General features: G+C 61.5%; 107 protein-coding genes and 7 pseudogenes (2 of these 114 cut by a window edge). 65 read left to right on the top strand and 49 right to left on the bottom strand.

What is annotated here, in order from left to right; all coding sequences use genetic code 11:
• The 6 genes in view from RHEC894_RS21925 to RHEC894_RS21950 are tightly spaced (at most 24 nt apart) and all read left to right on the top strand, a layout consistent with a single transcriptional unit that may run on beyond the window.
• On the top strand, positions 1 to 149 hold the 3' portion of the coding sequence (locus tag RHEC894_RS21925) for an ABC transporter permease (RefSeq protein WP_085739127.1). 808 nt of this gene lie to the left of the window's left edge; 149 of the gene's 957 nt are visible here — the last part of the coding sequence; its start codon lies beyond the left edge, outside the window; its stop codon occupies positions 147 to 149.
• 2 nt (positions 150 to 151) lie between these two features.
• A complete protein-coding gene (locus RHEC894_RS21930; protein ID WP_085739128.1) occupies positions 152 to 1111 on the top strand; it encodes an ABC transporter permease in 960 nt (319 codons plus the stop codon).
• Positions 1108 to 2115 carry an ABC transporter ATP-binding protein gene (locus tag RHEC894_RS21935; protein WP_085739129.1) on the top strand — a complete coding sequence of 336 codons (1008 nt, stop codon included), beginning with the start codon at positions 1108 to 1110 and terminating at the stop codon, positions 2113 to 2115. Before RHEC894_RS21930 ends, RHEC894_RS21935 begins: the two co-directional genes overlap by 4 nt.
• Entirely contained in the window at positions 2115 to 3107 is a 993-nt protein-coding gene (locus RHEC894_RS21940) for an oligopeptide/dipeptide ABC transporter ATP-binding protein (RefSeq protein ID WP_085739130.1), read from the top strand. Before RHEC894_RS21935 ends, RHEC894_RS21940 begins: the two co-directional genes overlap by 1 nt.
• A complete protein-coding gene (locus RHEC894_RS21945) occupies positions 3104 to 4165 on the top strand; it encodes a four-carbon acid sugar kinase family protein (protein WP_085739131.1) in 1062 nt (353 codons plus the stop codon). The genes RHEC894_RS21940 and RHEC894_RS21945 overlap by 4 nt, the downstream gene beginning before the upstream one ends.
• A 24-nt stretch (positions 4166 to 4189) precedes the next feature.
• Positions 4190 to 4954 (top strand): FadR/GntR family transcriptional regulator, encoded by a 765-nt coding sequence (locus RHEC894_RS21950; RefSeq protein WP_085739132.1) that lies wholly within the window; start codon positions 4190 to 4192, stop codon positions 4952 to 4954.
• Positions 4955 to 4975: 21 nt separating this feature from the next.
• Here RHEC894_RS21950 and RHEC894_RS21955 read toward each other — a convergent pair whose 3' ends face one another.
• The 6 genes and pseudogenes from RHEC894_RS21955 to RHEC894_RS21990 all read right to left on the bottom strand — a co-directional run bounded on the left by RHEC894_RS21955 (position 4976) and on the right by RHEC894_RS21990 (position 10351).
• Positions 4976 to 5275, bottom strand: coding sequence for a HigA family addiction module antitoxin (locus RHEC894_RS21955; protein ID WP_085739133.1), 300 nt, complete (start codon positions 5273 to 5275; stop codon positions 4976 to 4978).
• Between the two features lie 26 nt (positions 5276 to 5301).
• Positions 5302 to 5581: pseudogene (locus RHEC894_RS21960) on the bottom strand (type II toxin-antitoxin system RelE/ParE family toxin).
• Between the two features lie 69 nt (positions 5582 to 5650).
• The gene (locus RHEC894_RS21965) at positions 5651 to 6103 is read right to left on the bottom strand and encodes a YetF domain-containing protein (RefSeq protein ID WP_085739134.1); all 453 of its coding nucleotides are present in this window, start codon (positions 6101 to 6103) and stop codon (positions 5651 to 5653) included.
• A 10-nt stretch (positions 6104 to 6113) separates the two neighbouring features.
• On the bottom strand, positions 6114 to 7343 hold the full coding sequence (locus RHEC894_RS21970) for a protein-L-isoaspartate(D-aspartate) O-methyltransferase (protein ID WP_085739135.1): 1230 nt from the start codon (positions 7341 to 7343) through the stop codon (positions 6114 to 6116).
• Between the two features lie 340 nt (positions 7344 to 7683).
• Positions 7684 to 8481 carry a response regulator transcription factor gene (locus RHEC894_RS21975; protein ID WP_085739136.1) on the bottom strand — a complete coding sequence of 266 codons (798 nt, stop codon included), beginning with the start codon at positions 8479 to 8481 and terminating at the stop codon, positions 7684 to 7686.
• A 781-nt stretch (positions 8482 to 9262) separates the two neighbouring features.
• Positions 9263 to 10351: a hypothetical protein gene (locus RHEC894_RS21990; RefSeq protein ID WP_085739138.1), complete on the bottom strand. Its 1089-nt coding sequence runs from the start codon at positions 10349 to 10351 to the stop codon at positions 9263 to 9265.
• Positions 10352 to 10821: 470 nt separating this feature from the next.
• On the opposite strand from RHEC894_RS21990, the gene RHEC894_RS21995 reads away from it, so the two are divergent.
• The 4 genes from RHEC894_RS21995 to RHEC894_RS22010 all read left to right on the top strand — a co-directional run bounded on the left by RHEC894_RS21995 (position 10822) and on the right by RHEC894_RS22010 (position 14960).
• A complete protein-coding gene (locus RHEC894_RS21995; protein ID WP_085739139.1) occupies positions 10822 to 11391 on the top strand; it encodes a PE-PGRS family protein in 570 nt (189 codons plus the stop codon).
• Positions 11392 to 11498: 107 nt separating this feature from the next.
• On the top strand, positions 11499 to 13214 hold the full coding sequence (locus tag RHEC894_RS22000) for a type I secretion system permease/ATPase (RefSeq protein WP_085739140.1): 1716 nt from the start codon (positions 11499 to 11501) through the stop codon (positions 13212 to 13214).
• 14 nt (positions 13215 to 13228) lie between these two features.
• Positions 13229 to 14674 carry an HlyD family type I secretion periplasmic adaptor subunit gene (locus RHEC894_RS22005; RefSeq protein ID WP_085739141.1) on the top strand — a complete coding sequence of 482 codons (1446 nt, stop codon included), beginning with the start codon at positions 13229 to 13231 and terminating at the stop codon, positions 14672 to 14674.
• Positions 14675 to 14681: 7 nt separating this feature from the next.
• On the top strand, positions 14682 to 14960 hold the full coding sequence (locus tag RHEC894_RS22010) for a transposase (protein WP_010062560.1): 279 nt from the start codon (positions 14682 to 14684) through the stop codon (positions 14958 to 14960).
• Between the two features lie 205 nt (positions 14961 to 15165).
• On the opposite strand, the gene RHEC894_RS22015 is transcribed toward RHEC894_RS22010, so the two are convergent.
• The gene (locus tag RHEC894_RS22015; protein ID WP_245339530.1) at positions 15166 to 15345 is read right to left on the bottom strand and encodes a hypothetical protein; all 180 of its coding nucleotides are present in this window, start codon (positions 15343 to 15345) and stop codon (positions 15166 to 15168) included.
• 496 nt (positions 15346 to 15841) lie between these two features.
• Here RHEC894_RS22015 and RHEC894_RS22020 point away from each other — a divergent pair, with 496 nt between their 5' ends.
• The 3 genes and pseudogenes from RHEC894_RS22020 to RHEC894_RS22035 form a co-directional block, all read left to right on the top strand.
• Positions 15842 to 16459 (top strand): outer membrane protein, encoded by a 618-nt coding sequence (locus RHEC894_RS22020; RefSeq protein WP_085739144.1) that lies wholly within the window; start codon positions 15842 to 15844, stop codon positions 16457 to 16459.
• 240 nt (positions 16460 to 16699) lie between these two features.
• Positions 16700 to 17611 (top strand): acetamidase/formamidase family protein, encoded by a 912-nt coding sequence (locus tag RHEC894_RS22025; RefSeq protein WP_085739145.1) that lies wholly within the window; start codon positions 16700 to 16702, stop codon positions 17609 to 17611.
• Between the two features lie 222 nt (positions 17612 to 17833).
• A pseudogene (locus RHEC894_RS22035) lies at positions 17834 to 18372 on the top strand (transposase); the annotation flags it as partial.
• A 184-nt stretch (positions 18373 to 18556) separates the two neighbouring features.
• Here the strand turns inward: RHEC894_RS22035 and RHEC894_RS32595 are convergent.
• Positions 18557 to 18664 (bottom strand): annotated as a pseudogene (locus RHEC894_RS32595) (hypothetical protein); the annotation flags it as partial.
• A 22-nt stretch (positions 18665 to 18686) separates the two neighbouring features.
• On the opposite strand from RHEC894_RS32595, the pseudogene RHEC894_RS22040 reads away from it, so the two are divergent.
• Positions 18687 to 19119, top strand: a pseudogene (locus tag RHEC894_RS22040) (IS630 family transposase); the annotation flags it as partial.
• A gap of 84 nt (positions 19120 to 19203) precedes the next feature.
• On the opposite strand, the gene RHEC894_RS22045 reads toward RHEC894_RS22040, so the two are convergent.
• From RHEC894_RS22045 to RHEC894_RS22075, 7 genes are read right to left on the bottom strand one after another with little or no spacing between them, the layout of a single operon-like run.
• On the bottom strand, positions 19204 to 20082 hold the full coding sequence (locus RHEC894_RS22045) for a glycosyltransferase family 2 protein (protein ID WP_085739147.1): 879 nt from the start codon (positions 20080 to 20082) through the stop codon (positions 19204 to 19206).
• Positions 20083 to 20127: 45 nt separating this feature from the next.
• The gene (locus RHEC894_RS22050) at positions 20128 to 20880 is read right to left on the bottom strand and encodes a class I SAM-dependent methyltransferase (RefSeq protein ID WP_085739148.1); all 753 of its coding nucleotides are present in this window, start codon (positions 20878 to 20880) and stop codon (positions 20128 to 20130) included.
• 3 nt (positions 20881 to 20883) lie between these two features.
• Positions 20884 to 21327: a GNAT family N-acetyltransferase gene (locus RHEC894_RS22055; protein ID WP_085739149.1), complete on the bottom strand. Its 444-nt coding sequence runs from the start codon at positions 21325 to 21327 to the stop codon at positions 20884 to 20886.
• Complete coding sequence (locus tag RHEC894_RS22060; protein ID WP_085739150.1) at positions 21324 to 22295, bottom strand: hypothetical protein; 972 nt, start codon at positions 22293 to 22295, stop codon at positions 21324 to 21326. The genes RHEC894_RS22055 and RHEC894_RS22060 overlap by 4 nt, the downstream gene beginning before the upstream one ends.
• A complete protein-coding gene (locus RHEC894_RS22065) occupies positions 22292 to 23260 on the bottom strand; it encodes an exo-alpha-sialidase (RefSeq protein ID WP_085739151.1) in 969 nt (322 codons plus the stop codon). The genes RHEC894_RS22060 and RHEC894_RS22065 overlap by 4 nt, the downstream gene beginning before the upstream one ends.
• A 56-nt stretch (positions 23261 to 23316) precedes the next feature.
• Positions 23317 to 24021: a WbqC family protein gene (locus RHEC894_RS22070; RefSeq protein ID WP_085739152.1), complete on the bottom strand. Its 705-nt coding sequence runs from the start codon at positions 24019 to 24021 to the stop codon at positions 23317 to 23319.
• 11 nt (positions 24022 to 24032) lie between these two features.
• Complete coding sequence (locus RHEC894_RS22075) at positions 24033 to 25139, bottom strand: DegT/DnrJ/EryC1/StrS family aminotransferase (protein ID WP_085739153.1); 1107 nt, start codon at positions 25137 to 25139, stop codon at positions 24033 to 24035.
• A 106-nt stretch (positions 25140 to 25245) separates the two neighbouring features.
• On the opposite strand from RHEC894_RS22075, the pseudogene RHEC894_RS22080 reads away from it, so the two are divergent.
• The 3 genes and pseudogenes from RHEC894_RS22080 to RHEC894_RS33920 all read left to right on the top strand — a co-directional run.
• A pseudogene (locus tag RHEC894_RS22080) lies at positions 25246 to 25878 on the top strand (hypothetical protein); the annotation flags it as partial.
• Between the two features lie 26 nt (positions 25879 to 25904).
• Positions 25905 to 26027, top strand: coding sequence for a hypothetical protein (locus RHEC894_RS33800; protein ID WP_281069166.1), 123 nt, complete (start codon positions 25905 to 25907; stop codon positions 26025 to 26027).
• 169 nt (positions 26028 to 26196) lie between these two features.
• Positions 26197 to 26307, top strand: a pseudogene (locus tag RHEC894_RS33920) (acetamidase); the annotation flags it as partial.
• Positions 26308 to 26347: 40 nt separating this feature from the next.
• Here RHEC894_RS33920 and RHEC894_RS22085 read toward each other — a convergent pair.
• A complete protein-coding gene (locus RHEC894_RS22085) occupies positions 26348 to 27250 on the bottom strand; it encodes a proline iminopeptidase-family hydrolase (RefSeq protein ID WP_206427936.1) in 903 nt (300 codons plus the stop codon).
• A 63-nt stretch (positions 27251 to 27313) separates the two neighbouring features.
• Positions 27314 to 28111, bottom strand: a complete 798-nt coding sequence (locus tag RHEC894_RS22090; protein ID WP_010066171.1) for a LuxR family transcriptional regulator — start codon at positions 28109 to 28111, stop codon at positions 27314 to 27316.
• 128 nt (positions 28112 to 28239) lie between these two features.
• On the opposite strand from RHEC894_RS22090, the gene RHEC894_RS22095 reads away from it, so the two are divergent.
• From RHEC894_RS22095 to RHEC894_RS22115, 5 genes are read left to right on the top strand one after another with little or no spacing between them, the layout of a single operon-like run.
• Entirely contained in the window at positions 28240 to 29130 is an 891-nt protein-coding gene (locus RHEC894_RS22095; RefSeq protein ID WP_085739155.1) for a proline iminopeptidase-family hydrolase, read from the top strand.
• A 51-nt stretch (positions 29131 to 29181) separates the two neighbouring features.
• Positions 29182 to 30120, top strand: coding sequence for an ABC transporter permease (locus RHEC894_RS22100; protein ID WP_085739156.1), 939 nt, complete (start codon positions 29182 to 29184; stop codon positions 30118 to 30120).
• The gene (locus tag RHEC894_RS22105; protein ID WP_085739157.1) at positions 30117 to 30968 is read left to right on the top strand and encodes an ABC transporter permease; all 852 of its coding nucleotides are present in this window, start codon (positions 30117 to 30119) and stop codon (positions 30966 to 30968) included. Before RHEC894_RS22100 ends, RHEC894_RS22105 begins: the two co-directional genes overlap by 4 nt.
• Positions 30965 to 32668 (top strand): ABC transporter ATP-binding protein, encoded by a 1704-nt coding sequence (locus RHEC894_RS22110; RefSeq protein WP_085739158.1) that lies wholly within the window; start codon positions 30965 to 30967, stop codon positions 32666 to 32668. The genes RHEC894_RS22105 and RHEC894_RS22110 overlap by 4 nt, the downstream gene beginning before the upstream one ends.
• A 19-nt stretch (positions 32669 to 32687) precedes the next feature.
• A complete protein-coding gene (locus RHEC894_RS22115) occupies positions 32688 to 34202 on the top strand; it encodes an ABC transporter substrate-binding protein (protein WP_085739159.1) in 1515 nt (504 codons plus the stop codon).
• 80 nt (positions 34203 to 34282) lie between these two features.
• Here RHEC894_RS22115 and yghU read toward each other — a convergent pair whose 3' ends face one another.
• Positions 34283 to 35158, bottom strand: a complete 876-nt coding sequence (yghU, locus tag RHEC894_RS22120; RefSeq protein WP_085739160.1) for a glutathione-dependent disulfide-bond oxidoreductase — start codon at positions 35156 to 35158, stop codon at positions 34283 to 34285.
• 211 nt (positions 35159 to 35369) lie between these two features.
• Here yghU and RHEC894_RS22125 point away from each other — a divergent pair, with 211 nt between their 5' ends.
• Together RHEC894_RS22125 and RHEC894_RS22130 are read left to right on the top strand one after the other, a co-directional pair.
• A complete protein-coding gene (locus RHEC894_RS22125) occupies positions 35370 to 35618 on the top strand; it encodes a type II toxin-antitoxin system ParD family antitoxin (RefSeq protein ID WP_012559996.1) in 249 nt (82 codons plus the stop codon).
• Positions 35615 to 35905 carry a type II toxin-antitoxin system RelE/ParE family toxin gene (locus RHEC894_RS22130; protein ID WP_010064973.1) on the top strand — a complete coding sequence of 97 codons (291 nt, stop codon included), beginning with the start codon at positions 35615 to 35617 and terminating at the stop codon, positions 35903 to 35905. Before RHEC894_RS22125 ends, RHEC894_RS22130 begins: the two co-directional genes overlap by 4 nt.
• A 147-nt stretch (positions 35906 to 36052) precedes the next feature.
• On the opposite strand, the gene ugpC is transcribed toward RHEC894_RS22130, so the two are convergent.
• The 7 genes from ugpC to RHEC894_RS22165 all read right to left on the bottom strand — a co-directional run bounded on the left by ugpC (position 36053) and on the right by RHEC894_RS22165 (position 42450).
• Positions 36053 to 37132 carry a sn-glycerol-3-phosphate ABC transporter ATP-binding protein UgpC gene (ugpC, locus tag RHEC894_RS22135; protein WP_085739161.1) on the bottom strand — a complete coding sequence of 360 codons (1080 nt, stop codon included), beginning with the start codon at positions 37130 to 37132 and terminating at the stop codon, positions 36053 to 36055.
• Between the two features lie 21 nt (positions 37133 to 37153).
• On the bottom strand, positions 37154 to 37534 hold the full coding sequence (locus tag RHEC894_RS22140) for a cupin domain-containing protein (protein WP_085739162.1): 381 nt from the start codon (positions 37532 to 37534) through the stop codon (positions 37154 to 37156).
• 15 nt (positions 37535 to 37549) lie between these two features.
• Positions 37550 to 38641, bottom strand: coding sequence for a Gfo/Idh/MocA family oxidoreductase (locus tag RHEC894_RS22145; protein WP_085739163.1), 1092 nt, complete (start codon positions 38639 to 38641; stop codon positions 37550 to 37552).
• Positions 38642 to 38643: 2 nt separating this feature from the next.
• Positions 38644 to 39471, bottom strand: coding sequence for a carbohydrate ABC transporter permease (locus RHEC894_RS22150; RefSeq protein WP_085739164.1), 828 nt, complete (start codon positions 39469 to 39471; stop codon positions 38644 to 38646).
• Positions 39468 to 40430 (bottom strand): sugar ABC transporter permease, encoded by a 963-nt coding sequence (locus tag RHEC894_RS22155; protein ID WP_245339531.1) that lies wholly within the window; start codon positions 40428 to 40430, stop codon positions 39468 to 39470. Before RHEC894_RS22155 ends, RHEC894_RS22150 begins: the two co-directional genes overlap by 4 nt.
• A gap of 32 nt (positions 40431 to 40462) precedes the next feature.
• Positions 40463 to 41716: an extracellular solute-binding protein gene (locus RHEC894_RS22160; RefSeq protein WP_085739166.1), complete on the bottom strand. Its 1254-nt coding sequence runs from the start codon at positions 41714 to 41716 to the stop codon at positions 40463 to 40465.
• An 80-nt stretch (positions 41717 to 41796) separates the two neighbouring features.
• Complete coding sequence (locus RHEC894_RS22165; RefSeq protein WP_085739167.1) at positions 41797 to 42450, bottom strand: GntR family transcriptional regulator; 654 nt, start codon at positions 42448 to 42450, stop codon at positions 41797 to 41799.
• Between the two features lie 128 nt (positions 42451 to 42578).
• Here RHEC894_RS22165 and RHEC894_RS22170 point away from each other — a divergent pair, with 128 nt between their 5' ends.
• On the top strand, positions 42579 to 43790 hold the full coding sequence (locus RHEC894_RS22170) for a Tm-1-like ATP-binding domain-containing protein (protein ID WP_085739168.1): 1212 nt from the start codon (positions 42579 to 42581) through the stop codon (positions 43788 to 43790).
• On the top strand, positions 43787 to 44611 hold the full coding sequence (locus RHEC894_RS22175; protein ID WP_085739169.1) for a phosphoenolpyruvate hydrolase family protein: 825 nt from the start codon (positions 43787 to 43789) through the stop codon (positions 44609 to 44611). Before RHEC894_RS22170 ends, RHEC894_RS22175 begins: the two co-directional genes overlap by 4 nt.
• Before the next feature lie 72 nt (positions 44612 to 44683).
• On the opposite strand, the gene RHEC894_RS22180 is transcribed toward RHEC894_RS22175, so the two are convergent.
• Complete coding sequence (locus RHEC894_RS22180; RefSeq protein WP_089152735.1) at positions 44684 to 45535, bottom strand: NAD(P)-dependent oxidoreductase; 852 nt, start codon at positions 45533 to 45535, stop codon at positions 44684 to 44686.
• 213 nt (positions 45536 to 45748) lie between these two features.
• On the opposite strand from RHEC894_RS22180, the gene RHEC894_RS22185 reads away from it, so the two are divergent.
• The 9 genes from RHEC894_RS22185 (at position 45749) to RHEC894_RS22225 (ending at position 52341) form a co-directional block, all read left to right on the top strand.
• A complete protein-coding gene (locus RHEC894_RS22185; RefSeq protein WP_085739171.1) occupies positions 45749 to 46213 on the top strand; it encodes a universal stress protein in 465 nt (154 codons plus the stop codon).
• A 93-nt stretch (positions 46214 to 46306) separates the two neighbouring features.
• A complete protein-coding gene (locus tag RHEC894_RS22190; protein WP_085739172.1) occupies positions 46307 to 47221 on the top strand; it encodes a J domain-containing protein in 915 nt (304 codons plus the stop codon).
• Positions 47222 to 47223: 2 nt separating this feature from the next.
• Positions 47224 to 47547, top strand: a complete 324-nt coding sequence (locus RHEC894_RS22195; RefSeq protein ID WP_085739173.1) for a chaperone modulator CbpM — start codon at positions 47224 to 47226, stop codon at positions 47545 to 47547.
• A gap of 150 nt (positions 47548 to 47697) precedes the next feature.
• Positions 47698 to 47892, top strand: a complete 195-nt coding sequence (napE, locus tag RHEC894_RS22200) for a periplasmic nitrate reductase, NapE protein (protein ID WP_085739264.1) — start codon at positions 47698 to 47700, stop codon at positions 47890 to 47892.
• A 3-nt stretch (positions 47893 to 47895) separates the two neighbouring features.
• Positions 47896 to 48399: a ferredoxin-type protein NapF gene (gene napF, locus RHEC894_RS22205; protein WP_085739174.1), complete on the top strand. Its 504-nt coding sequence runs from the start codon at positions 47896 to 47898 to the stop codon at positions 48397 to 48399.
• Entirely contained in the window at positions 48392 to 48676 is a 285-nt protein-coding gene (locus RHEC894_RS22210; protein ID WP_085739175.1) for a chaperone NapD, read from the top strand. The genes napF and RHEC894_RS22210 overlap by 8 nt, the downstream gene beginning before the upstream one ends.
• Positions 48651 to 51155 (top strand): periplasmic nitrate reductase subunit alpha, encoded by a 2505-nt coding sequence (napA, locus tag RHEC894_RS22215; protein WP_085739176.1) that lies wholly within the window; start codon positions 48651 to 48653, stop codon positions 51153 to 51155. Before RHEC894_RS22210 ends, napA begins: the two co-directional genes overlap by 26 nt.
• Positions 51125 to 51625, top strand: coding sequence for a nitrate reductase cytochrome c-type subunit (locus RHEC894_RS22220; protein WP_085739177.1), 501 nt, complete (start codon positions 51125 to 51127; stop codon positions 51623 to 51625). The genes napA and RHEC894_RS22220 overlap by 31 nt, the downstream gene beginning before the upstream one ends.
• An 8-nt stretch (positions 51626 to 51633) precedes the next feature.
• Positions 51634 to 52341, top strand: a complete 708-nt coding sequence (locus RHEC894_RS22225; RefSeq protein WP_085739265.1) for a NapC/NirT family cytochrome c — start codon at positions 51634 to 51636, stop codon at positions 52339 to 52341.
• 27 nt (positions 52342 to 52368) lie between these two features.
• Here RHEC894_RS22225 and RHEC894_RS22230 read toward each other — a convergent pair whose 3' ends face one another.
• The 3 genes and pseudogenes from RHEC894_RS22230 to RHEC894_RS32605 form a co-directional block, all read right to left on the bottom strand.
• A complete protein-coding gene (locus RHEC894_RS22230; RefSeq protein ID WP_085739178.1) occupies positions 52369 to 53298 on the bottom strand; it encodes a phosphatidate cytidylyltransferase in 930 nt (309 codons plus the stop codon).
• Entirely contained in the window at positions 53295 to 53915 is a 621-nt protein-coding gene (locus tag RHEC894_RS22235; protein WP_085739179.1) for a lysophospholipid acyltransferase family protein, read from the bottom strand. Before RHEC894_RS22235 ends, RHEC894_RS22230 begins: the two co-directional genes overlap by 4 nt.
• Positions 53916 to 53959: 44 nt before the next feature.
• Positions 53960 to 54049 (bottom strand): annotated as a pseudogene (locus RHEC894_RS32605) (CDP-alcohol phosphatidyltransferase family protein); the annotation flags it as partial.
• Positions 54050 to 54285: 236 nt separating this feature from the next.
• On the opposite strand from RHEC894_RS32605, the gene RHEC894_RS22240 reads away from it, so the two are divergent.
• From RHEC894_RS22240 to RHEC894_RS22265, 6 genes are read left to right on the top strand one after another with little or no spacing between them, the layout of a single operon-like run.
• Complete coding sequence (locus RHEC894_RS22240; RefSeq protein WP_085739180.1) at positions 54286 to 55272, top strand: BMP family protein; 987 nt, start codon at positions 54286 to 54288, stop codon at positions 55270 to 55272.
• Positions 55273 to 55279: 7 nt separating this feature from the next.
• Positions 55280 to 56692 (top strand): amidase, encoded by a 1413-nt coding sequence (locus RHEC894_RS22245; RefSeq protein ID WP_085739181.1) that lies wholly within the window; start codon positions 55280 to 55282, stop codon positions 56690 to 56692.
• Complete coding sequence (locus tag RHEC894_RS22250; RefSeq protein ID WP_085739266.1) at positions 56689 to 58221, top strand: ABC transporter ATP-binding protein; 1533 nt, start codon at positions 56689 to 56691, stop codon at positions 58219 to 58221. Before RHEC894_RS22245 ends, RHEC894_RS22250 begins: the two co-directional genes overlap by 4 nt.
• Positions 58211 to 59260 (top strand): ABC transporter permease, encoded by a 1050-nt coding sequence (locus RHEC894_RS22255; RefSeq protein ID WP_085739182.1) that lies wholly within the window; start codon positions 58211 to 58213, stop codon positions 59258 to 59260. The genes RHEC894_RS22250 and RHEC894_RS22255 overlap by 11 nt, the downstream gene beginning before the upstream one ends.
• Positions 59257 to 60201 carry an ABC transporter permease gene (locus RHEC894_RS22260; protein WP_085739183.1) on the top strand — a complete coding sequence of 315 codons (945 nt, stop codon included), beginning with the start codon at positions 59257 to 59259 and terminating at the stop codon, positions 60199 to 60201. The genes RHEC894_RS22255 and RHEC894_RS22260 overlap by 4 nt, the downstream gene beginning before the upstream one ends.
• 26 nt (positions 60202 to 60227) lie before the next feature.
• Complete coding sequence (locus RHEC894_RS22265; protein WP_085739184.1) at positions 60228 to 61517, top strand: amidohydrolase family protein; 1290 nt, start codon at positions 60228 to 60230, stop codon at positions 61515 to 61517.
• Between the two features lie 24 nt (positions 61518 to 61541).
• On the opposite strand, the gene RHEC894_RS22270 is transcribed toward RHEC894_RS22265, so the two are convergent.
• On the bottom strand, positions 61542 to 62321 hold the full coding sequence (locus tag RHEC894_RS22270; protein WP_085739185.1) for a class I SAM-dependent methyltransferase: 780 nt from the start codon (positions 62319 to 62321) through the stop codon (positions 61542 to 61544).
• A 148-nt stretch (positions 62322 to 62469) separates the two neighbouring features.
• On the opposite strand from RHEC894_RS22270, the gene RHEC894_RS22275 reads away from it, so the two are divergent.
• Positions 62470 to 63336 carry an alpha/beta hydrolase gene (locus RHEC894_RS22275; RefSeq protein WP_085739186.1) on the top strand — a complete coding sequence of 289 codons (867 nt, stop codon included), beginning with the start codon at positions 62470 to 62472 and terminating at the stop codon, positions 63334 to 63336.
• 69 nt (positions 63337 to 63405) lie between these two features.
• On the opposite strand, the gene msrA is transcribed toward RHEC894_RS22275, so the two are convergent.
• The gene (msrA, locus tag RHEC894_RS22280; RefSeq protein ID WP_085739187.1) at positions 63406 to 63915 is read right to left on the bottom strand and encodes a peptide-methionine (S)-S-oxide reductase MsrA; all 510 of its coding nucleotides are present in this window, start codon (positions 63913 to 63915) and stop codon (positions 63406 to 63408) included.
• A gap of 186 nt (positions 63916 to 64101) precedes the next feature.
• Between msrA and RHEC894_RS22285 the strand changes: the two genes are divergently transcribed.
• From RHEC894_RS22285 to RHEC894_RS22300, 4 genes are read left to right on the top strand one after another with little or no spacing between them, the layout of a single operon-like run.
• Positions 64102 to 65247: an extracellular solute-binding protein gene (locus RHEC894_RS22285; RefSeq protein ID WP_085739188.1), complete on the top strand. Its 1146-nt coding sequence runs from the start codon at positions 64102 to 64104 to the stop codon at positions 65245 to 65247.
• The gene (locus tag RHEC894_RS22290) at positions 65247 to 66137 is read left to right on the top strand and encodes an ABC transporter permease subunit (protein ID WP_085739189.1); all 891 of its coding nucleotides are present in this window, start codon (positions 65247 to 65249) and stop codon (positions 66135 to 66137) included. Before RHEC894_RS22285 ends, RHEC894_RS22290 begins: the two co-directional genes overlap by 1 nt.
• Complete coding sequence (locus tag RHEC894_RS22295; RefSeq protein WP_085739190.1) at positions 66134 to 66961, top strand: ABC transporter permease subunit; 828 nt, start codon at positions 66134 to 66136, stop codon at positions 66959 to 66961. The genes RHEC894_RS22290 and RHEC894_RS22295 overlap by 4 nt, the downstream gene beginning before the upstream one ends.
• 34 nt (positions 66962 to 66995) lie before the next feature.
• A complete protein-coding gene (locus RHEC894_RS22300) occupies positions 66996 to 68075 on the top strand; it encodes an ABC transporter ATP-binding protein (protein ID WP_085739191.1) in 1080 nt (359 codons plus the stop codon).
• A 5-nt stretch (positions 68076 to 68080) separates the two neighbouring features.
• Here the strand turns inward: RHEC894_RS22300 and RHEC894_RS22305 are convergent, their stop codons facing one another.
• The 7 genes from RHEC894_RS22305 to RHEC894_RS22335 all read right to left on the bottom strand — a co-directional run bounded on the left by RHEC894_RS22305 (position 68081) and on the right by RHEC894_RS22335 (position 75334).
• Positions 68081 to 68914, bottom strand: coding sequence for an inositol monophosphatase family protein (locus tag RHEC894_RS22305; RefSeq protein ID WP_085739192.1), 834 nt, complete (start codon positions 68912 to 68914; stop codon positions 68081 to 68083).
• A gap of 105 nt (positions 68915 to 69019) precedes the next feature.
• Positions 69020 to 70096, bottom strand: coding sequence for an ABC transporter ATP-binding protein (locus RHEC894_RS22310; RefSeq protein WP_085739193.1), 1077 nt, complete (start codon positions 70094 to 70096; stop codon positions 69020 to 69022).
• 61 nt (positions 70097 to 70157) lie between these two features.
• Positions 70158 to 71045, bottom strand: coding sequence for a carbohydrate ABC transporter permease (locus RHEC894_RS22315; RefSeq protein ID WP_085739194.1), 888 nt, complete (start codon positions 71043 to 71045; stop codon positions 70158 to 70160).
• A 3-nt stretch (positions 71046 to 71048) separates the two neighbouring features.
• Entirely contained in the window at positions 71049 to 71957 is a 909-nt protein-coding gene (locus RHEC894_RS22320; RefSeq protein ID WP_085739195.1) for a sugar ABC transporter permease, read from the bottom strand.
• 66 nt (positions 71958 to 72023) lie between these two features.
• Positions 72024 to 73286: an extracellular solute-binding protein gene (locus RHEC894_RS22325; protein WP_085739196.1), complete on the bottom strand. Its 1263-nt coding sequence runs from the start codon at positions 73284 to 73286 to the stop codon at positions 72024 to 72026.
• Positions 73287 to 73389: 103 nt separating this feature from the next.
• On the bottom strand, positions 73390 to 74289 hold the full coding sequence (locus RHEC894_RS22330; protein ID WP_085739267.1) for a sugar phosphate isomerase/epimerase: 900 nt from the start codon (positions 74287 to 74289) through the stop codon (positions 73390 to 73392).
• A gap of 10 nt (positions 74290 to 74299) precedes the next feature.
• On the bottom strand, positions 74300 to 75334 hold the full coding sequence (locus RHEC894_RS22335) for a Gfo/Idh/MocA family oxidoreductase (RefSeq protein ID WP_085739197.1): 1035 nt from the start codon (positions 75332 to 75334) through the stop codon (positions 74300 to 74302).
• A gap of 134 nt (positions 75335 to 75468) precedes the next feature.
• Here RHEC894_RS22335 and RHEC894_RS22340 point away from each other — a divergent pair, with 134 nt between their 5' ends.
• On the top strand, positions 75469 to 76533 hold the full coding sequence (locus RHEC894_RS22340) for a substrate-binding domain-containing protein (protein WP_010069586.1): 1065 nt from the start codon (positions 75469 to 75471) through the stop codon (positions 76531 to 76533).
• Positions 76534 to 76539: 6 nt separating this feature from the next.
• Here RHEC894_RS22340 and RHEC894_RS22345 read toward each other — a convergent pair whose 3' ends face one another.
• Complete coding sequence (locus RHEC894_RS22345) at positions 76540 to 77877, bottom strand: LLM class flavin-dependent oxidoreductase (RefSeq protein ID WP_085739198.1); 1338 nt, start codon at positions 77875 to 77877, stop codon at positions 76540 to 76542.
• A 305-nt stretch (positions 77878 to 78182) separates the two neighbouring features.
• Between RHEC894_RS22345 and RHEC894_RS22350 the strand changes: the two genes are divergently transcribed.
• On the top strand, positions 78183 to 79400 hold the full coding sequence (locus tag RHEC894_RS22350; protein WP_085739199.1) for an SfnB family sulfur acquisition oxidoreductase: 1218 nt from the start codon (positions 78183 to 78185) through the stop codon (positions 79398 to 79400).
• Positions 79401 to 79665: 265 nt separating this feature from the next.
• Here RHEC894_RS22350 and RHEC894_RS22355 read toward each other — a convergent pair whose 3' ends face one another.
• Positions 79666 to 80874 carry an acyl-CoA dehydrogenase family protein gene (locus RHEC894_RS22355; RefSeq protein WP_085739200.1) on the bottom strand — a complete coding sequence of 403 codons (1209 nt, stop codon included), beginning with the start codon at positions 80872 to 80874 and terminating at the stop codon, positions 79666 to 79668.
• Positions 80875 to 80951: 77 nt separating this feature from the next.
• A complete protein-coding gene (locus tag RHEC894_RS22360) occupies positions 80952 to 81998 on the bottom strand; it encodes a substrate-binding domain-containing protein (RefSeq protein WP_085739201.1) in 1047 nt (348 codons plus the stop codon).
• Between the two features lie 235 nt (positions 81999 to 82233).
• Between RHEC894_RS22360 and RHEC894_RS22365 the strand changes: the two genes are divergently transcribed.
• The 11 genes from RHEC894_RS22365 (at position 82234) to RHEC894_RS22415 (ending at position 95187) form a co-directional block, all read left to right on the top strand.
• Positions 82234 to 83718: a sugar ABC transporter ATP-binding protein gene (locus RHEC894_RS22365; RefSeq protein ID WP_085739202.1), complete on the top strand. Its 1485-nt coding sequence runs from the start codon at positions 82234 to 82236 to the stop codon at positions 83716 to 83718.
• A complete protein-coding gene (locus tag RHEC894_RS22370; protein ID WP_085739203.1) occupies positions 83715 to 84776 on the top strand; it encodes an ABC transporter permease in 1062 nt (353 codons plus the stop codon). The genes RHEC894_RS22365 and RHEC894_RS22370 overlap by 4 nt, the downstream gene beginning before the upstream one ends.
• An 18-nt stretch (positions 84777 to 84794) precedes the next feature.
• A complete protein-coding gene (locus tag RHEC894_RS22375) occupies positions 84795 to 86192 on the top strand; it encodes an LLM class flavin-dependent oxidoreductase (RefSeq protein ID WP_010067452.1) in 1398 nt (465 codons plus the stop codon).
• A gap of 123 nt (positions 86193 to 86315) precedes the next feature.
• Entirely contained in the window at positions 86316 to 87926 is a 1611-nt protein-coding gene (locus tag RHEC894_RS22380; protein ID WP_085739204.1) for an ABC transporter substrate-binding protein, read from the top strand.
• Positions 87927 to 87966: 40 nt separating this feature from the next.
• Positions 87967 to 88956 carry an ABC transporter permease gene (locus RHEC894_RS22385; protein ID WP_085739205.1) on the top strand — a complete coding sequence of 330 codons (990 nt, stop codon included), beginning with the start codon at positions 87967 to 87969 and terminating at the stop codon, positions 88954 to 88956.
• The gene (locus tag RHEC894_RS22390) at positions 88953 to 89786 is read left to right on the top strand and encodes an ABC transporter permease (protein WP_085739206.1); all 834 of its coding nucleotides are present in this window, start codon (positions 88953 to 88955) and stop codon (positions 89784 to 89786) included. The genes RHEC894_RS22385 and RHEC894_RS22390 overlap by 4 nt, the downstream gene beginning before the upstream one ends.
• Positions 89783 to 90574, top strand: coding sequence for an ABC transporter ATP-binding protein (locus RHEC894_RS22395; protein ID WP_085739207.1), 792 nt, complete (start codon positions 89783 to 89785; stop codon positions 90572 to 90574). The genes RHEC894_RS22390 and RHEC894_RS22395 overlap by 4 nt, the downstream gene beginning before the upstream one ends.
• Positions 90571 to 91350, top strand: coding sequence for a dipeptide/oligopeptide/nickel ABC transporter ATP-binding protein (locus RHEC894_RS22400; RefSeq protein ID WP_085739208.1), 780 nt, complete (start codon positions 90571 to 90573; stop codon positions 91348 to 91350). Before RHEC894_RS22395 ends, RHEC894_RS22400 begins: the two co-directional genes overlap by 4 nt.
• Before the next feature lie 11 nt (positions 91351 to 91361).
• Entirely contained in the window at positions 91362 to 92456 is a 1095-nt protein-coding gene (locus tag RHEC894_RS22405; RefSeq protein ID WP_085739209.1) for an aminotransferase class V-fold PLP-dependent enzyme, read from the top strand.
• Positions 92457 to 92525: 69 nt separating this feature from the next.
• Entirely contained in the window at positions 92526 to 93389 is an 864-nt protein-coding gene (locus RHEC894_RS22410; RefSeq protein WP_085739210.1) for a glycerophosphodiester phosphodiesterase family protein, read from the top strand.
• A gap of 157 nt (positions 93390 to 93546) precedes the next feature.
• Complete coding sequence (locus tag RHEC894_RS22415; protein WP_206427932.1) at positions 93547 to 95187, top strand: tetratricopeptide repeat-containing diguanylate cyclase; 1641 nt, start codon at positions 93547 to 93549, stop codon at positions 95185 to 95187.
• Between the two features lie 54 nt (positions 95188 to 95241).
• On the opposite strand, the gene RHEC894_RS22420 is transcribed toward RHEC894_RS22415, so the two are convergent.
• Genes RHEC894_RS22420 through RHEC894_RS22450 form a run of 7 tightly spaced genes read right to left on the bottom strand, consistent with a single transcriptional unit; the run spans position 95242 to position 102424 of the window.
• The gene (locus RHEC894_RS22420) at positions 95242 to 96051 is read right to left on the bottom strand and encodes an inositol monophosphatase family protein (protein WP_085739212.1); all 810 of its coding nucleotides are present in this window, start codon (positions 96049 to 96051) and stop codon (positions 95242 to 95244) included.
• Positions 96051 to 97055, bottom strand: coding sequence for a LacI family DNA-binding transcriptional regulator (locus RHEC894_RS22425; RefSeq protein WP_085739213.1), 1005 nt, complete (start codon positions 97053 to 97055; stop codon positions 96051 to 96053). Before RHEC894_RS22425 ends, RHEC894_RS22420 begins: the two co-directional genes overlap by 1 nt.
• Positions 97039 to 97818: a glycerophosphodiester phosphodiesterase gene (locus RHEC894_RS22430; RefSeq protein ID WP_085739214.1), complete on the bottom strand. Its 780-nt coding sequence runs from the start codon at positions 97816 to 97818 to the stop codon at positions 97039 to 97041. Before RHEC894_RS22430 ends, RHEC894_RS22425 begins: the two co-directional genes overlap by 17 nt.
• Positions 97818 to 98873, bottom strand: coding sequence for an ABC transporter ATP-binding protein (locus tag RHEC894_RS22435; RefSeq protein ID WP_085739215.1), 1056 nt, complete (start codon positions 98871 to 98873; stop codon positions 97818 to 97820). The genes RHEC894_RS22430 and RHEC894_RS22435 overlap by 1 nt, the downstream gene beginning before the upstream one ends.
• Positions 98873 to 99715 carry a carbohydrate ABC transporter permease gene (locus RHEC894_RS22440; RefSeq protein ID WP_085739216.1) on the bottom strand — a complete coding sequence of 281 codons (843 nt, stop codon included), beginning with the start codon at positions 99713 to 99715 and terminating at the stop codon, positions 98873 to 98875. The genes RHEC894_RS22435 and RHEC894_RS22440 overlap by 1 nt, the downstream gene beginning before the upstream one ends.
• Before the next feature lie 2 nt (positions 99716 to 99717).
• Positions 99718 to 101019: a sugar ABC transporter permease gene (locus tag RHEC894_RS22445; protein WP_085739217.1), complete on the bottom strand. Its 1302-nt coding sequence runs from the start codon at positions 101017 to 101019 to the stop codon at positions 99718 to 99720.
• Positions 101020 to 101077: 58 nt separating this feature from the next.
• The gene (locus tag RHEC894_RS22450) at positions 101078 to 102424 is read right to left on the bottom strand and encodes an extracellular solute-binding protein (protein WP_085739218.1); all 1347 of its coding nucleotides are present in this window, start codon (positions 102422 to 102424) and stop codon (positions 101078 to 101080) included.
• A gap of 1003 nt (positions 102425 to 103427) precedes the next feature.
• On the opposite strand from RHEC894_RS22450, the gene RHEC894_RS22455 reads away from it, so the two are divergent.
• Positions 103428 to 103886, top strand: a complete 459-nt coding sequence (locus RHEC894_RS22455) for a YbaK/EbsC family protein (protein ID WP_085739219.1) — start codon at positions 103428 to 103430, stop codon at positions 103884 to 103886.
• Between the two features lie 97 nt (positions 103887 to 103983).
• Entirely contained in the window at positions 103984 to 104991 is a 1008-nt protein-coding gene (locus RHEC894_RS22460; RefSeq protein ID WP_085739220.1) for a Tim44 domain-containing protein, read from the top strand.
• Positions 104992 to 105116: 125 nt separating this feature from the next.
• Here the strand turns inward: RHEC894_RS22460 and RHEC894_RS22465 are convergent, their stop codons facing one another.
• Positions 105117 to 106148 (bottom strand): hydroxyacid dehydrogenase, encoded by a 1032-nt coding sequence (locus RHEC894_RS22465; RefSeq protein WP_085739221.1) that lies wholly within the window; start codon positions 106146 to 106148, stop codon positions 105117 to 105119.
• Between the two features lie 298 nt (positions 106149 to 106446).
• Here RHEC894_RS22465 and RHEC894_RS22470 point away from each other — a divergent pair, with 298 nt between their 5' ends.
• The 4 genes from RHEC894_RS22470 to RHEC894_RS22485 form a co-directional block, all read left to right on the top strand.
• Complete coding sequence (locus RHEC894_RS22470) at positions 106447 to 107046, top strand: HupE/UreJ family protein (protein ID WP_085739222.1); 600 nt, start codon at positions 106447 to 106449, stop codon at positions 107044 to 107046.
• A 289-nt stretch (positions 107047 to 107335) separates the two neighbouring features.
• Positions 107336 to 107914 (top strand): GbsR/MarR family transcriptional regulator, encoded by a 579-nt coding sequence (locus RHEC894_RS22475; protein ID WP_085739223.1) that lies wholly within the window; start codon positions 107336 to 107338, stop codon positions 107912 to 107914.
• Positions 107915 to 107918: 4 nt separating this feature from the next.
• Positions 107919 to 109649, top strand: coding sequence for a thiol reductant ABC exporter subunit CydD (gene cydD / locus RHEC894_RS22480; protein ID WP_085739224.1), 1731 nt, complete (start codon positions 107919 to 107921; stop codon positions 109647 to 109649).
• Positions 109646 to 111335 carry the 5' portion of an ATP-binding cassette domain-containing protein gene (locus tag RHEC894_RS22485; RefSeq protein ID WP_085739225.1) on the top strand. It continues 2 nt past the right edge of the window, so only the first 1690 of its 1692 coding nucleotides appear in the window; it begins with the start codon at positions 109646 to 109648; the stop codon is cut by the window's right edge — 1 of its three bases falls inside, at position 111335. Before cydD ends, RHEC894_RS22485 begins: the two co-directional genes overlap by 4 nt.

A 111335-nucleotide genomic window follows, 5' to 3' on the forward strand; every position in this document is an offset into this window, starting at 1 on the left:
CGGTGCAGGCGCTGATCAATTCCGATTATCCCGTCATCCTGGCAATCACGCTGATCGGATCGTTCCTGGTGATGGTGTCGAACCTCCTGGTGGACGTGCTCTATCCGCTGCTCGATCCGCGCGCCAACGATTCAAGAAGGAGCCGCTGACCATGTCCGCAATCCCTCTTTCTACCACCGAGACCATCGAGGAGCCGCCGGTCAGCCTGTGGCGCGACGCCTGGCACCGGCTGAAACGCAACAAGCTCGCCGTCTTCGGCCTCATCGTCGTCCTGATCCTCGCCTTCACGGCGATCTTCGGGCCTTACCTCACGCCCTATGATTATCTCAGCCAGGATCTCAACGCCCGCAACGCACTGCCGTCGATGAGCCATCTCTTCGGAACCGACGACCTCGGCCGCGATGTCTTCAGCCGCGTCGTCTTCGGCACGCGGACCGCCTTCCTCGTCGCCGTCATCGTCACCTTCTTCGCCGTGTTGATCGGCCTCACGCTCGGCGCGGTCGCCGGTTTCTTCGGCAATCCCTTCGACCGCGCCATCATGTGGCTGACCGACGTGACGATGTCGGTTCCCAACCTGCTGCTCGTCGTCGTCATCAACGCTTCGCTGAAATCGCCGATCACCCGCTGGATGGAGGCGCGCTACCTCGAGACCCTCAATCCCTTCTACCGCCAGACGATATGGGTGGATTTCATCCTCGTCTTCGGGTCGATGGCGCTGATCTCCTGGCCGCCCTATGCCCGTCTCGTGCGCGCCCAGGTTCTGTCGATCCGCAGCCGGCCCTATATCACCGCCGCCCAAGCGCTCGGGCTGTCGAACTGGGTCATCATCAAGCGGTATGTCGTGCCGAATGCGCTCGGGCCGCTCATCGTTTCGGTCAGCGCCGGTCTCGGCACGGCGATGGTGCTGGAAAGCGCCTTCAGCTTCCTCGGGGTCGGGGTCAATCCGCCGACGCCGAGCTGGGGCAACATGATCTCGGACGGCCTTCGCGTCTGGCAGCATTATCCGCATCTTCTCGCCGCTCCGGCGGCCGTGCTCGGCCTTGCCTCGGTTGCCTTCAGCTTCCTCGGCGACGGCCTCAACGACGCGCTCAATCCGCGGGGCAACAAATGATGGACACGAAAAGCACAGAACGCCTGCTCGATGTCAGGGGCCTTACCGTCGAGATCGATGGCCGCAACGGCCCGGCCGTCGTCGTCGACGGCATCGATCTCCATGTCGACAAGGGCGAGACGCTGGGTGTTGTCGGTGAATCCGGCTGCGGCAAGAGCCTCACCATGCTGAGCCTGATGCGGCTCTTGCCGAACAAGATCAAGGTCGCCAAGGGAACGGCCACCTTCGCCGGCCGCGACCTGCAGACGATGTCGAATGCCGAACTGCGCAAGGTGCGCGGCGGCGATATCGGCTTCGTCTTCCAGGATCCGATGACCTCGCTCAATCCGGTCATGCGCGTCGGCGACCAGATCTGCGAGCCGCTGATCTATCATCGAAAAATGAAAAAGGCCGAGGCCCGCATCCGGGCCGTCGAGCTTCTGCGGCTCGTCGGCATTCCCGGCCCGGAAGAGCGGTTGCAAGCCTTTCCACACGAGCTCTCAGGCGGCATGCGCCAGCGCGTCATGATCGCCATCGGCCTTGCCTGTAACCCGAAGCTCCTGATCGCCGACGAGCCGACCACGGCGCTCGACGTCACCATCCAGGCCCAGATCGTCGATCTGGTGAAGGATCTGCGCGCCAAGCTCGGCATGTCAGTCGTCTGGATCACCCATGATCTGGCGCTGATCGCCGGCCTGGTCGACCGCGTCGCCGTGCTCTATGCCGGCACGGTCGTCGAGGATGCGCCGGTCGACGAGCTTTATGCCCGCCCGAGCCATCCCTATACGCGCGGCCTGCTTTCCTCGATCCCGAAACTTTCCGATCCGCCGGCAAGCCGGCTCTCTTCGATCGGCGGCACGCCGCCGGAGCCCGGCCGCCGGCCGAAGGGCTGCCCGTTTGCGCCGCGCTGCCCGCTCGTTGAGGCGATCTGTCACGAGAAGGTGCCGCGGCTCGAATCCTTGAGCGGCAGCAGCAATCACCGCGCCGCCTGTTTCGTCGTCCAGAGAATGCAGGAGGCCGCGTGATGGCTGCGCAACCGCTGCTCAAGGTCGAAAACCTGGTCAAGCATTTCCACGTCAAGCTCGGGGCTTTCGGCGAACGCTCGGCGACCGTCTATGCCCTCGACAATGTCGATCTCGACATCATGGAAGGCGAGACGCTGAGCCTCGTCGGTGAATCCGGCTGCGGCAAATCGACGACCGGCTTCACCATCCTCAATCTCTACAAGGCGACCAGTGGCAGGGTCGTTTACAAGGGACAGGACCTCGCTACACTCGACGAGAAGCAGATGCGGCCCTTCCGCCGCGACCTGCAGATCGTCTTCCAGGATCCCTATTCGACGCTCAATCCGCGTATGACGGTAGGCGAGGCGATCGGCGAGCCGATCCTCTTTCACAAGCTTTGCACCAAGGCCGAGCTGAAAGACAAGGTCGCGGCGTTGTTGACCGATGTCGGCCTGCCCACCCGGTTTGCCCAGCGCTACCCGCACGAACTCTCAGGCGGCCAGCGCCAGCGCGTCGTCATCGCCCGGGCGCTCGCCTGCCAGCCGAAATTCATCGTCTGCGACGAGGCGATCTCGGCGCTCGACGTGTCGATCCAGGCGCAGATCATCAACCTGCTGCTCGATCTGCAGGAGAAATACGGGCTGACCTATCTGTTCATCGCCCATGACCTCGCGGTGGTGCGCCATATCAGCACCCGCGTCGGTGTGATGTATCTCGGGCGCCTCGCCGAGCTTGCGACCCGCGAGGAGCTCTTCGACAATCCGCTGCATCCCTATACGAGAGCGCTGCTCTCGGCTGTTCCGGAGACGGATCCGGAGCACGAGCGCACCCGCCAGCGCCAGATCCTGCAGGGTGACGTGCCGAGCCCGCTGAACCCGCCGTCGGGCTGCCGTTTCCACACGCGCTGCCCGATCGCGATGGACGTCTGCAGCAAGGTTATTCCCGCCTGGAAGGAAGCGAGACCCGGCCATCTCGTCGCCTGCCACGCTGTCAATACAGAGCAGATCGCATGACATTGAAGGCCGCCATTATCGCCGACGATCTGACGGGCGCACTCGATACCGGTACGCCCTTCATTGCGGCTGGCCTTTCGGTTGCGGTCGCCGTCGACGTCGGGGCGGCGCAGGATGCGATCGCAACCGGCTGCGATGTCGTCGTCGTCAACACCGCTTCGCGCGCGCTTGGCAAACGCGAAGCCGTCGAAACGGTCCGTGCGGCGACGGAAGTGCTTCGCGGCGAGAAGCCGTTGGTGGTGATGAAGAAGATCGATTCCCGGCTGAAGGGCAATGTCGCGGCGGAAAGCCTGGCGCTCGCCGAGGCGCTCGGCCTGAAAACCATCCTGGTGGCGCCCGCCATTCCCGATCAGGAACGCGTGACCTACCGGGGCTGCGTCGTCGGGCGCGGGGTTCCCAAGCCATTGCCGATCGCCGACCTATTCGGGCGCGGTGGCGATAATGTTGTCGTTGCCGATGCGGAAAACGATCTTGACCTCGACCAGATCATCGACGGTCATGACTGGACGAGGACCCTTGCGGTCGGTGCGCGTGGCCTCGGCGCGGCAATTGCCCGCCGGCTTGGCGAAGCGGGGCAGCCGGCGATGGAGTTCGCGGCAAGCCCGCGGACGCTGTTTGCCTTCGGCTCTCGCGACCCGATCACCGTCGTCCAGATGAACCGGCTCGAAGCCTCGGGTGCCCTGCGCATGGTGGTGGATGCTCCGATCGGCGAGATCGGATGCGGGGAGGGGCTGGCACTGCCGGTCTTGCTGCGCTGCACCGGCGACATGACGGCTGACGCGGGCCTCGTCGCCCACCGCTTCGCGGCAGGCGTCAAAGCGGTCATCGATGATACGAGGCCCGATATGCTGATGGTCGGCGGCGGCGATACCGCCCTTGCCGTGTTTCAGGCGCTTGGCGTCAGGGTACTGGTGCCGAAGGGCGAGATCGAGGCCGGTATTCCATGGTTCGATGTCATGGCCGGCGACGGGCGGCAATTTCGGTGTGCTGTCAAGTCGGGGGGCTTCGGCCATCCCGATAGTTTGCTAAGACTGGTTTCTCGGAATCAGGCGGCATAGTACAATACCGTCGGGGAGAATGACGTGGTTGAAGTGAATGGCGAATCTTTGAACGCGGAAGCCGGCCCGGCGGGCAAGCCCGAACGCGGCAAGGCCGTCAAGCTGGTCGATCGCGTCTTCGACCAACTGCTCGAGCGGATTCGCGGCGGAAATTATCCGCCGGATTCACGCCTTCCCGGCGAACATGAACTTGCCTCGATGCTGGGTGTTTCCCGGCCGATCGTCCGCGATGCGCTGGCCCGCCTGCGCGATCAGGGCATGGTCTATGCACGGCAGGGCGCCGGCACCTTCGTCAGCGCGCATGGGTCGCCGACGACGCAGCTTGCCTATTCGCCGGTCAAGACGATTGCCGACATTCAGCGCTGCTACGAATTCCGCCTGACCATCGAGCCGGCCGCCGCCTATTTTGCCGCCAAACGCCGCAATGAGCAGGCGATCCAGAAGATCGCCAGCGCCCTTGCCGATCTGCGTGAAGCGACCAGCCATCAGCTTCACCGCACCGATGCCGATTTCATCTTCCACCGGGCGGTGACGGAGGCTGCCAACAATCATTATTACACGGCCTCGATCGATGCGCTGAAAGCCCATATCGCCGTCGGCATGCATCTTCACGGCCTCTCCCTGCTCGGCCCGCGCCAGGGGCTTGAACAGGTTTATGAAGAGCATAACGCCATCTATAAAGCGATCGCCGATGGCCGGGCCGACGATGCGCAAAGGCTGATGAAGGCGCATCTGGAAGGCTCACGCGACCGTCTGTTCGAGGGCAGGGTGCTCGACCTGTCCTTCTGAGGCGGATCGACGCGCTTTCCCTCAGGCGGCCCGGATTGTCGGGATACCCGAGACATCCACTTCCCGTTCGGCATCATAGGCAGCTTGCATGCGCAGCCATATCGCCGGCCCGTCACCGAACAGTTTCCCAAGCCGGGCAGCGACATTGGGCGATACGGGCTTCTTCTCGTTCAGAATATCGTAGAGTTGCTGGCGCGAGATACCCAGCAGATTGGCGATTTCCACCTTGGTCTTTCCCGTTGCCGGGATGATGTCTGCGAGCAATGCCCCAGGGTGGGAAGGGCAGCGCGTCATGGGCCTCGTCGTTTCATACACGGGCATTAAATCATTCCCCAGTCCGAGCCGCCTTAATGATATTGCTCGAAATCGACGCGAGCGGCATCGTTGCCGTCGAATTCGAATGTGATGCACCAGTGGCCGTTGACGTGAACGGTATACCGAATGGGATTATGGCCCTTGAGGGCATGGAAGTCGAACCCGGGAAGGTTCATGTCGTCCGGCTTTTCGGCCTGTTCCAAAGCGGTCAAGTCTGATCAGAATTCGTTTTTGCAGCTTGGCATCGATTTTCGCGGTTTTGCCCGTCTCGAAAAGATCTGTCAGAGCCTCGTTTCTAAACGACTTGATCATGAATGGTTTGTAAGTTTTTAGCTTACATATATCAACCTTTACTGACGCAGGCCGAGACTTCCCCGATCGTCAACCGGGTTTCTGCTTCTTGATGATGCTGATGTTGCCGCTCACTTCGAGGATGGCAAATTTGATCTCCGTGACACTCTCGATGCCTTCCTGGCTACGAGCCGCTTCCATGACGTCTTCCTTCTGCAGGCGAGCGCCTTTGAGCGCGCCTTCGTCATAGACCCCGTCCGCGACGAGAACGGTTGGAACGCCATCGATGATATGTGCTGCGCGAGGCCACCACCTCTTCACGTAGGAGAGGCCGATGTCTGTCGTAAACAGCGTCAGGATCAGAATGATGGCATTGGTGATCGAGAAGTCGTCCCCGAGCATTGCCTGCTGCGTGGTTTCGGAGATGACCAGCACGATGACCAGGTCGAACGGCGTCATCTGGGCGAGCGTCCGTCTTCCTGAGAGGCGGATGATCAGGAGCAGTGTGAAATAGATCGCCAGTCCGCGTAAAACTGCATCCAAGGCGCCGCCCTCATGGAAAAATGAAAGTGGAGTGCGCGCGTGTCTGCGCGCCGATGCCGATGGTGCTGCGGCAAGGGCCGGGGAGTTGTGTCTGCAGACGGAACACGATCTGCGTCGGTCCTGCCGGATCGCTTGGGAATACGTAGCCGATCCGGCCTTGGCGCACCAAGGTCGCCTTCTCAGGCGGGTCGACGCCCTCTATCGAAAAGCTCTGAAGAAAGGCGGCATCGATCGTGAAGACCCGGTCTTCGGATGACGGCGCGAAGTTCACCGTCATAGTCTCCGGGGCGTTCCAGCGGGAGAGGACGGGAAAATCCACAGCCCCTCCAGGAAACGCGATGGTTTGCCGTGAAAACGGACCGCCTCTTCCAAGCAAGCCCAGCAGACAGGCCACGAGAAGAAGCGTGAAGATGATCCAGGCAATGCGTTGAATTGCCCAGAACCGCCGCTGGAATTCGGTATGATCGAGCACGCCTTCGGGCAGCGCAGGCAAGTCTTGTATCTTTTCCATGCCCTCTCCCTCTGCGTTTCGCGGAGAACCTGGGCCGGACGCAAAAGTTCCCGGCGATGGCGGGGCCGTCGCCGTGTACATTGGATGTGCAGCAGTCCAGGCGTCTTCACCGATCAGGGGAACGAAGAGAACCCCGCCGAGATCTTCCTCCTCGAACGTAGCGGCGCCGGTGCGCGTGACGCGTTTCAGCCGCTGCTCGCTGCGGCCGACCGGGATGACGAGCCGCCCTCCGAGGTCCAATTGCGCCTTCAAGGCGGACGGCACCGCGGGTGCGCTTGCAGAAACGACAATGGCGTCGAATGGGGCGGCTTCCGGCCAGCCCTTGCTGCCATCGCCCACACGAACGTCAATGTTATGATATCCGAGCTTCTCGAACCTTTCCTTGGCCTGAAGCGCCAGCCTCTCATGGCGTTCGATGGAATAGACCCGCCTTGCTATACGGCTCATGAGGGCTGAGGTGTAGCCGGAGCCCGTTCCGACCTCCAGCACCTTGTCACCCGCATCCAGGCGGGCCTTTTCGAGCATCAGGGCTACAATAAACGGCTGCGAAATCGTCTGGCCCTCGCCGATCGACAGCGGTGCATCCTCATAGGGGAACTCCTCACAGCCCAGAGAGACGAATTTTTCGCGCGGCACCGTGCGCATCGCCTCCGTGACACCTCGATCGCGAATGCCACGACGCGTAACGTGGTGCTCCACCATGTGATCTCGGACGCGCGTCATATCCATTGTTCGGTTCCATCGTCCCGACTGCGTCTGGGCCAAGCTTCTAGGCGAGGCAAAAGAATACAGGACAAGTGACGACCGGGATCCTGGATTGGAGGTTTGGTGCGCGGCGAAGCCGTTAAATTCGCCGCCGGATACCCTCGCGAAAACGCTTCTTCGATCCGAGGATCCCGCATCACGGTATTTTTGCCAGGTCCATTTGGGAAACTTAGTGTGGCGAGCGAAGTTCGACAGGCGTGTGCAAACGGGCAAGCCCGAAATAAACATCTTCTTCGAGAGATCGGGGATCAGCGCCCGATGCGCTGCGCTTCGCGCTTTGTCGCTCTGAAGATCGCGACGCGCTTCAGAGCAATCCAGGATCCTGGCTCGGCGAGGCGTCCTGCCCGCCGGCGGCTCTTTGAACCAATCGGGCAACCACTTCAGTGCGGTTCTGCGCCTGCAACTTACGCATTATATGTTGCAAATGCATTTTCACCGTATGCCCTGACAAATTGAGTTTTCCTGCGATGACCTTATTCGAGCAGCCGGATTGCAACTCTGCGAGGACATCCGCCTCCCGGGGGGTAAAATCGGCAATCGCCAGATACTGCATTCTATCATCCAAGCTTTTTTCGGCCTCAGTTCTGGCCGGGCCGGGCTCGTTGGAGCCATTTGCAACAGCCCCTAACAACTGCGGGCAGAATGTTCCTCCCGCCAGAACGAGACGAAGGCCGGCTAGGGCAATATCAATGGGCAGTGAAGTCGAGAAAAAGCCGCGTATACCCATCTTGAGGGCCTGACGGGCTATGTTGACGTCATCCGTGTCCGAGAGCAACGTAATGGGAGCCTCGGGAAAACGCGTAGCAATTGCCGCGAGGTCATCACGCAGGCTGATGCTCTCAACACCTCTGCCAGCCAGATCCAATGCAACCAAACGCACCTCGGTTCCAAGAGCTCTATCGAGACTCTCGGTCGAGATCATATCGATAAAATTCCACCCGGCGAGTTCACCCTCAAGAAGCTTCACCACGGTCGTACGCGCCAGTGTAGAATGCTCGATAACGATAACAGTTGGTACATTGCGCCCGGTACGGCGCGCAGTTCTAGCACTGTTGGACACCTGCGTGCTCCCCAGAATATTTGCAACCCAACAGTTTTTCATAGTATTCCTGTTGTCGTCTCATGTCATGACAAAAAAAGAGTATATTCTCGATATCAACAATCGGGATCTCTCATGATAATTATTATAGTCTATAAGATTTCATCGATAGAAAACTGGGTCTGCAGAGCACATTTCAGACCTTGTTCATGAGAGGGTGCCAGTTCGACTTGTCGCTGTATATTTTTCAACCATCGCCAAATTAACGTACGGCAAGCGGGTCAGAAAAGCTTTCAAAGGCACTGAAAAGACAATCGATCCGCCACGGAGCTATTGAGCAAGAGATGTTGAATGTAACGGGATGGCGTTCGGCTCAGCTATGTTTCCATATCTCAATTCAGGGAGGCTGCAGATTTCGGCAGCAAAACGACAAACGTGAAAAGCAAAAGAAGCAGAAGATTACAGATTACCCGTTATGATTACTGAAAAACTTGGGGCCATCGACGCATTGATACCAGTTGGCATGGTTTTCGGACGGTACTGCGGTTACATCGACAGATGCCTGGCGGAGAAGTGGTTCAACATATGGTTTGAAAAACGGCACGAAGAACGTGCAATTGGACCTCTGCAATGCAAATGGGATCCTATCCGCCAGCGCATCGGCCCGAAAATCGGAATCGCTCGGAAAGCATGATGCGAGGATTGAAGATGTTAAAGCGTTCTTCGTGCGTCCAAAAGGATGCACGGCGCTCCAATGCATACGGTCCGGAAAATGCAGGGGTTCCGGGACAGCGACATGCATAAGGACAAGCAGCCGCTTCAATCGCGTTTCAAGTGACGCGCTTCAGCTATGCATGAAGCTCAGAATGTCGTCGACGAGGGCCGAATGGGCATCCGTGAGATTGCCGTCTCCGCCATGGCCTGCGATGCCGGCCAACTGAAGCGCATGCTGATCATAGAGAACATGATCTGTCTGTTGGGCGTCCGCCGTTCCGCCGGCGGGGACGGCAATGTTGATGGGATGGAAATAGCCGAAATTGACGTCGACCATGCTGCCGGTTGACGATCCGACGCCGCCACCGCCGCCGGCATGGTTGCCGGTAAAAATCGTGTCTGACGACAGGTTGAAGCCACCGCCATTGCCGCCTATGCCTGCGATCTGTACGGTGCCCTGGTCGAAAATGACATTGTTTGTCTGATGAGCCTCCGCGGAGCCGCCTGCGGCGCCGATGGCGATGTTGATCGGTGAGAAGATGGCTATGCTCACGTCGACCATGCTGCCGACGAAATATCCATCGCCGCCGTGGCCCGCATAAAAGTCGCCGGTCAATGTGAGCGCAGTTCCCGGGCTCATCGACGAGCCATGGCTTGCGACGTTATGGTCGCCGCCCGAGCCGCCGATGCCGCCCATCTGGGTTGCGCCCTGCAGGAACAGTGCGTTGTTCGATTGATCCGCGTGAGCCTCCGCGCCGGGGCCTGCAGCCACGGCAGTGTTGACGGGGGCAAACAGCGCGACTTCGGTACTGACCATGCCACCGTAGAAGGTTCCATTCCCGCCGGTGCCGGCATGATTGGCGCCATCGCCGGTGCCGATCGCAACATTGCCGCTTCCGCCATTCCCGCCTATGCCGGCCATTTCGGTGGGGTGCTGGTTGATGAGTGCGTCGTTGCCCTGGAAAGCGTCGGCAGCCGAATGAGGTCCGGCAATAGCTGCATTGGACGGCATGAAGACGGCCAACGCATTACTGCTGATCACGCCTTCACTGATCCCGTCACCACCGCTGCCGGCTGAATTATGGCTCGGACCGGAAGCGACATCCAATGGAAGCCAGGTCGGCACCAGCGCCAGATGCCCTGCGGCCACATTGGGGGCGAGGTGTTGATCGGTGCCCGTCTTGGGCTGATCTTCCAATAAGGGACGAGTTTCCGCCATTACCGTCTCCATTCGCGGTCGACCGCGCGTCTGCCGAGCATGCGGCGCTGTGCAGCCTGAATTGTTCCGGCATTGTGCATCTGAACGCAGGAAAAGCAGAGCCTGCAATTCGTCTACATCCTGTTGGCTAGTTCCGTAGCCATTTGGCTGTCATCACCGCAACGGCCGTTGTGCGAGTTTGCGAGCACCAATCTGCCTTTGAATTGGAGGCCCTGGCGTCGCTTCGACGAGGTTCGCAGGCATGATCGTGACCAGCGACCTACGCCTACTCATCAAACATCAAATAACGCTCCGGAACTTCAAGTATACATCCGAAGGAATGTCTCCGAATATCTAGGTGGTCCAAAGCTTAAATCGCGAGCAATATTCGGCCGCGGTTGTATTGACTGCGGTGAAAATGCTGGAATGCACGCCGTAGGGGGACGCCGTAAAACAAACGCGGACGAAACGAAGTAAAAGGAGTGACATCAATGCCTATTCCACAAATATCCGACACCATTCATCTCAACCACCCGGATGCGGGTGACGCGAATGCCGGCAACGGTGGTGATGGACACAATGATGGGAACATCAACTACAACCCGGTTGCCTATATCTCGCCCGTGCAAACGGTCGACGGGGCATCCACCCATCTGCACAACGGCGATCACGTTTGGCAGACGGCAGATTGGGACGCCGGCGGCGGTGGAGCCGGTGGCTTGAGCCAGGCCCAGAATGGCTTCCTGGCATCGCTGACCAGCGGCGCCGGCGGCGCTGGAGGAAACGCCCACTCCAACGGCGATCAAAGCAATACGAGCGGCCATGACACGGCTTCGGTGGCTGCGGCGACGACCGCCACGCAATACACCCAGCTCGTGGCCGATCAGCATGCCACCATCCTGGCAGGTGTCGGCGGCAACGGCGGCAACGGGAACAACGCCCTGGGCGGCGATATCTCGTCGGCTCTGGTTCACACGGATCCCGAAACGACGACGGTGAACAATTCTCTCGATCACTTCATAAACGCCTTCGGCCATATCGATGTCAGCCATCTTGGCTGATGCATTCAGGCCTATGAGGGTCGCCGGCTTCGGCTGGCGACCCTCAGGGGTTACTCGACCAGCCGGCAGCCTCTTCTTGTCAGTATCAAGTGCAGCGAGATCTGATAATGACAACGATTTCCATAAAGCCACCGCGCCCGCCGACACAGCTTGTTGTTGCGCTGCGCGCTTGTGCCGGAGCCTTCGGCTTGGTCTTCCTCTATAGTTGCGGCTACAATCTCTTTCTTCTGGCGCCTTCCATCTATCTCCTGCAGATCTATGACAGGGTCATGTCGAGCCGAAGTGTCGACACGCTCGTGATGCTGACGATGATCATCGCCATTGCCGTTGTGGTCGGGTCCACGCTGGATATCGTGCGCAGGGCAGCTCTTTCGCGCATCGGCAGTTGGCTGGACCACAGGCTACGCCCCATGGTGCTCACCGCCTCGTTCGAATACGCCTCCCGCGCCGATACGGGAGCTGCCACGGAATGCTACAGGGACCTGGCGGCATTGCGCCAGTTCCTCGATTCACCGGCCAGCTCGCTTTTTTTTGACGTTCCCTGGGCGCCGATATTCCTGCTCCTGCTCTTTCTCGTTCATCCGCTGCTTGGGACCATCGGCCTTCTGAGCGCACTTGCACTCCTGTTGTTTGCGTTCATGACGGAACTGGCGACGCGAGAACCGCTTGCCCACGCCAATCTTGCCCTTACGAGGAGCTATCTGCGATTTGCGACCGCCCTCAAGAACATCGAGGTCATCAGGGCAATGGGCATGCAGGACGGCGCAGCGCTGATCGTCTATCGCGACGCGGAAATGGCAAGAAGGGCGCAGGACATCGCGATGCATCGCACCGAGATCATTCTTGGTTTTTCCAAATCGATCCGCACACTTGCACAGATCTTCATGATGGGATCCGCGACATGGCTGGTGCTCGCCAACAGCGGCAGTCCCGGAATCATCTTCGTTGCCAGCCTGCTCCTCGGGCGCGGGCTCGCACCGATCGAGGGCGCAATAGGTGCATGGCGCTCCTTCATGTTTGCGCGCAATGCCTTCCATCGCCTGAACAGAATGCTGATAACAGTCGCATCGGACTGCGATGCGCGAATGGTGCCCCTGCCGGAGCCCAATGGCCTCCTTCTCGATAACGTCAGCTATTTCAAGCCATTCGCCGATCGGCCGATATTGACTGGTATCACATTGCGCCTCGCGCCAGGTGATTGCGTAGCGCTCATTGGTCCGTCGGGATCGGGAAAATCGACGCTTGGTCGCGTCATAGCAGGCGTTGTGCCGGCAACGAGCGGATATGCTCTCCTCGGTGGGGTCGATATCTCGGCTCTGCGCCTTTGCGGCGGGACCCGCCATGTCGGGTACCTGCCGCAGGACATCGAGCTCTTCGGCGGCGCAATCAAGGATGTGATCGGCCGGCTGGACGGTGGAGATCCCGGCAAAGCGATCGACGCCGCCAAGCTGGTTGGATTGCACGAGGCGATCATGCGGCTGCCGCAGGGCTACGAAACCGATATCGGCGAAGGTGGAAACCTGCTTCTTCGGGCTCAGCGTCAACAGTTGGGATTGGCACGGGCCGCCTATGGAAATCCGTCTCTTATCGTTCTCGACGATCCGAATTCGAGCCTGGATTATGACGGCGAACGCATGCTGTTTACGGCAATCGAGCGCATGAAATCCCGGGGGATGATCGTCGTTGTCATAACCCACCGGATGGGGATCCTGCCGGTCACCAATAAGATTGCCATCATGCGTGACGGGACGGTGGCCGCTTTTGGCGACAGCGAGCGGATTTATGAAACCTATCTTCAACCACCGTCTCGAACAGGAACGTAGGGAGGGACGCGGCCATGACCCTTGTTCCACTGGACGCAACGCCGGCGAGATTTTCAAATTCGTCAAGGATCGGGCAGCGGTTGGCGCCGCGACCAACGGCGACAGCCAGGCAACAGACGGCCTATGCGCCAGTGATCGAACAGAAACAGCGCGGACCCGCTCCCCCTTCGCCCATGCCGGGGCTCAGAGGCGTTGTCTGGACGGGGAACCTGTTGATCCTGGTTTTCATCGTCGGATTGGGGATCTGGTCGGTTCTGGCGCCGCTGAAAAGCGCTGCAGTTGCCTCGGGCGTTATCGAGCCGGAGTCCAGCCGCAAGACCATTCAGCATCTGGAAGGCGGAATTGTCCGACGGATCCTCGTCAAAAACGGCGACGCGGTCATGACCGGGCAGATCGTGATCGAACTCGACGACACGAAGTTTCGTTCGGAGCGCGACAGCATCCAAGGGCAACTTTGGGACGCCGAAGGAAGCCGCGCCCGTCTGCTTGCGGAGCAGACAGGCGGCGACCATGTCGCCTATCCCGAGGATCTCAGGGCGGCCATGGACCGATATCCCTCGGTCAGCGCGATTCTCAGTGGGCAACAGAAAATCTTCGAAGCTCGTCGCCGGGTCATGCAGGCTGAAATTCAGATCGCCAATGAAAAAATCGCGCAGGTGCGGCAGGAAATCGTCGGACTTGGCGTGCAGAAGGCGGCACTGGCCGACAGAGCCGCAATCTCGAGCCAAGAACTGGATCAGGTCACGGACCTCACCGCCAAAGGACTGGAAAGAAGGAGCAGGCTTCTCAACCTCCAGCGCGAAAAAGCAGACCTGGATGGCCAGCAGGGTCAGGTGGAGGCACAGATTTCCCGCGCCTACCAGGTGATCAGCGAGGCCCAGGCCGATCTCGCAAAGCTCGAGAGCGACCGGTTGAGCGAAGTCGCCCAGGGCATGCGCGACACGGAAAGCCGGATCATGCAGCTGCGCGAGCGCCTGCGGGCGATCGACGACCAGCTTTCAAGGACCGATATCCGTGCTCCCGAAGATGGAACGATCATGAACCTGCGCATCCACACATCAGGTGGGGTGATCGGTGCGGGCGAACCGCTCGTCGATCTTCTGCCACGCGCCGATCGCCTTATCGTGTCTGCCCATGTCAGACCGGAAGATATCAATCTCGTTCATGCGGGGCTCGAGGCACAGGTCCACCTCTTGCCATACAATCAGCGGCGTGTTCCACTCCTGAAAGGTCGGGTCGAGTATGTATCGGCGGACCGCCTCACCGATCCGCAGAACGGCCAGCCCTATTTTGCCGCAACGATCCGTGTAACGGACGAGCGGCTGGCGAAAATGCGTGATGTCGAACTGGTCGCGGGCATGCCCGCACAAACACTGATCGAAACAGGCAAAAGCAGCGTGGCGCTCTATGCTGTCAGACCACTTCTCGACAGCTTCAACAGAGCATTTCGTGAGGACTGAAGCGGTGATGGGCAAGAGGAAATTCGACGACGACCAGATTACGATCATTCTGAAGGAGCACCAGGCCGGCGTGACGGTGGCAGATGTTTGCCACAAGCACGGCATCAGCGAGCCGACCTTCTATCGGTGGCAATCCCTGCAATTCGGAAGCGCCGGTCTCGAAGCCAGAAGGGTGAGAGCACTGGAGGAAGAGAACCAGAAGCTCAAGAAACTTTTGGCGGAAGCCATGCTCTCCGCGGCCACGCTGAGCGAGATGCTGGCGAAGTCATCGAAAGGGCGAAACTAACCTCTAAGCAGGGGAGGGCGCCATCCTATTCCGGACGAGGGGACCTCACCAAGTGCGGGCAAGGGAATACGGCTCGAAAGGAGCAAGCTCGATCGCTGTGCACTAGGCTCGACGGCAGCCGCAATACTATGGATGGGGGATGTAGAGGTGTTGAACCCGATAGGTTCAAGCTTCCTGCTTCCATTTCTGCAGGTCTCTCGGAGCTCTAAGCTTCCACTTCGCCATAGAGTTGGCCGCACATCGTCAGCGATTTGCGCATTGCGGCGACGCGGTCTTCGGCATCTCTGGAAGAATAGACCCAGATCTCGGTCGCCCAGGTCTTGCCGTCCATATCGTATTGCAGGGCAAACCTGTAGAGCCGGCGGTTGTCAACGTCCGTGGTCACGAAACCGGCATCAGGACCGTCGCGATTGTTTCTGGCTCTGCTGAAACTTAGAACATTCACGACGTGCTCCTCGGGTCCATGGCATTCTCCGGCTCTTGAAAGGGCTGCTCCAAGGCCTAACCAACCCATCGGAAATTCGTTCCGTTCCACCCCTCGGGAAGGGAGATCGCTTCGACGGTCTAAAATGTGCCGCCACGGGATATATAATATACCCTATCGCGCCATTTCTGGCGTAATCAACGTTATGGAACAACAGGAACATATTTAGATTATAATGGCTTGGACTTTTTCCTTGCATGGTTTCCACCGCTGGGTCCCCACTCCTGACGCCGCCCCGCGCGACCCTTCACACTCATGTCCGGGATGCCCGGGCCACAACATATCTCAACATTAAAACGCAAACAGCAACGCCGAGCCGCAGCATAATGCATCGGTCCCGGCTGACTGCCGATTTGCTGAAGCCTTCTCCGATCATCGAAATGACGAGGCACTTTAAATGTACACAAAGACAATTGCGCTGGCCGCCATGGCTTTCTCGGCGGTGCCGGCCTTTGCCGCCGATGTGGTGGTTCAAGATCCCGCTTACGTTCGACAGGGACAGACTCAGTCGGCCTTCGACTGGTCGAGATTTTATCTCGGGCTTCAGGGCGGATATGCCGCTACCCATGCGACCTACCTCGACGGTTCCGAGCAGGACCTTGATGGGGGGTCTACGGGCATTTATGGCGGATATAATTTCCAGCATGGCCCTTTCATTTTCGGTATCGAGAATGACTTCAACTACAACTGGAAGGATAGAAACGACGTTTCCCTCAAATGGGACAGCTCGGCGCGCGGCCGCGTGGGGTATGCCCTGGACCGCACGCTGATCTACGGAACCGGCGGCTTGGCCGCGGCCGGTGGAGAAGTCGACGTGCCGGGAGTTGGCAAGAAGGACGACATCCTGATCGGCTGGACGGCCGGTGGTGGTGTGGAGCACGCCTTAACCGACAATATCATCATGCGAGCCGAATATCGCTATGACGACTTCGGACGCAAGGATTTAGGCGCGGCGCTCGGCGATTTCGAAGTCAATCAGCAAAGGGTAACGCTCGGCACCAGCTTCAAATTCTGAACGTCGATCCGATCAACTCCTGAGACCGGGAATTGCGCCGGAAGCCTGTTCGGTGCGCCAAGATGAGTTGATTTGACAGCCTGCCCATCGGCCGCCGCAATTGCGGCCGAACGGTATTTCGGGCGATTTGTGGATCTTGGCATTGCAGGCAATCTCATCTCTGCTCTAGTCTCGAACTCTCTCCGCCGGGCAGTTCAGCCGCAGGCTCATGACATTCGAAACGAGCGAGAGCCGTATCTCATGACCACTCACCGCTTCATTCCCACGAGCTTTCACAATGTCATCGGCTCCCTTCCGCCGGCTTTGTGCATTGCCGACGGCGATACCGTCGTCACCGAGACGCTCGATGCTGCGGGCCATGACAAGGACGGTATCAAGCGGGCACCCCGCGGCAACCCGATGAACGGCCCGATTTTCGTGGAAGGGGCCGAAGCTGGAGATGCGCTGAAGGTCGAGATCGTCAGCATGATGCCGACCAGGGACACCGGGTTCACCCGCAGCGTCGTCGCCGCCAATGTCGTCGATCCCGAAACTGTCCGCGACCTGCCGCCGCGTGATATCGCCATCTGGGCGATCGACCGTGAGGCTTCGACCGTCCGGCTGTCCGAGCCGGTTGCCGGCCTTGAAGATTTCGTTCTGCCGCTTGCCCCGATGATCGGCTGTTTCGGCGTGGCGCCGAGCCTCGGCCAGGCGATCTCGACCGCGACCAGCGGCGAATATGGCGGCAACATGGACTATCGGCTGTTCGGTCCCGGCACCACGGTTCGCTTTCCGGTCTCGGCTCCCGGCGCCCTGTTCTTTCTCGGCGATTGTCATGCCGTGCAGGGGGATGGGGAGATCGTCGGAACCGGCGTCGAGACCACGTTCGACGTCACGGTACGGCTGACGGTGGAAAAGCAGGCCGGACTGGTCTGGCCGCGCGGGGAAACCGCTGAAGACATCTTCACCATCGGCAACGCCAGGCCCCTCGATCAGGCGCTCCAGCATGCCACCAGCGAAATGCTGACCTGGCTGGCGTCTGATTGCGGCCTGGACAGGACGGCGGCCAGCCATCTGCTCGGCCAGGTCGTGCGTTACGACGTCGGCAACGTCTTTGACCCGGCCTATACGGTGGCTTGCCGCGTCGCCAAGAAATGGCTGGTTCGCCGATAGAGGTCACCAGAACCTACCATTCCTGGCAGGTCTCCTCTCCAGGCGCGCGGCAGTTCGCGCGCGGCGCCGTCCCGGTTCAACAACCGCCCCAAGGCCGCAGCGATCTCAAGTGACGGGTATTCGCGCGGTCTCTCGCCATGGACAATCCGCGAAGGTCCGTGATCCCAGGCTGCCAGCAGAAGGTCGGCGGCCACGCGACCACTTCACCATGACCATTTCGTGGGCTACGAAGACCTCAACGATCATAATGGGTTGCGCCATTATCCGGTGATGGCGACTTTGGTCGGCAAGCTGAAGCCAAGCGCGCCGGCTGCGCTCCGCTGGCCGGCAAGAGCACGCTCAACCGGCTGGAACCGTCGAGCCCGGCGCCGTCGCGCTATCGCAAGATCAGTCATGATCCGCAAGCGATCGAGGCGCGGTTCGTGGAGGCACATAGACAAGCGTCCCAACAGATTACCCCTGATGTCGAGGCCACTGATGATCCGATCCATGGCAACCAGGAAGGCCGCTTCTTCCATGGCTATTACGACAGCTATCCCTATCTGCCGCTCTATATCCTCTGCGGCTGGCACCTGCTCCTCTCCAAGCTCAGGCGCGCAAATATTGGTGCAGTCGAGGCGGTCAAACGGACCGTTGGGCAAATCCGCAGCAACTGGCCGCGGATCCGCATCCTGCTGGGCGCCGACAGCGGGTTCTTCCGCGAGACGCTGATGGCCTGGTGTGAGGCCAACAAGGTCGATTATCTGTTCGGTCTGGCGCGGGCGATGTTGGTGTTTGCGAGGCGTTACGGTGTGGGCTGCGCGGTTTTCGCCATTTGCCGGACGCGCGGCGACGCTGCGGCAAAGGCAGGGCGTAGACTGGGCGGTGTTTTGAACTGAGCGCTGTCTGTTTCGTCAGCGGGGCGTGGCTCGTCGTAACGAATGATGCGCGCTGCCATTCGTCGGCCTATGGATAAGCTGACGCCGTAGCGATCCTGACGCGGCGGACGCTTTTGGTGACGACGGCGCCGATCTTGAGCAGTTTGAGCCGGATGGTGCCGCAACTGGCGCTCGCGAACATGGCGCCGGTCGTCGCGGAACGGCGTACTCATACCTATGTCCGCAACGGCACGACATCGCTGTTCGCCGCGCTCGACATTGCCACTGGGGCGGTGATCGGTCATTGCTACAAGCGTCACCGGGCCACTGAATTCCTCGACTTCCTGCAGCGGATCGACGCCGAAATGCCCAATGGGTCGGACGTGCATCTGATGATGGACAACTATGTGACGCACAAGACGCCGAGGATCAAGGCCTGGCTCGCGCGCCGCCCACACTGGCATGTTCACTTCACGCCAACATCGGTATCCTGGATCAATGAGGTCGAGCGGTGGTTCGCAGAGCTGACGCGAAAGTAGTTGCAGCGCGGCGTACACCGCTCCACCAGCAGAACTGGAAGCCGATATCGACGCCTTCATCGAAACCCACAACGAAAATCCCACCCCATACAAGTGGGTCAAATCCGCCGACTAAATCTTCGCCTCGGTCAAGCGTTTCTGCCAGAAGACAATGAACCGAACTTCAGATTCAGGTGATTAGGGCGTGCACTTTTCTTTACCTCAGTGCTTCTTCAATTTGCGCAATTCTCGCTCCAAGCTGAGGGAACGAATTCTGCCAGTACCGGTAGACATTCAGCAGGTTGCGATATGAGGTAGGCAAGTCGCTTGCCGACAAATAGCCTCTTTCAAACGCAAAATTTAGCACGTCCTCATAGTAGGTGATTGCATAAATGAATTTCCAGTTGACCTCTGGGTTCGACGTGGCGTTCTCGTGGCGCCTGAAATAGGAAAGCGGTGTAGGATGAACGACGAAGTTGCCGAGCTGCGCCAGTTCCACCCAGGCTGACAAATCAATCAAGCCAGGAAAGAGATCGCCTTCCATCTTGTACAATCGGAATCGGCCATCGCTATCAAATGCATCCTCCTTCCGAAATAAAGCCGTTGTATACTCTCCAACTAGATTGACGTGATTGAGAGCCGTCAACCGCAAGAAGTCGTCGCCAGAAACGATCTTGAGGCTATCTCCGGAAGCGTTGAAGTGGTTAATGAAGCCGGTCGTATGATTTTTCCCGTCAATCAAATAACGGGGAGAAAACGAAAGGCGCGTGTTTTTTTCCTTTGTCGACTCCAGCGCCTCTAGCAGGAACTGTATGCAGAAAGGGTGTAGAACGTCGTCATCGAACAAGAATTTGATGTATTCGCCCTTCGCGATTTCCACCAGCCTGCGCACATTGCTCTCGGGACCGGGATTCGGATTGCGGCTGTATTGGACAAACCCGTCATAGTTCCGGCAGATCGCCTGGATTTCATCGGTCGGACAATCATCCGACACCAGAATTTCGACATCGGTGAAGCTTTGAGCTAACGCACTTCGCAGGCACAGTTCGAAATAGTCGGCCTTGTATGCGGGAATACAGATCGATACGCGCGGCATCGGACATCCTTGGGATTCAGAAGTTGCGTTCGGGTAAAGCGCAGCCTATTGCGCTCGGCCGGCTTCACACATGAGAAAGATGCTGGCGCAAAGATCGGGATAGACTTGCCCCAGCTGATAGCAACCCTCCAGATATTCACTGGAAATGATGTCCGTCTGAAGTAAGCGATCCCACTGGAAATTTGCCAGGGCTTTGAAGAAAACGCCGGACCGATGCACAACGTTCAATCCCGCCAACCTTGCATCGCGTTCCAGGGTATCCAGTGAATATGTGATGCGGTGACCATGCTCCGCTTCCGCATTCGTGATTGCGGAATTGTGGCTTATCAAACCCATTTTAACAGCGATCTGGCGGGACGGGGCATTCGCATTCGGGCATACCAGGAAGAGCCTGCCCCCTTCCGATAGCCATTCGTCATTGACGCGCTTCAGCACGCCTACCGGATCGTCCAAATGCTCGAGAACATGTGTCAGCAGGACATTGTCATAGCGCTTGGGGAGCTTCACCTCTTCGAACACATCATTGATAAATGTCAGGCCGTCACCCAGTTCGTTCCTCGCGACGGCTATTGCCTCATCGGAGGCTTCTACGCAGGTGATATCGTCGAAATGAGGAACGATCCTTTTCGTGAAATCGCCCCGGAAACTTCCAAGTTCAAGCAGGCTTCCCGAGCGGAAAAAGGGCATGAAAGACTTCAGCATATAATGATGCATGACGTCAAAATCGAAGTTGTATGCGTAGCGATGATCACTAGCATCCTTGATTTCACTATTATAATCGCGCTTCTTCTCAGCCATCCTCTACCCCAATTCTCGCTTCATTGTCAGCATTGACTGTTCGCTATCCAGCACCACGAACCCATATCTGCGATAGACAGCGACGGCGGCCATGTTTTTCGCCTCGACCTCGAGGCGTATCGTTTCAAACCTCTTCTGCCTGGCCAAAGCGATGCTCCGTTCAAGCAACGCTCCCGCTATCCCCCTGCCGCGCCATTCTTCGAACACACTCAGATTCGTAATGAATGCCGATGTCTGTTGGGGATTGTTGCAATATATGGCCAGAAGCCCGATCAACCTACCGTCAGACCATGCCTCAAAGCGCTCGGCATTGAGCAGGATTTTCAGCGCATAAGCGTCGATGTCCACGCGTGCGCGAAGCCCCTCGGCGAAAACACTTCCGCATTCATTCAAGTGGTAGGCGATGTCGCTTGCCGAAGCGAGGTTGTGGCCCCAATCCGGCGTCATGCAGCGCGTTCCAGTATTGCGGCGCCGAATCCATGCCGGCCAAACTGGTTACCGTTATAGAGGAGGTAAATTGACCCATCCGCCTCAAAGACGTGCGGATAGCACAACATGTCGGAATCCCATTCGCCGTCCGTTCCTTCAATCCCCAATTCAAGGTCATCGCGTGACCAGTTGATCAGATCGTGCGAATAGGCGTGACCGATTTGATAGCCGCGTTTCCTGTTAGTGCGGAAATCCGACGATTGCCGATAGCAGAAGAACATATGATAGCGATCATCGATCCGGATGACGGTCGGCAGAGCTTGGCTCTCGTCGGCGCCAAGCCGATCCGGTATGATCTGCCTGCCTTCCTCCTTCTGCCAATTGATGGCGTCTGGCGAGGTCGCATGACCAATTTTATAAGTGCGATCCGGAGGCGCGCCCGGGGAGTATTCTTTCCACCCAGTCCCGAAAATGTACCACATGTGAAAGAGGCCATCGATGAACTTCACAAAGCCGTCGCCGACCAGGCACGGCTCCTTGAGAGACGCCGATAAGACCGGTCCATCGCCGATCCTCTTGAACGACATCCCGTCGTCGTCACTGAGGGCAAGCCCGATTGCCGTATCGACCGAGACCGCAACCCTTCGATTCCAGCCGCATGTGTAGCCGTAGATCTTCCCTTCGTGTCGCATCACATTCATCGGGAAGATGCCATGCTCGTCAAAGCAACCGAGTTTGCCGAGTTCAATAACCGGCCTGTCAGAAACGCGAATGGCCCGCCCCAGAGTCTTGTCCATATCGACGAAAGCGACATGGCTGAGATATTTGCCGTTCACGTCAGTTGCGCGCGTTGAGAAGTAGATTCGTATAAAGTCATCGAAAACGAGCGCTTGGGGCGACTGCGCAAACTCGACACAGCCTGCGGGCAAATGATGCTGCGTGGGATCAAAGATCTTGCCCAGTTTCTTCCATCGCATCTTGGTCATGCGTCACCAAGCTTTCCGTCGAGAACAGCAAGGCCGAAACCATTGCGCCCGACTTGATTGCCGAGATAGGCCATATAGGTCTTGCCATCCAACTCGAAGACATGCGGGTAGCTAACCATCTCATCATCCCAGCCTGTGTCGGACACCGTCAGCCCCGCTTTGCTATCGTCACGTTGCCAGTTGACCAGATCGTTGCTCGAGGCGTAGCCGATCCGGTATCCTTTTTCCTTGCCGCGATAATTCGTGCTGTGGCGATAGCAGAAGAACATGTGGTAGCGCCCCCCGGCAAAGATCACATCGGGGCTCGCCTGTGCCTCGTCGGTCTCAACGACAGATTCGATCAGATCTCTGTTCGCTTTCGTCCAGTGCAAGCCATCTTCAGAGGTGGCAAGACGGATTTTGTACACAGGCTCCGCACGCCCATCGGCCATGATCCACTTGGAACCAGAGATATAGAACAGGTACCATCGGTCGTTAAAACGCCGAATCTTGGGACCACTCAGGACGAAGGGTTCATCCGGCGAGTACGGCACGACAGGTCCCCTGCCCGCCTTAGAGAAGGTCCGGCCTCCGTCCGTGCTCAAGGCCAATCCTATACCGACGTTGAAAGGCACGGATTCGCATCGCGTCCAGCCGGCATAGTAAGCGCGTATGAGGTCGCCATCCCTCGCGACGGAGATCGGATAAGTACCAAATTGATCGAATTCGCCGAGACTGCCCAATTCCAAGACCGGACGTTCGCTGATCCGCATGACCTTGAACAAGTCAGCCCTATCCACGTCAATATAAGCAGAATGCGAGACATATTGCCCGGCCTGATCCGCTGGTGGGCGGCAGGAAAAATATATTCGGACAAAGTCATCGAAAATCAGCGTTGCAGGCGCTTGGGCAAACTCCTTAAGCCACGGACGATCGGTCACCTCCTGCGGCGTAAAGACCTTGCCTAACTTCTTCCATTTGAACATTGATTCACCGATATTTTCTTCTTAGCAGACCGCCGAAAGGAACCACTCGTCCGCATCTAAGGTTGAATGAGCTCATACTCACCGAGGATATTCTTCTGAATCTCTTCCACCGAGTTGAACATGATGACATCCACAATCGACAGCCAGGGCACGAAATCAGCGCCGAACTGATAATATTCCACGTGCTTCGGCTTGATGAATTTCAGTTCTATACCACGCGTAGCAAACGCATCTTGAGAGTAAAGTTCCATACCCCCTATCGCATTCACATAGACCTTCGCGCCCGCTTTGTCGCAAAGCGCCAAAACCTTTTCCTGGGACTTGAGATCGTGATTTATCGCTATTTCAGAGGAGACGGCGAAGTCTGTCCCGATTGCAAGGTAGCCGCAGATTTCCCTGATTGAGTTGAAAATATAGGAAAAAAGATTGTTGTCCGAGAAGCCTATCGCCTGCTCGAGCACAGGGAAAGCATTGGCAAAAAATGGCGCGCGTCGATAAGCGCCTTGAAGTTGGTTCAGCAGCTTGTTGCGGTCGAAGTCTGGCGACAGGCTGCGTTCGCACACGTCCAAACTATCCGGCGCGGCCTTCAGCGGCAGAGAGAATGTGGCGTCCCGGCCGTCGCGCAACATGCGGTTTCGGTTAATCCAACCCTTTTTTGTGTATTTGATATTGTCGTAGACGATGAATTTATCGACCGCACTGATCAGCTGAAAGTAGCCAATGTAAGGAAAGAAATACGGCTGCATAATAGCCAGTTTCATTTCATCTACCCCTAAGAAGCAATGATCGCGCAGACCTTGTCGACGACCTCCATTTCCATGTCGGGATAGATGGGAAGGCAGAGCACCTGCAGAGCGGCTTCGGTTGCGACCGGCAGATTCGCAGGCTGCGCGGAAGGCAGGCTGCGGTACATCGAAAAGCTTGAGATCAGCGGATAGAAATAACGGCGCGGATGAATGCCGTTTTCCTTCAGAAGCTCATAGAGCTCATCGCGCGATATGGGATAGCCAGGGCGTACGAGGATCGGGAAATAAGAGAAGTTGGAGACGGTCTCGCCGGAACGTTGCAGGCATTCTATGCCGGCGACGCCGCGCAGACGCTCGCGGTATGCGGCGTCGATGAGCCCACGCCTTTCAAGGGCGAAGTTGATGTACTTCAGCTGCAACAGCCCGAGCGCAGCATTGAATTCGCTCATCTTGCCGTTCGTGCCTGGCGCCACCACGGTCACTTCATCGACGTAACCGAAGTTCTTCAGCTGGTCGATTCGGGTCTTCGTCTTGACATCAGGGCAGATGATGGCCCCGCCTTCGAATGTGTTGAAGACCTTCGTCGCGTGGAAGCTCAGGATGGAAAGGTCACCGTGATTGAGAATGCTTCCTCGTTCGTCTTCCACGCCAAAGGCATGGGCGGCGTCATAGATGACCTTGAGATTGTAGAGATCGGCGATCTTTTGGATCGAATCAACGTCGCAAGGGTGGCCGTAGCAATGCACCGGCATGATCGCCGTCGTCTGCTGCGTGATCGCCGCCTCGATCTTCGCTGGATCGAGATTGAGCGTCACCGGGTCGATGTCGACGAAAACGGGTTTTAAGCCGTTCCAGAGAAGCGAATGCGAAGTGGCCACGAAGGAATAGGGCGTGGTAATGACTTCGCCCGTGACGCGGAGCGCCTGAAGCGCCGTCAGCAGCGCAACGGTGGCGTTCGAAAACAGGCTGATGTGCTTCACGCCGAGATGGCTGCAGAGCTCCTGCTCCAGTTGCTCGTGGAATGGCCCGCCATTGGTCAGGATGCGATTGTTCCAGATCGCTTCCAGCGAAGGAATGAATTCTTCGAGCGGCGGCAGGCTGGGCTTCGTTACATAGATCTTTTCGTTTTTCATGACGCCGTCCGGAGTTGGGCCCTATTACGGAATGGAGCCTGGTGCGAACATCACGGCTTAACCTGTTCCCAGGCTGACTAGACTTAGACTATAGACTAGCCCCGGGGACCGGGACCGGCTGGAGGGCGGCCGCCATGCAGCGTGGCCAGATCACCGAGGCATTACGCGCGCCGAGTTTTGCCGAGGCCGAACGACGTCTGGCCGATGTCGATGCCGATGCCGTCGAGCGCGATGCGATGGGGCTTGGCGCCCGGATCGAGGATCTGACTGAGCGGGCGAAGCTTCTCTATTCCGACGTGTTGCTCGCGAAGCAGAAGCTCGAGGCCGTCGGCGGGGACGATGCGGTGGCCCGGGTCGAAGCCAAGCGCCGAATCATCGATCATCGGCGGCAACTATTCCGGCCTGACGACCCAGGCCGACCGCGACAGGGAAATCCTGATCGGCGTATCACGTAATAGCGGCTCGAAGCTTGCGGACGCGATGTCGACGGGCATGCAATTCCAGCTCTATCTCGCGCTTCGGCTGGCGGGCTATGAGGAATTCGCAGCCCTTCGCCCGCCCGTGCCCTTCGTCGCCGACGACATTATGGAAAGCTTCGACAATCTCGTTCCGAAGAGGTTTTCCGTCTGCTCGGCGACATGGCAAAGGTCGGACAGGTCATCTACCTCACCCATCACTGCATCTCTGCGAGATTGCGCGGCAGGTTGTTCCGAACGTGACCATCCACCAACTGCCATGACTGGCCGCAAAGAAATGGAGAGCCTTGTGGCCGTTGATCCTGATCTCGAAGGACGGATTTCCGGCATTTACCTCGTCCGCAATCTGGACAAGCCGGTTCGCGTCTCGGGCGAGCCGGATGCAAGGGCTGCCGGCTTCCGCTCTTACTGACAAAAATCAATTGTTTGAATTGTTTCCAACGACGGCATCGACGTCGGTATATCTGGAGTGGCGGCGGATATTGGCTTCGCAGATAATCTCGGATCTAGTCTCGAACTCTCTCCGCCGGGCAGTTCAGCCGCAGGCTCATGACATTCGAAACGAGCGAGAGCCGTATCTCATGACCACTCACCGCTTCATTCCCACGAGCTTTCACAATGTCATCGGCTCCCTTCCGCCGGCTTTGCGCATTGCCGACGGCGATACCGTTGTCACCGAGACACTCGATGCTGCGCTGGCGATCGATGATCGTCATGGGCCGGCGCGCGTTCTCAATCGTGCCGTGACAGGAAAGTGGAAACGGTCGCCAGGCAAAGCGGCTTTTCCTCCACATGCGGCATGTGGCTGGAATTTTCGAACAGTACCCATTCGCAGCCGGGAACCCGTTCGAGGTAGGGCCTGACCACCAGGGGCGTCGCCTCGTCGTATTTTCCCGAGATCAGCAGCGTCGGGGCTTCGATGCGGTCGAGCCTGTTCTCGATCGTCCAGTCCTTCATCGTGCCGATGACGTGAAATTCGGTCGGGCCGTTCATGTTGCGGTAAACGGTATTGTCCTCGTCCATGATCGCGAAGGTCCGCGCCACTTCAGCCGGCCACGGCGCCACGCGGCAGACGTGGCGGTCATAAAAGACGCGTGACGCGGCGATATAGTCGGGGTCGGTCAGGCTTCCTGCCAGCTCATGCTTCAGCAGCGTGTCCTGCACGTCCTTCGGCAGTTCCTGCCGCAGCCGGTTCGCCTCCGAAACCCAGGTGTGCATGTTGGCCGGCGAGTTGGCGATGACAAGCGCCTTCAGGCCCGGCGGCCGGCGCACCGCATGTTCGGCGCCGAGCATGCCGCCCCAGGACTGGCCGAGGAAGGCATAACGATTCTGAATGCCGAGATGGGCAAGCAGCGCGTCCAGCTCTTCGAGAAACAGGCCGACCGTCCAGAAATCCGGCCCCTTTTCCGGAAGCCGGGTGGAATTGCCGTTGCCGAGCTGGTCGTAATGGATGACCGGGCGGCCGTCGAGCGCGGCGATATCCTTGAAGGAGTCGACATAGTCATGCGTGCAGCCGGGCCCGCCATGGGCGACGACGAGGGGCAGCTTGCCGCTCGTCAGCGAACCGGTAATGCGATACCAGGTGCGATAGTCGCGAAAGGGCAAATAGGCTTCGTTGGTCACGATTTCGGCCACCGGCGTCTCCATCTCTTGGCATCTCGAAAACCAATAACGCGGCGGCAGCGGCGAAGGCAGCTATCACAAGTTATAGGGTGGCCAGGCATGGCTCGGGCGGTCTTCGAGCAGGCGGTAATGGGTGGCGCGCACCACGGCCTGGGTGCGGTTGCGGGCGCCGAGTTTCTTTGCCGCGGCGTTCAGGTGCATGACGACGGTCGGCACCGAACGGCCGATGATACGGGAGATTTCCTTGGCGGAATAACCTTCCGCCGAATGGCGCAGGCACTCACGTTCGCGCTCGGTCAGGCGCACCGTGCCGACACTCTTCGCCGTCTTGTCGAAAAGCGAATAAGCCGTCTCGTGGAAGACATGGGCGAGCAGGTTGAAGTCGGCAATATAACGCAGCGCATACCGTTCGAAATCGTCATTCCGGCCGAAGCGGATGCCGGTGACCGTCGCATAGTCGCCGCGCGGCATATGGACCGGCACCGTGACGCCGGTCGACATGTCGCGTTCGTTGAGGTAGCGCGCCACGGGGGCCGTATCGTCGCTCATGAAGCGCTTGATCAGCGTGTCGGCATCGGTGTCGTAATTCCAGAAGAACGGCGCCGTGCTGCGCAGCGCCACCTGCTGCACCGGATCGATACGGAAATAGCCGTGATTGAACCAGTAGTCGTGCATGTCGTCGGAGATGTTCCGGAGCTTCAGCAGCGACGGGATCATGATCGCGCCGTCGAGGTCGTAGGGCACCGGCGTATAGTCGTAGATCAGCGCCTCGAAGCCGATCTGCTTCATCGCCTCGAAGGCCTGGTCGATCCGGCCGTCCAGCGTCTCATGCGCCGTAAACTGGCGCCTGATCGTTCCGATGTCGTCAAGCATGGGCGGCTCCCGGTTCGGCGTGGCGCCCCACCCTATCACTTCTTATAGCTGGCACGGAACGCGATTTACGGTAAAAAATTAACCACGCCCAAATATTGAGCAAGGGATATTTTCTGCTGGAGCAATCAATGTGGCGTGAAATGCAGCCGGACGCGCGATTCGAGATCGATGCCGATGGCTACCGCGTCGTTGCCTATAGCTTCGGCACCGGCGACGAGACGGTCTTCTGCCTGAACGGCGGACCGGGTCTGCCTTGCGACTACCTGCGCGAGGCCCATTCCTGCCTGGTCGACAAGGGCTACCGCGTCGTCGCCTTCGACCAGCTCGGCACCGGCGCCTCCGACCGGCCGGACGATCTCTCGCTCTGGACAATCGGCCGCTATGTCGAGGAGACCGAGACGGTGCGCAAGGCGCTGGGGCTCGGCAAGGTCCACATGCTCGGTCATTCCTGGGGCGGATGGCTGGCGATCGATTACGCGCTGACCTATCCCGAAAACCTCGAGACGCTGATCCTCGAGGATACGGTCGCCGACATGCCGCATCTGATCTCGGAACTGGAACGGCTGCGCGCAGCGCTCGGTCCCGAAACCGTCTCGATGATGCAGAAGCACGAGGCGCAAGGCACCTACGATCACCCGGAATATCTCGCCGCTGTCACCATCCTCAACTACCGCCATGTCTGCCGTCTGCCGGAATGGCCGGCGCCGGTGCGCCGCTCGCTCGACGACTGGAACATGGCGCCCTACGCGACGATGCAGGGACCGAACGAGTTTCTCTACATCGGCAACCTCAAGGACTGGAACCGCATTCCCGATCTTCCGCGGCTGACGCTGCCGGTGCTCATCACCACCGGAGAGCATGACGAGCTGACGCCGGCCTGCGCGCTCAGGATGAAGCTTGCGCTGCCGAATGCCGAGCTCAAGGTATTTGCCAATGCCAGCCACATGCCGTTCTATGAAAACCCGCAGGATTATTATCCCGCGCTTCTCGATTTTCTCGCCCGGAACAAGGCACACTGATGCAGGACAAAGCGGAGCGAAGCCGACGAGAACAGAGGGGCGATCGCCGTCATGCATCGCTATAAATTCGTTCTGACACGGCCGCTGCAATTCCTGCCGGTCGTCTTCGGCATCAGCGTCATCACCTTCATTCTGGTCCGGTTGATCCCCGGCGATCCGGCGCGCAACATCCTCGGCACGCGCGCCACACCAGCTGCCCTTGCCAGCATCCGCGCCCAATACGGCCTCGATCAGCCGATGTGGGTGCAATATGTCTATTTCCTCAAAAACCTCGCCAATGGCGAGATGGGCAAGTCGATCCTCTACAAGATCGATGTGCTGAAGCTGATCGTCACCCGCATCGAGCCGACGCTTGCTCTCGTCGCCGCGAGTGTCGTGCTGTCGGTGCTGATCGCGGTGCCGATGGCGGCGATCGCTGCGCGCAATGCCGGCCGGGCGCCGGATCATGCGGTGCGCATCGTCTCGACCTTCGGCATCGGCTTCCCGCCCTTCTGGCTGGGGCTGATGCTGATTATCCTGTTCAGCGTCGAACTCGGCGTGCTGCCGGTTTCCGGCTATGGCGCCACACTCGGCGAAAAACTCGCGCATCTCGTGCTGCCGAGCCTGACGGTGGCGCTGTCGCTCTCGACCGTGCTGACGCGCAGCCTGCGGGCGGCGATGATCGAAGCGCTGAAATCGGATGTCGCGACTGCGGCCCGCGCGCGCGGCATGCCCGAAAGCATCGTCTTCTGGCGGCACGTATTGCCGAATTCCCTGGTGCCGACGATCAACCTGCTTGCCGTCAACATCGGCTGGCTGATCGGCGGCACGGTGGTGGTCGAGACCGTCTTTGCGCTGCCAGGCATGGGGCAGCTGCTCGTCAGGGCGATCTTCTCGCGCGACTATATGGTGGTCCAGGGCGTCGCCATGGTCTTTGCCTGCGCCACCGTGCTCATCAACTTCATCGCCGACATCGTCACCGTCGTCGTCGATCCGAGGGTGAAGCTATGAGCATCGAGGCGATCGTCCCCGCATCTCCAGGCTGGCGCCGGTTCTTCGGCCGGCGGCTGATGCTTGCGCTCAGTGCCGGCCTGCTGCTGTTCTTCGTCCTGCTGGCGATCGGTGCGCCCGTTATCGCGCCCTACGAGCCGATCATGCAGAATGCCGAGGTGCGCCTGCAGGCGCCTTCGTTGCTGCATCCCTTCGGCACCGACAATTTCGGCCGCGATATTCTCTCCCGCGTCATCTGGGGTGCGCGTCTCGACCTGCAGATGGCGCTGATCGGCGTCATCTTCCCCTTCCTGATCGGAACGACGGTCGGCACCATTGCCGGCTTCTTCGGCGGCATCGTCGATGCGCTGTTCATGCGCCTCGTCGATATCATTCTCGCTTTTCCCTTCCTGGTGCTGATGCTGTCGATCATCGCAATCCTCGGCCCGGGACTCGGCAGCTTCTATATCGCCATGGCGCTGGTCGGCTGGGTTTCCTATGCGCGGTTGATCCGGGCGCAGATGCTGGTGCTCAAGGGCAGCGATTACGCGGTTGCCGCCGTCAGCCTCGGCTTCAGCCGCAGGCGCATCATGTTCCGGCATTTGTTGCCGAACGCGATTGCCGGCTCGATCGTCTTTTCCATGTCCGATGCGACGCTGGTGCTGCTCAGCGGTGCTGCCGTCAGCTATCTCGGCCTCGGCGTTCAGCCGCCGATCGCCGAATGGGGCGTCATGGTCGCCGAGGGCCAGAGCTTCATCACCACAGCCTGGTGGATCACGCTGTTTCCCGGCCTCTCCATCGTCTGCCTGGCCTTCGGCTTCAGCATGCTGGGCGATGCGCTCGGCGAATTGCTCGGGGTGCATGAATGAGCGGCTCCGTGCTCTCCGTCCGCGATCTCACAGTCAAGGCGTATGTCGATTCCGGCCCGCGCACGCTCATCGATGCGATCTCGCTTGACCTCGGCAAGGGCGAGATCCTCGGTCTCGTCGGCGAAAGCGGCTCGGGCAAGAGCCTGTTCTGCCGTTCTCTGGTGCGCCTGCTGCCCTCCTCGCTGCTGAAGATCGAAAGCGGTAGCGTACTTCTCGAAGGGCTCGACCTCATGCGGGTCGACGATGGCGAGATGCTGAAAGTACGCGGCGGCGAGATCGGCATGATCTTCCAGAACCCCACCAGCCATCTCGATCCGGTGATGTGCATCGGCGACCAGATCGCCGAGGGCATCCGCTATCATCAGAGGCTCGGTGCTCGCGAGGCCCGCGCGGCAGCGACGGACATCCTGGCGCAGGTCGGCTTTCCCGATCCGAAGCGTCAGTATGACGGCTATCCGCACGAATTTTCCGGCGGCATGCGGCAGCGGGCGATGATCGGTGTGGCCCTTTCCTGCAATCCGAAAATCCTGATCGCCGACGAGCCGACCACGGCACTCGACGTGACCATCCAGGCGCAGATCCTGCGGCTGTTGATCGATATTCGTGACCAGCGCGGCCTGTCGATCCTTCTGATCACCCACGATCTCGGCATCGTCGCCCAGACCTGCGACCGCATCGCGGTGCTGCGCGGCGGCAAGCTCATCGAAGAGGGGCCGAAGCGGGCAATCCTGGCGCGGCCGCAGCATCCCTATACGATCAACCTGATCAACAGCCACCCTTCCCTGCCGGGCGAGATAGCCGCACCGCCGCTCGAACATGCCGAGGCGGGCCAGCCGGCGAAGCCATTGCTCGAAATCGACGACCTGCATGTGCGCTTCAGGGCCGGCGGCAGTCTGCTCAAGGGTGGCGGCAAGACGGTCAGCGCCGTTGCCGGCGTCAGCCTGCAGATCATGCCGGGCGAGACGGTCGGCATCGTCGGCGAATCCGGCAGCGGCAAGAGCACGCTTGCCCGCGCCGTGCTCGGCCTCACGCCGCTTTCCTCGGGTCACGTCACCTTCGACGGCGTCGATCTTACGCTGCAGAAAAGCGCGGGTCTTGCAAAGCTCAGGCGCGAAACGGCGATGGTGTTCCAAGACCCTTATAATGCGCTCAATCCACGGCTGACGATCGGCCAGATGCTGGCCGAGGTGCTGAAGGTACAGGGCAAAGTCGCCAAGGCCGATATTCCGGCGCGCATCGACGCGCTGCTCGATCTCGTCGGTCTCGAACGCGAATTTGCCGGCCGCAAACCGCGCAGCATGAGCGGCGGCCAGTGCCAGCGGGCCGGCATCGCCCGCGCGCTCGCCGTCGATCCGAAGCTGATCATCGCCGACGAATGCGTCGCAGCCCTCGACGTCACCATTCAGGCGCAGATCATCGAACTCTTTCGCGAACTGACGGCGAAGATGAACCTCACGCTGATCTTCATCGCTCACGATCTGGCGATCGTCCGCAATCTCTGCGAACGCGTCGTGGTGATGTATCGCGGCGAGATCGTCGAGCAAGGCCGCTCCGAAGAGGTCTTCGCGCGGCCGAAACATGCCTATACGGCGGCGCTGATCGCCGCCATTCCCGACATCGATCCTGACAAGCCGCTGCTGCAGGGCATCGGCGACAATCCGCAATCGATGCCGATCCAGCCCATCAAACGCGTGCCATAACCACAAAGGGAACGAATTCATGACAAACAGGTGGAAATCAATCGGGCTCGCAGCCTTGCTCGCCGGCCTGACGCTCAGTGCAAGCTATGCCGAGGCGGCCGGCGTGCTCACCATCGGCCGCCGCGAGGATTCGACGACGTTCGATCCGATCAAGACTGCCCAGAACATCGACAACTGGGTGTTCTCCAACGTCTACGACGTGCTGATCCGCGTCGACAAGACAGGCACGAAACTGGAGCCGGGCCTTGCCGAAAGCTGGACCACATCGGATGACGGGCTGACCTACACATTCAAGATCCGCGACGCGAAATTCTCCGACGGTTCGCCGCTGACGGCGGAAGACGCGGCCTACAGCCTGCTGCGCATCCGCGATGACGCCGCCTCGCTTTGGAGCGATTCCTACAAGGTGATCGACACGGCGGTGGCGACCGATGCGCACACGCTGACGATCAAACTCAAGAACCCATCCGCGCCGTTCCTTTCGACGCTGGCGCTGCCGAATGCCTCCGTCATCTCCAAAAAAGGCATGGAAACGCTTGGCGCAGACGCCTATGGCGAAAAACCGATCGCATCCGGCGCCTTCACGGTCGACGAATGGCGGCGCGGCGATCGTGTCATCCTGAAGAAGAACCCGAACTTCTGGCAGGCCGATCGCGTCAAGCTCGACGGCGTCGAGTGGATCTCGGTGCCCGACGACAATACCCGCATGCTGAACGTTCAGGCCGGCGCGCTCGATACGGCGATTTTCGTGCCCTTCTCCCGCGTCGAGGAGCTGAAGAAGGATCCGAACCTCAATGTCGATATCGACGCCTCGACGCGCGAGGATCATCTGCTGATCAACCACGCGCATGGCGCGCTCGCCAAGAAGGAAGTCCGCCAGGCGCTGGATCTGGCGATCGACAAGAAGGCGATCGTCGATACCGTCACCTTCGGCCAGGGCACGGTCGCCAATTCCTATATTCCGAAGGGTGCGCTGTACTATTACGCCGATAATCTGCAGCGGCCTTATGATCCGGCGAAGGCAAAGGAGCTGCTGGCCGCCGCCGGTGCCTCCGACCTGACGCTGAACTACCTGGTCCGCGCCGGCGACGAAGTCGACGAGCAGACGGCCGTGCTGGTCCAGCAGCAGCTGCAGAAGGCCGGCATCACCGCCAATCTGCAGAAGGTCGATCCGAGCCAGGAATGGGACATGATCGTTGCCGGCGATTACGACGTGTCGGTGAACTACTGGACCAACGACATTCTCGATCCGGACCAGAAGACCACCTTCGTGCTCGGCCACGATTCCAACAACAATTATGCGACCAACTACAAGAACGAGGCGGTGAAGGAATTGGTCGCCAAGGCGCGTCTCGAACTCGATCCGAAAAAGCGCGAAGAGATGTATGTCGACCTGCAGAAGATGGCCAAGGACGACGTCAACTGGATCGACCTCTATTACAGCCCCTATATCAACGTCTCGCGCAAGAATATCGAGAACTTCTACCAGAACCCGCTCGGCCGCTTCTTCCTGGAAGACACGGTGAAGAACTGAGTTCCGGCAGTTCGTAAGTGCTCCGTCGCCGTAAGGGCGGCGGAGCCTGATTTTGCTGCGGACAAGTCGCGGATGCTCGCTTACTCGGCAGCCGCCAGCTTGTCCTGCGTTCTCGTTTCGAAGTCGCTGGCGTCGTGACGTTCATGCAGCTGGCTCGACGGCTCGCCGGAGAGGCGGTTGACCATCCGTCCGCGTTGCACGGCTGGCCGGCTGTGGACAGCGTCGGCCCAGCGCAGCACGTTCTTATAGTCCTCGACCTGCAGGAACTCGGCCGCTCCGTAGGTCCAGCCCTTCACCAGGCCGCCATACCACGGCCAGACAGCGATGTCGGCGATCGTATATTGGCTGCCTGCCAGATACTCGCTTTCAGCAAGGCGACGATCGAGCACGTCGAGCTGACGTTTCACCTCCATGGCGAAGCGGTCGATCGCATATTCGATTTTGACAGGCGCGTAAGCGTAGAAATGGCCGAAGCCGCCGCCGAGATAGGGTGCGCTTCCCATCTGCCAGAACAGCCAGGAGAGGCATTCGGCGCGTTCGGCCGGTTCGGTCGGCAGGAAGGCGCCGAACTTTTCGGCGAGATAGGTCAGGATGGCGCCGGACTCGAAGACACGGATCGGCTTCGGACCGCTGCGGTCCATCAGCGCCGGGATTTTCGAGTTGGGATTGACGGCAACGAAGCCGCTGCCGAACTGGTCGCCATCGCCGATTTTGATCAACCAGGCGTCATATTCCGCGCCGCTATGACCGAGCGCCAGCAGCTCTTCTAGCATGATGGTGACCTTCTGGCCGTTCGGCGTGCCGAGCGAATAGAGCTGCAGCGGATGGTGGCCGATCGGAAGCTCCTTGTCATGCGTCGGCCCTGCGATCGGGCGGTTGATGCTGGCGAATTGGCCGCCGTTCGCCTTGTTCCAGGTCCAGACCTTCGGGGGTGTATAGTCGGCAGAACCGCTCATCTTTCAAAACTCCTGGGATTGGTCGGATAGAGCACGGCGCCCGGTCGGGTGCCGCATTTTTCCTGACATAGCAGAGGCGATGCGGTTTGTCAGAGCTGTCGGGACGGCTTCACACAATCGTCAGAGCCGGCCAGGGATCAGATTCACGTCGTGAAGACTGGGCTTTGTTATGTACCAAAAATTGGTATATTGGGCCTAAAGGAGATTCAGCATGGCTAGAAATACGTCCATATCGCTCAGCGACCATTTCGTCAGCTTCATCGACACGCAAGTTCAGGCTGGCCGCTATGGTTCAGCCACTGACGTCGTTCGGGCTGGCCTTCGCCTACTTGAAGAACACGAAGCCAAAGTGAAGGCATTACAGGACGCCTTGATAGAAGGCGAAGAATCCGGCCCTGCCACACCCTTCGATTTCGATGCGTTCAACGCTCGCAAACGGGCGACGTTCGAGGCGAAATGACAGGCATCATATTTTCCCCCGCCGCGCAAACCGATATTGACAAGATTTGGGATTACACAGCGACGAGTTGGAATGTCGATCAGGCAGAGCGTTACATTCAGGACATAAGAGACGCCTGTCACGAACTGGCGGAGGGAACACGGATGAGCCGTCCCTCAGACATTCGGAAAGGGTACAGAAAGGTCTCCGTTGGCTCGCATTTTCTGTATTTCAAAAGTAATGATGCGGGCCAGATCATCGTTGTACGCATCCTTCATCAAAGAATGGATGTAGCCAAGCACTTGTAAGGCTGTTGCGGGGATTGCTTGACTATTGCGGTCAGTCGCCGCTTTCCGGCCGTGCAACAATCGCGTCCAGTTGCCCGGTGAGCACGCGGCTGCCTCGACATCGCCCGCCAGCCTAGCGAAAACATCAACCGGCGGGAAACGACGGCCTCAGACATTCGTTTCAGGAAGGCGCCTGCCCGTCGCGGCCGAAAACAGATGTTCGCCGGCCGCCCGCAAGGTGAAGCGGATCGTGTCGCCGGGCTTTATCGCCATGCGCTCGCGAAACAGCATATTGACGTTTTCTTCGCCGATCCGGGCGACAACCTGGGTCTCGGCCCCGGTCGGCTCGACGACGACGATCTTGGCCGGTGTCCCCTCCTCGGCGATGGCGAATTGTTCAGGCCTGATGCCGTAGATGAGTTCCTCGCCGGGATCGGCTGCGCCGGGGCGCAGCGACAGCGGCATGGCGACGCCGCTGTCCGTGCGGAAGATCGAAGGCGCATCGGCCTGGATGCGGCCCTTGAGCAGGTTCATCGCCGGCATGCCGATGAAGCCGGCGACGAAGGTGGTTGCCGGGCGATCATAGATCTCCAACGGCGTTCCGATCTGCTTGACGATGCCGTCGCGCATCACGACGATGCGGTCGGCCATGGTCATCGCCTCGGTCTGGTCATGGGTGACATAGACGGTGGTGATCTTCAGCCGCTGGTGGAGCTCCTTGATTTCGGCGCGCATCGCCACACGCAGCTTGGCGTCGAGATTGGAAAGCGGCTCGTCGAAGAGGAACACCTTCGGATCACGCACAATCGCACGGCCCATGGCGACGCGCTGGCGCTGGCCGCCCGAGAGATGACGCGGATGGCGGTCGAGATAGGGTTCCAACGCCAGGATCTTGGCGGCGGACTGCACGCGGCGGCCGATCTCCTCCTTGGCCGTGCCGCGCAGCTTCAGCGAAAATCCCATATTCTCGGCGACCGTCAGATGCGGATAGAGCGCGTAGCTCTGGAACACCATGGCAATGTCCCGCTCCTTTGACGGCAGGCCGTTGACCATGCGGCCGTCGATCGAAAGCTGGCCCTCCGAGATTGTCTCCAGGCCGGCAATCATGCGTAGGAGCGTGGACTTGCCGCAGCCGGAGGGGCCGACGAGCACGATGAACTCACCATCTTCGATGTCGACATCGACGCCGTGGATGACGGGCAGCGTGCCGTAGGATTTGCGGATGTTGTGAAGCGCGATCGACGCCATGATATTTTCCTCAGGTTGCGCTCAGGCCGCGCCTTCGCCTTCATGATTGACCGCCGTCCGGGTGCCGGAGGAAAACATGATCAGGGCGAAGAGCGGTTCGGTGCCGAGTGCGCGCGCCCAATGGCGGACATTGCGGGGAATGCGGATGGCGTCGCCGGCTTCGAGCCGGTAAAGGGCGTCGCCGAGCTTGTGTTCGCAAAGGCCGGAAACGACGTAAAGGATCTCCTCGCAATCGGGATGCGAGTGCAGCTGGTTGCGCTCACCGGGATTGATGCGGCAGGTGCCGAAGGTCATCTCGGCGCCGGGCGTGCCCTCGCCGGTGATCTTCCAGTTGAGTTCGCCCCATGTAGTCGGCATGAATTCGCCGCCGGCTTTCCTGAAAATAATATCGGTCTCGCTCAAGGCGGTCCCTCCCCGTCAGAGATTGGTGGTGACGCCGGCATCCGTGCGTCGGTAAAATTCGAAGAGCTTCATGATCTCGCGGGCGATTTCGAGCGTGCCCCGGGTTATCGATGTGCCGGAAAGGATCGCATCCGTCAGATGCAGGATCTCGGGCACATAGCCGAGATAGAAGAGATTGTTGTTGTAGAGCTGGCCGAGCGAATGCTCCGGCTCGTAGATGAGCGCGGCATTCTCGTCCGGCTGGATGAAGCTTGCGGCGCGGCCGTAAGAGGGCAGGTCCGCCTTGCGGAAGTAGGTCAGCCGGCTGCCGTTTTCGACGATGGCATTGGCGCCTTCGCCGATGATCTCCACCCGCTCGAAGATGCTACCGCCGGATTGGCCGGCGGCAAGGTGCAGCGTGCCGATCGCGCCGGAGCGGAAGCGCAGGCTGGTGACGGTGGCTCCCGTCAGCGCTTCCCATTCGTAGCCTGCGCGTTCGATTTCTCCGCCGAGAAAATTGAGGATCGCGCCGGGATGATAGATGTGGTCGAGGAAGCTCTGCATCCTGACGAGATCGACGCGCTCTTCAGGCTTCGGCAGACTCTGGGGATAGCGGACGTTGATCGAGGTCAGCCTGCCGAAGCCGGGCGAGCCGATCAAATCCTTGAGCTTCTCGATCGTGGGGAAGAAGGTCTTCTTGAGGCCGGTCATCACCATGCGGCCGGCCGCCGTACTTGCCGCCTGCAGTTGTTCGATATCGTCGATGCTTGCCGCCGTGGGCTTTTCCATCCAGACATGCGCGCCGGCTGCCAGCGTGTCGAGCGCCAGATCGGTCGCCTGCACCCGGCCGTCTGGATGATAGGCGGTGACGAGAAAGACCAGCTCCGGCTTTTCCTGCTCCAGCATCTCGCGGTGATCGGTATAGGCTTTGCCGGCGCCGAAAAGCTTGGCGAATTTTTCGGCGCGGCCGAGATCGAGATCGCAGATGCCGGCAAGCTCGACCGGCGCATAACGCAGCGCCGGATAGACATTGCGATAGGCATGGCCGCCGGCGCCGATGAAGCAGGCCTTGATGCGATGGTCGAATTCGAAATTGTAGCGGATTTCCCGCTGTACGTGGTGCGACATGGTCAGCCCTTGATTGCTCCCTGCGTCAGCCCCTCGGTGAAACGGCGCTGCATCAGGATGTAGAGAAGAATGATCGGCAGGAACGAAATGACGGTCCCTGAGAAGACCAGGCGGTAATCCGAGGCATAGGTGCTGGCGAAACGGACGAGCCCCAGCGGCAGCGTTTGGACCTCAGGGCTGATCAGCACGATCAGCGGCAGGAAGAAATCGTTCCAGGTGGAGAGCGCGCTGATGATGACGAGCGCCTGCACCGCCGGCGTGGAGATCGGCAGAAAGACCTTGGTGAGGATCTGGACATGCGAAGCGCCGTCGATCTTGGCGGCCTCGATCAGATCATCCGGCACGCCGATGAAGAAGCTCCGCATCAGGAATATGCCGAAGGGAATGCCGTTGCTGACCTGCACCAGCACGATACCAGCAAGCGTGTTGACGAGGTTCAATCCGAAAAGCACCTGGTAGAGCGGGATGACGATCGCCTGGACCGGCACGGTCAGCCCGAGGATGAAGGCATAGAACAGCCATTCCCGGCCGGGAAAACGGATCTTGGCAAGGGCATAACCGGCCGGCGCGCAGGTGACGAGCGACAGGGCGACGACACCGATGAGGTTGATGAGGCTGTTACCGACGAGGTCGCCGAAGCCGCCGATCTGCCAGGCGTCCAGATAGTTCCGCCACATCAGGTCGGCGGGCCAGGTGAAGGGGTCGGCCCGGCCGATCTCGGCCTCAGTCTTGAAACTCGAAATTAAGAGCCAGACAAAGGGGGCGAGGATCAGGATCAGAACAGGGGTCAGCGCCAGCGCCACCGGCCATTCGCGATTGCGCACACTCATCGGGAAAGCCTCGCGCGCCAGCGGTTGAAGACGATGGTGATGGCGATCGCAAGTAGGCTGAGCAGGATGCAGAGCACCGCAGCAAGACCGTGATCCTGGGACTGGAAGGCAAGCCGGTAGATGTAGGTGGTGATCAGCTCGCTCTGATAGAACGGGCCGCCATTGGTCATGACGAAGACGGTGGCGAAGCCCTTCAGGCCGTTGATCATCGCCAGCGAAACGACGAAGGTCGTCACCTCGCGAAGCCCCGGCAGGGTGACATAGATCAGCTTCTGGAAGGCGTTGGCGCCGTCCACCTCAGCCGCATCGTAAAGCGAGTGGTCGATATTCTGCAGGCCGGCGATGAAGAGCAGCATGTAAAGGCCGAAACCCTGCCACGAGCTTGCGACATTGACGGAGAACAGCACCAAAGCGGGGTCGGAAAGCCAGCCTTGCGTGAAGGCGCCGAGCCCGATCCGCGTCAGGCCGGTGTTCAGCAGGCCAAAAAACGGATCGTAGATATTGGCCCAGATGACGCCGACGACGGCGAGCGACACCAGATGCGGCAGGAAGAAGGCGGTGCGGAAGAAGACTTGCGTCACTCTCAGCCTGCTGACGGCAAGCGCCAGCAGCAGGCCGAGCCCGCCGGCCATCACCACATGATAGGCCAGCCAGACGAAGGTATGGACGAGACCCTTCCAGACGATCGGATCCTGCGCCGCTTTGGCGTAATTATCGACGCCGACGAAGCTTGCTGATGTATTGAAGCCGGCGGAACTGTTGAAGCTCAGCCAGAACGTGGCGGCGATCGGTAGCAGGGTGAAGACGGCATAAAGGGCGAGCGCCGGCGCCATCAACCAGAATGCGGTACCGGCATCGCCATCGGTTGAGATCGACCCGGCCATTCGTGGTCTGGACATACGGGCGGGGTTGCCGCCCGTATGTCCTGGCACGGCAGGCGCATCCCTGAGAGGAGCCATGACCTTGCTTCCGGGCGTTTCTGGAATGACCACTATTTCGCCTCTGCCATCTTCGCCTGGATCTGCTTCATGCCGTCCTCGCCGCCGATCTGGCCAGAGATCAGGCCCTGGATGACCTGGAAGTAGGTGTCGAGCACGGGGCCTGGCAGATAGACGCTCGGATTGTAACCGACGCCGCCGGCGGCGGCAGCGAAGATGTCCTTCAGGACGGGGGTCGGCGGTTCGACACCGGGGATTTCACGCGGGTAGATCATCGTGCTTGCCGGATCCTGCGCGCGTTTCTTCATCACGGCATCAGACAGCATGAAGTCGATCCACTTCATCGCAAGCTCCGGCTGCTTTGAGTTGACCGGCACGAGCCAGCTCCAACCGACGCCGCCAGTTGGGATATCAGCACCCTTGATGTCGGAGGGCATGGGCGCATAGCCGGCATTGGCGAGGTCATAGCCTGCCTTGCGGGCATTGGCGGTGAACCAGGGGCCGGCAACGAACATGGCCGCGCGTTTGTTGAACCAGAGGCGCGAGGCGCCATCGAGATCGAGGCCCGCCATCTCTTTCTTGATGTAGCCCGCCTCGACCAGCTTCTGCAGCCGGATGGCGCCGGCTGCGACCGATGGATCGTCCCAGGCGATCTCGCGGCGCAGCGCCTTGCCGATCGCCTCCTTGCCGCTTGCCGATTGCAGCAGGTTGCCGAAGAGATGGCCGGCGCTGCCGGTGGTGCGCGGACCGATGGCGATCGGCTGCAGGCCGGTCTCTTCGATCGACTTCATCAGCGTTTCGAATTCGCTCCAGCTCGCCGGGATCTTCCAGCCGGCCTGCGCGAAAATATCCTTGTGATACCAGATACCAAGCGCATCGAGGCCGTCGGGAACCTCATAGATTTCGCCGCCGAACTGGCCCTTCAGCTCGGTGTAGAGCCAGGGATAGATCTCATCCTTCCAGCCGCGCTTTTCATATTGCTCGGTGAGCGGCATGACCTGCTTGGCGTTCTTGACGACGCTGATGCGGCCGATGCCGGAGTTGGTGAGGATCACGTCAGGACCGGCATCCGATTGGATCGCCGCCTGCACCGCGCCGTTGCTGATCGTCCCGGTCGGCGGCATGAATTCAACCGTTACACCGGGATTGGCCTTTTCGAAATCGGCCTTGATGCCGTTCCACAGCTGCGCGACCAGCGGTTCGGTGATTTGCTCCGGACCCCACATCTTCAGGGTTTCGGCATGCGCCGGCAAGCTTACGGCGATCATCGCCGCCAGCGCCGTTGTGCGGGCAAGAAATTTCAGCATTGCTCCCTCCTCCGGGCCTCTCCTCGGCCACGTTTTTTGACTGTTGAAAAGGAGACCTCCCTCTCCTTCACTTCATCCGGCTAACCCTTCTGAAAGCGCGCCATGACGGCCTGCTGGACGTCGCTGATATGCGCGTGCATCAGCGCCTTGGCGCGGGCAATGTCGCGCGACCGGAAAGCCTGCAGGATCTGATCGCGCTCCTCGGCCGCCCTTTCGGCGAGATCGCGGCTCTCATTGGCGATCGAGCGGCAGATCTGGATCTGCAGCGCGAGCCGCGCCAGCGTTTCGATCAGTGGCGCGCTTCCCGACAGCTCGGCGATGGTCTCGTGAAATTCCTTGTCGCGAATGCCATAGGTTTCCATGTCACCGCGGCGCAGCGCCGCCACCGCCTCGTCCAGGATGCGTTCGAAACCTGAAATGTGCCGGTCGCTCATCTGCGGAACGGCGAGCTCGACGGCGAAGCATTCGAGCGTCTTGCGCAGATTGTAGAGGTCGTCGATCTCCTTCGGCGTGAAGCTGCGCACGAAGAAGCCGCGATAAGGCTTGATCTCGATCAGCCCTTCCTTGGCAAGCGTGCCGATCGCCTCGCGGAACGGCGTGCGGCTGACCTGCAGGCGTTCCGTCAGTTCCTTTTCATCGATCGAGACGCCGCTCGGCAGCTCGCCGGAGACTATCAGGCGAACGATTTCCTCGTAGATCCGCTCGCGAAGGGTGAGGTGGCGCGGTGCGTTCATGGTCTCCATTTCCGTCTGGCGTTTGTGATTTAAGTATGCAATATACTAAATAATATACAATATGGAAAATACAAAATCGGAAATTTTATCGAAAGCAACAGAAAAGTTCAAAAAGAGGAGGAAAACCAATGGGAAAGGTCTATGTCGTCGGCACTTGCGACACCAAGGGAGCGGAACTGAATTACGCCAGGGAGGTGGTTCGTGCGGTCGGCGCCGATGCCGTGCTGGTTGATGTCGGCACTCTTGGGGAAGGTGCCGAGGCCGATATCCGGGCACGCGAAGTCGCCGAATTTCATCCCGAAGGTGCGGCGGCCGTGCTCGGGCAGACCGATCGGGGAACGGCGGTCTCGGCCATGGCCAAGGCGTTGACGGCATTCCTCAGATCGCGGGATGACATCGGCGCCGTTCTCGGCCTCGGCGGAACCGGCAATACCGCGCTGGTGACGGAGGCGATGCGCTCGCTTCCGATCGGCCTGCCGAAACTGATGGTCTCGACGGTCGCCTCAGGCAATGTCGCGCCCTATGTCGGGCCGAACGATCTGACCATGATGTATTCGGTCGTCGACGTTGCCGGCTTGAACGCGATCTCGCGCAAGGTGATCGGCAATGCGGCGAACGCGGTGGCTGGCATGGCCCGCAACCCCATTCCCGCGTCGACGAACGACCGGCCGGGCATCGGCATGACCATGTTCGGCGTCACTACTTCCTGCGTCACGCAGGTTCGCGAGCAGCTCGGCAAGACGCATGAAATCTACGTCTTCCATGCCACAGGCGTCGGCGGCCAGTCGATGGAGAAACTTGCCGATTCCGGCCTGCTGCAGGGGGTGATCGATGTGACGACGACGGAGGTTCCCGACCTACTCGTCGGTGGCGTCTTTCCGGCCACCGAGGATCGCTTCGGCGCCATCATCCGTACCGGCCTGCCCTATGTCGGTTCGGTCGGCGCCGTCGACATGGTGAATTTCGGCGCGCGGGAAACCGTGCCGGCGCCTTTCCGCGATCGTAGGCTTCACGTCCACAATGCACAGGTGACGCTGATGCGCACCACGCCGGAGGAAAACGCCAGGATCGGCGCCTTCATCGTCGAACGGCTCAATCACATGCAAGGCCCGGTCCGTTTCCTGCTGCCGCTCCAGGGCGTTTCGGCGATCGACGCCGTTGGTCAGCCGTTCCACGATCCGCAAGCCGACGCGGCGCTGTTTGCCGCCATCCGCGACGGCTGGCGCGATGCGCCGAACAGGCGCCTCGTCGAGATAGACGCCCATATCAACAGCCCGGAATTCGCCGCCGCACTCGTCGCCAACTTCCATGACATCCATGCTTCAAGGAGGGAATTTTGACCCGTATCGACAGAAACGACATTCTCAACAAGCTTCGCCGCAAGATTGCCGAGGGCCGGCCGATCATCGGCGGCGGCGCCGGCACCGGCCTTTCCGCCAAGAGCGAGGAGGCCGGCGGCATCGACCTGATCGTGATTTACAATTCCGGGCGCTACCGCATGGCCGGGCGAGGCTCGCTGGCCGGCCTGCTCGCCTATGGCAATGCCAATGAGATCGTCAAGGAGATGGGCCGCGAAGTGCTGCCGGTCGTGCGCCACACGCCGGTGCTGGCCGGCGTCAACGGCACCGATCCCTTCATGCTCCCCGATCACTTCCTCGACGAGCTGAAGGCAATGGGTTTTGCCGGCATCCAGAACTTTCCCACCGTCGGCCTGATCGACGGCACCTTCCGCGCTAATCTCGAAGAGACCGGCATGGGCTTCGATCTGGAAATCGACCTCATCGCCCGCGCACGCGCCAAGGACATGCTGACGACCCCTTACGTCTTCAGCAGCGACGACGCCGTGGCCATGACCAAGGCCGGCGCTGACATCGTCGTCTGCCATCTAGGCCTGACCACCGGGGGCTCGATCGGCGCCGAAATGGCGCTGACGCTCGACGGCTGCGTGGAAAAGATCAACGCGTGGTCGGATGCCGCAAGATCGGTGCGCAACGACGTTATCGTGCTTTGCCACGGCGGGCCGATCGCCATGCCCGCGGATGCGGCCTATGTGCTCGCCCGCTGCAAGGGCTGCAACGGTTTTTACGGCGCAAGCTCGATGGAGCGGCTGCCGACCGAGGTCGCGATCAGAGCGCAGGTCGAGGATTTCGCGAAGATATAGGCGTCGGTTGGACCGGCCGCATGCCAGCTGCCGGCGCCTCCGTGGGGGGTGCCGGTGGCAATGCGCTTGGGGTCAGGCGCCGGTTTCACGAGGCGCGAGGATGCCGTCCAACTGTGCGACGAGTGCGCGGCTGCCCTCCACATCCTCCGCCAGCGTGGAGAAAACACCCGCCATGCCCCGGAAGATCGTTGCCGCCGGATCGTTCTCTCCGAGGAAATCGGCGATCTCCTGCATTTCGGCGACCCAGCGATAGGCTTTCGGATACATGTCGGGAATGGATTTCGACAGCTTGCGGTCGACATCGGGGAGGCTTTCGGCGAGTTCGGCCTTCAGGTTTTCGGCAGCACCCGAGCGCGATGCGGCAAGCAGCATCGCAGCGCCGAGGCCGATAAATCCCTTGTTGATGCCGGCATAACACATTTTCAACGCCGAAGCCGCGCCGAGCGGCCCGTCGAGCCTGCGGACCCGCAAGCCGTAATCTTCGAGCAACCTGCTTCGCTCCGCACCATCGCCGCTGACATAGACGGTCGGACCTGATCTTCCGGCAACCGGCGGGCCACCGATGATGGCGCCATCGAGCACCTCCACGCCGGTGCCTGCGAACCGTGCCGCCAGCGCCTGCATGGTTTTCGGCGCAATGGCGTTGAGATCGATGAAGGGCGCGGGCGCCGATTGCCCCGACGACACCTCTGCGACGAATTCGGCGACCTTGAGCGCTTCCGCCGGCGGAACGATCGACAGGATCAGCTCGGCCTTCGCCAGATCCTGGCGGCCGGCCGGCACCATGCCGGCCGCCTTTGCCCGCGCAATCGTCGGCTGGCTCCTGCCCTCGAGATAAGTCAGCACCGTGGCGCGATGGTCGATCAGCCGTTTGGCGACGGCGCTTCCCATCGCGCCCGCTCCGATAATTGCGATATTCGGCATGTGAACCTCGATGATGGACGACATGCCACTAAAGCTATTGCCGATGGCCATGCCGTCAACTGCGACGTTCCGCCCCGAAGCTCATCCTGAACAGAGGACCACATCCTGCGGCGTTGCGATATCGTGGCATTTCTGCTTGATATCGGTCAAAGCAAGCACGGTCGACGGCAGGTACGATCGATACGAGCTTTCGCATTCGGGGATATCGAATCAATGTATCGGACGATCATCTGCGGCATCGGCATGGGTTCCCGGCAAACGGCAAACCGTCTTCTGCGCCGGGCTGCAGCACTTGTGGACGAGGGCGGCAGCATCATCGTCACGCACGTCATCGAGAATATCCCGCATCGTCACCTGACGGAGCTTCCCGAGGCATTCGAAACGACCGCCATCATCGACGCCGAAAAGAAACTGGCAGCCCTCTGCAAGGACCTCGGGATTCCGGCAAGGATCGAGGTGCGTATCGGCGTTGCCGCCTCCGCGCTCGTCGCGGTCGCCAGGGAGACGTCGGCCGATCTCATCCTGCTGTCATCGCATGTGAGCGATATCACCGACTACGTCTTCTCCTCTATCGTCGAGACGGTCGTGCGTCACGCCGGATGCTCGGTTCTCATCGACCGGCGGCCCGATCACGCCGAAGGCTTGGCGTCTCAAGCGGAAGACACGGCGTCGCTCTGACCTTCTGCCGCCTCCCCTCCCCGGCGGCGGTTTGAGAACCTATATCTTTCCCAAGCCAACCGGCAGTAATGACTGCCTTGACCGGAGATATGCATGAGCCAGGATCCCTATGAGCTTCTGGGCGTGAAGCGGGATGCGACGCAAAAAGACATTCAAAGCGCCTTCCGCAAGCTCGCCAAGAAACTGCACCCCGACCTCAACCCCGGCGACAGACACGCCGAGGAACGGTTCAAGGAAATTTCGACCGCCTACGAGATCTTGAGCGATGAGGAAAAGCGCGGCCGCTTCGACCGCGGCGAGATCGACATGACGGGCGCCGAGCGGGCTCAGCGCAGCTATTACCGCGACTATGCGTCGGCGAGCGGTCCCGGCAATCCCTACCGCAACAGTTCCGGCTTCGCCGATTTCGCCGATGCCGACAATTCCTTTGCCAATTTCTTTTCGCGCCGCGCCGGCGGCGGCAGGATGCGCAGTCAAGGTCAGGACCGGCGCTTCTCCATGGAGGTCGATTTTCTCGAGGCCGTCAACGGCACCAGGACCGAGATCAAGCTTCCGGACGGACCGCAGCTCGATGTGCAGATCCCGCCCGGAACCCGCGACGGACAGACCTTGCGGCTGCGCGGCAAGGGCGAGCCGGGGATCGGAGGCGGACCACCCGGCGATGCCCTCATCGAAATCCGTGTGAGCCCTCACCGTTTCTTCACCCGCGACGGCGACGACATCCGCCTGGAACTGCCGATCTCACTCGGCGAAGCGGTGCTCGGCGGCAAGGTCCGCGTGCCGACACCGTCGGGACCGGTCAACCTGACGCTGCCCCCGCACTCGAATACCGGCAAGGTTTTGCGTCTCAAGGGCAAGGGTGTTGCCACACGCGGCGGCGGGCACGGCGACGTCTATGTCGCTCTGAGGATCGTGCTACCGGACAATCCCGACGAACGGCTGACGTCTCTGATGAAGGAATGGGCGACGGCAAATCCATACGATCCGAGGAAGAACATGGAGGCCTGATCGTGGATGATCTCGAATTCCGTCTTTGCTTGAAAATCGATGTCGTCCAGCTCGATCTCTGGATCGAACAGGGCTGGCTGATCCCGGAGATGTCGAACGAAGGACGGCAATTTCGCGACGCCGACGTCGCGCGCGCCCGGCTGATCCTGGACCTCATGGGAAACATGGGCGTCAACGAAGCCGGCGTCGATATCGTCATGGAGCTGGTGGACGAATTGCACGGCCTGCGGGGAACGATGGGCCAGTTGATGACGGCGATAGGCAGGCAGGAGCGGGATGTTCAGCGCCGGCTGTTCGAGAGCCTGGAGGACATCGGCCGGTTTTAGACGTTCCTTGCGCAGGCGTTTTCTTGCGACGTTCCATCGCGGCGACAATGCGAGCCTGCTGCCTGTGAGAGGCAGTTGCAGCCGGGTGGAATGCAAGTCATCTGGTCATGGGTGACCGGGCATGTTATCGTCTCTGCCTGGGGGCCTGTCATGTCTGAATTGCTTCAAAAAGCATCGGGACAGAGCGATCCGCGCGCAAAACGCCGGGCGGAAGTGCTGGCTTTCCTTATCCTTGCATTCGGAATATGGCCTCTGGTTGCCGTGGGCGTCGTCGGCGGTTATGGTTTCCTCGTCTGGATGTTTCAGATCGTCTTCGGCCCTCCGGGGCCGCCGCCGGGGCATTGAGCCATGTCCCAAGCGCCGATGTCGAGACGTCAATTTCTCTCAGCCCGGCCGGTAACGACCGATCACAGGATTTGCCCGCCGGGAGCATCGATGCAAAGCCTTGCCGCGGCATGCACGGGATGCGGACGATGCGAGGAGCAATGTCCCACCCTGATAATCCGTCTCGTGGACGGACTGCCGTCGCTGGACTTCATGCGAGGCGAATGCACGTTCTGCGGTGAATGCGCGGCATCTTGCCCGCAGCCGGTCTTCACCGCGGAACGGATCGATCGCTTTGCCCACGTCGCCGCGATTGGCGACGCATGCCTCGCGACGCGCGGCATCACCTGCCAGTCGTGTGGAGAAGCTTGTCCCCAGCAGGCAATCCGTTTCCGGCCCCGCATCGGCGGCCCGTTTGTTCCGGAGCTTCGTACCGAGATTTGCAATGGATGCGGGGGATGCATCGCCGGCTGCCCGGTCAACGCCATCACATTGCAGCTTTACGGGATGGAGGCGGCCGATGCCTGAGCCGGCTCTGCGCTATCACATATCGAGCGCCGTGGTCGCGACCGTGCCGGCCCACACCGCAGCTGTGCTCGCGGCGCTCGCTGAAATGCGGAATGTGGAGGTTCACGGTCATGCCAACGGCAAGATCGTCATCGTCATCGAGGGAACGAGCACGGGCATGCTCGGCGATCGTCTGTCGCAAATCTCGCTTCTGGACGGGGTGATTGCGGCAAACATGGTGTTCGAGCATGTCGAGGAGGAGATGCAAGGCCATGACGGGAGAACTGAACAGGCGTGACCTTCTGAAGGCCCAGGCCGCGGCCATCGCCGCGGCAGCCGCGGGAATAGCAATGCCGGCCGTCGCGCAGCCGGTGCCCGGCGGCGTCGGCGCATTGGAGATCAAATGGTCGAAGGCCCCCTGCCGTTTCTGCGGCACCGGTTGCGGCGTCATGGTGGGCGTCAAGCAAGGCCAGGTCGTTGCAACGCATGGAGATATGCAGGCAGAGGTCAATCGCGGCCTGAACTGTATCAAGGGCTATTTCCTCTCCAAGATCATGTATGGCGAGGATAGGCTTCAGCCCCCCCTGCTGCGCAAGCGCGACGGCCGCTACGCCAAAGACGGCGAGTTCGAACCGGTGAGCTGGGACGAGGCCTTCGACGTGATGGCCGAGCAATGCAAGAAAGTGCTCAAGGACAAGGGGCCGACGGCGGTCGGCATGTTCGGCTCGGGCCAATGGACGATCTTCGAAGGATATGCCGCCACAAAGCTGATGCGGGCCGGCTTTCGTTCCAACAACCTCGACCCCAATGCCAGGCATTGCATGGCGTCTGCCGCTTACGGGTTCATGCGCACCTTCGGCATGGACGAGCCGATGGGCTGCTACGACGATTTCGAGAACGCCGACGCCTTCGTGCTCTGGGGCTCTAATATGGCGGAGATGCATCCGATCCTGTGGACGCGCGTCGCCGATCGCCGGCTGGGGCAACCGCATGTCCGCGTTGCGGTGCTTTCGACTTTTACGCACAGGAGCATGGATCTCGCCGACATTCCCATCGTCTTCAAGCCGGGAACCGATCTGGCAATCCTGAACTTCATTGCCAATCACATCATTCAGACGGGACGCGTGAACGAAGACTTCGTCCGCGACCACACGAAATTTGCAAAAGGCGTCACCGATATCGGCTACGGCCTGCGCCCGGACAATCCGGTTGAAGTCGCCGCGGCCAACGCCAAGGATCCCGGCAAAACCGAGCCGATGGATTTCGACGCCTTCAAGGAATTCGTCAGCGAATACACGCTGAAGAAAACATCCGAACTCACCGGCGTCGATCCGGAATTCCTGGAGCAGCTTGCCGAACTCTATGCCGATCCCGGCCGCAAGGTGATGTCGCTTTGGACGATGGGCTTCAACCAGCATGTCCGCGGCGTCTGGGCGAACCAGATGATCTACAATCTGCACTTGCTGACCGGCAAGATCTCCGAGCCGGGCAACAGCCCGTTCTCGCTGACCGGCCAGCCCTCGGCCTGCGGGACGGCCCGTGAAGTGGGAACCTTCGCCCATCGCCTTCCCGCCGACATGACGGTGGTGAATCCCGAGCACCGCAAGCATGCCGAAGAAATCTGGCGTGTCCCGCAAGGGATCATTCCGGAACAGCCTGGATATCATGCCGTCCAGCAGGACCGCATGCTGAAGGACGGCAAGCTGAATTTCTATTGGGTGCAGGTCAACAACAACGTCCAGGCCGGACCGAACACCAGCAACGAGACCTGGCAGGGTTATCGCAACCCGGAGAATTTCGTCGTGGTTTCGGATGCCTATCCGACCATAACCGCGATGAGTGCGGACCTGATCCTTCCCGCGGCGATGTGGGTCGAGAAGGAAGGCGCCTATGGAAACGCCGAACGGCGCACCCATGTCTGGCATCAGCTCGTCCAGGCCAAGGGCGAGGCGCGATCCGACCTCTGGCAGATCGTCGAATTCTCGAAGCGGTTTACCACCGATGAGGTCTGGTCGACGGACATCCTCGATGCCAATCCGGAGTATCGGGGAAAAACGCTCTTCGACGTGCTGTTCCGCAATGGCGAGGTGGATAAATTTCCGCTCAGTGAGATCAGCGCCGAATACGACAATGCCGAGGCCAAGGCGTTCGGGTTCTATATCCAGAAGGGCCTGTTCGAGGAGTATGCCTCCTTCGGGCGCGGCCACGGACACGACCTCGCGCCGTACGATACATATCATGAAGTACGCGGGCTCCGCTGGCCGGTGGTCAACGGCCAGGAGACGCGCTGGCGATACCGCGAAGGCTACGACCCCTATGTGAAGCCCGGCGAGGGCGTGAAATTCTACGGCCAGAAGGACGGCAGGGCGGTCATCCTGGCTGTACCTTACGAGCCGCCGGCAGAATCTCCCGACGACGAATTCGACTTTTGGCTGGTGACGGGCCGTGTGCTCGAACACTGGCATTCCGGATCGATGACGATGAGGGTTCCGGAGCTTTACCGGGCTTTTCCCGGCGCGCGATGTTTCATGAATGCCGAGGATGCCCGCAAACGTGGCATCAACCAGGGAGCGGAGGTGCGGATCGTTTCCCGCCGCGGCGAGATCCGCTCGCGCATCGATATCAGAGGCCGGAATCGAATGCCGTCAGGCGTCATCTTCGTCCCCTGGTTCGACGCCAGCCAGTTGATCAACAAGGTCACGCTCGACGCCACCGATCCCATCTCCAAGCAGACGGATTTCAAAAAATGCGCGGTCAAGATTCTTCCCGCCGTTTAAGGCGACCGGAATGGCAGGCAGTCGCAGCCGGCATCGTCGTTTTCCTGGCGACGGCCGCCTTCGGCCAGGTGGTGCAGCAAACCGTCCCTCAGCTGGAGGGCCCGACGCCTTCGATGGAAACAGGGGATGCCAAACCCCTGCCGAAGTGGATCGTCGACGACAAGCGCAGGATGCGGGCCTATCCGGACCAGCCGCCGATTATCCCGCATTCGATCGAAGGCTATGAGCTGTCGGTCAATGCCAACCGCTGCCTCTCCTGCCATAAGCGGGAATTCACCCAGGATAGCGGGGCGCCGATGATCAGCGTCACGCATTATATGACGCGAGACGGCCAGATGCTCGCCGACGTTTCCCCTCGCCGGTACTTCTGTACGGCGTGCCATGTGCCGCAGGCGGACACCCCGCCGCTCGTTCCCAATGCGTTCAAGGATATGAGCGAGCTCGGTTTCAAACCGGCCGGGAGCGAGTGACCGTCATGATCGCATTTATCAGGAAAGCGGTTCTCTGGGCGTGGTCGATCCTGACGACGCCGGCGGCAACGATCGGGCTCGGCGTCCTGACGCTCGGCGGCTTTGTCGGCGGCGTCCTCTTCTGGGGTGCGTTCAATACCGCGCTCGAACTGACCAATACCGAAAAATTCTGCACCTCCTGTCATGAAATGCATGACAACGTCTATCAGGAGCTTTCGCGCACCATCCATTTTTCCAACCGGTCGGGGGTGCGCGCGACCTGCCCGGACTGCCACGTACCGCATCAATGGACCGACAAGATCGCCCGCAAGATGCAGGCCTCCAAGGAGGTCTGGGGCAAGATATTCGGCACGATCAACACCCGCTCGAAGTTTCTGGAAAAGCGGCTGGAGCTTGCCCAGCATGAATGGGCGCGCATGAAGGCCAATGACAGCCTGGAATGCCGCAACTGCCATTCGGCGGTGGCGATGGATCTGCAGAAGCAGACACAACGCGCTGCCGAGATCCACACCCGATATCTGCTTACCGGCCAGGCGACCTGCATCGACTGCCACAAGGGTATCGCCCATGAGCTGCCGAACATGGAAGGCATCGATCCCGGCTGGAAAATGCCGAAAGAGCTCGAGGGTAATAAGAGCGCCGATGCGACGCCGATCGACGATCTCCAAAATGCCATGGCAAGGGCTCACGCGTCATCGATGGAGATCATGAGATAAGCCTTCGCTTTCACCCCATTGGACTCCTTAGACGGTGTACCAATAGCGGACGATGTGGAAGAACAGTGGGGCGGCGAAGGTGATGGAGTCCAGGCGGTCGAGCACGCCGCCATGACCCTCGATGACATAGCCCCAGTCCTTGGCGTTGAGATCGCGCTTGATCGCCGAAAGCACGAAGCCGCCGAAGAAGCCCGCGACGACGATGATCGTGCTGACAGCCGCTGCCTGCAGAGGCGAGAACGGCGTCAGGCGATAGAGCAGCGTTCCCACCAGGATGGCCGAGGCGCCGCCGCCGAAGAGGCCTTCGAGCGTCTTCGAGGGGCTGATGTTCGGCGAGAAGCGGTGTTTTCCGAGAAGCTTGCCCCAGACATACTGGAAGACGTCGCTGAGCTGCACGACGATGACGAGATAGACGAGGAGAAGGGCCGAGGGCGTACCGGTCTGCAGCATCAGCAGTGCGGGAGCATGGCTGATCGAATAGACCGTCAGCATCAATCCCCATTGCACCCTGGCGGTGCGCGCCAGGAATTCGTTGACGTCGCCCGTCAGGGTCGCCACCGCCGGCAGGATCAGGAAGGCATAGACCGGGATGAAGATCGCGAAGAGGCCGTACCAGAGTGTCCCGAGCAGCACGTAGTGCACCGGCAGGACGACGAAGAAGGACAGGAACAGCGCCAGATGGTCGCCGCGCCGCGATGGCGTCAGCGTCCAGAATTCGCGAAGCGCCATGAAGGACAGGAATGCGAATAGGACGACCACCGCTGTATCGCCGAGCAGGATCGCACCGCCGAATATCGCGACCATGATCCACCAGGAGCGGATACGGGCATTGAGATTGTGGACGGTCGCAACGGATCCGGGCTCGGTCGCGCGCCGCTGAAGGATGAAGCCGATGGCCGAGGCGACCGCCAGCAGGCCGAGGATCGCGGCAAGCACAATGGAGAAAAAGCTGCTCATGCGATGTGCTTTCCGTCCGCTAACTCGATGACTGCTGCACGGGCGCGCGCCAGAAATGCGTCCTTTCCTTCGCCCGGTTCGACGCGCAGCGCCTTGCCGAAGCGCGCGGTGCAGGTGATCGGCACGATGAGCCAGCTTCCCTTCGGCAGGATGCGCTGAAGATTGTCGAGATGGATCGGCACGAGATCGACGTCGGGGAAACGGCATGCAAGGCGATAGATGCCGCTGCGGAAAGGGGCGATCTCCTCGCTGGCGCTTCTCGTGCCTTCGGGGAAGATCAGGACCGAGCGCCCCTCATCGAGCAGGCGCTCGACCGGCTCCAGCGGATTGCTGTCTGGCAGAGGCTTGCGGTCTATCAGGACAGCGCGCAGGCCTTTCTCCGCAATGAAACGCCGAAAAGCGCTCGTTCCCCAGTAATCGCGCGCCGCGATCGGGTGGGTCAGCCGCCGCACCTGATACGGCAGGGCAGCCATGACGGCAACGGTATCGACATGGCTGTTGTGATTGGCGAAATAGATGCGGCGGCGGGGGTCGGGCGTACAGCCCCGCCACTCGCTTCGGGCGCCGACCATGATCCGGACGAACAGCACGAGAAGGCGACGGATGAGCGCGGTCATAGTCTCTCCAGGAAACGGTTGAGGTTCATCCTGCGCGTGGTAGCGGTGCGCGCCAGCCACGCACTCAGCCCGATCGCCCAGGACGACGACCGGCTCGCGATCGGCCGCCGCGAGGCGTCTTCTTCTTCACCCATTACAATTTCCCCAACCCAATAGCTCTATGCATAGCCTGCCGGAGTCGTCGCGCCAAGCCCTGCAGATCCGGCCCCAGAAGCACGGCGGCACCGGGTGTGCAGCCCTGTCATATCTCGTTCTTTCAGCCAGGTCGGGGCGGCCGATCAGCCTGATTTTTAAGCTTAATCGTTGCTTGACACATTTTTGGGCGTTGCTATGATTTTTGAACCAAATGGTAAAAAAGGGGGAGCAATCAATGACCAAAGACATCCTGATTTCACGCCGGGCAGTCATCGCATCGGGCATTGCGCTTGGCGTCAGCGGCTTCGCCCCGCTCGCAAGGGCTGCTGCCCCGTTGAAAGTCGCCGGCATTCATGCGTCGCCGGTTGAAAATGCCTGGAATTCCTGTCTTCACAAGGCCCTTCAGGACGCGGCCAAGGACGGCGTCATCGAATATGTCTTCTCCGAAGGCGTCTCCGGCACCGATTATCCCCGCGCTATGCGCGAATATGCCGAACAGGGCAACAAGCTGATCATCGGCGAGGCCTATGCCGTGGAAAAGGAGGCCCGGCAGGTCGCGGCCGACTATCCCGATACCGCTTTCGTGCTGGGTTCAAGCGGCGAGCAGGCCGGCGACAATTTCGGCGTTTTCGGCACCTGGAACCACGACGGCGCCTATCTTGCCGGCATGCTGGCGGGCAAGATGACCAAGTCGAACGTCGTCGGTTCGGTCGGCGCGATCCCGATCCCCGAGGTCAATATGCTGATCAACGCCTTTGCCGCGGGCGTCAAGGCGGTCAACCCGGATGCAAAACACCTCGTCTCGTTCATCGGCACCTTCTTCGATCCGCCGAAGGCCCGTGAAGCTGGTCTTGCCCAGATCGACGCCGGCGCCGACATCCTGTTCGGCGAACGCATTGGCACGGCCGACGCTGCCAAGGAGCGCGGCATCAAATCGGTCGGCTCGCTGATCGATTACACGCCGCGTTATCCGGATACGGTGTTTGCCAACGCCATGTGGTATTTCCGCCCGATCCTGAATGCTGCGATCGCCGATGTCGCCGCCGGAAAACCGGTCGGCCGGAATTACACATCTTACGGCCTGATGAAGGAAGGCGGCAGCGACATCGTCTTTGTCAAGGGTGTCGCGCCCGCCGAAGCGGAGGCCGCGATGGAATCCAAGCGCGCCGAGATCAAGGCCGGCACCTTCGAAGTTCCGAAGATGATGGACGAGCCGAAGTAGTCGGCTCATGCGGGGCGATGCGACGGAACTGGCGGCAGCGCTGAGGCATGGCAGCCTGGGCGCCGCAGAAGCGATGCAGACCTCTCTCAAGAGAGCTGCACGGCATGAGTCGCTCGGCGCGATCGCCTATCTCGATGCCGCCATGGGTCTCGCCTCGGCGAAGGCTTGCGATGGGGATCGGCAGCGCGCGCCCGGCGATTTTGCCGCCCGGCCCTTTGCCGGCGTGCCGACCCTGGCGAAGGATCTTGGCGGTCCCTTTGCCGGGCTGCCGGTGACGGCGGGTTCCCGCCTCTTCGAACGACAGGGAGGCGAAGCCGATTCCGATCTCGCTTCCCGGTTCCGCGATGCCGGCTTCTGCCTGTTCGGCCTGACGACGAGCCCGGAATTCGGTCTTTCGCTCGCCAGCGAACCGGCGATCGGGCCGGTCTGCCGCAATCCGCTCGATCCGGCCCGCACCGCCGGCGGCTCCTCCGGCGGTGCGGCGGCGGCGGTTGCGGCCGGGATCGTCGCGATCGCCCATGCCACCGATGCCGGCGGTTCGATCCGTGTGCCGGCCGCCTGCTGCGGTCTCGTCGGACTGAAGCCGACGCGCGGCGCTATCCCGGGCGGACCCTCCTTCGGCAACCATCTCGCCGGCATCGCGAGCGAACTGGCGGTCTGCCGTTCGGTGCGCGATACGGCGCTGATTTTCAGCTGGCTGAGCGGTCATACGCGCGGACCTGTTGCGGATCCCTCCCCCGTCGATATTGACAACGGCCGTTTGCGGATCGGCGTGCTGACCGACACCGGGCCGACCTATCCGACCGAGAGCGATCGGCTTGCCGTCGTCGAGGACGCGGCGCATGCGCTCGAGAGCGACGGACACGAGATCGTTCCGCTCACCTGGGCCGAGTTCGAATGGAGCGTCGCCGCCAGCGGGCGTGCCTTTGCCGATATCGTCTCCGTCAACCTCGCAACGCTCATCAAGGCAGCGGCTTTGGATGAGGGCAGGGCCGAGCCTCTCACGCAGGCTTTCGCGGCGCGCGGGCGGGCGCTATCCGCCACCATGCTCTGGAGCACGCTGAACGATGCCGTTCTGGTCAGCCATCGTCTCTGGGCACTGTTCGACAAGGTCGATTGCATCCTGATGCCGATGCTTGTCTCTGCGCCCCTTGCGATCGGCTCCTTCCCGTCCGATCATGCCGACACGGATCTGCATCTCGAACGCATGGCGGCATTCGCGCCGCTTGCCTGCTTGGCCAATATTTCGGGTTTTCCTGCTTTGACGCTCCCTTTCGGACAGGATCAACAGGCCATGCCGCTGCCGGTGCAACTGATGGCGCCTATGGGGCATGAGTCCCGCCTTCTGTCGCTCGCCGCACGCCTGGAAGCCGAGGCGCGATGGCAGCACCGTTTTCCGGTGGCAGGATTGCCGTCATGACCGGGCCTGTTCTGGAAATTATCGGCGTCAGCAAACGCTTCGGCGACAATCTCGCCAATGACGATATTTCCATGGCCCTCGCCAGCGGTGAGATCGTGGCCTTGCTCGGCGAGAACGGTGCCGGCAAGACCACGCTGATGAGCATCCTTTTCGGCCACTACATGCCCGATGCCGGCCGAATTCTGATCGAGGGGGCGGAGGTGCCGCCGGGAAAACCGCGCGCAGCGATCCGCGCCGGCATCGGCATGGTGCACCAGCATTTCTCGCTGGCGCCTAATCTGACGGTGCTTGAAAATGTCATGACCGGCACGGAAGGACTGTGGTCCTGGCGTTCGGCAACGTCAGCGGCGCGCAAGAAGCTGCTGGCCATTTCCGAGCGCTTCGGCCTCACGGTCGATCCCGATGCGCGGCTTGGCGACCTGTCGGTCGGCGAGCAGCAGCGGGTGGAAATCCTCAAGGCGCTTTATAACGATGCCCGCATCCTGATCCTCGACGAGCCGACGGCGGTGCTGACCAATATCGAGGCCGAGCGGTTGTTCACGACACTGAAGGAAATGGCCCGCCAGGGCCTGTCACTGATCTTCATCTCGCACAAGCTCGACGAGGTGATGGCTGCGGCCGACCGTATCGTGGTGTTGCGCGGCGGCAAGATGGTCGCCGAACGCAAAGCGTCTGACACCAGCAAGACGGAGCTCGCCGAACTGATGGTCGGGCGGCGCGTGACGCGGCCTGTGCGCGAGCCATCGACACCGGGGGCCATCGTCCTCGAAGCGGACGGTGTGACGGTGCGCACCGGCGGCGTCGACCGGCTGAAATCGATCAGCTTTCGGCTGCATCAGGGAGAGATCCTCGGCATTATCGGCGTTTCGGGCAATGGCCAAGCGGCGCTGGCGCATCTTCTGTCCGGCATGCTGGCGCGCAGCGGCGGCGACCTCAAGCTATTCGGGGAAACGGTTGGTCATCTCGGTGTTGCCGATGTCGTCGAAGCCGGCATCGGCCGTATTCCCGAGGATCGCAACCATGAAGGCGTGATAGGGGAAATGGCGATCTGGGAAAACGCGGTGCTGGAGCGCATTGCTTCGCCCGCCTTCTCGCGCCGTGGTTTCGTCGACCGCAAGGCCGGCATGGCTTTCGCCAGGGAGATCATCGACGGGTTCGACGTTCGCGGCGGCGGCCCGGCGATCCGCACCCGGCTGCTTTCCGGCGGCAATATGCAGAAGCTGATCCTCGGGCGCAGTCTTTATCGGCGGCCGCGCATCCTGATTGCCGCACAGCCTGCCCGAGGCCTCGACGAAGGGGCCGTGGCCGCCGTGCATGCGCGCCTGCTCGACGCCCGCCGGCAGGGGACTGCGGTGCTGCTGATCTCGGAGGATCTTGACGAGGTGATCGCGCTCGCAGACCGTATCCAGGCGATCGTCGGCGGCCGGCTGTCGCCGCCCGTCGCCGCCGATGGCGCCGACGCCCGCAGGCTGGGGCTGATGATGGCTGGGGAATGGCAAGAGGCCCGCGAGGCCGATCATGCGATTTGAGCGCCGCGAGCACCGCCCGCTTTCCCTGCTGATATTCACGCCTGTCGTCGCGATCATTGCAGCACTGGCGCTGGCCGGCATCCTGATCTCTATCGCCGGCGCACCTGTTCTCGATGCCTATTGGCGCATCCTGACCGGCGCCTTCGGCTCGCGGCTTTCGGCGACCGAAACACTGACGCGGGCAACACCGCTGATGCTGACCGGACTTGCCGCCGCCGTCGCCTTTCGCGCGCGGCTCTGGAATATCGGCGCCGAGGGCCAGTTCTATCTCGGCGCCATCGCCGTCGCGGCGGCAAGCTCGAAACTGCTCGGCAATCTTCCGGCACCCATCCTTATTCCGCTCCTGCTGCTAATCGGCGCCATTGCCGGCATGGTGCTGATCCTGGTTCCGCTGTGGCTGAGGCTGCGCTTTTCCGTCGATGAGGTCGTCACCAGCCTGCTCCTGAACTTCATCGCCGTGCTTTTCGTGTCGATGCTGATCGACGGGGTTCTCAAAGATCCGCTCGCCTTCGGCTGGCCGCAGTCGCAATCCGTCAGCGATCATGCCATGCTGCCGAAGCTGATCGCCCGTTCGCGCCTGCATATCGGTTTTGCGATCGCAATCGTGCTGGCGATCGTCGTTCACTTCATCCAGTCCCGCACCGTATTCGGCATGCAGTCCCGCGCCGCGGGTCTCAATCCCGCCGGCGCGGTCTTCGCAGGCGTGCCGCTCGGCAGAACGCTGGTGAAGGTCGCCTGTCTCTCGGGCGGGCTTGCGGGGCTCGCAGGCGCGATCGAGGTGATGGGCGTCAAGGGTTATGTGACGACCGATCTGTCGCCCGGTTTCGGCTATGCCGGCATCGTCGTCGCCATGCTCGCCAACCTCAATCCGCTGGGCGTCGTCTTCGCCGCCATTTTCACCGCCACCATGTTCGTCGGCGCGGACGGCATGAGCCGGGGCCTCGGCATCCCGACCTATATTGCCGACGTCACGGTGGCGCTATCGCTGCTGACGATGCTGATCGCGTTGTTCTTCACTCAGTACAGGATTCGGCGATGATGCAGCTGTTCGATATCATCGCCTCCGCCGGGCTCTGGGCGGCAATCCTGCGGATCGCCACACCGCTGATTTTCGGCACGCTCGGCGCCTTGCTCTGCGAACGGGCGGGTGTGCTCAATCTCGGCATCGAAGGCATCATGACCTTTGGGGCGATGATCGGCTGGCTATCCGTCTATCACGGCGCCGATCTCTGGACCGGCCTGCTGATTGCCGCAGTGGCCGGCGGCGTCTTCGGCCTGCTGCATGCGGGGCTGACGGTGACGCTCGGCCTCTCGCAGCATGTCGCCGGACTCGGCGTCACGCTCTTTGCCTCGAGCTTCAGCTATTATGTCTTCCGGCTGATCGTGCCGCTTGCCAATACACCGCCCACCATCGTGCCGTTCCAGCCGATCGCCATTCCCGGCCTGTCGACGCTGCCTTTCATCGGACCGGCCTTCTTCACGCAGACCGCGCCGACCTATCTTGCGATCCTGATCGCGCTGTTGATGGCCTATATCATCTTTCGCACACCGGTGGGGCTCGCGATCCGCATGACCGGCGAGAACCCGCATGCGGCGGAAGCCCAGGGCGTTAATCCGATGAAGGTGCGTTACGGCGCGGTCATCGCCGGCAGTGCCCTGATGGGAATGGGCGGCGCTTTCCTGACCTTGTCGGCGTTCAACAGCTTCTTTCCGACCATGGTGCAGGGGCGCGGCTGGATCTGCATTGCGCTCGTCGTCTTCGCTTCCTGGCGTCCGGGCCGCGCGCTGTTCGGCGCCCTGCTCTTCGCCTTCTTCGATGCCTTTCAGCTTCGGCTGCAAACCGTGCTGAGCGGGCTTGTGCCCTATCAGCTCTTCCTGATGACGCCCTATATTCTCTCCATCGCCGCGCTTGCCGTCATGGCCCGCCGCGCCCGCGTTCCGCAGGCGCTGATGCAGCCCTATCGCCGCGGCGAGCGCTGAGACCGTCCACATCCAAAGAGGCTCCGATGTTCGATCTGATCGTCAGAAACGCAAATCTCCCCGATGGCCGCACCGGCATCGATATCGGCATCGAGGGCGACAGGATCATCGCCGTCGAGCGCAATCTCCAGGCGCAGGCCGGGGAAGAAATCGATGCAAGCGGCAGGCTGGTCAGTCCGCCTTTTATCGATCCGCATTTTCATATGGACGCCACCCTGTCGCTCGGCCTGCCGCGCATGAACGTCTCCGGCACTCTGCTCGAAGGCATCGCGCTTTGGGGGGAGCTGCGCCCGATCGTGACGAGAGAAGAACTGGTCGACCGTGCGCTGCGCTATTGCGATCTGGCGGTGACGCAAGGCCTGCTCTTCATCCGCAGCCATGTCGATACCAGCGATCCCAGGCTGGTGACGGTCGAGGCGATGATCGAGGTCCGCGAGAGGGTCGCGCCCTATATCGATCTGCAGTTGGTCGCCTTTCCGCAGGACGGCTATTACCGCTCGCCGGGCGCGATCGATGCGCTCAACCGTGCCCTCGACATGGGCGTCGATATCGTCGGCGGCATTCCTCACTTCGAACGGACGATGGGCGAAGGGACGGCCTCGGTCGAGGCGCTCTGCCGCATCGCCGCCGACCGCGGCCTGCCGGTCGACATGCATTGCGACGAAACCGACGATCCGCTGTCGCGCCATATCGAGACGCTGGCGGCTGAAACCATCCGCTTCGGCCTGCAGGGACGCGTCGCCGGTTCGCATCTGACATCGATGCATTCGATGGACAATTATTATGTCTCGAAACTCATCCCGCTGATGGCGGAGGCTAAGATCAACGTCATCCCCAACCCGCTGATCAACATCATGCTGCAGGGCCGGCACGACACCTATCCGAAACGCCGCGGTATGACCCGCGTGAGGGAATTGATGGATGCCGGGCTCAACGTCTCCTTCGGGCACGATTGCGTGATGGACCCGTGGTATTCGATGGGATCGGGCGACATGCTGGAGGTTGGCCATATGGCGATCCATGTCGCGCAGATGGCCGGCATCGAAGACAAGAAGAAGATCTTCGATGCCCTGACCGTCAACTCGGCGAAGACGATGGGCCTTTCAGGCTACGGCCTGGAGAAGGGATGCAACGCCGACCTCGTCATCCTCCAGGCGAGCGATCCGCTGGAAGCGCTGCGGCTGAAGCCGAACCGGCTGGCGGTGATCCGTCGCGGCAAGGTTATCGCCCGCTCGGCGCCGCGCATCGGCGAGCTTTTCCTGGATGGGCGTCCCTCCCGGATCGACGGTGGCCTGGATTACGCACCGCGCTATTGAGAGGCGGGGCCGACCAGTTGCGCGCTACCCCGCTGCACGGCGAGCTGTGATGATCCAGGCGCGGGAGTCGAAAAACACCCCCTCCGGCGTCATATTCGCCTCCAGCAAATCGCGCAGACGCTGCAGCGGTTTGTCGGGCGGTTCATCGGTGCGCGCGAGCGCGTCCTTCACAAGATAGAGGCCGGCGAGCGCATCAGAGGCCGCATCGACGTCCGGTCCATAGAAGACCGGCTCTCGCACGTCGGCAAAGTCGATCGACGTAAAACCTGCGGCGCTCAAAAGGCCCTTCGCAATGGGAGGATCGCCAAGCGAAAACGGATTGGGACCATCTGCCGAAACCGCGGTTCCGGGCGCCAGCGCTTGCCGTATGGCGCCGGACCATTCGTTGCGCTCCCGGCTTTGCCACACCATCCACACAAGGCGTGCGCCCGGACGCATCGCCCGGCCGATATTGGCAAATGCCGCTGCCGGATCGGCAAAAAACATCACGCCGAACCGGCTGATGCAGAGGTCGAAGCCGGCAGCCGGAAAGGCATGGAATTGCGCGTCTGCCTGCTCGAACACTACATTTCGCAAACCTTCCGAAGCACTCCGTCGCCTTGCGACTTCGAGCATCTCTGCGGAGGTATCCACCCCGACCACTTCTCCTTGCAGTGCGGCGCGGGCGGCCTCGCGCGTCGTCTGTCCCGCGCCACAGCCGATATCGAGCACCCGGTCACCGAGGGCAACGCCGGCAGCAACACGCAGGTGCCGATTGTGTCTCGCCAATTCCGCGTCGTAAAAGTCGGCACGATCCAACGCCATAACACTCACTCTGCTTTGTTCGAGGGTCAATTCTTGGTCTGATGCGTGGAGAGGTTTCGCATGCCAAGCCTCTCAAAACAGATTGCATATTAGGATCAGTTATGCAAGATGGAGACTAGTTGCAAACCGCAATCGGAAGGTTTGAGGTATGGAAATGAGCGGGTCAACTCTCGTCGCAGAAAAGATCGTCGCATTCGAATATACGCAACTGCACACCCAGGCCTTCGGAGATCCAGCCCACCCGCCCCTGTTGTTGATCATGGGAGTGATGTCTTCGATGCTGTGGTGGCCGGAAAGGTTCTGTGAGGAACTCGCTGCCCAAGGGCGCTACGTTATCCGCTACGACCAGCGCGACACCGGCCTTTCCACGTGCTACCCGCCGGGCGAGCCGGGCTATTCGTTCAGCGATCTCGCCGACGATGCCATCGCCGTTCTCGACGGCTATGGAATTGAAGCCGCGCATCTGGTGGGCATGTCGATGGGCGGTTTCCTGGCGCAAGAGGCGGCTTTGCGCTATCCCCGGCGCGTGCGGACACTCACCGTGATCAGCTCGTCGCCGCTTGGAGTCGACGGCCTGCCTTCTTCGACCAAAGCTTACAAGGAACATTCCGCCGCTGCCGAAAGTCTCGACTGGTCGGATCTTGGGGCCATCGCCGATTTCCTGCGCCGCGATTCCGCCATGCTGGCCGGCACCAGGCATCCGCACGATGCCGAGGCGGCAACTGCCCTCATCGCACGCGACATGAGCCGCGCCGCGTCCTTTGTCAGCGCGACCAACCATTTCATGCTGTTGAGCGAAGATGGCGCCGCCACGCCACATGCCTCCGGTATCGACGTGCCGGTTCTCGTAATTCACGGCACATCGGATCCGCTCTTCCCGATCGAACACGGAGAAGCCTTCACCCGTGTCGCGCCGACCGCCCAACTGCACCGGATTGTTGGCGGCGGGCACGAAATTCACGATCGGGACATCGACGAAATGGTGCGTGTCATCGCCGATCGCACCGGGTTCTGACCCGCCTGCCGAGCGGCTGGACGCGCCATGCATGCTGGCATTGTTTCCGGCATGCATGCGCGAATTGCGTCAGGCGATCTTCTGGCGGGCCGGCAGCTTCCAGCCCGGCCGAACGAAGTGACAGGTATAACCGTTCGGAATCCGCTCCAGATAATCCTGGTGCTCTGGCTCGGCCTCCCAGAAATCGCTAACCGGCACGACTTCGGTGACGACCTTGCCAGGCCACAGGCCTGAAGCATCGACATCGGCGATCGTATCGCGGGCGACGCGCTCCTGCTCCGGGCCGGTGTAGAAAATCGCCGAGCGATAGCTCGTGCCGACGTCGTTGCCCTGGCGGTTGCGCGTGCTCGGGTCATGGATCTGGAAGAAGAATTCGAGGATTTCGCGGTAGCTGATCCTTGCGGGATCGAAGAGGATCTCGATCGCCTCCGCATGGGTTCCGTGGTTGCGGTAGGTCGCATTCGGCACGTCACCGCCGGTATAGCCGACGCGGGTCGAAATCACGCCATCGTACCGGCGGATGAGGTCCTGCATGCCCCAGAAGCAGCCGCCGGCGAGCACTGCACGTTCTTTGGTCATTTGATATCTCCTTGTTTGCCAAGAGATAGTGTCTGGCGCCGCAGATTTCCATAAGGCGGAAACAAGCACAGCTGTGCAATTTCCCTTCGAACAGCCCCTGTCCTGTCATGCCGATGTTACGCGCCGGCGCTAGCAAGTCTTCGACAATCCGCGGAGGCAGAGCCTCGACACCTGATGGAGACGGTTATGAATAGGCGTGAATTTCTGATCACCTCGTCGGCTGCAGCCGGTCTTCTGACTTTCCCGCGTTTCGCATCGGCTGCGGCCGGCACGATCGACCTCTATAGCGGTTCGGATGCCAATATCATCGATCTCTGGAACAACATCATCCGCCCGGCCTTCGAAAAGGCGCATCCTGAAGTCGCCCTGAAGGTGACCGATGCCGGCGACAATAGCGGCCTGCGTGCGATCGCCGATCGTGCGCTTGCGGCCCTGAAGACGAAGACCGATCCCCAGGCCGACCTCTTCGAGGTGTTCGATCCGCGTCTGCCCTCCGGCGGCATCGATGCCGGCCTCTGGGTCAAATTCTCCGCCGACAACATCGAAGGCTACGACCGGATCAACCCGCTCGCCTTCGACATCCCGTACTCGCTTCCCTACCGCGGTTCGCAGGTGCTGCTCGCCTACGACACGACCAAGCTTGACCCGAAGAACGCGCCGAAGAGCTGGGAGCAACTCACCACCTGGATCAAGGCCAATCCGGGCCAGTTCATTTACAACCGTCCGGACAAGGGCGGTTCGGGCGGCAACTTCGTCCGCCGCGCCATCCATGAGGTCAACGGCCGCGATCCGAAGAAATTCAAGATCGAGAATTTCACCGCCGACTTCGCCACAGAGGCGCTGCCGCCGGCCTGGAAGATCCTCAACGATCTCGCTCCCTCGCTCTACGACAAGGGCGCCTATACGTCAGGCAACACCCAGTCGATCCAGCTGCTCGCCCAGGGTGTCGTCACCATGGTGCCGGTCTGGTCGGATCAGGTGCTGCAGGCGATCGCCCAGGGTGTGCTGCCTGAGACAACCGGCCTCGTGCAGCTCGCAGATCTCGCCCTTTGCGGCGGCTTCTCCGCCATGACGGTGTTCTCGAACGGCGCCAACAAGGGTGCGGCGCTGAAGCTTGCCGCCTTCATGCTGACCACGGAAATGCAGGAAGCGATCATCACCCAGATCGGCGGTTTCCCGGCCGTCTCCTGGGATCATATCTCCGATGATCTCCGCAAGAAATATGCCGACGTCATCCCGTCAACCATCCCGACCTTCCCAAGCGGCGATTGGGAAAAGGCAATCAATGACGGCTGGTATCGCAACGTCGCTCCGAACATCAGCCGCACCTGATGTCCGCCGATACTGCGCCGGCGGTTCTGCCCCGTCACCGGTCCATCAACAGGGGGAGCGCGATCGGGCTCCTCCTCGTCGCCCTGCCGGTATTCCTGCTCGCATGGCTGATCATCTTTCCTATTCTTTCGGCGGTCGTCGGCACGATCTTCGTTCACGGTTCTGACGGAGCGAGGGAATTTTCGCTCGCCTCCTACCGCTTCTTCTTCACCGACGGCTACAGCCTCGCCAATCTCTGGGTAACGCTCTGGACCACAGCCGTCTGCGGCGCCCTGCTTGTGGCGATCGGTCTTCCGATCGCGCTCTACCTCCGCTTCTCACAGGGGCGCCTTGCGGCCTATGTGCAGGGCCTGGCGATCTTTCCGATGTTCGTGCCGTCGATCATCCTCGCCTATGCGCTGATCCGGACGATCGGGCCGAACGGCACCGTCGATCTGCTGCTGAATTCCGTCGGCCTGCCCAAGCTGCGCACGCCCTATCTAACGCCATGGGGACCGGTTATCGGTCTCGTCTGGGACAATCTTCCCCTCACGGTGCTGATGCTGACGGCGGGGCTCTCCTCCGTTTCGAACAGCGCCATCGAGGCTGCCCGCGATGTCGGCGCAAGGCCGCTGCGGGTCTTCGTCTCGATCATCCTGCCGCGCATGGGCAATTCGCTGCTGGTGACTGCTTCCTTCGCCGTGCTCGGCATCTTCTCCGCCTTCACTCTCCCCTACGTGCTCGGCCCGGCATCGCCTGAAATGATGGGACCGTTCATGCAGCGCACCTTCGCCGATATGAACGATCCGCCCAACGCCATGACCCAGGCCGTCATCACTTTCTGTTTTTGCCTCGTCTTCGGCATCTTTTATATCAGATCGATTGCCCGCAACCGCGAGGCCCGGCCATGAGTGGCGGCAGACCGAGCATCGCCCTTCGCTTCGACTGGATCGGCATGCTCTTCGCAGGCCTGCTGACGCTGTTCATCGCGCTGCCGCTGATCGTCGTCGGAACCTGGGCCTTCACCGAGGTCTGGCGCTACCCCTCGGTGATCCCACAGCAATTCGGCCTGCGCTTCTGGGGCCAGACGCTGGCGCGACCCGATGTCTGGGAGGCCCTCCTCCTCAGCCTTCGATTGACGACGACAGTCACCGTTCTGTCCGCCGTCATCTGCCTTCCCGCGGCCTATGCTTTTGCGCGCTTGCGCTTTCCCGGCCGAAACATCCTGTTCCTGTCCTTTCTCGCATCGCATGCCTTTCCGAAATTCGGCCTGCTCGTCGCCATCGCCGGCATCTTCCTGCAGCTCGGTCTGATCAGCACCTTCTGGGGCGTCGTGCTGATCCAGCTCGTCGGCACGCTGATGCTGATGATCTGGATTCCGGTCGCAGCCTTCCAGAATGTCGACCGGCGCATGGAAGAGGCGGCCCGCGATGCGGGTGCTGCGCCGCTGCGCGTCTTCTGGTCGATCACGCTGCCGCAGGCCGCGCCGACCATATCGGCCGCGCTGCTTCTGACCTTCGTCGGCACCTTCTACGAAACCGAAGGCGCCTGGCTGATCGGCGCACCGGAGATCCGCACCATGCCGGTACTGATGATCAGCTTCATCAACAATCAGATCGTCGTGCAATACGGCGCCGTACTCTCCGTCATGCTGTGGGTGCCGTCCTTCATCGCGCTGATGTTTGCGCGCCGCATCGTCGGCACCGGCGCCTTTGCGAGAGGTTTCGGCGCGTAAAGCGTCAGGCAGCAATTCAGGGAAAGGTTTGAGAATGGCACATCTGGCGATCGAGGGCGTTTCGAAGCTGTTCGGGACCACCTTTGCCGTTCGCGATTTTTCACTCGAAGTGGGCGACGGCGAGCTTGTCTGCCTGCTCGGACCGTCCGGCTCCGGCAAATCGACTCTGTTGCGGATGATCGGCGGTTTCGAGCGGCCGAGCGGCGGAACGATCCGCATCGATGCCAAGGATGTGACGAACCTGCCGCCCGAGCGGCGCCCGACCGGCATGGTGTTCCAGAGCCATGCGCTCTGGACGCATATGGATGTCTTCAACAACATCGCCTTCGGCCTGAAGCTGCGTCGGCTGCCGAAAGCGGAAATCCGTGAGCGGGTCGAAAATGCTTTGGCGCTGGTCGGCCTCGCTGACTACGGACGCCGGATGACGACGCAGCTCTCCGGCGGACAGCAGCAGCGCGTTGCGCTCGCCCGTTCGCTGGTGCTCGAACCGAAGATCCTGTTGCTCGACGAGCCTTTCGCCAGCCTCGACCAGCACCTGCGCGAAAGATTGCGGGAGGAGGTGCGCGATATCCAGCAGCGTCTCGGCATCACCACGCTTTTCGTCACCCACGGCCAGGACGAGGCCCTGGCGCTTGCCGACCGCATCGTCGTCATGCGTGACGGACGCACCGAGCAGATCGCGCCGCCGAGCATCATCTACCGGCAGCCGCAGACGGCCTTCGTCGCCGGTTTCATCGGTTCGATGAATTTCGTTGAGAGCCGCACCCGAAACGGTGTCTGCGAACATTCGCTCTTCCCACTTGCCGTTCCCGTCGAAGACGGGCCGGTGATGCTCGCCACCCGTCCCGAAGCGCTGGCGATCCGTCCTTCGCACCGGGAAGATGCCGCGACGGTTCACCGCATCGTCGATTTCGGTACTCACAAGATGGTCGATGTGGATCTTGCCGATGGCGCCCGACTGAAGGCGATGGTGGCGCCTGATGATCGGATTCAGGCCGGAATGAAGGTCGAGCCCAGCTCTACAAGCTTTTTCGTCTTCCGCGACAACGCGCTCATCCATCAGTCGACGCCGGCCAAGAGCGATGTCGAGGCCGGGCGGCTGTTGCCGGTCTGAAACAATTACGTCTTAGGCGAGAAACCGTCCTTGAGCCAGGGATGCAGCGCCTTGCTAGCCGCAAGGATATCGCCCCGCCCGTCGACAGCTGCGCCGGAAAACCGCGTGACGATGCCGCCGGCCTCTTCGACCATCAGCGCCGAGGCGGCGAAATCATGGATCGAGAGCCCGTCTTCGAAGAAGCCGTCCAGACGGCCGCAGGCGACATAGGCGATCGACAGCGCTGCCGAGCCGAGGCGGCGCACGCCCGCCGTGTTGGCCATCAAGCGTTTGATGGCATCGAAATAGGTCTCTTCCGCAACCGCCTTGACCTGGCCGGGGATCGGCAGACCGGCGCCGATCAGCACGTTCTCGATGTCGGCGACATCGGCGCAGCGGATGCGCTCGCCATTGAGATAAGCCCCGCCGCCGAGTTCGGCGCTGAACAGCTCGTCCAGCATGGCATCATAGACGACGCCGGCGATCAGCCTGCCGCCTTCGGCGATCGAGATCGTCATGCCGAAATGCGGGAGGCCCCAGGCGTAATTCGTGGTGCCGTCGATCGGGTCGATATAGATGATCGGCGTTTCCGGTCCGGCCGTGCGGTTGCCGACGGCTTCCTCACCCTGGATGGCATAATCCGGAAAGGCCTTGATCATCTCATCGACGATAATCCGCTCGACGGCGACATCGATCTCGGTCTGGTAATCGCGCGGCGCCTTGGCAAGCATTTCCCCGGATGTCCGCCGCCGCAGTGAGCTACGGGCGGTTTCGCCCGCCTTCAGCACCGTTTCGGCAAGAACGATGAGGCGCGATGACGCGTTCGGGGAAAGGCGCGCTGATATCGGGGAGGATGTCATGTGGAAAATCCGGATGCTGCAGATATGACGACGTGAATCGTGCGGAGCCACTCCCTTCGCAGAGACCGATGATGGTTTTATGAAGCTGCCCGCGACGGACGGGCCTTATATCAGGCGCTCGGTCGACGCGTCAAAGAGATGGATCTGGGCCGGATCGACCGAAAGTCCGATCATCTCTCCTGGCCTGACCTTGTCGCGTCGGGTCTCGACGATCGTCAGTTCGGGCTGGGTCGCCGCGACGATGAAGGTCGAGGAGCCTGTCGATTCGACGAAGGCGATCGGTACATCGAAGCTGCCCTGCCCGGGCGTGACCACTTCGATGTGCTCCGGGCGAATGCCGGCGATGAGTTGGCGCCCCGGTTCGACGGCGCGTGCGATCGCAAGCCGCGGCTTCACCGCGCCAAAATCCAGAATCAGGCTCTTGCCGTCTTCGGCGGCGATCGCCGGAATGAAATTCATCGCCGGCGATCCGATGAAACCGGCGACGAAGCGGTTGGCCGGCCGGTCGTAAAGGTCCAGCGGCGCACCCTGCTGTTCGATGATGCCGTCGCGCATGACAACCACATGGTCGGCCATGGTCATCGCTTCGACCTGATCATGGGTGACGTAGACGAAAGTGGCGCCCAGCCGGTCGTGCAGGGCGCGGATTTCCTTGCGCATCGAGACACGCAGCGCCGCATCAAGGTTGGAAAGCGGCTCGTCGAACAGGAAGGCCTGGGGGTTGCGGATAATGGCGCGGCCCATGGCGACGCGCTGCCGTTGGCCCCCGGAAAGCTGGCGGGGATAACGGTCGAGCAACCGGGAAAGACCGGTGATGACAGCGACTTCCTCGGCTTTCCGCTTTGCCTCGGCCTTAGGGACGCCGTGCATTTTCAGCGAATAGGTCAGATTCTGTTCCACCGTCATATGTGGATAGAGGGCGTAACTCTGAAAAACCATAGCGATATCGCGTGCCCGCGGCGGTACGTCGTTCATCACCTCGCCGGCAATCTTCAGCGTGCCGCCGGTAATTTTTTCCAGCCCGGCAAGCGAACGGAGCAATGTGGACTTGCCGCATCCCGACGGACCGACCAGTGCCACGAACGTGCCCTTGGGAATTGAAAGGTTGACGTTCTTAAGCGCGTGAAAGGCGCCATAGTGCTTCTCGACGCCCAAGAGTTCGATTTGGATGTCCTGGCTCATACTGAAAACCTTGCTGGTCCCCAACCGGGACCGATGGGATGGTCAAGGGTGAAAAACGTCATCATTTGACTGCTCCAGCGGCGATGCCGCGCGTTAGCGTGCGCTGGAAGATCAAGAAGAAGATCACGGTCGGTATGATACCCAGGAAAGCCGCCGAGGCCTGCAGTACCGGGTCCGACATGTTCTGACCGCGGGTGAGACCCATGGCGACCGAGACCGTCTGGTTGTTGTTGGACACCAGCATGACGAGCGGGATCAAGAACTCGTTCCAAGTCCAGATGAAAAAGAAGGTTCCCAGGACCATGAGTGTCGGCCTCAGCATCGGGACGATTACGAACCACAGCGTTTTCCAGTGGGTCGAGCCATCCATCTCCGCCGCTTCGAGGATTTCCTTGGGAAAGGTACGCAGCACGGTCGAGAGCAGGTAAGTCCCGAAAGCGCTTTGCAGGACCGCGAAAATGATGATCACGGAAAGCTGCGTATCATAGAGGCCGCTCGCTTTCGCCATGTAGTAAAGCGGGTAAATGATGGACTCCTGCGGCACCATGATGCCGAGAAGAAAAACCACCAAGATCACGCGCGAACCCGGCACCTGGCCGACCCCAATCGCATAGGCGTTGAACAGGCTTATCAGTACCCCCAACACCGACACAGCGAGACTGATCACCACGCTGTTGAGCAGCTTGCGGCCGAAATCAGACACTGTCCAGAATTTCTCGAGCGCGGCGAGATCGATCGACCGAGGAATCGAAAGCGGTCCGCCGACTGCGTATTCGGCGCTCGCCTTGACGGCGTTGAGCAGAGCAAGGAAAAAGGGAAAGAGCGTAAAGGCGAGGAGTAGGATAAGGATGGCCAGCACCACCCACCGCATGGGATCGCGTCGGGCGCGATCCGCTGCCGCCGTCGCTTTTGCCTTGGTCGTACCGTCGCTGAGAACTGAGTAAGCCATGATCTACTCCTTCGCCTCCTGCTGGCTCTGGAAGCGTAGGAAAATCACGGCCAAAGCGATCGTCAGAGTCGTTTGCACGACCGCGATGGCCGCGGCATAGCCGACGCGTTGTGTTGTGAAGAAGTGGTAGTAAGTCAGATAGGACGGCACGAGGGTGGAATTGTCGGGGCCGCCGGCGGTGATGACAAAGATTGGCGCAAAGACTTTAAGCGCTGCGATCAGCGTGGTCAGCACAACGACGAAAATCTCCGGCGCCAGAAGCGGGATGGTGATCGTCACCAGCCGGCTCCACCAGTTTGCCCCATCGAGCTCGGCGGCCTCGTAGAGAGAAGGGTCGATGCGCGAAAGACCCGCCATGAAAACCACCAGACAATAGCCGACCTGTATCCAGACGATAACGAGCGAGACGGCAGCAAGCGCGTATGTCGCATCGCCGATCCAGTTTTGGGCGAGATTATCGAGGCCGATGGCCTTTAGCGTAATGTTGATGACACCGACTGGATTGAGAATCCAGCCCCAGAGCACGCCCGCGACCGTTACGGGCAGAATCTGCGGTAAGTAAAAGCCGGCCCTGAAGAAGCTCGAGACCCATTCCCCGAATTGATCCCTGACATAGTCGAACAGCAAAGCGGCCAGCACTAGGCCGATGCACACCGGTATCACGGTCATCGAGACGATGAACAGCAGCGTATGATACATCGACCCCCAGAATTGATCGTCCGTAAGCAGACGATGATAGTTCTGCAGGCCGACCGGTCGCGGCGTGCCAACCCCTTTCCATGCCGTGAAGCTCAGCCCGAGATTAGCAAGCTGCGGTATGAGTACGATCAGGATGAAGCCGATCGCCCCTGGGATGAGGTAGAGGCTATAGCTTCGTGAACCGTCGCTCGATCGCTGGCTGGATATCGCCATATCATTCTTCCTTCAGCCTCGCATAATGGGCTGCGCCGGAGGCGCAGCCCAGCGTTCAAGGTCGCGCTACTGATTTTCCTGCGCGTCGTCGTAAACCTGCTTGATCTGTTCGACGAACTGCTCCGCGGTCAGGCTGCCCTGGAAGAGACCGGTGTCTTTCTGATTGAGCACGTCGTAGTAGCCGGGGACCGGCCAGTCAGGATAGAAACCGAGGCCGCTTTTGTCAGAGATCTGCTTGAAAACCGCTGCGGCGTTCTTGCCGATGGGGTTGGTGATGGCGGAAAGATCAGCGGCGATCGGCACGCCGCCGGCATTGCCGAGTTCAGCCTGGTACTTCGGCGACAAGGTCAGGCTGATCCACTCGGCGGCGAGATCGGGATTCTTGCTACCCTTGGGAACGACCCAGAGATTGCCTGTCGAGCCGACCGAATATTTCGGCGTCGGAATTACGAACTGACCCCACTTGAAGTCCTTGATGGTCGAGGCGAACGTGCCGAGATTCCACGTGCCCGAGACGTACATCGGCGCTTTGCCGGAGGTAAAGAGCAGAGCGGCGTCCGGGTCCTTCATGCCCGTGGAGTCCTTGTTGATGTAGCCCTTGCTGACCCAGTCGACCAATGTCTGCGCCGCATAGAGGTAGGGCGCGCCATCGAGGGGGGCCTTCAAACCCTGATAATTCTGGACCCAGGCGTCATCGGCCTTGGTATAGGCGAGAGAGGCAAGCAAGTGCTGGCCACTGGTGTCGATGGCGCCGAGCGCAAGAGGTGTGAGACCCTTCTGCTTGAAGGCTTCCATGCTGGCGACCCACTCTTCGAGCGTCGTCGGCGGCTTGAGTCCTGCCTTTTCGAACATGTCGATATTGTAGAAGCACGAAACATATTCGCCGAAGACCGAGACGCCCCAAACAGGGCCGGAGCCATAGATGCCCTTCTCGTCGTAACGGCTCAGGACAAAATCGCCTTCGTTAAGGATCTTGTCCCAGCCTTCCTTCTTCACATAGGCATCCAGATTGGTCAGCAATCCCTGGCTTGCAACCAGGCCAGCGGTCGCATTGCCCTTGTTGTACTCGAGCACGTCAGGGGCCTGATCGGAATTGAGGATCATGCCGCCTGAGGCCTGCAACTGCTGAAAGGTCTTCTGCTCGAAGCTGACGGTGACGTCCGGATGTTTCGTCTTGAACTCCTCGAGCGCTTTCTTCCAGACAATGCCCTGAGCCGTGGTCGGCTCCTCGAACCACCAGATCTTGAAGGTCTTCTGCTCGGCATGGCCGATCGATGTCATCAGCATCGCTGTGCCGAGTGCTAGCGCAAGTCTTGCAATTCTTTTCATGCTTTCCTCCCAAAGAAGCGGCTGCGCCGCGAAAAGACCAAATTAGTCAGTCGTGGTGCCCCGCCAGGCCTCCCAGCCGGCGGCGCCCCACCTTAGGCGTCGATCAGGGATCAACAACGAAATCTCCGCCCCGGCATTTCTTCAGATAGTTGAGCCCGTGAATCTGACCAGTCATTTCGAGTTCGTCGCGATAGACCGGATCGTGCCAGCCTTCGATGTCGATCGAGCCCGACCAGCCGGCAAGGCGCAGCTCGGAAATGATGTCGGTCCAGTTGCTGTCGCCGAAGCCCGGCGTGCGCATGAAGACGAATTTCTCCTTGCCGAAGATGCCGTGTTCCTTGATGACCTCCCAGCGGATGGTCGCGTCCTTGCCGTGGACGTGGAAGATCTTGTGCGCCCATTTGCGGATCTGCGGCATGGGGTCGATCAGATAGACCATCTGATGGCAGGGTTCCCATTCCAACCCGATATGGTCATCAGGCGTCTCGTTGAAGATCAGTTCCCAGGCATCCGGGTTGTGGGCGATGTTCCAGTCGCCGCTCGCCCAATTGCCGTCCATGGCGCAGTTCTCGAAGGCGATCTTGACGCCCTTGTCGGCGGCCCGTTTGGCCAGCTCGCTCCAGATCTGCTTATAGCGCGGCAGGCTGTCGGTCAGCGGCTTGCCGCGGACGCGGCCGGTGAAGCCGGCAACGCAAGATGCGCCGAAATGATGCGCATTGTCGATGCAGTCCTTCCAGCCCTGCAGCGTCTCGAGATCGATTGCGCTCTCTTCCAGCGGATTGCCGAACATGCCGAGCGTCGAGATGGTGATGTCGCGGTCGCCGATCGCGTCGAGGCAGCGCTTGCCGAGCTCGGCGAGGTTCTGCCCCTTGGTCGTCTGCCAGAAGAAGGGCTCGAAGCTCTCGAAGCCCAGGTCGGCAATCTGACCGATGCGGGTGGCGGCATCGCCCTTGTTGCCGCTGACCATGGTGCCGATGCGTATGGATTTTGCAGGGTTGCTCACGTCACTCATCCTATGCTGAAATTTCGATGCGCCGGCCGGTCCTGGCGCTTTCGATCGCGCCAAAGACCATGGCAAGGCTTCTGATATTGTCGGAATTGACGGTCTCGGGCTGCTTGCCGGTGCGGATCGCCGCGATGAAATCGGCGATGACGCTGACGTGGCCGTGAGTCTCCTCCTCGTGCTCCGGACCGGGAACGTTTACGGAGACAAAGCCGTGCAGAAGGCCTGGCTCTTCGCCGGCGATGGCCGCTTTGAAGCTCTCCTCGCCGTCCCAGGTCAGCATTCCCTTCGAGCCGACGAGCCGCCACTGGCTTTCCCAGCTGGTGCGCTCGCCTTCGGCGCACCAAGAGCCGCGATAGGTGAACACGATATCGTCGGAAAATTCGAAGATCGCGTTCGCCGACGCGCCGTGCCGGTACCAGGAACCCTTTGGGTTGCGCTCGACGCAATAGACGGCGAGCGGTTTTTTATCCGCGACGTAGCGGGCGGCATCGAAGGTGTGGATCGCCATGTCGAGAAGCAGGACGTTGTCCATGTCTTCGCGGAAGCCGCCGAAATGCGGTGCGAGGAAAAAGTCGCAATGGATGCCGGTGAGTTCGCCGATCGCGCCGCTGTCGACGAAACGGCGCAGGCGCCTGATCCCCGAGATGAAACGGCGGTTTTGGATGACGGCGTGGATGCGGCCGGTCTCGGCGGCGAGATCGATCAGCGCCGCGCCTTCGGCCAGCGAGGCGGCCATCGGCTTTTCGCTCAGCACATGGCAGCCGGCCTTCAGCGCCGTCGAAACGATATCGTAGCGCGCGGCCGGAATGACGATGTCGAAGACCAGATCGGCCTTGGTGGCAGCGATGACTTCGAACAGGTCAGAGCCGATGACGGCGCCTTCCAGACCGAACTCGGCTGCGAGCTTTTCCGCCGTCTCCCGGTTCAGGTCGACGAGGCCGACGACGGCGATGGACTCGGCGAGTTGAGGGTTGGAGGCGATGGCGCGCAACCAACCTTTGGACATAGCTCCGCACCCGCACAGAATGGCACTGAATTTCACGATTTCCTCCAGGGAATGGCGCCAACTCTCCTCGTGACACGCACTCCGTAAACGTTTACGAATGGTGGCGGAAACATTTTGCGATGTCAATAGACGCCAAATGCGAAATTGCAGATCGGGGAAAATCAACAGCGATGAAGGGGATCCGCCAGCTTGCCGAACAGTTGAATATTTCGATCGGCACAGTCTCCCGGGCGCTGAACGGCAAGCCTGATGTCAACGAGGAAACGCGGCGCCGCGTGCTGGCCGCAGCCGAGGAACTCGGCTATGTCGCCAACCAATCGGGGCGGAGCCTGAGGCAGGGCGAGACGAAGGTCATCGGCCTGATGATCGAATCGAGCGCCGAGGCGGTCGAAAATGCCGACAACTTCTTTCTCGGCGTCACCAGCGGCCTGCAGAGCGTCTTTGCCCGCCACAAGCTCGACCTGATCATGCTGCCCTGCCCGAGCGACGAAGACCCGCACGAATATCTGAAGCGGATCGTGGCGCGCCGCATCGTCGATGCGATGATCATCTCGAATATGCAGCGCATCGACCGGCGCATCGATCTTCTGTCACGGGCAAGGATCCCCTTCGTTGCGGTCGGCCGCAGCCTTTCCCCCGGCAATTTCCCCTGGATCGATCTCGATTTCGAAGGCGTGGCCGACCGTGCTGTTGAACGGCTGGTCGCGCGCGGCCACCGCCGGATCGCGATCACGGCACCGTCGAGCGAGGTCAACCTCGGCTATGTCTTTCTCGAGAGCTATCGCCGCGCGCTGGCGCGGCACGGTATCGCCTTCGATCCGTCGCTCGTCATCCGCGTCAAATCGAGTGAACCGGGCGGCTACCAGGCGGCCCATGAGCTGCTGCTCCTTGAAGAGCGGCCAACGGCGGTAATTCTGATCTACGAGCTGATGGCGATCGGCCTCTACCGCCGCCTGATGGAATCGGGCGTCATGCCCGGCCGCGACCTTGCCGTGATCGGCTTCCGCGATGCCCCGCGCGCACGGTTCCTAAACCCTTCGCTCAGTTGCTTCCGTATGTCGCTCTATGATCTCGGCGTCGCGCTCGGACAGACGCTTCTCGCCAATGTGCCGGCCTATCGCGCGTTCTATCCTGAAGCGGGACACAATATTGTCTGGCCGCTCGAACTGGTTCCGGGGGAAAGCGACGCGTTTGAGATCGGGACGGCGAAAAGGCGTTCGAGCCCGAGCGGTTGACACGCCTCACGTGGGGGCTGCGAAAAACCGGTTCTCCGGCCGCGGCAAGCCAAGATGTTCGCGCAGCGTCGTGCCGTCATATTCGCTGCGGAACAGGCCGCGGCGCTGAAGCTCCGGAACCAGTCGCTCGGTGACGTCAAGAAGACCCTGCGGCAGATAGGGGAAGACGATATTGAAGCCGTCCGAGCCTTCCTCCTCCAGCCAGCGTTCCATCTCGTCGGCAATGCTTGCGGGCGTGCCGACGAAGGCGAGGCCGGCATAGCCACCGTAGCGTTGCGCCAGTTGGCGGACGGTCAGCCTCTCCTCGGCTGCAAGTTTCAGCACCTGGGCGCGGCCGGTCTTGCTGGCATTGGTGTCGGGAATATCGGCTGGCAGCGGTGCGTCGGGATCGAAGCCGGAAGCATCATGCCCGAGCGCGATCGAGAGCGAGGCGATGGCGCTGTCGTAATGTACCAGGCTGTCGAGTGCGGCGCGCTTGGCGCGTGCCTCCTCGATGCTCTCGCCGACGATGACGAAGGCGGCCGGCAGGATCTTCAGATGCTCGCGGTTGCGGCCGATCGTTTCCATGCGGCCCTTGATAGCGGCATAGAGCGCCTTGCCGGCGGCAAGATCGCGCGGTGAACAGAAGACCATTTCGGCAGTCTCGGCGGCAAGCTGGCGGCCGGGATCTGATTGGCCGGCCTGGACGATGACAGGCCAGCCCTGCGGCGGGCGGGCAATATTAAGCGGCCCGCGGACGCTGAGCTCCTCCCCCTTGTGGCCGAGCACGTGCATCTTGTCAGGATCGAAGAACAGGCCGCTTTCCCGGTCGCGGATGAAAGCATCGTCGGCGAAGCTGTCCCACAGCCCGGTCACGACATCGTAGAATTCCCGGGCGCGATGATAACGCTCGCCATGCTCTACATGTTCGTCGAGACCGAAATTCAGCGCGGCGTCGGGGTTGGACGTAGTGACAATGTTCCAGCCGGCACGGCCGCCGCTAATGTGATCGAGCGAGGCGAAACGTCGGGCGATATGATAGGGCTCGTCGAATGTGGTGGAAGCGGTGGCAACGAGGCCGATGCGCTCCGTCACGGCCGCCAGTGCCGACAGCAATGTGAAGGGCTCGAAGGAGGTTACCGTGTGGCTGCGCCTGAGCGCCTCGACCGGCATGTTGAGCACGGCAAGGTGATCGGCCATGAAGAAGGCGTCGAATTTCGCCTGTTCCAGCGCCTGCGCGAAGGACTTCAGATGCACGAAATTGAAGTTGGCGTCGGGGTAGGAACCGGGATAGCGCCATGCACCGGTATGCAGGCTGACGGGACGCATGAAGGCGCCGAGGCGCAATTGCCGTGAACGGGTCATGATTTTCCTCATGGATCGGGCAAGGTAGGCCGCCTGCTCCGCATTGGGCTTTTTCTATCGGCGCGGCGACGCACCCGACAATGGTTACGTAGGGAGGGGTCGAAATCAAATCGAGGCCGGGAAGGTTGGAATTTCATCGTCCCCCGGGAGCCTCGCCGCGCGAATGTCGGGCCTGAACCCTAATCGCGGCCTCCGAAGGCCGATAAGCAAACACTTTTTATTTTCTATCGCATCTATAGAATTTGTACTCTTATCTCGACGCTCGATTTCTTTCACCGATAGGACCGTCAGAATTGGAGACGTCTATGAATAACGTGCTGAGGCAAGCAGATCAGATCCGGCCGGTGGCCGACCGTATCGGCAGCGATGAGGAAGCGATCGCAACCGCCCGCAGGCTGGCGGCGCAATTTGCGGCAAGCGCCGCGCACCGCGACAGCGACCGGATACTGCCCTTTGCCGAACTCGACCTGCTCGCGCAGTCCGGCCTTCTGGCGATCACCGTGCCGGCGCAATATGGCGGGTTGGACGTCTCGAACGCGGTGCTCGCCGAAATCACGGCGATCCTTTCCGAAGCGGACGGTTCGATCGGTCAGATTCCGCAGAACCATTTCTATATCCTCGAAGCCTTGAGAACGGACGGCAGCGAAGAGCAGCAGCGCTATTTCTTCGGCCGGGTGCTTGCCGGCGACCGGTTCGGCAATGCGCTTTCCGAGCGCGGCACGAAGACGGTCGGGCACTACAACACGCGCATCACCCGCGACGGCCCGGGCTACCGGATCAATGGCCGCAAATTCTATTCCACAGGCGTGCTCTTTGCCGATTGGATCACCGTCTTCGCACTCGATGCGGAGGAGCGGCTGACCATGGCCTTCGTGCCGAAGGGCACCCAGGGCGTCGAGGTCGTCGACGACTGGGACGGTTTTGGCCAGCGCACCACCGGCAGCGGCACGACGATCCTCGACAATGTCTATGTCAGCGCCGATTCCGTGGTCTTCCATCACAAGGGCTTCGAACGGCCGACGACGATCGGCTCGGTCGGCCAGATCATCCATGCCGGTATCGATCTCGGCATCGCGCGGGCAGCTTTTGCCGAAACGCTTGAGTTCGTCAGGACGAAATCGCGCCCTTGGATGGATAGCGGCCTCGACCGCGCCTCCGACGATCCGCTGACGATCGCCAAGGTCGGCCAGATCGCCATCCGGCTGGAAGCCGCGACCGCTCTTGTCGAACGCGCCGGCCACAAGGTGGATGCCGCGCAGGTCGAGACGACGGAACAAAAGGTGGTCGAGGCCACGCTTGCAGTCGCCGCCGCCAAGGTGCTGACGACTGAGGTGGCGCTCGAGGCCTCGAATACGCTCTTCGAGCTCGCCGGAACCTCGTCGGTGCAGATCGGCCTCAATCTCGACCGCCACTGGCGCAATGCCCGCACCCATACGCTGCACGATCCGGTACGCTGGAAATATCACGTCGTCGGCAACTATCATCTGAACGGCGTGACGCCGCCGAAGAACGGCGCGCTCTGAAGTTTCAGCTGTTTCCAAAAGCCACTGCCGGTGCCGGCGGTGGGTTCAGGTTGCTTACAAACCGCCGCAAACCCACGACGTCATCCTCGGCCTTGTGCCGAGGATCTGCGTACGTCCAATTAAGCGCCTGAAAATAAACGGTTTCCTGCTAGGAAATTGCCGTGGTCAGATGCTCGGCACAAGGCCGAGCATGAAGGAGGAGAGGTTGTCACAAGCTGATCCACCGCGGCGGTGGGGTTTTGCTTTCGGTGATGAGGATCCCGCCTCAGCTGTAGAGACTGACTTCCGGTATCCGGTCGTTCAGCACGAATTCGCCGACTTCCCTTGCCTTGTAGAAGACCGGATCGTGCAGCGTGTGGGTGCGGACATTGCGCCAGAACCGGTCGAAGCGGTGTTTGTCCGCCGTCGAGCGTGCGCCCGTCAACTCGAAGACGCGCGAGGTGATGTCGAGCGAGGCATGGGTGGCGTGGACTTTGGCGGCATAGGCTTCCGCCGCCGCCTCGCCGCGCTCGCGCGCCGTCACATCGGGGCCGCGGGTAAGGCCGGCCTGCACGGCTGATGCCGCGCTGTCGGCAAGGGCTGCCGAAGCCTTCAGTGTGGCGGTGAATTCGCCGACGCGCTCAAGGATATAGGGATCGTCGGCGGCGCGCTCGACGCCTGAGGTGATCCACGGCCGGGTGGTGGTTCTGACATAATCGACAGCCGCCTGCAGCGCGCCTTCGGCCGTGCCGAGATAAAAATTGACGAAGACCAGCTGGATGAATGGCGTGTTGAAGGTTGAAAGCACCGGTGCTGCGGCATCGGGCGCAGCGGGAACGCCGACGAAATCCTCCTCATAGACGGGGAAATCGTGGAACTCGACGCTGCCGCTGTCGGACAGGCGCTGGCCGATATTGTCCCAGTCGTCGTTGGCGACGTAGCCGGGGCGATTGGTCGGCACGGCGAAGCCGGCGATTTTGTCGTCGAGGGCCGCATTGGCGTTGATATAGTCGGAGACCCGGGCCGCAGTGGAGAAGGATTTGCGGCCGTTCAGCACATAGCCGTTGCCGCGGCGGGTCAGCACCAATCCGGGATCGCGTGGATTGACCGCCGCCCCCCAGTAAAGGTTCCTTGCGACAGTCTCGCTGCCCAGCGCATGGGCGCGCGCGGGTTCGAGCGCCCAATAGATATATTGGCTGTTGACATAGTGATAGCCGAGCAACTGGCCGATCGAGCTTTCGCCGCGGGCAAGAATGCGCACGAGCTTCAGCCCGTCGACCCAGTCGAGACCGCCACCGCCGATGCTGGTGGGATGCAGCGCGTTGAGCAGGCCGGCATTCTTCAGTTTGATGATCTCGGCAAGCGGGGGGCCGCCTTCGCGATCGAGATCGGCGGCACGCCGGGAAAGGTCGGCCGAGATTTCCTCGGCGCGGGCAAAGAGGTCTTCGCGTGTCGGGTTGCGACTGGCCGCGAAGATCACATTGGATTGGCTCATGGCGGAACTCCAAATCTTCAAAAGATGATCCGGCGGGAACCGAACGCTCCCGCCGGAAAGATCGAGGATGAAAAGCCTCAGAACAGCTTGTCCGGGATCCAGCTGGCGGTCGCCGCATCGCTCGTGCTGAAGGCTGGGATCTTTGCGGCCAGTTCCTCGATCGTCTTGACGCCGGCGGCGCGCAGGCTCTCCTGCGTCAGAAGCGTCGGTTTGACCGTGATCTGATGAGGAACGGTCTGCCCGGCTATTTCGAGGACGGCGGCGCGGATGGAGACTGCGCCGACCACGGCCGGATTGGTTGCGACGGTCGCGACCCACGGGCTGCCTTCCTCAGTGATTTCCTGGATATCGGCGGTCGAGACATCGGCCGAATAGATCTTGAGTTTTTTCGATATGCCAAGATCGTTGGCGGCGAGCTTCACGCCGCGGGCGAATTCGTCATAGGGGGCAAAGACCACAGAAATATCGGGATTGGCGGTGAGCGCGGCCTTCGCCTGGTCGGCGGTCGAGGTCGCCGTCGTATCGCTGACATTGCCGAAGCGAGCCTTTTCGACCACGCCGGTATTTTCGGACTTGAACTTGTCCCAGACTTCGTTGCGGCGGTCGAGCGGCGCAAAGCCGGCGACATAGACATAGCCGGCTTTGAAGTCCTTGCCGTTATCCTTCACCGCCTGTTCGAGGGCAAGCGAGGCGAGCTCGTGATCGCTCTGCTCGACCTGCGGGATCTTCGGATTGTTGAGGTTGACGTCGAAGGCCACGACCTTGATGCCCTTGTCGAGTGCCTGTTGCACGACATCGCCGAGCGATTCCGGCAGGCCATGGTCGATGACGATGCCGGAGACGCCGAGATTGATCGCCTGCAGGATCTGCTCCCGCTGCTCGGCGGCGTCCTGCCGTCCCGGGAAGACGCGCAGGTCGATATCCAGCGCCTTGGCCTGGGCCTCAGCACCGGCCTGATAGGCCTGGAAGAAATCACCGGCCGAGATGTAGCTGATCAGCGCCACCTTCACGCCACCCTTGTCGAAGGGCGCCGGCGCGCCGGACAGGCCGTCGGCGCTTGCACCCTGAATGAAGATGAAGGGAATGACGGCGGCAGACAGCGCAAGCCGTGCGAGGGATTTCATCGTCGCGTTCCTTTTAGCAATAAGAGGCGTCGTCTGACAGGACCGGCAGCCCTCGCGACGCGTCGGATTATTTAGATATAATCTCTATGTTTTTAGTAGAGTAAATGATCCGATTTTACCGGCTGCGGGAGATTCTTTGTTTCCCGCAGACAGTTCGCAAGGGAAAGGCGTGCCTGGAGTTCGACCGCCCGGACAGGGCACACTCCCGATACAAATGCAGCCCCGGACACGATCGATGCCGCTTCTTCAGATTGACAACATCACCCGCAGCTTCGGCTCGACACGGGCGCTTGCCGGTGCCGCTCTTTCGATGGAGCGTGGCGAGATCGTGGCGCTGATGGGGGCCAACGGGGCGGGCAAATCGACGCTGGTCAAGATCCTGTCCGGCGTGCTTGCGGCCGATGGCGGCATGGTCAGTTTCGACGGCCGCCCTTTTGCGCCGCGCAGTCCGGCCGAAGCGGCAAGAGCCGGCGTCGTCACCGTGCATCAGTCGACCGATCTGGTCGGCGCCGCCGGATTGACCGTCGCCGATGCCCTGCTTCTCAACCGGTTCGCCGATCGCAGTACGCCCTTCTTCGTCTCGCGCGCCGGCATTCGCCACGCCGCACAGGCCATGCTCGATGCTGCCGGTTTCAGCCTGCCGCTCGATCGTGATTTCGGCGAACTCACCAGCGCCGACCGGCAACTCGTGGCAATCGCCCGGGCGCTTGCCAACCGCGCCGACCTCCTCATCCTCGACGAGCCGACGGCGAGCCTTTCCGGAGAGGAAAGCCGCCGCCTCTTCGATATTCTGCTCAAGCTTCGCGAGCGGGGCCTGGCAATCCTCTATATCTCTCATCGCACAGCCGATCTCGAAGCCATCGCCGACCGCGCGCTCGTCATGCGCGGCGGTCGTGTCGTCGGCACCTTCGCGCGGCCAATCGATTTTTCGGTCGCCATCGAGACGATGATCGGCCGCAGGCTGGATGCGGCGCGGCCGGATGCGCGGCCCGCGGCGGGGCCGGCGATTTTCGAAATGCGCGATATCAGCCTGCTGCCCGGAAGTGCGACCTTCGATCTGTCATTGCACGAAGGCGAGGTGGTGGCGGTCACCGGCGTGCTCGGCGCCGGCAAGAGCCGGCTGCTGCAGGCGATCTTCGGCGTGACGGCGCTTCGCCGTGGCGCGATGTTTCTCGATGGCCGTCCCTACCGGCCGAAAAACCCGGCCGAAGCGATCGCTGCGGGTGTCGCAATGGCGGCCGAAGACCGGCATCGTTCCTCGCTGATGCCGCCGGCATGGCCCGGCCATTCGCTGTCAGCAACGATCAGCCTGCCGCATCTCGGCAAATGGTATCCCCACGGTTTTCTCCTCGGCGGACGGGAGCGGCGCGAGGCCGAGCAGGCGATTGCCCGTTTCGGCATCAAGGCCGCCGGCCCGCTCGCTTCGATCTGGTCGCTGTCCGGCGGCAACCAGCAGAAGGCGGTGATCGCCCGCTGGGAGGCAGAACCAAGCCGGCTGCTGCTGCTCGACGAACCGTTCCAGGGCGTCGACGTCGGCGCCCGCCATGACATCATCCGGGCAATCCGTTCCCGCACCGACCGGGCGACGCTGATCGCGACCTCCGATCCGGAGGAGGCGTATGAGGTGGCCGACCGCATCCTGGTCATCGACCGCCACGTGTTGGAATCCGCTGCAGGCGGCTTTGCCGCTCTTTCCGCCATTCAGGGAATTTCCGCATGACGACGATCGACAACGACACTCTTTCCGAGGCAAGCACGCGGGCAAAGACGCTGCCTGAAGCCGAGAGCGGCCGCCTCGCCGCTCTTGGGGCCTTGTTGCGGGCGGGCGCTGTGTTCATTCTGCTTGCGGCTCTCGTCGTCGGCTTCACCATCGCCGAGCCCGCCTTCATCAATATCGCCAATCTGATGAGCATCCTGCAGGCGGTGTCCGTCGTCGCCATCCTCGGGGCCGGCGTCACCGTCACGCTTGCTGTCGGCGGCTTCGACCTGTCGATCGGCGCGGTCGCCGCATCAAGCGTCATGGCGGCAAGCTACGCGATGATCGTCTGGCAGTTCGACGTCTACACGACGGTGCCGCTGGTGCTCGGTTTTGGCGCCCTGATCGGCCTCGTCAACGCCTTCCTGATCGTGTGCTTGAGGGTGCCCGATCTTTTGGCGACGCTGGCGATGATGTTCCTGCTTTCCGGCCTGCAGCTGATCCCGACGGCCGGCCGGTCGATTTCAGCAGGCCTCACCTTGCCCGACGGCACGAAGGCGACCGGGGCCTATGACCCGGCCTTCCTGCTGATCGGCCGCTACAGCATCCTCGGCACCCTTCCCGTTTCCGTGGTGCTGATGGCGGCGGTTGCCGTTGCGCTCTTCGTGCTCACCGAACGCACCCGCATCGGCCGGCTGCTGTTTGCGACCGGCGGCAACGAGGTCGCCACCCGGCTCGCAGGGGCCTCGACCGTCAGGCTGAAGACCCTCGCCTATGTGCTGTCGGGCACGCTGGCCTCGCTCGGCGGCATCGTCATTGCCGCCCGCGTCGGGCGCGGCGACATCTCCTCCGGCGGCTCGCTGCTGATGGATTCGGTCGCCGCCGCGCTGATCGGCTTTGCCGTTCTCAATCTGCGCCGTCCGAACGTGCTCGGCACCATCGCCGGCGCCGTCTTCGTCGGCGTGCTTCTGAACGGCCTCACCATGCTGAACGCTCCCTACTACACCCAGGATTTCGTCAAGGGCGCCGTGCTCGTCGGCGCCTTGGCGCTGACCTACGGCCTCGGCCGCAGCAATCCTTAAATTCCAAGGAAGAAAGACATGACCCGCCAAATCAGGCTGAACGCCTTCGACATGAATTGCGTCGGACACCAGTCGCCGGGGCTCTGGCGCCATCCGCGCGACAAGTCCTGGACCTACAAGGATCTCGACTACTGGGTGCATCTGGCAAAGACGCTGGAGCGAGGCAAGTTCGACGGGCTGTTCATCGCCGACGTGCTCGGCGTCTACGATGTGCTGAACGGCAATGTCGATGCGGCCCTTCGCCATTCGGCGCAGGTGCCGGTCAACGATCCGCTGCAGCTCATTCCGACCATGGCCTATGCGACCGAGCATCTCGGTTTCGGCCTGACGGCATCGCTCTCCTTCGAGCATCCCTATACTTTCGCCCGCCGTATCTCGACGCTCGACCACCTGACCAAGGGGCGCGTCGGCTGGAATATCGTCACCTCCTATCTCAACAGCGGTGCGCTGAACATCGGCCAGCCGGCGCAGACGAAGCATGATGATCGCTACGATCTCGCCGAGGAATATCTGGAGGTCTGCTACAAGCTCTGGGAGGGCAGCTGGGAGGATGGCGCCGTCGTTCGCGACCGGGAAGCCGGCATCTTCACTCACCCCGACAAGGTTCATCCGATCGGTCATTCCGGCAGACATTTCAACGTGCCCGGCATCCATTTGAGCGAACCTTCGCCGCAACGCACGCCGGTGCTCTACCAGGCCGGCGCCTCCAGCCGCGGCAAGGATTTCGCCGGCGCCCATGCCGAATGCATCTTCGTCGCCTCGCCGTCGAAAGCCGTGTTGAAACGCTACGTCGCCAATGTCCGCGAGGCGGCCGAGCGCGCCGGCCGCAACCCGCGGGAAATCCTCGCCTTCAACCTGCAGACCGTCGTTCTTGGCGAGACGGATGCGGAGGCGCAGCGGAAATTCAACGAATACCGCAAATACGCCTCCTTCGAGGGTGCACTGACGCTGATCTCCGGCTGGACCGGTATCGATTTCGGCCAGTTCGGGCCGGACGAGGTGCTGCGCCACCGCCATACCAATGCGGTGCAATCGGCCGTCGAGACCTTCACCACCATCGACCCGACCAAGGAATGGACGGTGCGCGAAATGGCCGACTGGGTCGGCGTCGGCGGGTTCGGTCCGGTTTTCGTCGGCTCGCCGCAGACCGTCGCCGATCTGATGCAGGAATGGGTCGAAGACACCGATGTCGACGGCTTCAACCTTGCCTATGCCGTGACGCCCGAGAGTTTCGAGGATGCGGTCGACCTGCTGGTGCCGGAATTGCAGAAACGCGGCGTCTACAAGCAAGAATATGCGAAGGGAACGCTACGGGAAAAGCTTGGGGGCGCCGGACCGCGTCTCGTCGCGCCGCATCCGGGCGCGGCCTATCGCGATCTCTTCAAAGAGCCCACCCGTTTTGCGGCCAATGGTTGAGCGAATAATGGCTGGGTGACAAAAAATGTCTCGCGATGTCCGAGGTTTAGAGTCTAACCTCTATGACAATCGGCATTTCGCCCTGAATATGGGCGCTCGGAATTCGATCGATCAGGAGGGGTCATGACCGTACCATCTATCTCGCGGCGCACACTGATGAAGGGCACCGCCCTGCTCCTCGCTTCGACGGCGCTCGCTCGGCAAGCTCTTGCTCAGGATGTGCCAAAGGGTGGTCGACTGGTCGTCGCGGCCGATTCCGAGCCGAAGAATCTCAATCCCGCCATTGTCGCCTCGAACGGTGTTTTCTTCATCGCCAGCAAGGTGATCGAACCGTTGGCCGAAGCCTCGTTCGACGGCAAGGACGGGCTTGCGCCGCGTCTTGCCACGTCCTGGGAGGGGGCGCCCGACGGCCTCTCCGTCACCTTCAAGCTGCGTGACGGCGTCACCTGGCATGACGGCAAGCCGTTCACCTCGGTCGATGTCGCCTTTTCCGCCCTCAATATCTGGAAGCCGCTACAAAATCTCGGCCGCCTGGTCTTCGCCAATCTGGAGGCCGTCGATACGCCCGACGACTACACCGCCATCTTCCGCTTCTCCAAGCCGACGCCGTTCCAGCTCATCCGCAATGCCCTGCCCGTCGTCACCAGCGTCGTCGCCAAGCACGTCTTCGACGGCAGCGATATTGCCACCAATCCTGGTAACAACAAGCTCGTCGGCACCGGCCCCTTCACCTTCGCCGAATACAAGCCCGGCGAATATTACCGGTTGGCGCGCAATGAGAACTACTGGGACAAGGATCAGCCGAAGCTCGACGAGATCGTCTTCCGCGTGCTGCCCGACCGCGCGTCGGCGGGTGCGGCGCTCGAAGCCGACGAAATCCAGCTTGCCGCCTTCTCGGCGGTGCCGCTGGCCGATCTCGACCGCATCTCCAAGGTCGAGGGCATCAAGGTGATCTCCAAGGGTTATGAGGCCTTGACCTACCAGCTCGTCGTCGAGATCAATCACCGCCGCAAGGAACTTGCCGACCTCAGGGTCCGCCAGGCGATTGCGCAGGCGATCGACAAGAAATTCGTGGTAGACACGATATTCCTCGGTTATGCCGCCGCCGCCACAGGCCCGGTGCCGAAGAATGCGCCGGAGTTCTATACCTCAGATGTCGCGACCTATGATTTCGACCCTGCCGCCGCCAACGATATTCTCGACAAGGCAGGGTACAAGCAAGGCGCGGACGGCAACCGCTTCAAGCTGAAGCTGCGCCCCGCGCCCTATTTCAACGAGACCCGGCAGTTCGGCGACTATCTTCGCCAGGCGCTCGCCGTGATCGGCATCGATGCGGAGATCGTCAATGCCGATGCGGCCGCGCACCAGAAGGCGGTCTACACAGATCACGATTTCGACCTTGCCGTCGGTCCGCCGGTCTTCCGCGGCGATCCGGCAATCTCCACCACCATTCTCGTTCAATCCGGCACGCCTGCTGGGGTGCCCTTCTCCAACCAGGGCGGCTACGTCAATCCGGAGCTCGACAAGATCATCAAACAGGCCTCCGAGACCGTCGATACGGCGGCCCGCACCGATCTCTACCGCAAGTTCCAGCAGCTCGTCGTGGCCGATCTGCCGCTGATCAACGTCGCGGAGTGGGGCTTCATCACCGTCGCCCGTGACACCGTGCTCAACGTCTCGAACAATCCGCGCTGGGCCGTCTCGAACTGGGGCGATACCGCTTTGCAATCGTGATAGGATCGGCGGCAATTCTCTTCCGGAGGCTCTGTCCGGCGTGAAACGTGCAATCTTCCTCCTGCGGCGCAGGGCGATCAGCGCCATTCCGGTGCTGCTGATCGTGGTGATCTTCACCTTTTTCCTGCTCGAATCCGCCTCAGGCGACGCCGTCGATGCCTATCTCGGCTCGATCGGTGGTGGCGATGCGGCACTGAGACAGTCGCTGCGTGAGAGCTATGGCCTCGACCAGTCGATGCTTGCCCGCCTCTGGCTCTATCTCTCCTCACTGGCCCGGTTCGATCTCGGCTGGTCGGTCGCCTTCAACAGGCCAGTCGGCGAACTCATCGCCGAACGCCTGCCCAACACGCTGCTGCTGATGGGCAGTGCTACCGCACTTTCCTTCGGCCTCGGCTCGGCGCTCGGCATCCTCGCCGGCGCTCGGCCGGGCAGCGCACGGGACCGGCTATTGTCGATCGGCTCGCTTGTTGTTTATGCCATACCGAGCTTCTGGCTTGGCCTCGTGCTCAGCATCGCCTTTTCGGTGAGGCTGCGCTGGTTTCCGATCGCCGGCATCGAGACGATCGCGTCCGGCAGGACGGGCCTCGCTCGGGCGCTCGACATATCGGCTCATCTGGTTCTGCCGGTCGGCGCACTCGCTTTGATCTATCTCGCTCTGTTCCTGCGGGTGATGCGCACCGGCATGGTCGAGGCCTGGAAATTGGATTTCGTGCTCTTCGCCCGCGCCAAAGGACTGTCGCGCAGCCGCATCGTGCTGCGCCACGTGGCGCGCAACGCGCTGTTGCCGCTCGTCACCATGCTCGGGCTGCAATCGGCCGCCATGCTCGGCGGCAGCGTGGTGATCGAGAGCGTCTTTGCGATCCCGGGTTTCGGGCGGCTGGCGCAGGAGGCGGTCAACGGCCGCGATGCGCCGCTGTTGATGGGCATTATCGTCACCAGCGCCGTCCTCGTCATTTCGGTCAATTTCCTCGTCGATCTCGTCTATGCCTCGCTCGACCCGCGCATCGGCGCGTCGGAGGGCGGCGCATGAGCCGTTTCCGGCGCCTCCTCAGCACGCCGGAAGGCGTGGCCGGGCTTGCGATCCTTGTGGTTCTGCTTCTCGCCGGGCTCTTCGCTCCCATCATCTCGCCGGGCGATCCGCTGAGGATTGCCGGCCGGGCACTGCTTCCGCCGTTCACCGATCCGGCTTTTCCGCTCGGTACGGATCGCTTGGGCCGCGACGTGCTCGCCGGCCTCGTTTACGGCGCGCGCACCTCGCTTGCCGTCGGCCTCGCTGCGGCGTTTTCGGCGATGATCCTCGGGCTCTGCGTCGGCATGGCGGCCGGTTTTGCCGGCGGGATCGTCGACGAGGCGCTGATGCGGGTGGTCGACGCCTTCCAGATCATGCCGGGCTTCCTGCTGGCGCTCGCCTTCGTCAGCACCATCGGCATCTCGACGCCTGTGATCGTCCTTGCCATCGCGCTCGGCGCCTGGGCCGATCCGGCGCGGCTGACACGAGCGCAGGTGCTGGCGATCCGCGAGCAGGATTATGTCGCCTCCGCAAGGGTGATCGGCATGCATCCTGCCGAGATCGCCTTCCGGGAAATCCTGCCGAATGCGTTGCCGCCCGTGTTGGCGCTGTCTGCCACCATCGTCGCCGGCGCGATCCTCACCGAGGCGGCACTTTCCTTTCTTGGCCTCGGCAATCCGAATATCGCCACCTGGGGTTCGATGATCGCCGAGGGACGCAGCGTCTTGCGATCGGCCGCCTATCTCTCCGTCATCCCGGGTGCCGCACTTGCCGCGACGGTGCTCGGTGTCCATCTGTTCAGCGAGGGTCTCGGCAAGGCGCTTGGCGATGACGGCGGGAGGCCGGCATGAGCGGCATTTTCTGCAGCCTCCGGCAGCTTTCGGTCACCTATGCGCGCGGCAACGCTGTCGCGGCGCTCGACCGTGTCGATTTCGATATCAAGGTCGGTGAAAGGCTGGCGATCGTCGGCGAAAGCGGCTCCGGCAAGAGCACGCTCGCCCGTGCGCTCGCCGGTCTGCTCCCTGATGGAGCGAAAGTCGGCGGCGAGATGCTCTGGCCCGCACTCGGCCATCCGCCCCGCCCGGGCCACGATTTCGGCTTCGTCTTCCAGGACCCCGGCACGAGCCTCAATCCGGTGCTGACGATCGGCGAGCAGATCGCCGAGGGCGCCAGGCACCATCTCGGCCTCGGCTGGAAACGGGCCTCCATCAGGGCCGAGGAATTGCTCGAACGGGTGCGGATGCCGCAGCCCGGCAGGGTGATGCGGGCCTTTCCGCACCAGCTTTCCGGCGGCCAGCGCCAGCGCGTGGCGATCGCGGCGGCAATTGCTGCAAGGCCGGCGCTGCTGATCGCCGACGAGGCGACCAGCGCACTTGACGTCGTGGTTCAGGCCGAGATCGTGCGCCTGCTCGATGGATTGGTGCGCGAGAAGGGCATGACGCTGCTTTTCATCACCCACGACATCGCGCTTGCCTCCGGCTTCGTCGACCGGATCGCCGTCTTCCGCGATGGGCGCCTCGTCGAGGCAGGCCCCGTCCGTTCGGTGCTTTCGGCGCCGAAAAGCGACTATACTGCGGCCCTCGTCGCCAGCCATCGCGACCTCGCCACGCCACCGCTGATCGCCGAGGCGTCCCCATGAGCCTGCTGCTTTCCATCGAAAAGATTGCGAAAGGCTTTTCGTCGACGGCCCGTCGGATCACGGCTCTCGACGATGTTTCGCTGACGATCGCAGCCGGGGAAACGCTCGGCCTCGTCGGTGCCTCGGGCAGCGGAAAATCGACGCTGTCACGTATCCTGCTGCGGCTTCTTTCCTGTGACGCCGGGTCGATCCGCTTTGAGGGAGAGGAGTGGCTGACGATGAAGGGGGCCGCCCTGCGCCGCAAACGGGCGCGCATGCAAATGGTGTTTCAGGATCCGCTGGCTGCCTTCAACCCGCTGGCGACGGTTGGTTCGGCGCTCGATGATCCCTTGCGCATCCACGGGGTCGTGCCGAAAGACCGGCGTGCCGGCGAGATCGCCATGCTTCTCGAACGGGTTGGCCTGACCGCCGATCATGCCGCCCGGCCGGTCCGCGCGCTCTCCGGCGGCCAGCGCCAGCGTGTGGCGATTGCCCGGGCGATTGCCACACGGCCGTCGCTGCTGGTGCTCGATGAGGCGGTCTCGGCGCTCGACGTCACCGTGCGCGGCAGGATCCTCGAACTTCTGGTCGATCTGCAGAAGCAACAGGGCATTGCCTGCCTGTTCATTTCGCATGATCTTGCCGTGGTCCGCGCCGTCTCCCATCGCATCGCCGTCATGGATGGTGGGCGGATCGTGGAGACGGGCCCGGCAACCGCAGTCGTTGCCGCGCCGCAATCGGCGGCCGCCCGCGCCCTTGTTGCAGCCGTTCCGCGTCTCGTGATCGATCCCCCCTGAAGGAGATGTCCATGTTCGACCCCGCTTGGAATCCCTTGCACGGCGTCCCCTCCTATCCGGCGGAACGCTACGGCGCCCTCGCCGACAGGATCGGCGGCATCTTGCAGAGCCGCAGCGATATATTGCTGGTGCAGGCCGAGGCGGTGGTGGCGCTGGAAGCTGCTGCGGTCAGCCTTGCGCGCCCCGGCCTCTCTGCCCTCAACATCGTCACCAGCCCCTATGGCGGCTGGTTCGGGCAATGGTTGCGGCGGGGCGGCGCGACGGTTCGGGACATTGTCGCCGAACCGGGACTGCCGATCGAAATCGAGGCCGTCGCCAGGGCGCTCGACGCCAGGCCCGAGATCGATGTGCTGGCTGTGGTTCACGCGGAATCGGCGAGCGGTATCCTCAACCCGCTGCCCGAGATATTGGCGCTTGCCCGTGCCCACGGCATCGTCACCGTCGTCGATGCGGTCGCCTCCGTCGGCGGCCATCGCCTCGATGTCGGTCATCTCGGCATCGACATCGCGGTGATCGGCCCGCAGAAGGCGCTTGGCGGTCCGGCCGGTCTGTCCGCGCTTTCGGTCAGCCGCCGCGCCTGGAATATGATCCTGAGCGACGGCGCGCCGCGTGATTCGATCCTGTCATTGGCGGATCTGCAGGCGTGGCTTGACGGCGGCAGGCGGGCTCTGCCGGGAACGCCGGCGCCCTTGGAATTCTTCGCGCTGGAGGCCGCACTCGACCGCATCGAAGCCGAAGGCCTGGAGAATATCGTCGCCCGCCACGCGCAGGCGGCATCGGCGACACGGGCGGGGCTGACCGCGCTCGGCGTCGGCGCCTGGGTGCCGGCAGCAAGGGCGTCGAACCTGGTGACGGCGGTGCCGGTGCCGGAGGGCTTGGCGCCGGCGGCGCTGATTGCAGCCGCCGGACGGTTGGGCGTTGAGCTGACCGAAGGTGTCGGGACTGCGCCGGCTCGTCTGGTGCGGCTGAACCACACGGGTCAGCGCGCCTCGTTCCAGACGGTTCTCTCGAATGTCGTGGCCTATGGCGCGGCCCTCAGGCAGACCGGTCATGCCTGCGATATCGCCGCCGCCGCGGAGGCAATATCCGCGGTCTACAGCCGCTGAACCGTATCCGCCTCTTGATAAATCCGGCGCGTCGAGGCAGGAGAGTGGCATCACGGAGACTTGGTACAGATGACGAGATTGCTGGATGCGCAGGGCCTGGAGATTTCGCATGAGGGGCATCGCACCCGCCTGAAATGGCACCGGCTGCGCAAACGATTTGCCGATCCGCTGTTTTCTGCCGAGGTGATGGCGGAGGGTTTTGCAGCGGGCGCCTCGATGGAACTCGATCTGCGTGTGCGCGCCGATGGCGGTTTCGTCGTGCTGCATGATGAAGAGCTCGATGGCGAAACAACCGGGCACGGACCGATCGCCGAAAAGAGCATCGGCGATCTCCGCGATATCAGGATGCAGGAGGGCGACCGGCCGCTGATCCTCAGCGAGAACCTCGCCGCCATGCTGCAATCGGCCCACCCGGCCGCGCTGCTGCAATTCGACATCAAGGACGATTACGAGGCGATCGGCGCCAAGGGTATCGAGCATCTCGCCGCGCATTTCCGAGATATCTCCGCCTCGGTGATCGTCAGCAGCGGCAGTCTCGACCTCATCGTCGCGGTCAAGGAGAAGCTTCCCCATCTACTGCGCGGCATCGATTCCACGGACAAGCTCTATGATCTCAGGCAGACCGGTGGCTGGAAGGCTGTCGAGATGGAACTGCGCGCCGACCTGCGCGGCCCGACCGAACCGGATACGATCTATCTTCACTGGCCGCTGATCCTTGATGCCGCCAATGGCGGTTTCGACATGATCGCGCTCTGCCGGGACGAAGGCAAACGCGTCGATGCCTGGACTTTTACGCTCAAGAATCCTGAAGTCGGTTTCAGCGAAGAGGAATGGCGGAATTTCCGGGCGCTGATGGCTTTGAAGCCGGATCAGGTCACCACCGACGAGGCGCCGGCGACCGAGCGCGCCTGGGAACGCCGCATGGCGGGCTGACTGGCGGGGTGTTGGAGCATCGTGCCGAAAGGTGCGAGCGGGTTTCAATCGCTTATTTCTTCGATTGAGACAGGGCTTGTTCGCATGTTTTGGCAGTTTGCATCATTTTAAACTTCTGATGCTATCGATCTCCGCCAGACAAACGTTGGTGTTCGATATGCAAGTCGTTGATGCTGTAGCAGTTGCTCAACAAGTAAATTTCGGCTTACAGGAAGCGTGGCATCTGGGGTGCACAGGCCGTTCGGTCGAGGCACTGACGCTCGCTGACGAAATTCTGGTCGATGCCAAGGCGCGTGGCGACGATTGGCTTGCTGCCCAATGCGACACCGACATTGCCTGGTACTGTTTTCAGACCGGCAAGGCCGAACTCGGACTGGCGCATGTCCGGCGGGCGGTAGACTTCTGGAAATTGCACGGGGAGTCCAGGCAGGAGGCCTATGCCCGGGCCTATTTCGGATGGCTGCTCCTGGAATTGGGCTTGCCGGAGGAAGCCATCGAAGAAGCCACCCGCGCGCTTGATCTGGCCGACAAGGCTGCAGACGCCAAGGCGCAAAGCCTGGCGACCAACGTCATTGGAATTATCTTCTGGTACAACAAGCAGCCTGACCGGGCGATCCTGATGAGCGAGCGGTCCGTCGAACTTGCCAGATCGATCGGCGACAAAACCTATGAATGCTGGTGGCTCGTCAATCTCGGCGGCGCTCATTCGGAGAGCGGATATATTGCCCAAGCCCTCGGCAAACCGGAGGAAGGACGCCGGCTGCTGCTGCGCGCGCTTGAGCTGACCGACCAGGCGCTCGACATCGCAATCGAGACCGGCGACAGCTGGGCAGCCCGCATTTGTCTCGGCAACAACGCCGATTACTACAGCCATATCGGTGAGCACGAAAAGGCGCTCCAGTGCATGGAGCGCTATCAGCTGTTTCAAGAAAACAGCTATGTCAGGGACAGGCAGCAATATCTCTACACCCTGGGTCAGATCTACATCAATTATGGAAAATTCGCGGACGCCCGCTCGCTGCTGCTCGAGGCGATGGAGTTGATCGGCGAGGGCGGCAGTTTCGATTCCTATATCCAGATCTACTTTTATCTGTCGCAGGCGCATGAAGGGCTGGGGCAGTTCGATCTGGCGCTGGAGGCCCACAAAAAATACCACCAAGCCTACCTGCAGAACAGTGCCGAAAGAACCCAGCAGCGCACACGGCTGGCCGAAATCTACTATGAAACCAAGCGGCTGAAGGAAGTTGCCGAAACGGAAACGAAGCGTGCGGATACGCTGGAAGCCTCCTATCAGAAGCTGCAGGAAGAAACCGATATCCTTGCCAGTGCCGTCTATCTGGACGCGCTAACCGGGCTTTATAACCGCAAATATCTCGACAGCCGCTTTAAGGAGCTGACATCCGAGAAGCGCCCCTATTCCATCGCGATGCTGGATGTCGATCACTTCAAGTCGGTCAACGACAACTTCTCTCACATGATCGGCGACCAGGTTCTGAGTGCCATCGGAACCATATTGCGCAGCCAGTTGCGAGTTACCGATCAGGCGATCCGCTTCGGCGGCGAGGAGTTCGTCGTGTTGCTGGCGGGCGCTCCGCGAGGGGCGGCCGATGTCTGCGAGAGGCTGCGCTCGGCGGTTGAACAATGGGACTGGTCGGAGATCTGCAACGGGCTGCGTGTAACGATCAGCATCGGTGTCGCCAGCACCCTGTCTGCCAAGTCTCCGAACGAGATTTTGGCGATCGCCGATCAGAATCTCTACACGGCGAAAAAGACCGGCCGCAATCGCGTTGTGGCGTAACGGCGTTCCGCAGCTTCCCGACAAAGTTCGCAGTATTCTCTGAGACAGGAGTCTCTAGAGCCCCTCGATGTCGAGAATGAAGGCGAATTCGCTAGCAAGCCCGGGCGCGTGGGCAATGACGGGTCCGCCCTGCGCAAGCAGCCTGTCGACATCGGGCATTGCCACCATTGCGCCGGCCTCTTCGGCGATCAGCGCGCCGGCAAGCATGTCCCAGGCGTTGAGATGGCGCTCGTAATAGAGATCGGCAGCACCCTCGGCGACACGAAGGAGGTCGATAGCGGCCGCGCCCATGCGGCGGTAGTCCATGCCGCGCTCGTGGAGGCGCCGCAGGAGCGCCAGGTGGTCGTCGAAGCTCGTCTTGCGGGAATGGCCGAGAATGACGAGCGCATGGGCTGGATCGGCGGTCGCAGCCGCATGGACCGGAAGCCCGTCCTTGAAAGCCCCGCCGCCGCGAACGGCGTGAAAGACCTTGTCCGCGGTGGCATCGTAGACCACGCCGATCTCGACCGTGCCGCCGGCGACGAAGGCGATCGAGACGCCCCAGTGACGCAAGCCCCTGATATAATTGGTCGTGCCGTCGATCGGATCGACGACCCAGGTGCCGGCTCCGCCCGATCCTCCGCCGCCCTCCTCGCCCATGAAAGTGTCGTCGGGAAAGCGCGAGATGAGCGCATCGCGGATCGCCTGCTCGGCCTTTCTGTCGGCGATGGTGACGAAATCCTGCAATCCCTTGTTCTCGACGGCAAGCGTACCGGGATTGGAGTCGCGCCGAAACCGGGCCGCTTCCCGTCCGACTTCGAGGGCGACTGACATCGCGACCTCTGATCGGGCGCGGATGGCGGCGGCATCAAATGCGGAACTCATCAGGCAGTCCTTCTTTTTATCAACGTCACCGGCGTGAATTCGACACGCGCCGTCAAGTCCGGCTCTGCGATCCGGCTCATCAGCAGATCGACGGTCTGTTCGGCCTGGATATCGCAGGGCTGGCGGATGGTCGTGAGATCGTAGGCGGTCCAGCTCGCCTGGGGAATATCGTCATGACCGATGATGCGTATCGGCGGCGCATCGTCGCGGCTGCGGCCCTGCATGGCCCGGTCGACCACGCCGCAGGCCATATAGTCGTTGGCGCAGAACAGCCCATCGATGCCGGATGCGGCAAGGTCGGCTGCCGCGTCGTAGCCGCTCCGATAATCGTTGATCCTGACCGGCAGCATCTGCGCTTCGACCCCGAGCTGCCTGCAGCGTCCCAGGAACGCTTCGCTGCGCCGCCGCGCCGTATAGGATATGGCGGGGGCCGCCATGACGGCGAGCTTTCGCGCGCCGCTTTCGATCAGGTGGGTGGCGGCGAGATGGCCGGCCATGCGATCGTCGGAGATGATGCGATCGACGAAGGGGATATCGTCGCCCTTGTTGATCAGCACGATCGGCACGCCCTCGGCCGCACATTGTTCGCAAATCTCGGTCGGCGGCGCGTCTGAGGTGACGATGACACCTGAGACGGCGTAATGCAGCAGCTGGCCGATGACGGTCGAGGTATCCGCCTCCTGCGAGGTCGGCAGCAGGATGGGGCGGAAATTGCGGGCGATCAGCACTCTGGCCAGATTCTCGATCTGCAGCGTCCGGAACGGATTGTCGAGACCGGCGGCGACGACGCCGACCAGATCGGAGCGTTTATTGGTGAGGCTTCGGGCAAGATAGTTCACCCGGTAGCCGAGTTTCTTGGCGGCCTCGAAGACCTTCTCGCGCGTCTTCGGCGAGACGCTGGCATCCGGCGTGAAGGCGCGCGACACGGCGGCGCGCGAGACACCGGCCACACGCGCCACGTCGAAGGAGGTTACCTTGCGCGGTCCCTTATCCTTGTCTGCCAACTGCTTTTTCCCTCTCTACCGACGGTCGCATCAGATCGGGCAGATCCGTGCAGATGCCGAGAACCGGCAGTTTCATGATGTCATCGAGAACGACCGGCCGCTCCTCGTGCCAGAGCACGATCTCGCGGCCCGCCGCAAAAGCGCGACGCGTTAACGTGTCGGTTACCAGATCCTGCGGACGTTCGCCTGCTCTTTCCCAGCAGAGATGCAGGATATCGGCGCCGGCCTCGTCGCCCAGCGCATGCGGATCGTGGCCGACGCGGATCAGCACCGAAAGCGGAAAATCGCAGCCTGCGTCCCTGAGTTCGCGCACCTGCGCCGTATCGAAAGAGCCGAGGCAGGCGAAACGCTGGTTCATCTCGGCAAGATCGCGCCAGCAGCGCAGGCCGGTGCCGGGGGCCTTGAGCTCGACATAGAGGCCGGTCCCGGTCTCGCGGCCGAGAGCGGCTACCTCCGAAAAACTTGGCACATCGACGCCGTCGAGGGCGGCAAGCTCGGCGGCCGTCATTTCGGAAATGCGCCGATCGATGCCGAAGACGCGTTCGAGATGGTCGTCATGCGAAACGACGACCACGCCGTCTTTGGTCAGTTGCGTGTCGAGCTCCCACATCTCAGCACCGAGTTCGGCAGCGCGCCGGAAGGCGGCGATCGTGTTCTCTCGTTCGTGGCCGCTGGCGCCGCGATGGCCGATGCAGAAGGGAAGCCGGCCTTTGGCCGCCGGCCAGCCGTAGCGGGTGAAAAATGCCGAGAAATCGCGGGTCATCAGAGCCTCCCGCCATTTTCATCGAAGACCAGCACGCCGCGGCTGTCGATCGCCCAGTGCACCTCGTCGCCGACGTGAATGTCGTTGCGCACCGGCTGGATCGACCGCAGCAGCGGCCCGCCGGCAAGCGCCACGTCGTAGAGGTTCTCGCGGCCCTGCGTTTCGGCGAAGGTGACCTTGCCGGAGACGGGTGTGTCGCCCGCCGGAGTGAAATGCTCCGGCCGGACGCCGAGCATCAGCCTCGTGCCCTCGGCGGTGCCGATGGTACTGGGCAGCGGCACGCGGATTTCGCTTTGGGGGATGACAAAGGCGCCCTTGTCCATGATACCGCGCAGGAAGGTGATCGGCGGATTTCCGAGGAAGCCGGCGACGAAGGCGGTCTTCGGATCGTTGTACATTTCGGCCGGCGTGGCGATCTGGACGATCTCGCCTTCCTTCATGATGGCGATGCGGTCGCACATGCTCATCGCCTCGACCTGGTCATGGGTGACGAGAATGGCGGTGATGCCGGTCTCGCGCTGCAGGCGGCGGATTTCCGAGCGCATTTCGAGGCGCAGCTTGGCGTCGAGATTGGCGAGCGGTTCGTCGAGCAGCAGCACGTCGGGCTTGCGGATCAATGCGCGGGCGAGCGCCACTCGCTGCTGCTGGCCGCCGGAAAGCTGCGCGGGACGGCGTTCTATGAGGTTGTCGATGTGAACAAGCCCGGAAATGCGCTCGACCTCCTTGCGGATTTCGGCGGGGTTGACGCCCTTCACTTTCAGGGGAAAGCCGATGTTCTCGGCGACCGTCATGTGCGGGTAGAGTGCATAGGATTGGAAGACGACGCCGACATTTCGGGCTTGGCTCGGCAGGTCCGTCACGTCGCGATCGCCGAAGAGGATGCGTCCGCCGGTCGGCCGGTGAATGCCGCAGACCGCAAAAAGCGTCGTCGATTTGCCGCAGCCGGAAGGGCCGAGCAGCGCCAGCATCTCGCCGTCGCCGACTTCGAGCTGCATGTTCTCGATGACCTTGGTGGAGCCGAAGCTCTTCGAGAAATTGTCGAGGAGGATGCGCATCAGCCTTTGCTCCCGCCGCCGTAGATGTTCATGAGGTATTTGTTGAAGAGTGCGTAGGCGATCAGAACCGGAAGGAAGTAGAAGATGCCGACCGCCTTGAACATGTTGAAATCATAATTGTTGTCATCGACCAGGAAGCCGGCGAGATAAACCGACAGCACCTGTACCTGGTTGCCGGGCGCCAGCACCTGCGGCAGGATGAATTCGCCCCAGCCGGAGAGGAAGGAGAACAGGCCGAGCGCCATGATGCCGGGCTTGACCTGCGGCAGTACCAGGCTGCGCCAGACGCGGAAACGCGAGGCGCCGTCGACGACGCCGGCCATTTCGATTTCCCAGGGCACGGTGTCGTAGAAGCCTTTCATCAGCCAGATGCCGAGCGGCAGGTCGATCGCCGCCTTCACCAGGATCACGCCGATCAGCGAATTGTAGAGGCCGATCATCTGCAGCACGATGAAGATGGCGATGATCAGCGTCACCGACGGGAAGGCATGCAGCACCATGACGCCGGCAAGGAAGAAGCCGCGCGCCGGTACATTCAGTCGCGACAGCACGTAGCCCGCCATCGACGAGACGATGAGCACGACGCTGGTGGTGCAGGCTGCAAAGAGCAGCGTATTCACAGTCGCCTGCCAGATGTTGGCCTTGCCCGGCGTCGTCTGCCACAGGAAACGCCAGTGATCGAGCGTCAGGCCCGAAGGCAGCAAGGCGTCCGGCTGCTTTACCGTCACGGTGTCGAGGAAGAGATAGACATACATCAAGAGCAGCGGCAGGCTGACGATCGTCAGTGCCGATATAACGGGCCAGCTGCTGTAATTTGCCGAGGGCTGCGATCGTTCGGCCATGGTCAATCCTCGATCAGGGGCTTGGCGACGAGCGTGCCGTAGTTGAAGACGCGCAGATAGAGCAGCGACAGCGTGACGCCGATAACGACGAGCACCAGCGCCATGGCGGCGCCCAGCCCATATTCGAGGTTGCCGGCATAATTCCTGAGCGCGGTATGATAGGCGGCGAGTGCCCAGACCTCGGTCGAATTACCAGGTCCGCCGTTGGTGGCGAGCAGGATCTCGTTGAAGGAGGCGAGCAGCGACAGCGTCTGGTAGCAGGTGACGAAGAGGATCGGCCAGCGCATCTGCGGCAGGATAATGTAGCGGATCTGCTGCCAGCGCGAGGCGCCGTCGACCTCGCTCGCATAGAACTGGCTCTTGGGAATGGCCTTCATTGCCGAAGAGAAAACCAGCATGCCCATCGAGGCGCCGATGAAACCGTTGATCAGCACGACGAAGAACCAGGCATGATAGGCGGTGTCGAGCAGGTAGTTCTTCGGGGGATAGCCGAACTTGCCCATCAGGATGGAGATGAAGCCGCTATCCCAGGCGAGCCATTTCCACAGCAGGACATAGATGACCACGGGGGTGATGCGCGGCAGCAGCCAGATGCCGCGGAAGATCGAGGCCGGTCCCGGCGGCATGTAATGCGTCCAGATCGCCAGCAGCAGCGCATAGCCGACGTTGAAAAGCGTCAGTACCAGGGCGACGTAGAGCACGGTATTCAAGAGCACGCGCGCCATGTCGGGCGAGGTGGCCAGGCGCGAGAAATTGTCGGTCGTCCAGGTCCAGCCGGTATAGGTGGCCGTGGCGACGGTTTCCTTCTGTTCCGGCGTCAGCTTGAGGCCCAGCGTATCAAGAGCCGAAAACAGCTGCTCCTTGCTGTCGAAACGTGTGTTGACGACGGAGCGGTTGAACTGTTCGGAGATCTGTTTGACGTCGCGTGTCGAAGGTCTCTCGGAAAGATCCTTGATCATCCGCTCAGCGTCGCGGCGGGTCGCAAACACCTCGCCCGTATGTTTGGCGCGCAATTCGCCGGCAATCCCCGGCGCGAGCCCGAGGCCCTCCACGGCCTTGAGACCGGCTTCATCGATCGCGTAGCGCGGCTCGGAAATCTCGGCGGCGATGTCGGGCATCGCCGATTTCAGCGTGATCAGGGAATTGGGCGCAATCTGGTAGACACCGCCGGAGATGCCGGTCGCGGTCGTCATATTGGTCATTGAGAAAACCGCCGTCAGAACGACGGGCAGCAGGAAGAACAGGACGATCATGATCGCCGCGGGCGCGATCATCACCAGTCCGAGTGTTCTGGACGATTTCATGGCAGCCTCCTCGCGGGACCGGCCGGGCGGCGGGGTTGCCGCCGCCCGGCGGAATGCTTCAGCGGATGACGATCTTGTCGCCGAGCGTGCTCTTTAGCTCGCTCTCGGCATCACTGACCGCGGCATCGACGGTCTTGTCGCCGGTCCAGGATGCCTGGAGGTTCTTCCACATAATGTTCCAATAGGTGCCGAAATCGGAATTGTTCGGCATGGCATTGGCATGCGGCAGCAGGCGTTCGGTGGCTTCGCGGGTCCAGCGGTCGGCCGAGTAGAAATCGACTTGGGATTCTGCCTCGGAGATGCCGAGATGGGCCGATTTGACTGCATGCAGCGCGTTGATGCGCGGCTCGGAGGCGATCGTGATCAGCTGGGCGGCGATGTCGGTGTCTTCCTTGTCGTGACCGGCGGTCAAGAGGTAGACGAGCGGATGGGTCAGCGTGTTGGCCTTGCCGCCTTCGCCGGCCGGGATCAGCGTGAAGATCACGTTGCCGAAGAAGTCCTTGAGGCCTTCCTGGTTGACGAGACGGGCATAGTGCCAGGTGCCGCCGTCCCAGATGCCGGCCTTGCCGGTGGCGACTTCCTTCCACCACTGGTCGCCCGGCATGCCGATGTGGTTCTTCTTGGTGACGCCTGATTTAACGGCATCGGCGAAGAACTGGTAGGTGCGCGTCATCGCCGCCTTGTCGAAGACGAGTTTGCCGCCCTCTTCCATCGTGCCGCCGAAGCTGGTGTAGAACTGCCAGTAGTCAGGGCCGTTGCTGGTGCGGGGATAGAAGCCGTAGCCCGGCTGGACGAGGCCCTTGTCCTGCATCTTCTTGGCGTCTTCGAGCAGGTTCTTCATGGTGTACTTGCCGTCCTGAACGCTCTGCGGCAGCGCGTCGAGATCGGCGTCGCTATAGCCGATCGCTTTCATGTACGGCTTCCAGAAGAACATCGGACGGGATTCGGCATCCTGCGGAATCCCGTAGACGGTGCCATTGTAGGAGGCGATCTGCAGCAGGTTTTCGTAGATGCCGTTGAGCGGCCAGGAGTCGAGATCGACGTAATCTTCGATCGGAACGATGAGGCCGGCCTGCGACCAGGGCGCGATGTCTTCATGACCGCTGACGACGATATTGGGCGCGGTCTTGGCTTCTGCAGCCAGCGTCAGCGCCTGCTTGAAGTCCTCCCAGGCCGAATAGGATTTCTTCTCGACGGTGATTTTCAGGTCTTCGCCCTTGAGGGCGGCCTGGCGCTGCAGCTGCTGGGCCGCGATCTCGATAGCGTCGAGGCGATAGACGTCGTTCGGGCCGGTGCCGCCTGCCCAGACGCTGATGGTAACGTCCTTGGCGAAGGCGAAAGCGGAGGTCGAGGCCAGGATGGCGGCCGCGATGGTGAGGGATTTCAGTGTCGGCAAAATGGTCATCTTCTTCGTCTCCCTGGAAGAGCAGTGTGAAGCCTCTTGGCGGGTCAGCACTGCTGATGATGGCCGCTCCGAAACCCCACGAAAACGTGACGATGTCCGCTCTAGGGGGTTGATGTAACGACCGAATGACAAAATTGAGCACGTGTGCAAAAATTATTATGACGATCTTCTCGACGTGGTCAATGCCGATGAAAGGGTCAGTTTCAGCTGCCGGTCGATATCGATGCCGATAGCGCTGGGCAAGGTCCATCCATCGCCACGGGTCTCGCCACAATGGCACTCCCGGCCCGCGTTTCGCTCTTGCCTGTCTTTCGTCGATCGGCTAATAATTGCTGCCGGAGCAATTCAACAACGGAGGCGTGCAATGACAGATATTTCCTCGTCCAACGCCTCTTTGGCATAGGCTTCCGAAGCTCCCTGCCTCGATTCAATCCGAGACCTTTCAAGCTTCACCATCCGAAGACGGCATCCGTTTCGCACGCAGCGTTTTGGCACGGCGACGTCCGCGCGACATGGCGTTGCGCTCTTCAGGCTTGAGAGAAGGGCGGTTCAGATTCTGACCGCGATTGATCATGAACAATCAGCACGCCGGCGACAGCCTGGCGACATCCATGAGCGAGCTTTGCTCGCGATTTAGCTTTCGGGAGATTCTCGTCGCAACCATCATTGCCCGGCGGAAACGTCGTCGCATGGTGAACAGCTTGGGCTTCTTTCCACCATGGGTGCGCCGCGACCTCGCTTTATCAGACGAATAGATCGGCTTCCTTGCCGATATTGGCAATATCCGGCCGAGATGGTTTCAAGGCGAAATCATCCCGGCCGGCTTCTGCTTCTCATTGGCCATGAGGTCCATCTTCCGGATGGAATTCGAACCCACCATCACCAAGCGACCGAGCCACGCTTCGATTGAAATAGCTGGAACTTTAAGTTACGGAAGGATGCCTGCATTTCGGTATCCATCGCCTTCCGCATCCTCCGATCATCGTTTTTGCACGTTCATCCCATGAGCCTTGAATCCGTCCGCGCTTTCCTCCGTGCCCACGCGCCCGATATCGAAATCATCGAAACCGCCGAGAGCTCCTCGACGGTGGCGCTTGCCGCCGAAGCCCACGGCGTCGAACCCGCCCAGATCGCCAAGACGATCTGTCTGCGTGTCGGCGAGCAGATGATGCTGGTCGTTGCCGGCGGCACGGCGCGGCTCGACAATCGCAAGTTCAAGGACACGTTCGGGGCCAAGGGGCGCATGCTCGATGCCGAGGAAGTCGTGGCCGTCACCAGCCATCCGGTCGGCGGCGTCTGCCCCTTCGGCCTGCCCTCGCCGCTGCCGATCTATTGCGGCATCTCTCTGAAACGTTTCGATGAAGTCGTGCCGGCGGCCGGCTCGACGAATTCGGCCGTGCGCATCGAAACCGGGCGGCTGGCCGAGCTGACCGGCGCCAGCTGGGTCGACGTCTGCCAGTAGGCGTGTGACAGCAATGGAGCCGAAGAGCTTCAAACCCGGGAAAGTGTACCTATATGTCTCCTGACATGCCGTGATTGCGCATGACAGGAGATCAAGAATGCCGGGTGCCATTTCGCGTTTTGCCAAGTTTGCGGCCATTGCCGCTCTGACGAGCGCTACCGTTTTTGCTTCCCTCGACAGTGCCGAGGCGCGCCGGGCCGGCAGCGGCGGTTTCGGAAGCCGCGGTACGCGCACCTTCCAGGCTCCTCCGATCACCAGCACGGCACCTGCGCCTGCCGCGCCGATCGAACGGTCGATGACGCCCCGTCCGCAGACGACGGCACCTGCAACCGCGCAGCAGCCCTTCAGCGCTCAGCGTCCCGGTCTCTTCGGCGGCTTCGGCCGTTCGATGATCGGCGGCCTGATTGCCGGCGGCCTGCTTGGCATGCTGCTCGGTCACGGTTTCGGCGGCGGCTTCGGCTTCCTCGGCATGCTCCTGCAGATCGCTTTGATCGGCGGTGCCGTCATGCTCGCCATGCGTTATTTCGCCAACCGCCGACAGCCTTCCTACGGCGTCGGCGGTCAGAGCCGATCCTACGCCCAGTCCTACGGCATGTCGCCAGCAGGCAATTCGTCCTTCCAGATCCCGGCGATCGGTTCGGGCGCGGGTTCGGGTTCGTCCTCGCGCGGCAACCGCCCGAGCGATGAGATCGGGCTGGCGCAGGCCGATCTCGACCAGTTCGAGGAACTGCTGACCGGCGTTCAGACCGCTTACGGTGCCGAGGATTACGGCACGTTGCGCCGCCTGACGACGCCCGAGGCGATGTCCTACCTTGCCGAGGAGCTCGGCGAAAACGCCACCAACGGCGTGCGCAACCGCGTTTCCGATGTCAAGCTGCTGCACGGCGATATCGCCGAGGCCTGGCGCGAGGACGGTCAGGACTATGCGACACTCGCCATGCGCTATTCCTCGATCGATGCCATGGTCGAACGCAACAGCGGCCGCGTCGTTTCCGGCGACGATCGCCACCCGAGCGAAAGCACCGAGGTATGGACCTTCGTGCGCAAGCCGAGCGGCGACTGGAAGCTCGCCGCGATCCAGGGCACGGAGCAGCGCGCCGCCTGAGTGGCGCGCCTTTCCTGGTCTAAAGCGCGTCGCGATCTTTCAGAGTCGGCCCTCGCGCTTTAGGTCCTTGTTCTTCCGCATGTCGTTGGCGCAAAACCCGCTTACACACTTTTGCGCGACATGCTCTAATTCACTGCGACTGGTTTGGAGCGCATGCGGGAGACCGTCTCGCGCTCCGCCCGTTTGCAGCGCATCGGCGGCAGGCCGCGATCCATCAGGTCCATGTCCTCGAGCACCATGTCGCCCATCTTCTTGAAGGCGCTGTCGAGCGCGCCGGCCCGATGCGCCGAGCGGATGAAGCCTTTCAGGGCCCGCACCGGATGATCGGGCGGCAGCGGCTCCTCAGGATAGACATCGCTTGCCGCGACGATATGGCCTGACGAAACGGCCGTCATCAGCGCGTCGAAATCGACGACATCGGCGCGGCTGAGCAGGATGAAGGCCGCGCCTTCGCGCATGCTGGCGAAGGCCTCTGTGCCGAGGAACCCCTTGTTTTCACTGGTGACGGCTGCAACGACGAAGACGAAATCGCTCTTCGTCAGCACATCTTCCAGGCTTGCCGGCTCCACGCCGTTTTCCTCGAGGATCGAGCGCGGCAGCCAGGGATCGAAGACCCGGATGCGCGCCTTGAAGCCGGAGAGCAGCCTGCGCAGCGCCTTGCCGAGATCGCCGAAGCCGACGATGCCGACCTCGGAGCCGGCGATCAGCCGCGCACTCCTATTGCCCTCCCCGCCCCAGAGTTCGCTGCCCTCGCGAAATGCCACATCCGCATCGACAATGCCGCGCGCCAAGGCCAGCGCGAAGCCGAGACCGATTTCGGCAACCGGCTCGGCAAAGACCTGGCCCGTCGTCACGACATGAATGCCGCGCTCGAAGAGCACATCATAGGGCATATTGTTCAAGAGATTGCTTTCGACGTTGAGGATCGAGCGCAGGGCCGGCATTCCAGCCAGCGTTTCCGCCGCAAGAGGCGGCTGGCCGATGATATAGCGCGCCCTGCCGAGGATGTCGCCGCCGAGCCCGGCGATATTGTCGGGGTCGGCCTCGACGATTTCGTATTTCGCATGCAATTCGGCGCGCGCCGTGTCGGTGAAGATCAGGTCGAGCGTGCGCGGTTCGGGCGCGCTGATCGCCAGCGGGCGTTCGGTGTTGGTCATGAGTGTCTCCTCCAACGCGCGGGCGATTTGTGTCGCCTCGTCCGGACGATTGATAGCCGCTGTGCCGGGCTGTTTCCAGCTCATGGAACAGGAATTGAAGAGCCGAGGTCCTTCGAAGGATGGATGCGCTATCGAAAGCGGCATTTGCCTATCATATAAGCAATTGAATTGCCTTGTGATTTATGCCTTTCTCGTTGACCGGGCAGACTCTTTGAACTAGCCTGATGCGCGCGACTTGGAGCCATGCCGGATGTTCGGCGGCGGCAGGATATTCAAAAATTCACGAGGGAATCGAGCAATGAAATCAGCACTCAAGAGCGTCCTGCTGGCTTTGGCTGCCGCAGCGCTTCCGGCCGCCGCCTTCGCCCATCCCGCCATCGGCGACGCGGCCGGTTTCAGCCATGGTTTTGCCCATCCGATATCAGGCCTCGATCATGTCCTCGCCATGGTGATGGTCGGTATTTTCGCATTCCAGCTCGGCGGTCGCGCCACCTGGCTCGTACCGACGACCTTCGTTCTTGTCATGGCGCTCGGCGGCGCCCTCGGCGCTGCCGGCATCGATGTTCCCTTCGTTGAATTGGGCATTGCGCTTTCCGTCATCGTCCTCGGCGCTATCGTTGCGCTCGACGTCAAGGCGCCGCTCGCCGCAGCACTCGGCATTGTCGGCCTCTTTGCGATCTTCCACGGTCATGCGCACGGCGCCGAAATGCCGGAAAATGCGGCTGGCGTCGCCTATGCCGCCGGTTTCATGATCGCGACCGCGCTGCTGCACGGCGCAGGCCTTGCCCTTGGTTACGTCGTCGGCCGCGCCGGTGGACGCCAGGGCGCCTTCGTGGCGCGTGCGGCTGGCGGCATCGCTGCCATATCGGGTGTGGGCATCCTGGCCGGCTTGATCTGAGCCGCCTCGATCAGCGGCGGCGTGCATAAACGCCGCTCATCATCACAGTCAGACCAGAACGCCCGGCATGCGCATCGCGTTGCCGGGCGTTACTGCGTGATGGCTGCGAAGTGCTGCTGAATTGATCCAAGTCAAATCCGGCCGTGCCCCGCCCTGTTATATCCAGTTCACGATCAATGAACGGACATCCAAATTGACGCAGGGTCGCCTTGCGAATTGTCGGCTGGTCGCGAAATTGACTATAGTGATTTCAGAAATTACTGAAATCACAGACGCAACGGAAATGACTATGAACCTTCCGCCTCTCGTTCAGTCCTTCGTTCTCCATTTCGGCGAAATGGGCTCCCGCTGGGGAATCAACCGCACGGTCGGCCAGATCTATGCCTTGCTCTACGTCTCGCCAGCGCCGATCTGCGCCGAGGAGATTGCCGATGCGCTCGCCATTTCGCGCTCCAACGTGTCGATGAGCCTGCGCGAACTGCAGGCGTGGAACCTTGTGCTTCTCAAACACAAGCCGGACGACCGCCGCGACTTTTTCACCACGCCCGATGATGTGTGGCTCATCTTGCGGACGCTTGCCGAGGAGCGAAAGAAGCGGGAAGTCGATCCGACGCTGTCGGTCCTGCGTGAGATCCTGATGCAGCGGCCGGCGAGCGACGCCGAACGGCATGCGCAGGCGCGCATGAGCGAGATGCATACGCTGATCGAGCAGCTGACGCATTGGTATGAAGACGTAAAACAACTTGAAACGGAAAGGCTTGCGACGCTACTCTCGCTGGGCGCGAAAGTAACCAAGCTTCTGGAGGCCAAGGACCGGGTCGTCTCGCTCGGCCGCAGCCGCCGGCCGAATCCTGCGAACAAGAGTTAGCGCCATGGGCACTGCTTTCTTCGACGCGAGAGATAAATCGGGGGTACAGCCGCGGGATGGCGATGCTGTTTCATCCCGCCGTGACACGGCGAAAGGCCGGCTGCGAAGAGCCGCGATGCTGCAGGCGCTCGCCACGGCCATCTGGATCCCGCAGGCCGGATTGCTCGCCATCTCGGTCGGCCGTATCGCCGATGGCGGGGGATTGCAGGGCGTTCTCTGGCCGGCCTTTGGCATCCTCGTCCTCGGATTGGCGAGGAGCTGTCTCGACGCGGCTGGCGGCCGCTTCGCCTTTCGCGCCGCCCGCATAGAGCTCAGTCACAAGCGGCAGGCCGCCGTCGCTGCTCTTTCCCTGTCGTCGCCCGTCGATCGCGGCCGTCCGGCGTCCGGTAAAGCCGGAAGCGTCATCGGCGAACAGGCCGAACTGATTGTGCCCTATCTCTCGCGTTTCCAGCCGGCACGGATGAAGGCGAGCCTTGTGCCGCTGGTGATCCTCGCCTGCATCCTTCCCGTCTCCTGGATTGCCGCACTCGTGCTCCTGTTCGCCGCGCCGCTGATCCCGATCTTCATGGCGTTGATCGGCTGGCGCGCCCAAGCGGCCAGCGAAAGACAGCTTGTCGCGACCGGCGGTCTCAACGGCTTCCTGCTCGACCGGCTGCGCGGGCTGACGACGATCCGCGCGCTCGACGCGGTCGATGCGACGGCTTTTCGGCTGCGGCGCGAGGCGGAATCGCTGCGTTCGCGCACCATGTCCGTGTTGAAGATCGCCTTCCTCTCCTCGGCCGTGCTTGAGCTCTTCGCAGCACTCGGCGTGGCGATGATTGCCGTCTATGTCGGCTTCAGCCTGCTTGGCGAAATCCGCTTCGGAACCTGGTCGGGCGGGCTCGACCTGGCCGAGGGCTTGTTCATCCTGCTGCTCGCGCCCGCCTTCTTCGAGCCGCTGCGCGAACTCTCCGCGGTCTGGCACGACCGGGCGGCCGGTGAAGCGGCGCTGAAGGCGCTGGACGCGCTTGCAACGGGTGGCTTGCCCATCCGGGGATCGGCCGAACCCATGGCTCCGGCTGGCGGCATGGCTCCGGACATCCGCCTTGAAAATCTCGCCTTTCGTTACGGCGCCGACGAACCGCTTGTTCTCGACGGTTTCAATCTCGATATCGCCGCCGGCGAACACGTGGCGCTGCTCGGTGCCAGCGGTTCCGGCAAGTCGACGCTTCTTTCGCTCGTTGCGGGACTGGCGCCCTGCAGCGAAGGCCGCATCATCATCGGCGGCACCGAGCTTGAGGATGATACTGCCGCTGCTGTGCGCGGCGGCATGGCGTGGATCGGCCAGAAGCCGCATATCTTTGCCGGTACCATCGCGGGCAATATCGCGCTCGGAAGGCCCGGCATCTCGCGCAGCGATTTGGCCGGTGCACTCGATGCCGCCAGCCTCGGAAGGGTTGCCGATGCGTATGGCAACCGGTCGCTAGGCGAGAGTGGGATCGGGCTTTCCGGCGGTGAGGCGCTGCGGCTTGCGATCGCGCGTGCGGCTTGCAATCCCGATCTCCAGATCATCCTGGCCGACGAGCCGACCGCCCATCTCGACGCCGCAACCGCGGCCGAAGTGACCGAGAGCCTGCTTTCGCTTGCCAGGGGCCGCACCTTGATCGTGGCGACCCATGACCCGCTGCTTGCCGCCCGCATGCATCGCAGCCTGCGCGTCGACGCTGACAGCATTATGAGGGAGGCGGCCGAATGAGCGGCTTTATTGCCGATATCGAGCCGATCCTGCGGCTCTTCCTTGCCGAGCGCCGACGCGCGCTGCTCTTCGGCGCCGCGCTTTCTGCGGCGACGGTGACGGCGGGCATAGCGCTGCTCGGCCTTTCCGGCTGGTTCATCACCGCCACCTCGCTTGCCGGGCTTTCGGCCGCTGCCGCCGTTACCTTCGACGTTTTTGCGCCGTCGGCCGGCATCCGGCTGCTCGCCATCGTCAGGACAGTGGCCCGTTACGGCGAAAGGCTTGCGACCCATGATGCGACGCTCGGCGTGCTCGCCGCTCTTCGCGAGAGACTGTTTCGCGGCTTTGCCGAACCGGATGCTGCGCACGCCCTCTCGCATCGTCCGGCAAGGCTGCTCTTCCGGTTGACCGCCGATATCGATGCGCTCGACTCCCTTTATCTCAGAATTCTCGTGCCTGCCGCGGTCGCGATCGGAGCAGCATTGGCGGCAAGCGTGGTGCTGGGGCTCATGCATCCCCTGTTTGGCCTGTGTTTCGGCCTCTTTCTCGGAGGCGCCGGTCTCGGCCTGCCCTTGATCGCCGGCCGGGCGGCGCGCAGCCATGCCCGCAGACGCGCCTATGGCATCGAGGCGCTGCGCTCGCGAGTGATCGATCTCGTTGCCGGCCAGACCGATCTTCTGATGGCCAGCCGGCTTGCCGCGCAGAGGAGCATCATTGCAGATGCCGACAGTTACGTAGCCGCTGCCGACGACCGGCTGAATCGCGTCGAAACCGGCCTGACAATCGGCTTCGGTCTCGTCTCTACCCTGCTGTTGACGGCCTCGCTGCTTGCCGTTGCTGCCCTTGCGGAAACCAAGACGATTACCGCGCCCGTCGCAGCCCTCGGCCTGCTCGTTGCCTTTGCGGCGGTCGAGCCCTTCGCAGCATTGCGCCGCGGCGCGCTGGAACTCGGGCGGACGCTGCTGGCTGCAAAGCGCATCGCGCCGCGGCTTGCCGCCGCTGATGTAACCGAGCCTTTGCCGTTGCCGCGGCCAGGATATGCCTTTTCGCTGGCTGCTGTGACTGCTTTCCATGAAAATTCCGCCGTTTCGGCGCTCCAGGGCATCGATCTCACGCTTGAGCAGGGTGAGCGCTTGGCCGTTATCGGCAGCAGCGGCGCCGGCAAGTCGAGTCTGCTCGCTTTGCTTTCAAACGAATTGTCGGCCAGGGCGGGAAGTGTCGCCGCGGTAGGGGCGACCCTGCTGACGCAGCGGACGGAACTCTTCGAGGATAGCTTGCGCGGCAACCTCGCCCTTGCGAACCCGGATGCGAGCGAGACCCAGCTTCGCGAAGCGCTCGCGGCCGCCGGCCTGCTTGCCGATGTCGAGGCCATGCCGCGCGGGATCGATGCGCCGCTCGGCGAAGGCGGGCTCGGCCTTTCCGGCGGCCAGTCGCGCCGGCTGGCGCTCGCCCGGCTCTTCCTGCGCGACACGCCGCTCTGGCTGCTCGATGAACCCACAGAGGGCCTCGACGGCGCCACTGCCCGCGACGTGCTCAGCCGCCTGTCGGCAATGGCTGACGGCCGCTCATTGGTCATTTCAACGCATATCCGCCGCGAGGCTGTTATCGCCGACCGCATCGCCGTCATCGAAGGCGGCCGTATCACAGAAGTTTCGTGCCGCGGAGAGGCGGCGTTCGAAAAGGCGCTCGACCGGCTTCGGCCGGACT

It is taken from the genome of Rhizobium sp. CIAT894, assembly GCF_000172795.2.
In the GTDB taxonomy this organism is placed as follows: domain Bacteria; phylum Pseudomonadota; class Alphaproteobacteria; order Rhizobiales; family Rhizobiaceae; genus Rhizobium.

What these genes read in the sequence shown, in the direction of transcription:
- RHEC894_RS21930 (WP_085739128.1), top strand. Translation starts at nt 152, where the DNA reads ATGTCCGCAATCCCTCTTTCTACCACCGAGACCATCGAGGAGCCGCCG.
- RHEC894_RS21935 (WP_085739129.1), top strand. Translation starts at nt 1,108, where the DNA reads ATGATGGACACGAAAAGCACAGAACGCCTGCTCGATGTCAGGGGCCTT.
- RHEC894_RS21940 (WP_085739130.1), top strand. Translation starts at nt 2,115, where the DNA reads ATGGCTGCGCAACCGCTGCTCAAGGTCGAAAACCTGGTCAAGCATTTC.
- RHEC894_RS21945 (WP_085739131.1), top strand. Translation starts at nt 3,104, where the DNA reads ATGACATTGAAGGCCGCCATTATCGCCGACGATCTGACGGGCGCACTC.
- RHEC894_RS21955 (WP_085739133.1), bottom strand. Translation starts at nt 5,275, where the DNA reads ATGCCCGTGTATGAAACGACGAGGCCCATGACGCGCTGCCCTTCCCAC.
- RHEC894_RS21970 (WP_085739135.1), bottom strand. Translation starts at nt 7,343, where the DNA reads ATGGATATGACGCGCGTCCGAGATCACATGGTGGAGCACCACGTTACG.
- RHEC894_RS21975 (WP_085739136.1), bottom strand. Translation starts at nt 8,481, where the DNA reads ATGAAAAACTGTTGGGTTGCAAATATTCTGGGGAGCACGCAGGTGTCC.
- RHEC894_RS21990 (WP_085739138.1), bottom strand. Translation starts at nt 10,351, where the DNA reads ATGGCGGAAACTCGTCCCTTATTGGAAGATCAGCCCAAGACGGGCACC.
- RHEC894_RS21995 (WP_085739139.1), top strand. Translation starts at nt 10,822, where the DNA reads ATGCCTATTCCACAAATATCCGACACCATTCATCTCAACCACCCGGAT.
- RHEC894_RS22000 (WP_085739140.1), top strand. Translation starts at nt 11,499, where the DNA reads ATGACAACGATTTCCATAAAGCCACCGCGCCCGCCGACACAGCTTGTT.
- RHEC894_RS22005 (WP_085739141.1), top strand. Translation starts at nt 13,229, where the DNA reads ATGACCCTTGTTCCACTGGACGCAACGCCGGCGAGATTTTCAAATTCG.
- RHEC894_RS22010 (WP_010062560.1), top strand. Translation starts at nt 14,682, where the DNA reads ATGGGCAAGAGGAAATTCGACGACGACCAGATTACGATCATTCTGAAG.
- RHEC894_RS22020 (WP_085739144.1), top strand. Translation starts at nt 15,842, where the DNA reads ATGTACACAAAGACAATTGCGCTGGCCGCCATGGCTTTCTCGGCGGTG.
- RHEC894_RS22025 (WP_085739145.1), top strand. Translation starts at nt 16,700, where the DNA reads ATGACCACTCACCGCTTCATTCCCACGAGCTTTCACAATGTCATCGGC.
- RHEC894_RS22045 (WP_085739147.1), bottom strand. Translation starts at nt 20,082, where the DNA reads ATGCCGCGCGTATCGATCTGTATTCCCGCATACAAGGCCGACTATTTC.
- RHEC894_RS22050 (WP_085739148.1), bottom strand. Translation starts at nt 20,880, where the DNA reads ATGGCTGAGAAGAAGCGCGATTATAATAGTGAAATCAAGGATGCTAGT.
- RHEC894_RS22055 (WP_085739149.1), bottom strand. Translation starts at nt 21,327, where the DNA reads ATGACGCCGGATTGGGGCCACAACCTCGCTTCGGCAAGCGACATCGCC.
- RHEC894_RS22060 (WP_085739150.1), bottom strand. Translation starts at nt 22,295, where the DNA reads ATGACCAAGATGCGATGGAAGAAACTGGGCAAGATCTTTGATCCCACG.
- RHEC894_RS22065 (WP_085739151.1), bottom strand. Translation starts at nt 23,260, where the DNA reads ATGTTCAAATGGAAGAAGTTAGGCAAGGTCTTTACGCCGCAGGAGGTG.
- RHEC894_RS22070 (WP_085739152.1), bottom strand. Translation starts at nt 24,021, where the DNA reads ATGAAACTGGCTATTATGCAGCCGTATTTCTTTCCTTACATTGGCTAC.
- RHEC894_RS22075 (WP_085739153.1), bottom strand. Translation starts at nt 25,139, where the DNA reads ATGAAAAACGAAAAGATCTATGTAACGAAGCCCAGCCTGCCGCCGCTC.
- RHEC894_RS22090 (WP_010066171.1), bottom strand. Translation starts at nt 28,111, where the DNA reads ATGCTTGACGACATCGGAACGATCAGGCGCCAGTTTACGGCGCATGAG.
- RHEC894_RS22095 (WP_085739155.1), top strand. Translation starts at nt 28,240, where the DNA reads ATGTGGCGTGAAATGCAGCCGGACGCGCGATTCGAGATCGATGCCGAT.
- RHEC894_RS22100 (WP_085739156.1), top strand. Translation starts at nt 29,182, where the DNA reads ATGCATCGCTATAAATTCGTTCTGACACGGCCGCTGCAATTCCTGCCG.
- RHEC894_RS22105 (WP_085739157.1), top strand. Translation starts at nt 30,117, where the DNA reads ATGAGCATCGAGGCGATCGTCCCCGCATCTCCAGGCTGGCGCCGGTTC.
- RHEC894_RS22110 (WP_085739158.1), top strand. Translation starts at nt 30,965, where the DNA reads ATGAGCGGCTCCGTGCTCTCCGTCCGCGATCTCACAGTCAAGGCGTAT.
- RHEC894_RS22115 (WP_085739159.1), top strand. Translation starts at nt 32,688, where the DNA reads ATGACAAACAGGTGGAAATCAATCGGGCTCGCAGCCTTGCTCGCCGGC.
- yghU (WP_085739160.1), bottom strand. Translation starts at nt 35,158, where the DNA reads ATGAGCGGTTCTGCCGACTATACACCCCCGAAGGTCTGGACCTGGAAC.
- RHEC894_RS22125 (WP_012559996.1), top strand. Translation starts at nt 35,370, where the DNA reads ATGGCTAGAAATACGTCCATATCGCTCAGCGACCATTTCGTCAGCTTC.
- RHEC894_RS22130 (WP_010064973.1), top strand. Translation starts at nt 35,615, where the DNA reads ATGACAGGCATCATATTTTCCCCCGCCGCGCAAACCGATATTGACAAG.
- ugpC (WP_085739161.1), bottom strand. Translation starts at nt 37,132, where the DNA reads ATGGCGTCGATCGCGCTTCACAACATCCGCAAATCCTACGGCACGCTG.
- RHEC894_RS22145 (WP_085739163.1), bottom strand. Translation starts at nt 38,641, where the DNA reads ATGTCGCACCACGTACAGCGGGAAATCCGCTACAATTTCGAATTCGAC.
- RHEC894_RS22150 (WP_085739164.1), bottom strand. Translation starts at nt 39,471, where the DNA reads ATGAGTGTGCGCAATCGCGAATGGCCGGTGGCGCTGGCGCTGACCCCT.
- RHEC894_RS22155 (WP_245339531.1), bottom strand. Translation starts at nt 40,430, where the DNA reads ATGGCTCCTCTCAGGGATGCGCCTGCCGTGCCAGGACATACGGGCGGC.
- RHEC894_RS22160 (WP_085739166.1), bottom strand. Translation starts at nt 41,716, where the DNA reads ATGCTGAAATTTCTTGCCCGCACAACGGCGCTGGCGGCGATGATCGCC.
- RHEC894_RS22165 (WP_085739167.1), bottom strand. Translation starts at nt 42,450, where the DNA reads ATGAACGCACCGCGCCACCTCACCCTTCGCGAGCGGATCTACGAGGAA.
- RHEC894_RS22170 (WP_085739168.1), top strand. Translation starts at nt 42,579, where the DNA reads ATGGGAAAGGTCTATGTCGTCGGCACTTGCGACACCAAGGGAGCGGAA.
- RHEC894_RS22180 (WP_089152735.1), bottom strand. Translation starts at nt 45,535, where the DNA reads ATGCCGAATATCGCAATTATCGGAGCGGGCGCGATGGGAAGCGCCGTC.
- RHEC894_RS22185 (WP_085739171.1), top strand. Translation starts at nt 45,749, where the DNA reads ATGTATCGGACGATCATCTGCGGCATCGGCATGGGTTCCCGGCAAACG.
- RHEC894_RS22190 (WP_085739172.1), top strand. Translation starts at nt 46,307, where the DNA reads ATGAGCCAGGATCCCTATGAGCTTCTGGGCGTGAAGCGGGATGCGACG.
- napE (WP_085739264.1), top strand. Translation starts at nt 47,698, where the DNA reads ATGTCTGAATTGCTTCAAAAAGCATCGGGACAGAGCGATCCGCGCGCA.
- napF (WP_085739174.1), top strand. Translation starts at nt 47,896, where the DNA reads ATGTCCCAAGCGCCGATGTCGAGACGTCAATTTCTCTCAGCCCGGCCG.
- RHEC894_RS22210 (WP_085739175.1), top strand. Translation starts at nt 48,392, where the DNA reads ATGCCTGAGCCGGCTCTGCGCTATCACATATCGAGCGCCGTGGTCGCG.
- napA (WP_085739176.1), top strand. Translation starts at nt 48,651, where the DNA reads ATGACGGGAGAACTGAACAGGCGTGACCTTCTGAAGGCCCAGGCCGCG.
- RHEC894_RS22220 (WP_085739177.1), top strand. Translation starts at nt 51,125, where the DNA reads ATGCGCGGTCAAGATTCTTCCCGCCGTTTAAGGCGACCGGAATGGCAG.
- RHEC894_RS22230 (WP_085739178.1), bottom strand. Translation starts at nt 53,298, where the DNA reads ATGAGCAGCTTTTTCTCCATTGTGCTTGCCGCGATCCTCGGCCTGCTG.
- RHEC894_RS22235 (WP_085739179.1), bottom strand. Translation starts at nt 53,915, where the DNA reads ATGACCGCGCTCATCCGTCGCCTTCTCGTGCTGTTCGTCCGGATCATG.
- RHEC894_RS22240 (WP_085739180.1), top strand. Translation starts at nt 54,286, where the DNA reads ATGACCAAAGACATCCTGATTTCACGCCGGGCAGTCATCGCATCGGGC.
- RHEC894_RS22245 (WP_085739181.1), top strand. Translation starts at nt 55,280, where the DNA reads ATGCGGGGCGATGCGACGGAACTGGCGGCAGCGCTGAGGCATGGCAGC.
- RHEC894_RS22250 (WP_085739266.1), top strand. Translation starts at nt 56,689, where the DNA reads ATGACCGGGCCTGTTCTGGAAATTATCGGCGTCAGCAAACGCTTCGGC.
- RHEC894_RS22255 (WP_085739182.1), top strand. Translation starts at nt 58,211, where the DNA reads ATGCGATTTGAGCGCCGCGAGCACCGCCCGCTTTCCCTGCTGATATTC.
- RHEC894_RS22260 (WP_085739183.1), top strand. Translation starts at nt 59,257, where the DNA reads ATGATGCAGCTGTTCGATATCATCGCCTCCGCCGGGCTCTGGGCGGCA.
- RHEC894_RS22265 (WP_085739184.1), top strand. Translation starts at nt 60,228, where the DNA reads ATGTTCGATCTGATCGTCAGAAACGCAAATCTCCCCGATGGCCGCACC.
- RHEC894_RS22270 (WP_085739185.1), bottom strand. Translation starts at nt 62,321, where the DNA reads ATGGCGTTGGATCGTGCCGACTTTTACGACGCGGAATTGGCGAGACAC.
- RHEC894_RS22275 (WP_085739186.1), top strand. Translation starts at nt 62,470, where the DNA reads ATGGAAATGAGCGGGTCAACTCTCGTCGCAGAAAAGATCGTCGCATTC.
- msrA (WP_085739187.1), bottom strand. Translation starts at nt 63,915, where the DNA reads ATGACCAAAGAACGTGCAGTGCTCGCCGGCGGCTGCTTCTGGGGCATG.
- RHEC894_RS22285 (WP_085739188.1), top strand. Translation starts at nt 64,102, where the DNA reads ATGAATAGGCGTGAATTTCTGATCACCTCGTCGGCTGCAGCCGGTCTT.
- RHEC894_RS22290 (WP_085739189.1), top strand. Translation starts at nt 65,247, where the DNA reads ATGTCCGCCGATACTGCGCCGGCGGTTCTGCCCCGTCACCGGTCCATC.
- RHEC894_RS22295 (WP_085739190.1), top strand. Translation starts at nt 66,134, where the DNA reads ATGAGTGGCGGCAGACCGAGCATCGCCCTTCGCTTCGACTGGATCGGC.
- RHEC894_RS22300 (WP_085739191.1), top strand. Translation starts at nt 66,996, where the DNA reads ATGGCACATCTGGCGATCGAGGGCGTTTCGAAGCTGTTCGGGACCACC.
- RHEC894_RS22305 (WP_085739192.1), bottom strand. Translation starts at nt 68,914, where the DNA reads ATGACATCCTCCCCGATATCAGCGCGCCTTTCCCCGAACGCGTCATCG.
- RHEC894_RS22310 (WP_085739193.1), bottom strand. Translation starts at nt 70,096, where the DNA reads ATGAGCCAGGACATCCAAATCGAACTCTTGGGCGTCGAGAAGCACTAT.
- RHEC894_RS22315 (WP_085739194.1), bottom strand. Translation starts at nt 71,045, where the DNA reads ATGGCTTACTCAGTTCTCAGCGACGGTACGACCAAGGCAAAAGCGACG.
- RHEC894_RS22320 (WP_085739195.1), bottom strand. Translation starts at nt 71,957, where the DNA reads ATGGCGATATCCAGCCAGCGATCGAGCGACGGTTCACGAAGCTATAGC.
- RHEC894_RS22325 (WP_085739196.1), bottom strand. Translation starts at nt 73,286, where the DNA reads ATGAAAAGAATTGCAAGACTTGCGCTAGCACTCGGCACAGCGATGCTG.
- RHEC894_RS22340 (WP_010069586.1), top strand. Translation starts at nt 75,469, where the DNA reads ATGAAGGGGATCCGCCAGCTTGCCGAACAGTTGAATATTTCGATCGGC.
- RHEC894_RS22345 (WP_085739198.1), bottom strand. Translation starts at nt 77,877, where the DNA reads ATGACCCGTTCACGGCAATTGCGCCTCGGCGCCTTCATGCGTCCCGTC.
- RHEC894_RS22350 (WP_085739199.1), top strand. Translation starts at nt 78,183, where the DNA reads ATGAATAACGTGCTGAGGCAAGCAGATCAGATCCGGCCGGTGGCCGAC.
- RHEC894_RS22355 (WP_085739200.1), bottom strand. Translation starts at nt 80,874, where the DNA reads ATGAGCCAATCCAATGTGATCTTCGCGGCCAGTCGCAACCCGACACGC.
- RHEC894_RS22360 (WP_085739201.1), bottom strand. Translation starts at nt 81,998, where the DNA reads ATGAAATCCCTCGCACGGCTTGCGCTGTCTGCCGCCGTCATTCCCTTC.
- RHEC894_RS22365 (WP_085739202.1), top strand. Translation starts at nt 82,234, where the DNA reads ATGCCGCTTCTTCAGATTGACAACATCACCCGCAGCTTCGGCTCGACA.
- RHEC894_RS22370 (WP_085739203.1), top strand. Translation starts at nt 83,715, where the DNA reads ATGACGACGATCGACAACGACACTCTTTCCGAGGCAAGCACGCGGGCA.
- RHEC894_RS22375 (WP_010067452.1), top strand. Translation starts at nt 84,795, where the DNA reads ATGACCCGCCAAATCAGGCTGAACGCCTTCGACATGAATTGCGTCGGA.
- RHEC894_RS22380 (WP_085739204.1), top strand. Translation starts at nt 86,316, where the DNA reads ATGACCGTACCATCTATCTCGCGGCGCACACTGATGAAGGGCACCGCC.
- RHEC894_RS22390 (WP_085739206.1), top strand. Translation starts at nt 88,953, where the DNA reads ATGAGCCGTTTCCGGCGCCTCCTCAGCACGCCGGAAGGCGTGGCCGGG.
- RHEC894_RS22395 (WP_085739207.1), top strand. Translation starts at nt 89,783, where the DNA reads ATGAGCGGCATTTTCTGCAGCCTCCGGCAGCTTTCGGTCACCTATGCG.
- RHEC894_RS22400 (WP_085739208.1), top strand. Translation starts at nt 90,571, where the DNA reads ATGAGCCTGCTGCTTTCCATCGAAAAGATTGCGAAAGGCTTTTCGTCG.
- RHEC894_RS22405 (WP_085739209.1), top strand. Translation starts at nt 91,362, where the DNA reads ATGTTCGACCCCGCTTGGAATCCCTTGCACGGCGTCCCCTCCTATCCG.
- RHEC894_RS22410 (WP_085739210.1), top strand. Translation starts at nt 92,526, where the DNA reads ATGACGAGATTGCTGGATGCGCAGGGCCTGGAGATTTCGCATGAGGGG.
- RHEC894_RS22415 (WP_206427932.1), top strand. Translation starts at nt 93,547, where the DNA reads ATGCAAGTCGTTGATGCTGTAGCAGTTGCTCAACAAGTAAATTTCGGC.
- RHEC894_RS22420 (WP_085739212.1), bottom strand. Translation starts at nt 96,051, where the DNA reads ATGAGTTCCGCATTTGATGCCGCCGCCATCCGCGCCCGATCAGAGGTC.
- RHEC894_RS22430 (WP_085739214.1), bottom strand. Translation starts at nt 97,818, where the DNA reads ATGACCCGCGATTTCTCGGCATTTTTCACCCGCTACGGCTGGCCGGCG.
- RHEC894_RS22435 (WP_085739215.1), bottom strand. Translation starts at nt 98,873, where the DNA reads ATGCGCATCCTCCTCGACAATTTCTCGAAGAGCTTCGGCTCCACCAAG.
- RHEC894_RS22440 (WP_085739216.1), bottom strand. Translation starts at nt 99,715, where the DNA reads ATGGCCGAACGATCGCAGCCCTCGGCAAATTACAGCAGCTGGCCCGTT.
- RHEC894_RS22445 (WP_085739217.1), bottom strand. Translation starts at nt 101,019, where the DNA reads ATGAAATCGTCCAGAACACTCGGACTGGTGATGATCGCGCCCGCGGCG.
- RHEC894_RS22450 (WP_085739218.1), bottom strand. Translation starts at nt 102,424, where the DNA reads ATGACCATTTTGCCGACACTGAAATCCCTCACCATCGCGGCCGCCATC.
- RHEC894_RS22455 (WP_085739219.1), top strand. Translation starts at nt 103,428, where the DNA reads ATGAGCCTTGAATCCGTCCGCGCTTTCCTCCGTGCCCACGCGCCCGAT.
- RHEC894_RS22460 (WP_085739220.1), top strand. Translation starts at nt 103,984, where the DNA reads ATGCCGGGTGCCATTTCGCGTTTTGCCAAGTTTGCGGCCATTGCCGCT.
- RHEC894_RS22465 (WP_085739221.1), bottom strand. Translation starts at nt 106,148, where the DNA reads ATGACCAACACCGAACGCCCGCTGGCGATCAGCGCGCCCGAACCGCGC.
- RHEC894_RS22470 (WP_085739222.1), top strand. Translation starts at nt 106,447, where the DNA reads ATGAAATCAGCACTCAAGAGCGTCCTGCTGGCTTTGGCTGCCGCAGCG.
- RHEC894_RS22475 (WP_085739223.1), top strand. Translation starts at nt 107,336, where the DNA reads ATGAACCTTCCGCCTCTCGTTCAGTCCTTCGTTCTCCATTTCGGCGAA.
- cydD (WP_085739224.1), top strand. Translation starts at nt 107,919, where the DNA reads ATGGGCACTGCTTTCTTCGACGCGAGAGATAAATCGGGGGTACAGCCG.